Below are 115,343 nucleotides of genomic sequence, written 5' to 3'. Positions count from 1 at the left end.
CTACACGACTGCATCGGATGATCTTTCCTTCTCGTACGGTTGCTGCGGCCAGCTTGCTCGCCTGCAGCCTGCTGTACGCCCAGCAGCCGCTTACCACCGGCAGACCGATCACACCTGCACCGGCAGACCCTGCAATCGCCGCCGCGCTGCAGCAGGTCTCACCCGACCAGATCAAAGCGACCATCACGAAGCTGGTCTCGTTCAACAATCGCAGCACGCTCTCCAGCATGGATACCGACCTTGCGCCGAACACCGGCGTCAACGCGGCCGCCGACTGGATCGAATCCGAGTTCAAAGCCATCTCCGCCGCCTGCGGCAACTGCCTCGAGGTCAAACGCGACACCTTCATCGAGCCTGCCAGTACGGCACCCTACGCCCGGATCACGAAGCCAACCAGAATCAGCAACGTCTACGCCATCCTTCGCGGGACGGACCCGGCCCAGGCTGCGCGCATGGTCCTTGTCACGGGTCACTATGACTCTCGCAACTCGAAGAACGAAAACTCCCACGACGCAGCACCCGGCGCCAACGACGATGCCAGTGGAGTCGCGGTCTCGCTTGCATCGGCTCGCGTCCTGTCGAAGCTGAAGTTCCCCAGCACGATCGTCTTTGTCGCAGTAGCGGGCGAGGAGCAAGGCCTCAACGGGAGCGCTCATCTTGCTAAAGTGGCGAAAGAAGAGCACTGGCAGCTGGAAGCAGTGCTCAACAACGATATCGTCGGCGGAGATACGACTCCCGGCAATACTACCCCGCCGAATATCCCCGACAAGACCACGGTCCGTGTCTTCTCCGAGGGCATCCCGGCCAACGCCACGCCTGAGCAGATTCACGCGATTCAGAGCCTCGGCGCGGAGGGCGACTCCCCCTCCCGCGAACTGGCCCGCACGATTGTCGAGGTCGACTCCACCTATTTCCATCCCGGCTCGCAGCGCCTTTCGGCGGGTACGCCTGCCAATCGGCCACACAACATGGCTATGCGGATGATCCCGGCGTTCCACCCGGTGCTGATCTTCCGCCGCGACCGCTTTCTGCGTGGCGGGGATCACACGAGCTTCAACCAGGAGGGCTTCGCTGCGGTTCGATTTACCGAGTGGGCCGAGAACTTCGACCACCAGCACCAGGATATTCGGGTTGAGAATGGCGTTCAGTTCGGCGACATGCTGCAGTACGTGGACTTCAACTACGTTGCGAATGTTGCGCGGCTCAACGCTGCAACGCTCGCTACACTGGCCTCGGCGCCCGGCGAGCCGCAGAACGTCCGCATTCTTACCGCCGCGCTGGACAACAACTCGGAGCTCACCTGGCAGGCACCTGCCGGTGCACCTGCCAGCACCACCTACGAGGTGGTCTGGCGTGAGACCGACCAGCCGGTGTGGACTGACTCTGCCAGTGCCGGGGCAGCGCTTAGCCTCAAGCTTGCTATCTCCAAGGACAATGTCGTCTTCGGCGTGCGCTCGGTTGATCCTGCTGGGCATCGCAGCGTGGCTGTTCTTCCTACGCCTGAGCGCGGGCCGCGGCAGGCTGCTCCGACTCCGGGTAAGCCTGCTAATTAGCAATGCTGTCCTGCCGGACGGGCCCACTTCGCGTGGAGCGGCCACTTCGTGGCGCGTGTACCTTGTTGCGGCGGAATGATGGGTATGGTTCCTCCCGTTGGTGGGCGATGATGCTCGACTTACGGGAGGAGAACCTATCGCTTCGAAGACAGCCTATGATGGAATGAGAAAGCACCCATGCCCCGTTCAGGCCCCATCTCGCTCAGCCTTCCAGCCTTCGGCGGCGCCACCCGCAAGCTCATCCTTGCGAATGTCGGCGTCTTCTTCGGCCTGTTGCTTCTGCGCTGGCTCGCTCCGCAGTTCCAGGCAGTCCTGCTAGCGCATCTGATCCTCGAGCCCCTGGCCGTCGCACATGGCGAGATCTGGCAGCTGCTTACGTACTCCTTCGTCGAACAGGGCATCCTCGGCATTCTGTTCGGTATGCTGACCCTGTGGTTCACGGGTTCGCTGCTTGAACCGTCGTTTGGCGGGCGCTGGCTGACGGAGCTCTACCTGACCTCGGTGATCGGCGGCGCGATCGTGGCCTCGGCGATCTCCTTTACCCACATCCTTGGCCTGCGTCCCGATGTCGTCGCTGCAGGAGCGTGGTCGGGCATCTTCGGCATGATGATCGCCATTGCGATGATCTTCGGCGACCAGGAGTTTCTGCTCTGGTTTGTCCTTCGCATCAAGGCCAAGTACATGGTCGCGATCTACATCCTTATCGCGGTCGCGATCCTGCTGAAACAGGCCGACAGCTTCAACGCGCTCATCCAGCTCTCGGGCGCGCTCTGCGGCTTTCTCTTCGTCAAGTTCGCTCCGCGCCGCGGCCTTGCGTTTGCTGCCTCTGAGCAGTACTTCGGCGTCCGCAACCGCTACTACCGATGGAAGCGACGCCGTGCCGCCCGCAAGTTCGAGGTCTACATGCGCAAGCAGAACCGCGAGGTCCACTTCGATAAGGACGGGCGTTATGTTGACCCAGACGAACTTCGGAAGAATCCTAACGACAAGCGCTGGATGAACTAACGGTTCTGCCAGAAGCTTGAATCTACCGTTTTCGCAGGCGCAGACTCTGCCAGCTTCCATCCACGGTCCATCCGCCATCGATGGCCAGTGCCTGCCCATTGATGAAGCCGCTCTGCTCGGGGTCGGCGAGAAACAGAATCGCCCGCGCGATATCTTCCGGAGCCGCGAACCGCCCCATCGGATTCACGCCCTCAATGTCGGCATCGGTATAGCCGCCGCCCGCCTGGTCGGCGACGTCCATCTCCGTCTTCACCCAGCCTGGACATACGGCGTTGCAGCGTACGCCGCGACCACCCCACTCCGCCGCAAGGGTTCGGGTGAGACCGATGAGCCCATGCTTCGAGGCGTTGTAGGCGGACCTGTCACTGATTCCGACCAGACCCGCGATGGATGCCACATTGACGATGCTTCCGCTTCCCTGCTCGAGCATCATTGCGCCAAAGGCCTTCGATAGCAGGAATGGAGCAACCAGGTTTACGGCAAGAACTCTCAGAAATGCTCCTCCTTCGACCGTCTCGGCCGGCGCGATGAAGCTGATGCCGGCGTTGTTCACGAGCACATCCGCGCGCCCCCACCGCGAGCGGACCGCCTCCGCCGCCCTGGCCACGACGGTCTCCTGGGAGATATCACCGAGTATCTCTGCAGCTTCGACGCCCTGCGCTGTTACCGCCGCCAGCGTCTCCGAACAACCCTGCAGGTCCATCAGCAGCAGAGCATATCCCGCTCCAGCGAGAATCTCTGCTGTTTTACGTCCGATCCCCTGTGCCGCCCCGGTAACAATCGCAACTTTCATGCCTCCGAGGGTATCGCACTGGCGGGTTCTCGTATGATTGGACTTATGGGTCCAATCTCTGATTTGGAGAGGATCGGGCCCTGGCGTCGAGAAAAAGTCGCTCTTCTCTCGTTGACCCCCCTCAAGGAACGCGATACACTCATTAAGTTTGGCGCTGCAGCCCATGTGTCTGATATCAAGTCAGGGGTTGCAGGGACGACAGGCTTAGGCCCGGCGGTCACTGTGGAAACAGACTGCGATGGCTTGACCGGTTGGCTTACTGTAGTGCTCCTGTATGCGCCCATGCAGCACAATCTATCTTTGAAGAAAGCGGTCGGCTTCCTTTAGACCGCTTGAGGTTCTAGTCATGTACGCAGTCATCCGCACCGGCGGCAAACAGTATCTGGTCTCTCCTGGCGAGAAGTTGAAGATTGAAACCACCGCCCACGAGAACGGCAACATCGAGTTCTCCGACGTCCTTGCTGTCAGCGGCGAAGCGGGCAAGTTCGAGTCCGACCTTTCGGGCGCCAAGGTTCTGGCGTCTGTCGTCGGCGAAGGCCGTGGCGAAAAGATTCTCGTCTTCAAGCTGAAGCGCAAGAAGCAGTACAAGAAGATGCAGGGCCACCGCCAGAACTTCGTTGAGGTCAAGATCAACGAGATCCTGGTCAACGGCAAGAGCTTCAAGGAAGCGTAAGACTAGACTTCCCGGCAAAGAGTTTGGTTTTAGATTTTCAAGATTCAGTGAGCGCACAGGCCCAGAGGGCAGCGCGAAAGAGGCAATCGAATGGCACATAAAAAAGGTTTAGGTTCTTCTAAAAACGGCCGCGACTCAAACGCGCAGCGGCTTGGAGTCAAGGTATTCGGCGGTCAGACGATCCTCGGCGGCGGCATCATTGTCCGTCAGCGTGGAACTCCGCTGAAGCCCGGCGCCAACGTCGGTCGCGGCAAGGACGACACCCTCTTCGCGAAGGTCAACGGCATCGTCCGCTTCCAGGACAAAGGGCAGCAGGGCCGCTTCGTCAACGTCGACCCAGCCGAGCTGACTTCAGTACCCGTCTAAGCCTCACAGTCGGCACAAAGATATCCGATTCACGCTAAAAGACCCTGCCTTGGCAGGGTCTTTCGCGTTGAGAGGCGTGTATACGTGTTTGTTTCAATACCCAGAGATCTGCTGATTCTTCCAACAAAGTCCATAGAGGTCCCACCCTTCGCAAGTGAGGGATTAGAGGCTGGGTTCGCCGACTAGACTCTGGAAGCAGCGAGCAGCTCTACGCTGGGCGCGACGTGCTCTCCGAGTGAGCCGGAGACCATCTCCGAAGTGGCAGCCGCAGTGACCAGCGCGCCGGTGGTAGGCGCTCGCTTGGCCTGGAAGCACTGCCTGCAGAGCACCGGGCGCCCCTGGGTGGGCTTGAACGGCACCGTGGTTTCAATCCCGCACTCGGAGCACTCAGTACGAGTCTCTGTACGTGACAGGCCAGCCGCAGCAGGGCCCGTGCCGGTCTTGAGACCGATGCCGGAGCGCTTCGACTTGCAGGGCTTGCATCGCTTCGGGTCGTTCTTGAATTGCTTGTCGAAGAAAAAGAGTTGTTCCCCGGCGGTGAAGATAAACTCGCCGCCACAGTCTGCGCAGGTTAATAGCCGATCCAGAAATTCCATGCCGCTTCTCCCGTCCGATGGAAAGGAAGACACCCAAGGGGCCTCATTCTGGCGACACCACAAGGGAGTTTACCTTTACTGATGACCATTGCTTTTGAAGATTTGAAGGGGCCCGAAACTGCGATTTCGTGGAATTTGATTCGATGTGCCGGTCAATGTGAGTCGCTGACCAGACTCTCTCTGCCGGGGCTAGAGGGCGGCGGGAGTCCACCTCTAGCGATTATGGCGGCCGTCTCTCTCAGACTCTACGAGAGAGGAGGAGACGGCCAGCCATGGTTTTGGAGCTCCGACTAATCCTGCTCCTTACGGACCTTCTTGCGATTGCGCTTGCGAGCAAGTGCTTCTTTCACACGCTTCTTTTCACCCGGTTTCAGATAAAAAGAGTGACGCTTGACTTCCTTGATAATGTCTTCTGTCTGCACCTTGCGCTTGAAGCGCCGCAGGGCATTCTCAAGGGGTTCGCCTTCTTGTACTCGAACCTCTGCCAAGAAAAATACACCTCCAACCAGTCCCAATGGGGATACATTCCAGAATACGCGCTTTTTCAAGGAAAAACACATAAATCGTTGGTAATTGTGGGGCGAGTATTGCCCAGATCTGCAACCTGAAAGCTTTTGCAGGCCAAGCGTAAAATCTCTTCTATGATTCGGTCCTTTCAAGGAATAAACCCGGTAATTTTTTCCGGTTGCTACATCGATCCGTCGGCGCAGGTGATCGGCGATGTCAGCCTGGGCGAGCAGTCCAGCGTCTGGATGAACGCGGTTCTGCGGGGCGACGTCAACTCGATCCGCATTGGAGCGCGGAGCAACATTCAGGATTGCGCTGTGCTCCATGGCATGCGCCATCTTTACCCGGTGATCGTCGGCGAGATGGTGACGATCGGCCACAATGCGACGGTGCATGGGTGCGTGCTGGAAGATGCTGTTCTGGTCGGCATCGGCGCGACCATCCTGAACAATGCGCGGATCGGGGAGGGCTCGATCATCGCTGCGGGTGCGGTGATTCCTGAACAGATGGTGATTCCGCCGAACTCCCTAGTAGCGGGTGTACCGGGCAAGATTCGGCGGACGCTTGGGGATGACGACCGGGCGCTCATTTTGAAGTACGCGCAGAACTATCTGGACTACACGGCGATCTATCTCGCAGAGACAGCGGGAGCGTAAAGCGATTTGTTTTCGCTACACTGGTGATGATGGCTACTTTGAAGGCAGTACGTGGGACCCGGGATCTGTTACCTCCGGAGACAGCGCTTTGGAACTATGTGGAAGCAACGGCTAGAGCCGTCTTTGCGCGCTATGGGTTTGGGGAGATTCGTACGCCGATCTTCGAGGATACGGCGCTGTTTGCGCGCGGTGTTGGGGAGGAGACCGACATCGTCTCCAAGGAGATGTACACGTGGGAAGACCGCACACGAGCCGATAGCGATAGTGCGCAGAGCCTGACGCTGCGGCCGGAGAATACGGCTGGAGTTGTGCGTGCTTACATCGAACACAAGCTTGCGGATACAGGCATGCTGCAGAAGCTTTTCTACATCGGGCCACAGTTCCGGCGCGAGCGGCCGCAGCGCGGAAGGTATCGCCAGTTCTGGCAGATTGGTGCAGAGGTGCTTGGACCGGCGTGGTCGGGCGCGGATAGTTCGCTTCGCGATGCCGAGGTGTTGGAGATGCTTTCGACCTTCCTGAACGAGGTTGGGGTGAAGGGATGGAAGCTCGAGGTGAACTCGGTTGGCTCCTCGACCGATCGCCCCAGGTACATCGCTGCGTTGCGTGAGGCTTTGGCTCCGGTGAAGAGCCGGATGAGCGCGGATAACCAGCGCAGGGCGGAGACGAATCCTTTGCGAGTGCTGGACTCGAAGGAGCCGGGCGATCAGGAGATCATCGACGGCCTGCCGAAGATAGCGGACTTTCTGGATGATGCGAGCAAGGAGCATTTTGCGCAGGTGCTGGCGGCGCTCGATGCGTGTGGTGTGGCTTACACCGTAAATCCTCGGCTGGTGCGTGGTTTGGACTACTACACCCGCACGACTTTTGAGTTTACGGTGCCGGATGGAAGCGGATTGGGGACGCAGAACGCTCTGCTTGGTGGCGGCCGGTATGACGGACTGTCTGAGATGCTGAGCGGACCGAAGGCTCCAGGGATTGGATTTGCGATCGGGGAAGACCGGCTGATCCTGACCTTGCAGGCGCAGGCAGCTGCTGCCGTGGAGAAGAAACTCGATGCGTTTGTTGCGCCGATGGGAATGGGACAGAATGCCGCGGCGCTGGCACTGGCGCAAGAGCTTCGCCGCGCGGGGCTGGCGGTTGAGGTCGGCGATGGAAGCTTCCGCCTGAAGAAGTCTTTCGAAGCTGCGGATAAGCTGGCGCGGCGGATGGTGATCGTAGGCGAAGATGAGGTTTCGTCGGGTATTCTGACGGTTAAAGACTTTAGTGCTGGCGAGCAGACGAAGGTTGCTCGAACTGAGCTTGTGGGTTTTCTGCGAGCTTGAGCTTGCTGCCCGCGCGTCGTGCAACTGCGAATTGAAAGTGAATGAGATCATGCTGGATTTTTTAGGAAGTTTGCAGCGGACCCACATGTGTGGCGAGCTTCGCGTGGAGCAGGACGGACAACCGGTGATCCTGATGGGATGGGTGAACCGTCGGCGGGACCATGGCAATCTGATCTTTCTCGACGTGCGTGACCGGAGCGGGATTACACAGGTTGTGCTCGATAAAGAGATCTCCGGCGAGGCGCATGCGAAGGCTGAGGCTGCGCGGTCGGAGTACGTGGTCGCGGTGAAGGGGAAGGTGCGGCGGCGCGGTGCGGGGCTCGACAACCCCAATATGCCGACGGGCGCGATTGAAGTGGTTGCGCAGGAGCTGCTACTGCTGAACGAGTCGAAGACGCCACCGTTTTCGCCTGCGGAAGATGCGATCGCGAATGAAGAGGTACGGCTGAAGTATCGCTATCTCGATCTGCGACGGCCTCCGATGCAGCATAACTTCGAGCTGCGCAGCAAGGTTGCGATGGCGATTCGCAACTACCTTGTGGACCAGGGCTTTCTTGAGATTGAAACTCCCTTCATGACGCGGTCTACGCCTGAAGGGGCGCGGGATTATCTGGTTCCAAGCCGGGTGCATGCGGGCAGCTTCTATGCGCTGCCGCAGTCGCCGCAGATCTTCAAGCAGATCCTGATGATCTCGGGTTTCGATAAGTACTTTCAGATTGCACGCTGCTTCCGCGATGAAGATCTGCGGGCGGACCGTCAGCCAGAGTTTACCCAGATCGATCTTGAGATGAGCTTTCCCCAGCAGGAGAAGGTCTTTCGCGTGGTCGAAGGATTTTTGACGGCGGCGTTCAAGACGGCTTCGATCTCGCTGACAACCCCGTTTGTGCAGATGACCTACGACGATGCGATTCGCAGCTATGGGATTGACAAGCCGGATATGCGGCTGCCGGCGATGGTGTCGCTGACTGAGGTGCTGACTCCCGAGCTGCGCGAGTCACTGAAGATTGAGAAGGAGCTGCCGGTGCTTGGGTTCGCGATTCCCAAGGGGGGTACGCTGAGCGGGACGCAGAAGCGTGCGCTGGTGGATGAGATTCGCGCTACGTTTGGGGATTGCGGTCTGGACTTCCTGGATGTGGCACGGCTCAAAACGAACGAGGCGTTTGCTCCGCTAGCTTTGGCGATTGAAGCGAAGCTCTCTGAGGAGCAGACTCGCTTTGAAGGTGCACCGACTCAGGTCGATGCCGGCGATCTTGTGATCGTCGTAACTCCGAAGATTGGAACGCCTGCGAAGTGGAACCATGATCCGCAGTGGATTTATAAGCGGGTAGGTGCGTTGCGGTTGCAGCTTGCCGCGAAGTTTGCCGACAAGCATGGACGGTTTACGAAGACCGGTACCGAGGCTGACTACAAGTTTCTGTGGGTGACCGATTTTCCGATGTATGAGTGGGATGAAGAGACGAAGGTCTGGAACGCGGCGCATCATCCGTTTACCTCTCCTCACGAAGAGGACATCAAGTCGGGCAAGCTGACCAACGATAAGGGCGCCGTAAGGGCTCTGGCCTACGACATCGTGCTGAACGGAACGGAGCTGGGTTCGGGGTCGATTCGTATTCACCGGCAGGATGTGCAGGCGGAGATCTTCCGCTCGCTGGGCATGAGCGATGCTGAGGCGAAGGAGCGGTTTGGGTTCTTCCTCGATGCGCTGGAGTACGGCACGCCTCCGCATGGCGGCATTGCGCTAGGGCTGGACCGCATCGTGATGATTCTGGCTGGAGCGACGAGCCTGCGTGAGGTGATCGCATTCCCGAAGACCGCGAAGGCGATTGACCTGATGGTTGATGCTCCTACGCCTGTGAGCGAGCAGCAGATGCGTGAGCTTTCGCTGCGGACGACGACGCGGAGTTAGTGGTTGGCGTGGCCAGCGCTGCTCTGATGGCGCTGGCGCTTCTGGTTCAGGCGGCGAGAGCCAGAGTTTGAATGTGCAGGTGTTCGAGCCAGAGCGCGAGGTCCAGCTTGCGGGTGGTGAGGTCGCGGGTGGCGATGAGGCTGAGAATGGCGTCCTGAAGATCCGAGGTGAGTTCCGCAAAGGAGTAGCCGGTGCGGGTGCGGGTGATAGTTTCAAGCTCGTCGAGTCCGAGGTGGTAGTCGAAGGCGATGGGGGGCGGAGGGGCGTCCGGTTCGGCGTTGCCAGCGCTGGTTGCGAGGCAGGCATCGAGGCGGGAGGCGGCATAGTGGGAGCCAGGATAGGACAGAAGCAGGGTGATGGCCTGCAGGGTCGCGAACTGGGCGAGGGTCAGGTTCTGGGGGACATAAAGGGTACCGTTATCGACGAGGCGCTTCAGCCAAACGGTGGGGGATGGGTCTGTGGTGCGGCGCAACGGAGTTACAGTCAACTTTTCGGCATTGATAGCCACGATACGACTCTCCTGTTGATTCGGGCACTGCATATCAAGACGTCCCTCGCTATTGATTGGACTCTGGGAAGGCGAGGAAAACTCGGAAAATGAGCACGGGGTTCTCCCCCAAAGGTGGGATACAAAACGAAGCATAGTTGTGAGGGATGTGAATAAGAGGACAGTAACTGCGGCGCAGGTGAAAATAAGAGTGAGAAAGATTTTATGGAGATGCGATGACGTTGGGAGTGGAAGATTCGGTGCGGGTTCGCGTGATGAAGTTGCACCCTGAGGCGCAGTTGCCGCGGTATGCACACGTTGGTGAGTTTGGAGATCTGGCAGCGGATCTTTATGCGGTGGTGGCGGCAACACTCGATGCGGGAGCGACGATGGCAGTCGCTACAGGTGTGGCGATGGAGTTTCCGGCTACGCATGGGGCATTGGTGGAGGACCGGTCGGGGCTGGCGATGCGTGGGATTACAACGCTGGCTGGAGTAATCGATCCGGGGTATCGCGGGGAGATCAAGGTGGTGATGACTAACCTGAGCACTGCGGCGGTAGAGATCAAGGCCGGGGACCGCATTGCCCAGCTAAGGATTGTGAGGAAGATCGAGGCGGAGTTCGAAGAGGTGCGGGAACTGAGGGAAGCTCCTCGAGGAATAAAGGGGTTTGGGAGTACGGGGAGTTAGGTTTGCGGCGTATGCTTTCGGCTACTGGTTTTGAGTCCGCGGGAGGTGTTATGGGTGGAGCTTCGCAGTGGCCTGAGTTGGCGTGGGGTGATTGGTCGGCGACTGCGGATACGCTGCACATGTGGACGCAGATTGTGGGTAAGACACGGCTCGCGCTGACTCCGCTGCAGAACCACTGGTGGAATGTGCCTTTGTATGTGACGGCGCGTGGTCTGGGCACCTCTGCGATGAATTACGGTGACGATGTGCTCGATATCGAGTTCGACTTTGTGGCACATCAGCTGCACCTGCGGATGGGAACGGGCGGAACGCAGGTGATGAAGCTGAAGCCGCGAACGGTAGCCGATTTTTACAAGGAATATCTCGGTTGCCTGGAGGCGCTTGGGGTTTCGGTGAAGATTATTCCGATGCCGGTGGAGGTGGCCAATCCGGTGCGGTTCGATATCGATACGGAGCACAAGTCGTACGACGCGAAGTATGTGCATCGGTTCTGGCAGGTGCTGGTGCAGGCGGAGAAGGTGTTTCGTGCCTGGGGAACGGGATTCCTGGGGAAGGTGAGCCCAGTGCACTTTTTCTGGGGAAGCTTCGATCTGGCGGTGACTCGGTTTTCTGGACGGCTTGCGCCGTCGAGACCGGGCGCGGACATGATTCAACGGGAGGCCTACTCGCATGAAGTAATCTCGGCGGGGTTCTGGCCGGGGAACGGTGGTTATGGCGCGGCGGCGTTCTACTGCTATGCGGCGCCGGTACCGGGTGGGCTGTCGGAGGCGACGATTCGGCCTGATGAGGCGGGATGGGATAAGGCTTTGGGGGAGTTTGTGTTTAAGTACGACGCAGTGCGGGCGCTGGCGGCTCCGGAAAAGGCTCTGATGGAGTTTCTGGAGAGCGCATATGGGGCGGCTGCGGATGTGGCGAAGTGGGATCGGGCGACGCTGGAGCGGCGGTAAGGTGCAGCAGGGGGCTTAGCGTGCGACAATCTTAATAGCGAGCCATGCCAAATCTGCAAGCCCAGCAAGCCAAAGCCCCCTCCCCAGCCACCATTACTCCGGCGCTGCTCAAGCAGCACAGTATCACTCCGGAGGAGTACAGCCGCATTGAAGCTGCGCTTGGACGCACCCCTTCCCTGACTGAGTTAGGGATTTTTTCTGTGATGTGGTCGGAGCACTGCTCCTACAAGTCTTCGCGCGTGCATCTGAAGCGACTGCCGACAACGGGGGAGCGCAAGACCGGACCCGGCAGCGTGGTACAGGGGCCAGGGGAGAATGCCGGAATCATCGATGTGGGCGATGGGTGGGCTTGCGCCTTCAAGATCGAGAGCCATAATCATCCGAGCTATATCGAGCCGTATCAAGGTGCGGCTACGGGCGTGGGCGGGATTCTACGAGATATTTTTACGATGAATGCGCGGCCGCTGGCGGTGATGGATTCGCTGCGATTTGGCCCGTTGGATGAAGCTGAGCCCGACGAGACGCTGCGGCGAAGAAACCACCAGATCGCGACCGGCGTGGTGCATGGCGTGGCTGGGTATGGGAACTGCTTTGGTGTTCCGAATGTTGGCGGAGAGACGCGGTTTGAGACTTGCTATTCGGGTAATCCTCTGCTGAATGCGTTTGCGCTGGGGCTGGTGCGCAGCGATGAGATTTTCTATGCCAAGGCAACAGGCGTTGGCAATCCGGTGATTTATGTAGGCGCGAAGACCGGGCGGGATGGGATTCACGGAGCCACGATGGCGTCCGAAGAGTTTACCGAAGGCTCGGAACAGAAGCGCCCGAATGTGCAGATGGGCGATCCGTTTCTGGAGAAGCTATTGCTGGAGGCGTGTCTCGAGGCGATGGCCACAGGCGCGGTGCTCGGGATTCAGGATATGGGTGCGGCCGGTTTGACCTGCTCGACGTGTGAGATGGGTGGGCGTGGAGATCTTGGCCTGACGGTAGAGCTGGATCTGGTGCCGCAGCGCGAGACGGGGATGTCGAGTTACGAGATTATGTTGTCGGAGAGCCAGGAGCGCATGCTGCTGGTGGCTGATAAGCCACGCGCCCAAGAGGTTCTGGATGTGTTCGCAAAGTGGGGGCTGGACGCTTCCATCGTCGGGGTGGTGACAGAGAAGCCAAACATGGTGATTACCCAGCATGGCGAACTGATGGCGGATATCCCGAACAGGAGTTTGACCGACGATGCTCCGCTATACCACCGGCCTGTGGGAGTGTGGAAGGCACCGGTACCGCTGGATCCTCCGGCGCATGTGCTGGAAGAGCTGAAGAGGCCGCGAGACTATACGACCGATCTGAAGAAGCTGCTGGCAAGCGCGAATATCTGCGACAAGCGATGGGTGTTCGAGCAGTATGACTCGATGGTGCAGACAAATACGGTTCAGGGTCCTGGCGGCGAGGCTGGCGTGATTCGCATCAAGGGAACCGGCAAGACTTCGGGTGCTGCGCATCATCGCGGTCTGCTGGGAAAGCTGGCTGATCTGGTGGCCTCGTCGACACCGAAGGGTGAGGCGACGCTTGCAACCGATAGCGTGGATGCTACGAATCCAGTGGTCGATCCAGATGCTTCGCATGAGTTTGCGCATGCGGAGAAGGGTGATCGAGGATTGGCGATGGCGCTGGCAGGAAATGGACGATGGACGTATCTCGATCCGAAGCTTGGCGCGATGCATGCGGTGGCTGAGGCGGCGCGAAAGGTCGCTTGTACTGGTGCGACGCCGGTGTCTGCGACGAACTGCCTTAACTTTGGGAATCCTGAGAAACCGGAGATCATGGCTCAGCTTGCTCAGGCGATTGATGGAATTGCAGAGGCTTGTATCGCGCTGGGCACGCCGGTGACCGGAGGCAATGTCTCGCTCTATAACGAGACCAAAGGCGAAGGGATCTATCCGACGCCTGTGCTTGGGATTGTTGGCATTATCGAGGATTCGACAAAGGCTGTTCCTGCGGCCTTTCGCGCGGCTGGGGATGCGGTGCTCTTTCTTTCCGCGTTTCAGGGCCGAGGACGCAAGATTGAACAGGAGTTCGGCTCGACCGAGTATGCGAAGACAGTGATGCACGAGCTGTGGGGTGCGCCGCCGGTGCTTGATCTGAAGGAAGAGGCAGCTTTGCATAAGGCGCTTGCAGCACTTTCGGCCGCAGGTTTGCTGGCATCAGCTACGGACATCTCAGACGGCGGTTCGCTGGTCGCGCTGGCAAAGGCCTGCTTCCCCAGGGACCTGGGAGTGAAGATATCCATGAACGTCTCCGAGATGGAGCCGTTTGCGTTGAAGGAGCGATTCTTCAGCGAGATTGGTTCTTCGGTGATCGTGACGGCAGACGGTGAGCAGGTTGAAGCGATTCGGAAGGTACTCGCCGATCATACCGAGATGTGGCTGGCCCCGCTGGGCGAGGTGACTGCAGGCAACTTCGAGATGGTGATCAATGGACAGAAGGTGATCGATGAACCGATTGCTTCGCTCAAGGGATCATGGACGGGCGCACTGGAAGAGCAGTTGGCCGCGGAGGTGGTGACGGCATGAACGATCTTCCTGAGAAAGTTGTAGCAGTGCAGAACAAGATGCGGGGATCTCTCCACGCTACCGTTCCTGTCGAGATGACGATGTCTGAGGTGGATGAAGAAGACGAGGCACCCTTCGATAAGTTGCGCGAAGAGTGTGGCGTGATGGCGATCTATAACCATCCTGACGCGGCGCGGATGACGTATTGGGGGCTCTATTCCCTGCAGCATCGGGGCCAGGAGTCAGCCGGAATTGCCAGCGCGGATGGGATGCAGGTGAACGACATCAAGGGGATGGGCCTGGTGTCGGAGATCTTCACCGATGAAGTACTGACGAAGCTGCCGGGACATATTGCGATTGGACATACTCGCTACTCGACTACGGGAGATTCGGCACTGCTGAATGCGCAGCCGATCTCGGTCGAGAGCACGAAGGGGCTGATTGCGATTGCGCACAATGGCAATCTGATTAACCTGGGAACGGCGAAGGAGCGGTTGGAGCGTGATGGAGCTATCTTTCAGACCACGTCCGACTCAGAGATCATCATTCAGCTAATTGCGCACTGCACCAAGAACACCCTGATTGACTGCATCGCCGATGCGCTGATGCAGGTGGAGGGTGCGTTTTCGATTGTGATGATGACGCGAAACCGGATCTTTGCAGCGAGGGATCCACGTGGATTTCGACCGTTAGCGATGGGGCGGATCGAAGGTAAGGATGGGGCGCCAGATACGTTTGTCTTTGCGAGTGAGACGTGCGCGTTCGACCTGCTGCATGCAAAGTATGAGCGCGATGTGAAGCCGGGTGAGCTGGTGATGGTGTCGGAAGATGGCGTGACGAGCCGCTATTTTGACACGACGACGGAGCAGGCCAGCTGTGTCTTCGAGCATGTGTATTTTTCCCGGCCGGACTCGAAGGTTTACGGACGTTGGGTGCAGCAGTCGCGCGAAGAGATGGGGCGGCAACTGGCGAGAGAGTCGGGTGTGCCGGCTGATCTCATCGTGCCGGTGCCGGACTCGGGCGTTACCGCGGCGATTGGGTATGCCGCGGAGTCTGGGATTCCGTTTAATTTCGGCCTGATCCGAAATCACTATGTGGGCCGCACATTTATTCAGCCCGAACAGAGGGTGCGCGACTTCGGAGTGAGGATGAAGCTGAACCCGATGCGCAATCTGCTGGAGGGCAAGCGCGTGGTGTTGATCGATGACTCGATCATTCGCGGGACAACCTCACGAAAGATTGTCCGGATGGTGCGGGCGGCAGGGGCAACCGAAGTGCATCTGAGGATCTCGTGTCCGCCGACGATCTCCCCCTGCTTCTACGGAGTGGATACGCCTTCGAAGAAGGACCTGATTGCGGCGAGTAAGTCGGTTGCAGAAATCTGCGAGTTTGTCGAAGCGGATTCGCTAGCGTACCTGAGCCTGGTGGGGCTAACGCACGCCTGTACGAAGGGCGAGCCTGCGGATGGATTATCGCCGGCGAGCTTCTGCACAGCTTGTTATACGGGGGACTATCCGACGCAATGGGTGGATGTGTCCGAGATCCTGCCTGCGGTGACTACCGCATAAACGATTGCCATGGAATCAGTTGAGAGGCGCCTAAACGATTAATTCCCGGAGAATCTCTGAGGGATAAAGACAAAAGGTTTAATTGATAATAGGATATCAATAGCATAGATCAACTTATGCCAGCCTGCCTCTCCAGAAAGATTTCTTGAACTTCATGAACTCCACTTTGCGTACTTCAGCTTTTTCAGCGGATGCCCTTGGCGTATGGGCCTCTGTTCTCTGTGTAGTGCACTGCGCGGTGACGCCTGTCTTGGTCTCGATGTCTGTAGTCTTCGCACGCTTTCTCCCTGGCGAGGAGAGGACTCATCGTACGTTGGCGGTTGGAGTCGCGGCGCTGGGTGCCATTGCGCTGGTACGTGGATTTCAGACGCATGGCCGAAGGCTAATTCTTGGCCTTATGGGGCTTGGCCTAGGGTGTATCTTTGCCGGAGCATTCTTCAGCGCGCGATTGCCCTCGCATGGATATGAGGTCGCTGTGACGATGACGGGAAGCGTGCTGATGATCTGTGCGCACCGGATGAATCACACCTTCTGCAGGGATTGCAGACGGTGTTCCCACTCCGATGCCGGTGTTTGCTAAGGAGAGGGACTTCTCAGACCTTGATGGTCTGGAGATAAGCGTAGTTTTGTTTGAGGCTTTCGAGGATTGGGAACTCCGTCTTATCCTGATCCACGAAGGCGTAGCGGATGCCCTGCTTGTGGGCCTGGGCAAAGATCGCGGGCCAGTTGATGACTCCCTTGCCGAGTTCCGTGATGTGAAAGGCGTTGGCGTCGAGCGTAAAGCCGGTAGGCGCGTTGGCAGTGCGGTCCTTGAGGTGGAGAAGACGGACACGGTCGGCGTAACGGGTGAGCATGGTGAGAGGATCCTGCCCTGCCTGCGCGAGCCAGTACATGTCGAACTCGAGCTTCACGAAGGCTGGGTCAGTTTGCTTCATGAGCTCGTCAAAACCAGAGGAGCTGCCTTGGGGGGCAAACTCGTAGCAGTGATTATGAAAGACAAACTGCATGCCGGCGTCGTGAATGCTGCGGCCCCAGGTGTTGAAGTCTTCGGCCGCCTTGTGGAAGCCATCCTGCGTCCATTGGTCGTGCGGGATCATGGGACAGACCATGTATTCGAGCCCGAGCTGGTGGGCGTAGTCGATCTTTGAGGGGACGCTGGCGTAGTCGAAGTGAGCAGCGACCACTCCGAGGCCCGAGTCAACGACAATACGGCGTAGCTCTGGCGCGGGATGGGTGTAGACGACTGGGTAAAGCTCGATCTGCGTGTAGCCAATCTGCCTGATCTCGCGGAGGATGCCGACGAGATCCTTCAGTGCCTGTTCGCGGACCATGTAGAGTTGCACGCCGTATACGAAAGGAGCTTCCGCAGCGAGGGCGGGTCCGACGCTGCCGAGTGTGCAGCCTGCGGCGGTTGCCATGGCGGACAGGCGAAGGAAGTCGCGTCGGGTGGGCATATATTCTCCATTGTTCTTCAACTACTGAGTGTTAGCGGTCCTCGATCTCGGTGGGTGCCTTGCCGAGAATCGGGGAGCAGCAGGGCGTGCTGGTGGGCAGGAACTCCATATATTCAACCCGGGTAAGGTCGGGGTCGAACAGGTTGAGCTGCACCTTACCGTCTTTGCCCATCTGGGATTTCGTGCAGTTGGGACCTTCGCAGTGGTTGCGGCCGAGCGCTGCAACGACATCGCTCATATGCGTAGTACCCAGCGAAAAGTGGTTCAGGACACCTAGCTGGTGGGCAGAGGGGTTGGGGCCAGCTTCAAGCATGTACTCAAGCCAGTCGCTGCCTTCGGGAACCTGAAGGCTGACCCAGTCGGTTTTGCCTTCGTGCATGCCGCCGTGCCAGTTGGGGTGGAAGCCGAGGAGATCTTTGTAGAAGTGGTCTTCGGCGGCAGGATCCTTGACCATGAAGCCGGTGTGGATGATGCGATGAGAGGTCGCGTCAGGCGAGGTAACCGGCAGGCCGGGAACCTTGGCGTCCTGCTGTACGAAGTAGACAAGGTTTCCTTCGGGATCGTGGACGGCGAAGGCGCCGTGAGCCAGAGGCTGCTCGATGGTGACGTTGTGAGCCTTGAGATAACGCTCGAGAGCGGCTGCATCGCGCGTGGTGAAGGCAACAGCGGCGAGGCGGCTGGCGGGAGCAGGAGTTGGCAGAGCTTCTACTTCGAGCCACTGGAGATCGTTGACGGAATAACGCGTGATCCCCTTGCTCTCTGCATGTCCGAAGCCGAGGGTCTTGCCGTAGAAGGCGGCAGAGGCCGCAGGATCAGCGGTGTACATCCGAACGAAGGCGATGCCGGTGATGGCGGGGCGCTGTTGCGAGCGCGCGAAACCTGATACAGAGAGAAGAAGGCTAAGTAGGGTTACAAGCGGGAGAAAGGGCCTGATTCTTCGCATGGGAGACAACTTTAGTTGGTGGTCCGACCTTTGTCAAAGCTGCTTTCCCCGAAGCAGGCACAGCAGATCATACGGGCTCGATATCCATGAGGAGATAATCCATCGGCCAGTCAGGCTTGATGCCGTGTTGTCGCGCCAGCGTGGCAAGCTGGGCGTAGTGGCGGATGCCATGCAGGAGAGCGTGGAAGAAGATCGTCTTGCGGGTAGAACGGGCCGGACCCATCGTTCGGGTTGCGAACTCGATGGGAGCGTCCCAGTCGATATCGGTGGCGAGGAGCTGTTTCAGGAGGGTGATGGCGCGGTCGTGGATGGCGTAGAGGGATTCGGCGGAGTCATACGGGATTGAGGAGTAGTCGGTGGGAGGAAGGTCAGCGAGCCGTTCTGCGTAGCGAAGTTCAACCGCCACGATGTGCTGAAGGAGCTGACCGGCGGTCGCGACTTCCATGATGTCGCAGGGAGTCGCAAGAAGTTCGGGATGACGCGTGAGAAGTTGACGCCAGCCACTCGAAGTTTTTTCGAGCCATGCAAGCAGGTCTTGGGCTGTGAGGTTCGGTCCGCTCATGGTTGCTCCTATGTCTATTTTTGTCGTACGGCGCGATGACCAATGTCGCGGCGGAACTGCATGCCTTCAAAGGAGATTTTGCCCAACTCGTTATAGGCCTTATCGAGTGCAGTCTGGAGGTCGAGTGCGACTGCGGAGACAGCGAGGACGCGGCCTCCTGCGGTAACAATCTGGCCGTCTTTCAAGGCTGTGCCGGAGTGGAAGACAACTACGTCTTCATTTGAGTCCTTTTGCTGAGACAAACCAGCGATCGGTTTGCCTGAGGCGTATTTGCCCGGATAGCCGCCGCTGGCTGCGATCACGCAGACGCTGGCTCCGGGACGCATGGTGACGGCAAGCTGGTTGGCTGTGCCGTCGATCGAGGCGTTGAAGAGATCGAGGATGTCGGTCTCAAGGCGGAGAAGGATGGCCTCTGTCTCGGGATCGCCGAAGCGAGTGTTGAACTCGAGAACCATGGGGCCGCGCGGGCTCATCATGATGCCGCAGAAGAGAATTCCCTTGAAGGGCTCGCCTTCGGAGCGCATGCCATCGACAACCTTCTGTGCGACGTTACGGAGGAGCCAGCCGCGCATGGCCGGGGTGGCGATGCCATCAGTGGAATAGGCGCCCATGCCGCCGGTGTTGGGGCCGGTATCGCCTTCGCCGACCCGTTTGTGGTCCTGCGCAGAAGCAATCTCTATCGCGTGGGTGCCGTCGCAGAGCGCGAAGAAGGAGAGTTCTTCGCCGGTAAGAAACTCTTCGAGGACAACCACGTTTTCGGGAGAGCCAAGGAGCGAACCGCTGAACATCTCGGCGGCTGCGGTCTCCGCCTGGAGATGGGTCTCGCAGATGACGACGCCTTTGCCCGCGGCCAAGCCAGAGGCTTTGACCACGATGGGAGCCGTGAAGCGGGGGAGTTGTTCGCGGACCTGATCGAGACTAGTGCAGATGCCATACTCGGCCGTGGGGATATCGTGGCGGCGCATGAACTCTTTGGAGAAGGCCTTGCTGGTTTCGAGTTGAGCCGCCGCCCGGGTTGGGCCGAAGACACGGTGGCCGCGCTTGGTAAGCTCGTCGACGAGACCCACGGAGAGAGGAAGTTCGGGTCCAACGACGGTGAGGGCGGGCTGCTCAATGGCAACGAGGTTGACCATCTCGTGAAGGTTTCCGACATCGACCGGAAGGCAGCGAGCGAACTGGGCGATACCGCCGTTACCGGGCGCGCAGATCACCTCTGTAACTTGCGACGATTTGCGTAGTGACCAGACAAGTGCGTGCTCGCGACCACCACCACCAATTACCAGAATCTTCATTCGCTGACCTTCATCTCTTACAGGCTCCATGGAGTGCGAATTGTTTCGCAACTTCGAGGCTAGGCATGCCAGGAGATGAAGTCAAACCGGAACGGCTACTTGATCGTGACAAAGATGGATTGAACGAGAGAGTGGCTGAGCAGAGCGAGTTTCGAAGAGGTGCCGACGCGAACCCGGTAAGAGCCCTGGAAGGGGAGTTGCTCGCTGAGAGTGAGCCTGACGCCGGGACGGATCCCCTGCGCGGCAAGGTAACGGAGCATCTCGGGATCGTTGTCGGAGACGCTGGAGACATTTGCAGATTGTCCTGGCCGGAGCATTGCGAAGGCCTGCGGCTCCTGGCTGGGGAGCGAGCCGTCTAACGCCGGAATGGCGTGTCCGTGAGGGTCGAACTTAGGGTGACCAAGCTTCGCTGCGATGCGCTCTTCGAAGCGCTCGGAGATGAAGTGCTCGAGACGCTCGGCCTCTTGATGAACCTCGTCCCATGGGTAGTCAAGGACTTGATGGAGGAAGGTTTCGATGAGGCGATGATGGCGGATGATCTCGAGAGCACGCCTCTTGCCGGCCTTTGCGAGCTTGACGCCGTGGTGTTTTTTGTAGATCACCAGTGGCGGCTCTTGTGCGGCAAGTTTCTGCAGCATGTTGGTGACAGAAGCGGGAGTGATAGAGAGATGAAGGGCTATCTCGTTACTGGCTACCTGGCGCTCGGGATGGCCGCTCAGTTGAAAGATTGCCTTCAGGTAATCGTCGACTGCTTCGCTGGCTGGGGCCTGGGTTCGTACTGCGTCGGTCATTCGTTTTTGCTTTGCAAGCAGTTTGGCCATAGCTATCGGTTGACTTAGGTTAGCATTAAAGTAATATTTAGGTATGGCTAATATTGAAATTAGTGAAAACAAGCCATCGTTTCAGCCGAAGTTTCGGCGAAACGAGATGTGGACATACTTCGGGCCTGCGTTTGTCGCCTCCGTGGCTTACATCGACCCAGGAAATTTTGCGGCGAATATCGAAGGAGGGAGCAGGTTCGGCTATCGGCTGTTGTGGGTTCTGCTGTGGTCAAATGCGATGGCGATTTTGATCCAGTACCTTTCGGCGAAGCTGGGAATTGTGACCGGACTGACACTGCCGCAAAATTGCAGAAAGCATTTTTCCCGGCGACTGACGGTATTTTTGTGGATAGCAGCAGAGGTGTCAGCGATCGCTACTGATCTCGCTGAGTTTCTGGGGGCAGCACTGGGTCTGTATCTCTTGTTTGGACCGGCGATGCTGGCGCACGGATGGACGCGGACTGAGACACTCTTTGCTTCGGCACTGGTATCTGCAGTGGCGGTGTTTCTCATTCTGGCGCTCGACCTTGCGGGATACCAATGGCTGGAGCGCGGGATCATGGCGTTCGTGGGGATCATCGGGCTGTGCTACGGGTTCGAGGTCTTCCTTGTGCATCCGGACTGGAAACTGGCAGCATTTCATACGCTGGTGCCCACGCTCGATCCTGCGAATCTCCACGGCAGCCTGTATGTGGCCGTGGCTATGCTGGGAGCAACGGTGATGCCGCATGTCGTGTATCTCCATTCGGCGCTGGTGCAGCCGCGGCGAGAGGAGATGGTCAAGCTGCCGAAGAGAGATGGGTTTTCGCGGCGGCGGAACTATCTTCGGTTTGAGCTGATCGATGTATTTGTGGCGATGAACGGCGCGTGGCTGATTAACTCAGCCATGATCGTGATGGCGGCGGTGGCGTTTGGGCATCTTGCAAATCCTGTAACGACGATCGAGGACGCGCATCGCACCTTGGGACCGCTACTGGGGCCATTTGCGGCGACGGTGTTTGCGGTAGCGTTGCTATGTTCGGGGCTTTCCTCTTCGACCGTGGGTGTGATGGCAGGACAGGTGATTATCGAGGGGTTTCTCGATATTAAATTCTCGATTTTTCTGCGGCGGCTGATCACGATCATTCCCGCGCTGATAGTGATCGCCGTGGGGCTCGACCCATTGAAGATTCTTATTCTGTCTCAGGTGGTGCTGAGTTTTACGCTGCCCTTTGCGCTGATTCCGCTGCTTCTGTTGACCAACAGGCAGTCTGTGATGAGAAGTTTTGTCAGCACGCGGCTGACGCGGGCCGCAGGGTGGTGTGCTGTGGGGGTGATCGTGATATTGAACGTGGTGCTGCTGGGGCAGACGGCTCTTGGGATGTAGGCTGTTAACCGGGCGAAACAGGAGAAGAGAATGATCGGTGATGCGGCGCAGTATCAGGGACTGGTGGCGCTCTATGCGGACTACGGCGATGACGAACTTTGGTGCTGGCTGGTGGAATGAATGACCTGACGGAGATGGCGCAGGATGCTTTACGTGGAGAGATCTCGCGACGCGGATTGAAAGTAACGGCTCTCCAAGAACTTCGAGAGCAAAGAGTACGGAGTGAGGACGATCTGACCGACCTGCGGGCGTTTGCTGCGCTGGCACCGGCAGAGTGCGTCTTCGAGTATGCCGAACTACATGACGCTTCGGCTGCTTCGCTGACGCTTCGAGAGGCGGGGATTGAATGCGTCGTGCTGACAGACGATGGGATAAGGATGGACGTGCGGAGTCCTCGCGTGGTGGTGGCGCCCGAAGACGCGGAGGACGCCGCAACACTGCTGTCCCAGCCGCTGGCAGAGAGGTTTAGAACTGAGGTAGAACATGCCGAATCGGAGGAGTTCAAACTGCCGACATGTCCATTGTGCGGGAGTCACGAGACCTTGCTGGAGGACGTCGAGCCAGCGAATCTCTGGCGATGCGACAGCTGCGGCCATGACTGGCTGGAGGACGATCCTTCACGGGAGGCTTGATAAGCTCTTTGCTGAAAAAGAAAAGACCCGCACACGGCGGGTCTTTTTCTGTGAGTGGATGGAAGGTTAGCGAGGCTTCCCTTCTTCCCTCGGAGCAGGTTGGGGGCGTGGTGCAGGAGCAGGTCTTGCCTGGGCCTGTGGCCTGGATTGGGGTGCAGGACGTGGAGCAGGTTGAGGACGCGCTGTAACCTGCGGGCGGGGAGCTGGCCTGTTCTGTTGCTCAGGGCGCGCCTGAGGTTGAACTGGACGAGCCTGCGGTTGAGCTGGTCGAACCTGAGGTTGCTGCGGTTGAACTGGTCTGGCCTCTGGTTGAGTTGGTCGTACCTGCGGCTGGACAGGACGAGTCTCAGGTTGCGTGGGGCGGACCTGAGGCTGGGCGGGACGATTTTCCGGTTGCACAGGCCGCGCTGGTTGGACTGCGGGGCGGTTTGCAGGCTGGACCGCCGGACGATTGATCTCACCAGGCCGTGTATTGGGCTGACCTGGGCGATTTTCAGGCTGAACGGCCGGACGGTTGACCTCGCCGGGTCGCGTATTGGGCTGCCCGGGGCGATTGGGCTGCACGGCAGGATTAGGACGGGCTACTGCGGCGATGGGACGCGGAGAGGCAACCACAGCAGGACGTCCTTTATTCACGTTATAGAACTGCTGGCGATTCTGAGCGGCCTCGCGCGAGTTCTGGATTTGAGTAGCCATAGGCGGAGTGCGCGGACCACGGTTGGCTGCGATTTCGGCAGGCTGTGGACGGACATTTACGCCGCCGCGACCGCCGTTGTAAGACACGCGATTGTTGATGACCGTGTTGTTGATCACCGTCCGGTTATAGACGTTGGTGATTCGGGTCGTGTTGATACGGTTTACGGAACGGTTGTAGTAGAAGTTGTTCCCCTGCCAGTAACCGCCGTGATATCCGCTGCCGGTATAGCCGAAGCCGTAGTTAACGCCACCGTAGAAGCCGATGTGCGGGCCCCAGAAACCGCGGTGCAGGAGGTAGCGGCCCCCAAAGAAGCCCCAGTATCCAGGAGTCCACAGAGCGCCATAGTAAGGCGGAGCGCACCAGGCTCCAGGAACCCAGTAATAGCCGGTGGGAGCGTATCCCCAGTAGCCGGGAGTCCAGAGATAGTTGGGCGCGGGGGCCTCGGGCTGCTCATAGTCCGGCAGAGGTGGGGGCGGCTCGTTGGCTTCTTCGAGCGCCTGCTGGCCGGCGTCTACCTGCGAATCGTCGTAGCTTTGAGGGGCATTGTAGTTATAGTTCTGGTCGTTGTTTTGATCGGAGGGTTGCGCATTCTGAGCGGCGCTGTAAGCTTCATTTGGCGGCGGAGGCGCAGTCTGCTGCGCGTACTGCTCGGAGCTTTGCTGCGGCGTATCCTGCGAGCGGACACCGAGAACTCTACGTGGTGCAGCAGGTTGTGCGGCTGGAGCGGCCTGAGGTTGGCTACCGTCCACAGGGGCCGTATTCGCATCAGCAGGATCGGGGCCGGAGTTATCCGGGATGGCTGCAGGATCTACGCCTTTATGGCAGCCGGAGAGGGTCATTGTTGCTGCGAACGATGCCAAGCCAAGCGATAGACCAAGAAAAAGTTTGGGAAATGATTTGTACATACTGCCAGTCTCCTCTTACCTGCTGCAGGTATAAACACGAACTTCTGAATTGAGATGCACCTTTTTTATGGACTGCTATTTTTGGGCTGAGGCAGCGCTCTGATAAGGCGCAGCTTTCGCTGCTTTTCGAGAGTACCAAGACCTTGGCATCTAGGGCCTGGCATAGACTTAGCGCCTTACCACATGGACTTTACCGCAGAGGACCGGATAGCAGTAAAATTGGTTCGATGGCTGGCTGCCTTGCCAACACGAAGCGCTTTCGCCACGGTCGCCCTGACCGCGGCCGCTGCTAGTTCGACCCCTCCCCTGAAAACTTGATAGGCTTCAGCCGTTGCTGTCTGCGGTTCGAAGATGTGACCACGGCCCCAACCATCGCGCTACCAAGAGCGCGCCTCGGAGAAGATACCATGCCGACCCAATCGCATCCTGATTCGTTTAAGAGCTCGTCCACCCTGTCTGTAGGAAAGACTACGTACGACTTGTTTCGACTAAAGGCGCTGGAGGAAACGGGCGTTGATCTTAGCCGCCTTCCCTTCTCTCTGAGGATTCTGCTGGAGAACCTGCTGCGTCATGAGGATGGCCGCACAGTAACCGCGGATGATATCCAGTTTCTGGCTTGCTGGGATCCGAACGCAGAGCCTTCGCGTGAGATTGCTTACATGCCGGCGCGTGTACTGATGCAGGACTTTACCGGCGTGCCTGCGATTGTCGATCTGGCTGCGATGCGGGATGCGATGAAGGCGCTCGGTGGCGATCCGGAGAAGATCAATCCGCTGCAACCGGCGGAGCTGGTGATCGACCACTCGGTGCAAGTAGATGAGTTTGGAACACAGCGGGCCTATGACCTGAATGCTGCGTTGGAGTTTCAACGGAATCGCGAGCGGTATGCCTTCTTGAAGTGGGGACAGACAGCCTTCAATAATTTTTCGGCGGTGCCGCCCGGCATGGGTATCTGCCACCAAGTGAATCTGGAGTACCTGGCGCGAGTGGTGTTTACGACGACACCGAATGCACAGGGTAAGGTCTTTGCTTATCCCGATACGCTGGTGGGAACAGACTCGCATACGACGATGGTCAACGGGTTGGGAGTGCTGGGATGGGGCGTGGGCGGCATCGAAGCAGAGGCTGCGATGCTGGGGCAACCGGTAAGTATGCTGATACCGCAGGTGGTCGGGTTCAAGTTGACTGGCAAGTTGAAGGAAGGAACAACCGCTACCGATCTCGTACTGACCGTGACGGAGATGCTGCGCAAACTGGGCGTCGTAGGCAAGTTTGTCGAGTTCTATGGCTCAGGGATAGCAGAGCTGCCGCTGGCTGATCGCGCGACGATCGCGAATATGGCTCCCGAATATGGCGCGACCTGCGGCATCTTTCCGGTGGATGTAGAGACGCTTCGCTATATGCGTCTGACTGGGCGCAGCGAAGAACAGATTGCACTCGTGGAGGCCTACTACCGCGAGCAGGGGATGTTCCACACCGGTGATGCGAAGGAGGCCGTGTACTCGACAACGATCGCGCTTGATCTGGCTACCGTCGAACCCAGCGTTGCCGGGCCGAAGCGTCCGCAGGACCGGGTTGCGCTGTCGGGCGCAGCAGCCAGCTTCAAAGAGCAGCTGCCTGGACTGCTGGGGCCGAATGGCAACAAGCATGTGATTCGTCAGATGGTCCGTTGGGAGGGAGAGGGCGGGACCGCTTCCGCATCGGGCGATCTCAGCAGCAGCGTTGGGGCTTCTGCACCGGTGGTGGAGTCCCCGGTGGTGCCGGTGATTACGATCAAAGATGAGACGGTGCCGCATCTCGAGGCTCCGCATGTTTCAATCCGGAGCAGGTTTGGAGTGGATCCGGATCAGTATCTCGACCATGGGTCGATTGTGATCGCGGCAATCACCTCCTGCACGAACACTTCGAATCCTTACGTGATGATGGCTGCGGGTCTGCTTGCGAAGAAGGCTGTCGAGAAGGGTTTGAGCACGCCGCCGTGGGTCAAGACTTCGCTCGCTCCAGGCTCGCGAGTCGTCACGGACTACTACGTGAAGGCGGGATTGATGCCTTATCTTGACCAGCTGCGATTCCAGGTAGTGGGGTATGGCTGTACCACCTGCATCGGAAACTCCGGACCACTGCCGACGGATGTTTCGAAGTCGATTGAGGACCATGGACTGGTAGCCGTATCGGTGCTCTCAGGCAACAGGAACTTTGAGGGAAGAATCTCGCCGGAGGTAAGGGCGAACTACCTGATGAGTCCGCCGCTGGTGGTGGCCTATGCGCTGGCTGGCCATATTGCACACGACTTCGACAAAGAAGCGCTCGGCCGTGATCTCGATGGCAAGCCGGTTTTTCTGAAAGATATCTGGCCGACGCAGGCGGAGGTTTCAGAGGCGGTGAACTCGTCGATCGATTCGGAGATGTTCCGGCGACAGTACAGCACGATCTCTGACGGCGACAATAATTGGAAGAGCCTGAAGTTTCCTGATGGGGAGACGTACGGGTGGGAGGCGGACTCGACCTACATTCGTAAGGCTCCTTACTTCGACGGCATGCCGGCGACGCCTGCTCCTGTCGAGGATATTCACGGGGCAAGAGTGCTGGCGGTGCTTGGAGATTCCGTGACGACGGATCACATCTCGCCGGCGGGATCGATCAAGCTCAACGGGCCTGCAGGAAAGTATCTGATCGAAAACGGCGTGAAGCCTTCGGACTTCAACAGCTACGGCTCGCGCAGAGGCAACCATGAGGTGATGGTGCGCGGGACGTTTGCCAATGTGCGGCTCCGGAACAAGCTGGCTCCCGGAACCGAAGGCGGCGTGACCCGGCTTCTTCCTGAAGATGTGCCGATGTCGATCTATGACGCGAGCGTCGAGTATGCGAAGCGCGGGACGCCGTTGGCGATTCTGGCAGGCAAGGAGTATGGATCGGGATCGTCGCGCGACTGGGCGGCGAAGGGTCCGCGGCTGCTGGGGATCAAGTTTGTGATCGCTGAGAGCTATGAGCGGATTCACCGATCGAACCTCGTCGGAATGGGGATTTTGCCGCTGCAGTTTTTGCCGGGGCAGAACGCCGAGTCGCTCCATCTGACAGGCGAAGAGGTGTTTGCCATCGGGGATGCGGCGGGCCAGTTGAAGAGCATGCTCGACAGCAAGTTCGCCGAGGGCAGGATGGTCACCGTGTTCGCGGAGTCTGATCTGGGGAAGACGATCGAGTTTTCGGCTACCGTGCGCATCGATACTCCGCAGGAGATTCTCTACTACCAGAACGGCGGAATTCTGCAGTACGTCCTTCGGCAACTGGCGGGGAAGGTTCCGGCCTCGGCTTAGAGGTGTACCGCCGTTAATTCTTTCTAAGGAAGGGGGGAGGGTACCCCCTCCCCCCTTCCTTGGTATCTTGGGGCTAACTCTTTTCCTTTGAATTGCTTACAGACAGCCCTCGTCTGCAAAATATTCAGAATAAAGGGGTTGAGTGCAAAATACTTAGAATGAATGAGTTGCGGGTTGCTAGGAGAGGCTCCCCGCTCGATCTGGTGGCTTGTGTTTCTCTGCATTCAGTATAACGGTGGGAACATAACCGATGCGCCACGCGAATGTGCTGGATTGGAGAGGGGATTCGTGGTTTTGGGGATTGACATGTTTGGTGGTTGGGATCTGGATTGGCTGCTAGAGGTTGGTGTCGCGGATAGGCTTGGGGACGACGGTTCGCGCTCTGCGCGAATACCCACATCTCAAAATCGAGATATGGGGCACCCGGGGTTTCCTGATCGACTAGCGCACCCGGCGATCTGGCAACTGAGAGACCGATACTTCTGCGGCCAGCGTTGTGAAACCTGGACGCGGTTACGTGGTGCGGGTGAGGGCAACGAGGCTGATGTCGTCGTTCTGGCCGAAGAGCTGGGCGGCGTCGGCCAGGGCTTTGACGGGGGTGGAGTTTCGCAGGAGTTCGGCGACGCGGTCGAAGCCGAATAACTCGCCGTGCGCGTCGGTGGCTTCAAGGATGCCGTCGGAGATGACGACGAGCTTATCGCTGGAGGTTAGCTGGAAGTGCATGACGGAGAACTCTGCTCCGTCGATGATGCCGAGCGGGAGGGCACCTTCCATGTTGAGTGGTCTCCCGTTGACATACGGCGGCAGATGTCCCGCGTTGGCGAGCGTGGCGGAGCCGTCGGCGGCGATACGCAGGGCCAGGCAAGTAGCCTGGGCGGAGCGGCGACCGAGCAGACGGCGGTTTAGCGCCTGAAGGAGAAAGAGGGGATCGGGGTTGATCTCGGCGGTGGAGCGGGCGGCGCCGACCAACAGCGCGACGAGCATGCCCGCTTGGAGGCCTTTGCCGGTGACGTCTCCGGCGACGATGAGCAGGCTGCCGTCAGTGGGATGAGGGATGAGCTGGAAGAAGTCGCCGCCGACTTCGCGGGCGGGGCGATACTCGGTTTCGATGGCGAGGCCGGGGAAGGTGAAGTGGGACTCGGGGAGGATGACCTGCTGGACCTCGGCGGCCTGCTTGATGTCGAGGGCCCGCTCGCGCTGGACGCGCAGGGAGACGAACATGCGGCGCAGCAGGAGGACGAACAGGGTGAGGACTAGAAGCAAGTTCGCAGCCGTGCCAAGGCTGAGTCGTATCCCGAAGGCAAACCAGTTGTGGTGGACGTGAAGCGTGCTGAGTTCATTCTGGAACCTTGCAATACTGAGCATAAGAACGGCGGGCAGGGCGATCCAACCCTCGCGCCCCTTGTAGCGGATTCCGAGGATGACGACCAACACCAGCAGCGCAAGGAAGGCCAGCCGGGCCGCGACTGAGAGCAGATGAAACTTTACTGCGACAGAGTGGGGGACGAGGCCGAAGACGATCTCTTCGCCCAGAAAGTTGCCGACCATGTAGAGCAGCGTCAGGACCACGACGGCCTTTGGCAGCCAGGTGGGCCGCCTCCGCTGGAACCAGAGCCACCAGACCATCACCCAGCCACCAAGGACGGAAGGAATGAAAATAACGTCCAATAATATGCTTACTGTTGATCCGCTGATGGACTGGCTGAAATTGCCGGCGAGCGACGTACCTTCCGCACATGCCGAAATCGCATAGACTGCGGCGATCCAGTAGTAGATCTTGTCGGAGCGATCGAAGATGGACAGGCTGAAGGCCAGCACCGCAAGCAGGGAGAAGAGAAGAAACTCAACAAACACTAACGTATAGGAGCGAGTCCGTTCCAGCCAACGGACCTGGTAATTGGCGGAGAGGGTGCCCGCCTGACCGAGCAGCGGGGCGGTGTGGATGCCGCCTGGATCATCCTCCAGTGTGAGCGTAGATGGATCCATCCAGAGGCGAAAGGCGAGCACCTGGGTGCCGTCGGCTGCGGTGCCCTGCGCTGAGGGTGGAATGGGGAAGAGTGTCGGCTGGCTTTCGTAGATTGCGGGATGGGTCCTGAAGAAGTCGCCAAAGCTGCCCAGCAGCGACCCGTTGGCGAAGACCTGGAAGGCGTCGTCTACATCGTTGGGTCCTGCAAGGGAGAGCTTCTCGCCAGGTGACGCGTTGAGCCTGACCCGGATGCGGTACCAGGCGTAGCCGGAGTAGCCGGGATGGCCCCTGGCCGTCCAGCCGGGGACGAAGCCGGGTGCGCCGGTCAAGGAGTTGAAGGAGCCGGGCGGCGGGGTGAGGTCGACGGTCTCCCAGTGCGAGTCGTCGAAGCTGGGTTCGGCCCATAGAGGCTGGTGCGTGGCAGGATCAAGCGGCGAGTCGCCGACGGTGAACTTCCACGGGCCGTTAAGCGGGTAGATGGACTGGCCGAGGGTGATGTGTGCGATGTCGTCATCCGCAAGGAGGGCGGGCTGGACGCGCACAAAGGCAGAGTTCGTGGCATCGGCTTGCTGCGGTTCAGGTTTGGCGGTCTGAGCGACGGAGGCAAGGCTGAAAAAAGACAGCAGCAGGAAAGCAAAAGACTTCACTACGTTCCGATCGAGCACGTTCGGGTCACCAGTTGGATGGGATTGATCCTGATCGGTACTATAGTGGAGTCTCGGTTGCGCGCAGCATTTGTCTTTCGTTTCTCTTGTCCTCTATGTCTCTATGTCGATACGACCAGATGGGCAGACAGATCCCGCAGCGCACACGTTGATGCTGGCATAGCGATTCCGCGTATGCGGGTCTTTCAGGATCATGGCCCATCCCTTCTTTCGTTGTGGCTGCAAAGGGGTTGACCGTTCAGCCTATAATGAACTATGGCAATCGCTCCTCCGGCCTCTTCGCAGGCTGGCCCGCAGACGACGCCGCACAACGAACCGAAGAGCGAACCGCAAGTGGAACAAACCGATACGGGGATTGAGCTGGAGGCAGCTCTTCCAGTCGCGGACCCACCGGTCGCCTCGGATGCGTCCCCTCGCGCGAAGCGAAAGAAACAGGCTGCGATACCTGATACTTCTGCCCTTGTCATCGCTGGCGTCGATGAGTCGTCGGCCAGTCACCTCACAGGTAGTTCAGCAGCCGCCATTCAATCTGTAGACGCGAAGTTTCATACGCTGCTCGAGACGGTGCATGAGAACCGGCCAGCCGATGATCTCGAGATCATTCGCAAGGCATGGACGTTTTGCCTGCAGCAGCACGAGGGCCAGAAGCGGGCCAGCGGCGAGCCCTACATCATTCATCCGCTTGAAGTCGCGCAGGTGCTCGCCGAGTTGAAGATGGATTCGACTGCGATTGCAGCGGGGCTGCTGCATGATGCGGTAGAAGATACAGACGTCACCTCCGCTGAGATCGCGAAGCGATTCGGTGATCAGGTCGCACACATCGTCGAAGGCGTAACCAAGCTTGAGAAGATCAAGTTTGCCAATCGCGAAGACCACCAGGCGGAGAACATTCGCAAGATGCTTCTGGCGATGGTCACCGACGTTCGCGTGGTGATTATCAAGCTCGCGGACCGGCTGCATAATATGCGGACGCTCGAGCACCTGAAGCCTGAAAAGCAGCAGAAGATTGCCCGCGAGACGCTGGATATCTATGCCCCGCTGGCGCATCGTCTGGGCATGGGTAAGCTGCGCGGCGAACTCGAGGATCTGGCGTTTCGATACACCGATCCTTATGCGTATGAGCAGGTATCGACCGAGGTAGACGCGCTGCGCGGCGCGGGCGAAGAGTTTCTGCAGAAGATCGTGACGCAGCTTGAGGCGAAGCTGAAGGAGTTCAAGATCCAGGGGCGCGTCGAGTCGCGCATCAAGCGGCTGTACTCGATTCAGCAGAAGCTGGTGGATCAGAAGATTCCGGTCGATCAGGTCTATGACCTGCTCGCCATTCGCGTGATCTGTAACTCGGTGCAGGACTGCTATGCGCTGCTGGGGCTGCTGCACTCGATCTGGCGGCCGGTCCCAGGAAGGATCAAAGACTTCATCGCGATGCCACGGCCGAATCTCTACCAATCGTTGCATACGACTTTGATTGCTGACGGTGGGCATCAGTTCGAGGTGCAGATTCGTACGGAGGATATGCACCGTGTCGCCGAGGAGGGCATTGCGGCGCATTGGAAGTACAAGGCGTCCGACAATGTAAGTGCGAAAGATGAACAGAGGCTCGCATGGGTCCGGCAGTTGATGGAATGGCAGCGGGAGATGACCGATCCCAATGAGTTCATGTCGACGCTGAAGATCGATCTATATCCCGAGGAGGTCTACACCTTCACGCCGAAGGGCAAGGTAGTGGTGCTGCCGAAGGATGCGAGCCCGATCGATTTTGCCTATACGATTCACACCGAGGTTGGAAACACCACCGTCGGCGCAAAGGTAAACGGGCGCATCGTTCCGCTTCGGACCAAGCTGCGTAATGGAGATATCGTCGAGATCTCTACGCAGGCAGGACATGCGCCGAGCCGCGACTGGCTTAGCTTTACGAAGAGCTCGCGAGCCAGAAACAAGATCAAACACTGGCTGAATGAGCACCAGCGCGAGCGAGCGATCGAGATCGGCAAGAAGCTGCTGGATCGCGAGGCGAGAAAGTACAAGCTGGCGCTGGGCAAATTCGATGAGAAGGCCTATGACAAGGTAGCCAGCGAGTATGGGCTGGGCACACAGGCTGAGCTGCTGGCTGGCGTCGGATTTGGCAAATTCTCTGCGCGCCAGGTGTTGAACAAACTGGAGCCGGGATCGACGATGTCGGCAGAGCCTGCGCTGCCAGAGGGTGGAGTAGGCAACACCGTTGGACAGATGTCGGAGGCGGTGAAGCGAGTCTTCTTCGGCAAGGGATCGGACTCGCTGCAGGTAGAGGGGCAGGACGATCTGCTGGTGTATCGGGCACGTTGTTGTAACCCAATTCGCGGGGAAGAGATTGTGGGGTACGTGACACGAGGCAAGGGCGTCGCGGTGCATGCAAGGAGCTGTCCGAATGTTCAGAACTTGCTCTACGAGTCGGACCGAAGGATCCAAGTGGAGTGGTCGCCATCACCAAACGAACCGGGAACGACAAAGGCCCAGACGTATCCCGTGAAGCTGACGGTGCTGTGCGATGATCGAGCGGGCATGTTGAAAGAATTTACTGCGATCATATCCGACGACGGAACGAATATACGCAGCGTGGATACAAAGCCGATGCCGGATGGCCAGGTCATGGTGGACTTTGTGGTCGAGACAGTGGATGTTCGACACTTGAACAAGCTGGTGCAGAACCTCAGGAAGGTGCCGGGGGTACGTGACGTTCAGCGCGTGCAGAAGATTTAGCCTCTCAAGTGCGAGGGTTGCAGAGCAAGCGGACAGCATGTATGGTTGAAATCAAGATGATTTTTCAATCCAGCCGAATTTCGTTTATTCCCCGCTATTGGCGCACAATAGCGGCCTCGGTGGAGTAGCTTCATCTGAAAAATCTCTGTAACTTCAGTTGATTCGACATCCTTACGAGCCGCGACCCTCCAAGTCGCGGCTTTTGTTTTTGTTACACGAGCATTGCAGGAGAAGACCGATGAGTGCGAGTTCGACGATCCATGTAACGGCGACGGCGGCAGGGCGATTTGGAGCGTATGGCGGCCGGTATGTTCCGGAGACGCTGATGGCTGCGCTGGAGGAGCTTGAGGAGGCCTATGCGCTGGCTCAAAAAGATCCAGCGTTTCAGGCTGAACTCGAGGATCTTCTGCACAACTATTGCGGGCGACCAACGCCGCTCTACTTTGCGAAGAGGCTGACCGAACAGCTTGGCGGGGCAAAGATTTATTTGAAGCGCGAAGATCTGCTGCATACCGGCGCACACAAGATTAATAACGCGCTGGGCCAGGGTTTGCTAGCGCGGCGGATGGGCAAGCAACGCATTATCGCGGAGACAGGCGCTGGGCAGCATGGGGTGGCGACGGCGACTGTCTGTGCCCTGTTGGGGCTGGAGTGCGTCGTCTACATGGGCGTGGAAGATATGCAGCGCCAGGAGCTGAATGTCTACCGAATGCGTTTGCTGGGTGCGGAAGTACGCGGAGTGTCGGCTGGCTCGGCGACGCTGAAGGACGCCATCAATGAAGCGATGCGCGATTGGGTCACGAACGTTCGTACGACGTACTACGTCCTCGGGAGCGCACTGGGGGCTCATCCTTATCCGACGATGGTGCGGGACTTTCACCGCGTGATCAGCCGCGAGGCGCGGGCTCAGATGCTGGAGCAGGAAGGTAAGCTGCCGACTGCGATTGTGGCTTGTGTGGGTGGAGGATCCAATGCGATTGGCGCGTTCTATGAGTTTTTGCCGGATACGGATGTAGAACTTATCGGCGTGGAAGCAGGGGGGCGCGGCACTGCGTTGGGCGAACATGCGGCACGGTTTCAAAAGATCGGAGGCGGCGTACCGGGAGTGCTTCAAGGTACGTACTCCTACGTGTTACAGAATGACGCTGGCCAGATAAGCAGTACTCACTCCGTCTCTGCGGGTTTGGACTATGCAAGTGTTGGTCCGGAGCATGCCATGCTGCATGATTCGGGGCGGGCGAGCTATGTCTCCTGCTCCGACGATGCGGCGTTGAAGGCGACGGTAACTTTGTCGCGCACCGAGGGGATCTTGCCGGCACTCGAGAGCGCTCATGCGGTGGCGGAGGCCATTCGATTGGCTCCGACGATGGCAAAGACAGATGTACTGATGGTGAATCTGTCCGGTCGCGGCGATAAAGATATGGGAATACTGGCGCGGGAGCTTGACCTGAAGGGCAGCGAAAGAACGAAAGGGTAAGACGGAACGATGGCGATTGAGTTCAAGAAAAGACCGGGTATTGTTGCTTATTTGACTGCGGGTGATCCAGATCTTGCAACGACTCGTGATATTGCGCTGGCAGCAATTGATAACGGTGCAGACGTTATTGAGCTAGGCGTGCCGTTCAGCGATCCGCTTGCGGATGGCCCTGTGATTCAGCGAGCCAGTGAACGAGCCGTGGCCCGAGGGGTCAGGCTGACCGATGTTCTGGAACTCGCGAAGGAGCTGCGCACCGCTCGGCCTGCTGCGGGGCTGGTGTTGTTCTCTTATCTCAACCCTGTCGTTCGCATGGGCATGAAGGCATTTTGCGCGCGCGCTGCCGAGGCCGGTGTGGATGGAGTGTTGTTGACGGATATGATCGTCGAAGAGGCGCGGGAGTATCTGGACGAGATGCAGGCGAATCGGCTGGCGCCAATATTTTTGGCTGCCCCGACAAGTCCGGATGCCCGTTTGAAAGCAATCGCAGCCGTCTCGCAGGGATTTGTCTATGCCATTTCGCGCGTCGGAATTACAGGAACACAACAACAGGTCGCGGGAGATGCTTCTGGGCTGGTGATGCGGCTCAGGCAGTTCACAAAGCTTCCGATCGCGGTCGGATTTGGAATCTCCAACGCCGAGCATGTAAAGGCCGTTAGCGAGTTTGCGGATGCGGCTATTATCGGAAGCGCTCTGGTGGCCCTGATCGAGAAGACCCCGGCGGCGGAAGCAGCATCTGTGATTGGACAGTTCATCGCGGGGTTGAGCACTTGAGAGCCGCGAGCCTGATTTGCCGAATCAGCGCGATGCGACGTTTATCATTATCTGTACCGGCTGTGCCGGGACCAAAGATTTGCAGCGAGTTGCGTAGGAAGTTGCGCCGCTGCCGTGAGGCGAGTAAATGGATATCTCCGACTGGAGAAAAAAGATCGATGAGCTGGACGTTGAGATCGTTCGACTCATCAACCGGCGTGCAGAGGCTGCGCGTGCGATTGGAGAACTTAAGCGGACCGCGGACCTACCGGTCTACGAGCCACGTCGTGAGCAGGATGTCTTCGATCGCGTACGCAAGGCGAATCCAGGACCGTTGGCGGATGCAGAGCTACTACATGTCTACGAACGAATTATCGATGTGATGCGAACATTGCAGCGACGGGATCTTTAGCCAAACCCCAGCATTAGCTGATTTATATTTCATGTTTTTGTATCTAATTTAGTTACGCAAGTAAGAGAGTGAAGCGAAGACGATGATAGTTGCGATGCATGGTCAGGCGACCGAAGAGAATATCCAGCAGGTGATTGAACGGATGGTGGAGCTCGGCTTCAACGTTCACCGGACCACAGGCGCGGCACAGACGATTCTGGCAGGTGTGGGGACGCCGGAGCACTTCGAGGTCGCAGAGTTCAAGGTGCTATCGGGGGTATACGACGCCTATCGGATCTCCTCTCCCTATAAACTCGCGGGCCGCAACTTTCGACCAGAGGGAACGACGGTCACATTTCCTAACGGAGTGGTGGTCGGCGGGAAAGAAGTAGTCATAATGGCCGGGCCTTGCTCGGTGGAGTCGCGCGAGCAGATTCTAACCAGTGCGAAACAGGTTGCTGCTGCGGGAGGGAGGTTTTTGCGAGGTGGCGCGTTCAAGCCACGGAGTTCTCCGTACAGCTTTCAGGGGATGGGACTGGATGGGCTAAAGCTTCTGCGAGAGGTCTCCGACGAGACGGGGCTTCTGGTAATCACAGAGGTCATGGAGATCTCGCAGATCGAGTTGATGCTACCGTACATTGACTGCTTCCAAGTGGGAGCGCGCAATATGCAGAACTTCAACCTGCTGCGCGAACTCGGACATGTGCGCAAACCGGTACTGATGAAGCGAGGGATCTCCGCGACGATTGAAGAAGTCTTGTTGAGTGCGGAGTACATCCTGTCAGGTGGCAACTATAACCTGATGTTGTGCGAGCGCGGAATTCGAACCTACGAGACCTACACACGGAATACGATGGACATCTCCGCGATTCCCGTTCTGAAGAAGTTGACGCATCTGCCTGTGCTTGGCGATCCGTCGCATGGGGTTGGGATTCGCGATCTGGTGCCCCCGATGGCTCTGGCAAGCGTGGCCGCAGGGGCTGACGGGCTGCTAATGGAGATGCATCCTAACCCGGATAAGGCTATGAGCGACGGAGCGCAGAGTTTGTATCCGGAGCAGTTACAAAAGCTCATGGAGCAGCTAAGACTACTGGCCCCTGTAGTGAACAGAACCATTGCGTAGAACGAGGATTTCAGCATAAATGGAGAGGGTTTTCATCATCGGAACAGGGTTGATCGGCGCGTCGACCGGGCTGGCGCTGCGTTCTGCTGGGTTCGGAGGGCGTATCGACGGATGGGATACCAGCCAACTTGAGATGGCCTCCGCCGTGCAAATGGGCGCCATTGATGGACGAGCGGCAAGTCGTGAGAGTGCGCTGGAGCTGGCTAGACTGGCCGATGTCATTGTCCTCGCCGTGCCGGTGCTTGCGATCAAAGACTGGATGCAGCTGCTGGCTCCCGTGCTTCACGCAGGTCAACTTGTAACCGACGTAGGGAGCACAAAGCTTGAGATTGTTGAGCTGGCACAACAATTGTTCGCTGGAGATGCCACCGCCGTTTTTTTGCCAGGACATCCGATGGCCGGCAAGGAGTCGGGTGGCGCCCTGCTGGCCGAGGCTGGTCTCTTCGACGGGGCAATGTGGCTATTCACCCCGGTCTCTCCCGAGATGGCTGCGATTGAGAAAGAATGGCGCGGCTGGGTCGGCTGCTTCGGATCACGCATGCTGGATCTGGACGCGACACGGCACGATGAGATGTGCGCGTGGGTGAGCCACCTTCCGCAGATGCTGTCGACCGCGCTGGCGGCTCTGCTTGAGGAGAGATTTGGCGATGCACCGGAGATTGCGGCGATTGGCGGCCGGGCACTACGGGAGACCACTCGGCTTGGAGCGAGCCCTTACAGTATGTGGCGAGATGTTGCGATGACGAATACGGGACCCGTGGCGGAGACTCTACTGGCACTTGAACAGAGGCTGCAACACGTGCGCGAGAATCTACGGACGCCGGAGCTGCGGAATGAGTTTGCGTTGGCAAACCGATTTCGCCAGCGACGATGATTCTCGCGTCGAACGAAAAAATATAAGCTGCAAGTTCAAAGAGAGATCAGGATGCCTGGGAAGCAATCGATAGACCAACTAAGTATTAGCCTCGCAGATGTGGCGGCGGCGCGGGAGCGGGTACGGGAGGCGATCTACTACTCCCCATGTCCACACTCGCAGATGCTGTCCGCGCTGACGGGTCAGCAGGTTTACCTTAAGCTAGAAAACCTGCAGATGACGGGCTCATTCAAGGAGCGTGGAGCACTGAATCGAATCGCATTGTTGACGCCGGAGCAGACGGCACGCGGCGTGGTTGCGGCCAGCGCCGGAAACCATGCGCAAGGCGTGGCTTACCATGCGACGAAGCGAGGGATCAGGTCGCTGATTGTGATGCCATTGGCGACGCCCCTGGTGAAGGTGACAGCGACACGCGGGTTCGGTGCCGAGGTGGTGCTCCATGGAGCCAACTACGACGAGGCGTGCGATGAAGCGACCCGGCTCTGCGCTGAGGAGGGGATGACGTTTATCCATCCGTTCGATGACGCGATGGTGATGGCCGGACAAGGCACAATCGGCCTCGAACTGCTGGAACAGGTACCTCTCCTGGAAGCAGTGGTGGTGCCCATCGGCGGCGGCGGATTGATCGGCGGAATTGCCTGTGCGATCAAGGAGTCGCGTCCAGAGATAAGAGTGATTGGAGTTCAGACCGCAAGGCTGTCTTCGATGATCGCGGCGCGTGCGGCTGGTCATCCTGTCACCTTGGAGCCCTCGACGACGATTGCGGATGGTATCGCCGTGCGGCGCGCGGGCGATGCGACGTTCCCTGTGGTGGAACGCTATGTCGACGAGATCGTCACCGTCGATGAAGATGAGATCGCTTCAGCGATTCTCGTCCTGCTGGAGCGGGAGAAGACGCTTGCCGAGGGCGCGGGAGCTGCAGCGCTTGCGGCATTGTTGCAGAAGAAAACCTCGCTGCAGGGTGCTCACACCGCCGTCATGGTGTGCGGCGGAAATATCGATGTGACGCTTTTGAGCAGAATCATCGAGCGCGGACTCGTGCAAGACGGAAGAATGATTCGACTGCGAATCCACCTTCTGGATAAGCCAGGAGCATTGGCAGAGTTGACATTCTTGATAGCTAAATACCGCGCCAATATTGTCGATACACTCTACAACCGGGCTTACTATGGTGTAAATCTTGGCGATACTACGATCGACATTACACTGGAGACGCGCGGACGGGAGCAGGTAGAAGAGTTACTGGCGGCGATGACCGCGGCCGGCTACAGGCATAGCCGGGTCGTCTAGCTGGCTTGAGAAGGATTTGAATCAGCCTTTCTCGTAGTGGAAGTGCAGCTCCTGCTCACTGGCTACGGGCTGGCCGTCTTTCGTTGCGGGATGAAAGGTCCACTGCTGGACTGTTGCGATTACGTCTTCGTCCACGCCATGGCCAAGGCCGCTCGCCATTTTGATGTCGGAGATCTTTCCTGAAGTATCGATGACGATGTCCAAGATCACATCGCCTTTCGTGCCGCGCGGAAGCGTGGAAAGATCGGGCTTCGGCGTCGGAAAATAGCTGACCAGAGCGATGTTGATATTGCCGGAGCCGAGGGAGTCCGCGCCTGCGGAAGAGTCTGGCGTTGCGGAAGCGGGAGAGTTGGTATTGGGTGAAGTCGTAGTCTCTTTTAGCTTCTGCGTAGGGGGAGTCGGCAGAGGGGTAGCGGAGTTCGCCTTCTGTGGCTGAGTTTTGGGGTTTGGAGCAGAGGTCTGGAGCGGCGCCTTGCCTGGTGAATATGTCAGCAGAAGGTTCGTCCCATGCGGACTCCCGGGGAGACGAATGGATGCAATCCAACTAGCGGGTTGATGGACGAGAAGAGCGATCACAAGGAGATGCAAAGAGACGGAGGCTATCGCGTAGCGCGGTGTGCTGCGCTGCGGGGCTATAGGTTTACCGATGGTCTCCATGTTTCTCCCTCCTATCTCTCATTGAGACGCGACCTTACGCGCTTCGTTGATCCTGGTTAGACGCGGCTGAAGGTCGTCTGTTGTTTTTCCTGATGACGTTCCGTGGCCAGGGCGATGAGGCGGTCGATCAGTTGTTTGTAGGGCAAGCCGGTTGCCTCCCAGAGCTTGGGGTACATGCTGATGCTGGTGAAGCCGGGCATCGTATTGATTTCGTTGAGGTAGATGCGAGCCGGCTTTCCTTCCTTCCCCTTCTTGTTTTTGACGGCGGGCTCCATGAGGAAGTCGACGCGGGCGAGACCGGCGCAGTCGCAGGCGCGGAAGGCTGCGATGGCCATCTCGCGAATCTGTTTGGCTTCGGACTTCGAAAGCTTGGCAGGAATGATGGGGATGGATGCGTCGGAGTGGTACTTGGCGTTGTAGTCGTAGAACTCGGCACCGGGGACGATCTCGCCGACGACAGAGGCTTCGGGAGAGTCGTTGCCGAGAACGGCGACTTCGAGCTCACGGGGCTTCGCGCCGGGGCCGCCTACTCCCTGTTCGATGATGAGCTTGCGGTCGAAGCTGGCGGCGAGGTCCATCGCAGGGGCAAGCTCGTCGCGGTCGTGCACCTTGCTGATGCCAACGGAAGAGCCTAGATTCGCGGGTTTTACGAAGACGGGATAGGCGAGCTTCTTCTCGATGCGCTTGATGCAGCGTTTGGCGTCGGCCTTCCATTCGCTACGCAGCAGGTTGACATGCGGCGTTTGAGGCAGGCCGGCAGCGGCGAAGAGCTGCTTCATCGCGGACTTATCCATGCCGGTGGCAGAGCCGAGGACGCCGGAGCCGACGTAGGCGATGTCGGCGAGTTCGAAGAGGCCCTGGATGGTGCCGTCTTCGCCGAAGGTGCCGTGGAGGACGGGGAAGATGACGTCCAGTGACTGGGCGAGAGAGCCGTTTTGCTGCGCGAGATCGGCGCCGGCTCGGAGTTCGATAGATTTGATGGCGGCGCGTTTCTTCGCGGCTGGAGCGGGTTTTGTATCGTCTGCGAGCAGGCTTTGGGCATCGCCCGAGGTGAGCCACTGGCCCTGCTTGGTGATGCCGATGGGGATGACGTCGTACCTGGTCTGGTCGATGGATTTGAGGATGGAGGCGGCGGAGAGAAGGGAGACCTCGTGCTCTCCGGAGCGGCCGCCGAAGAGAATGCCGACGCGGAGCTTTTTGGGGGTGGGCTTGTTGGTTTGCTTCTTCTGTTTCGTCATGGGTTGCTATCAGTCTCTCCTAAATTCGCGGGGTTCTCCGTGAAAAAAATTGGCGGGTACCTATGTGGTCTTTTACAGGGGGTTTTGCAGATTTGCGTGTGTTTTGTGGTGGTAGTTTGTGGTGGCGACGCGGTGGTTTGCGTGGCTGAGGTGGAGCTGGAGCCGTCATTTTTAGGCACCCAAGAAATGCGCCATCTTTTTTGTAAAATTTTCATGAGATTGCCGGGGCTGTGCAAGCGGCAACCGCAGATCCCTACGGGATGACAACAAAAAGACCGGCAACGGCAACAACAAGTGCTAGTGCCACTGCCACGACAACAGCAGATCCCTGCGGGATGACAACAAGAAAAGCAACGGCAACCGAAGATCGCCTTCGGGATTTCTGCATCTTTCTCTCTTATGCCTGACCGTAAGCGCAAACCGGAACGAACGACTCCGCACAGGGACAAGATCTGCAAGACCTGTGGGCGGACGTTTGAGTGGCGCAAGAAGTGGGAGCAGGACTGGGATGTGATCAAGTATTGCAGCGATGCGTGCCGTGGCCACAAGCCCGGAGCCTCTGATGCGGCGCTCGAGGCTGCGATCCTTGAGCTTCTTGCTGAACGAGGCCGCGACAAGACGATATGTCCGTCCGAGGCGGCGAAGGCAGTGGGAGGAGATGAAACTCGGCGCGACTGGGAGGGGCTGATGGAGCCTGCACGTGCGGCCGCCCGGCGCCTGGTGGCCGCGGGAAAGATCGTTATCACGCAGCATGGACACGTGGTTGATGCCTCCACTGCAAAGGGTGCCATCCGTTTGCGATTGCGTTGAAATTCGGGCTTTGCCGAGAAAGAAGCCGGTCGTTGCATCCGGCGTGCTGCAAGGGATCTGCTTCTAAACCGGGATGACCACTGCTAAAACAACCTCTAAGAGATCAACCGCAAAAAAGGCTACCCCCAAGGCCAGCAAATCCTCCGCATCGAAGAAGGGAAATCCGTGCTGGCCGGGCTTTGAGCCGGTTCCCGGCAAGACGCCTCGAACGAAGGGAAGCTGCAAGCCCGAGCCTGGGAGACATAGCAAAGCGACCAAGAAGGCTACGCAAAAGGCTGCTGCCGCGTCGAAGCTGGAGAAGATGGGGAGGCCTAATCCCAAGGCCAGTAAGTAAGGGCTTCGTGGCCTTAGTTGCCGCTATACTTCCGGCATGGATATCGAACGCATTCGCGCGTACCTGCTGACGTTGCCGCATGTCGTTGAGACGGCGCAGTGGGGTGGGCTCGTCTTCTGGGTGGGCGATAAGGCGATTGGCGGCAAGATGTTCGTGATGCTGCCGCTGGATGAGAACGAGAGCTTGGAGCGGAGTGAGAAGGCTCGTGTGATCTCGTACCTTGTTGGGGCGGAGCGCTACTCGGAGCTGCTTGAGGCCGAAGGGATCTTTCCTGCGCCGTATGTGGCTCGTATCTTCTGGGTCGCGGTGGCTGGGTGGGATGTCTTTCGCAAGGCGGAGTGGGAGCGGGAGTTGAGTGGGGCGCATGCGCTTACGCTGGCGAAGCTGCCGCCGAAGGTTCGGGCGGTGCTCGATATGCCTGCGGCGCAGCAGAAGAAGATGATTGTGGAGCGGCGGAAGTTGCTGGCTGCGAAGACTGCGAAAGAGGGATGAATGGTTCGATTCCCACTTCTACGGCGGACGGGTGTGAGGCTGTATTGACGAGCTGACTGTCGTCTGATGAAGACGCTTGAAGGAAGAATGCAACAATACCGCAGACTCCAACGAGATAGCATGTTCTACTGGAACGCACGAACCGTGAAGTACTAAAAGGAACCGCGACCTGCTCTATGGATACTGCTTCCGCTGCAACCTCTACCACCGCAATCTCGCCCGCAAAGAATCACTATGTCATCCTTGATGGGCTCCGTGGCGTCGCTTCGTTGATGGTCCTGGCGTTTCACCTCTGCGAGCCGTTTTCTGGTGAGAATCCGGTTAAGCAGATCATCAATCATGGCTATTTGGCGGTCGATTTTTTCTTCATGCTCTCCGGGTTCGTGATCGCTTATGCGTACGACGACCGTTGGACGCGCATGACGCAGTGGGACTTTTATAAACGACGACTTATTCGCCTGCAACCCATGGTCATCATGGGAAGTCTTATTGGCGCAGCACTCTTTTATTTCCAGAAGGGATCAGCCTTTCCCCTGATCGCCGCCACCCCCGTATGGAAGATGCTGCTTGTCATGTTGGTGGGCTGCACCCTGCTTCCTCTCCCGATATCGATGGACATCCGGGGCTGGCAGGAGATGCATCCGCTCGACGGACCGGCCTGGTCGCTCTTTTTTGAGTACATCGCCAATATTCTTTATGCAGTGGGCCTGCGTAAACTTTCCAAGACTCTGTTGAGTGTCCTCGTTTTCCTTATGGCAATTTTTCTCCTTCACCTGGCGGTCTTTGGTGAGGGTGGAGACCTGATTGGCGGCTGGGCTCTTAACGCAAAGGAACTCCATGTCGGGTTCGCACGGCTGCTGTTTCCTTTTTTCGCGGGGATCCTGCTTAGTCGGATTGGAGCGCGTATCCAGTTGAAGAATGCGTTCGGCATCGCCAGTCTGCTGCTGGTTATTGCGCTGTCGCTTCCGCGATTTGGCGGCACACAGCATCACTGGATGAACGGTCTCTACGAAGCGCTCTGCGTCATCCTTCTGTTCCCGCTTATTGTGGCGATTGGTGCTGGGGAAAAACGTGTTGCCGGTGGATCGATCCGGGTGGCGCGATTTTTCGGAGACTTGTCCTATCCGCTTTACATCACGCACTACCCGTTGATTTACATCTATACGGCCTGGGTCGTAAGGGCTAAACCGACAGCGGCTCAGGGCATTCTCCCGGCGGTTCTTGTCGCAGTCGCGGCCTTGACGATCGCTTATACCGCCCTGAAACTCTACGACGAGCCGATGCGGCGATGGTTGAGCAGGAGATTCCTCGTAAAGCAGGGCTGAGTCCTAAACACAACCGCCGAAGACTCGCACTGGTAACCCTAGAACAAGGAATTTCAACCGCCCTCGTTCTTTCGATTGCATTTCGTGGGAGTGGCAGAGGTGAACGCGAGGTTGATGTTCTGATGGGTTCCTACTCGCGCAGATGCCTTTCAAGGACGACAAACTCCAGATCGCTCCGTGTCGGGGTTCCATAGCGATGGTCTCCGTACGGGAATGGACGAGTCTCGCCTGTTTGCCGATAGCCTCTCCGCTCATACCAGGAGATGAGCGTATCGCGAACATTGACTACAGTCATTTCAATGGTTCGAGCTCCGTGCTTCACGGTGTACTCCTCCGCTGCGCTGAGAAGCGCACGGCCGAACCCCGTGTTCTGCAAAGCAGGTCCAACGGTGAGTGAACCCAAATACCACTTCTCAGGCGATATTGCCTGCAAACTTACGCATCCCTGAAGGTCCGAGGTCACTTCGTCTTTCGCAAGCAGGTAGAGAGCGCCTTTGGAAATCTCTTCACGGAGCAGGGATTCGTTGATGCGCTCACCCGTTATAAAGCCGAGTTCAACACTCCAACCCTGTTCGCCCTCTGCACCCCGAAAAGCAGCGTTCATGATGGCGATAATTGCCGGGAAGTCGGTTTCCTTTGCTGGTTGAAGAGGGATTGTCATCTTTCCCACAGGATAAGGCGATCGGCGCGTCTCATGACGCGATTGTTTGACGGTTTTTGAGGGCTGCGAAAGCAACTGCGGCTGCGGCGGCTGTTTAGACTCGGCGGCCGTCTGGGGTGAAGATTCCTTCGAAGGCGGGCCAGTAAGCCCAGATCAGGAAGATCTCGAGGAGAGCGCAGACGACGCCGGGGCCTACGCCAGCAGGCATCAGGGTGAGGTGGAAGAGCAGGATGTTGACGAGGATGGGGCCGAGGATTACCAGGGCGACGGGGACGTATCGGCCGATGAGCAGAAGGATTCCGGCGAGGGTGTAGAGGATGCCATGAAAGGTGAGCCAGCCGTGCGTGTACATGATGGTGGCGAAGACGCCGGCGTCTCCGGGCAATGGATGCATGGGGAAGAAGTGGAAGAAGTCGTTGAGCCCAAAGATGAGGAAGACGAGTCCAAGCAGAATGCGGGCGATGAGGACAGCGATTTTCATGGGTGGCGAACTCCTTCGAGGGGATCTGGTAGAGAATTCTCTGTGTGTGCTTCAATTGCGTCAAGAAGATTGATTGGATAAGTCGAAATCTATGCTGAATATCGGTAGCTCTGGTGTTACGTTGTCGCTGGCTGGGAAAGTAGCGTTGATTACGGGCGGTTCGCGTGGGATCGGCGCGGCGACGGTTCGGATGTTTCGCCAGGCGGGGGCGAAGGTGGTCTTCAACTACCGGTCGGCCTCAGAGCAGGCGGATGCGATCGTTGCAGAGTGCGGCGGTGGGGATCTCTGTCTGGCAGTTCAGCAGCCACTTTCTACCCCTGAAGACGGTGAAGCGCTGGTTGCCGCTGCTGTTGCTGCGTTTGGGCGGATCGACTGCGCGATTTTGAACCATGGCATCTGGCCGGCACATGACGCGCCGATCGCCGAGATGACGAGCGAACAGTGGCGCACGACGATGGGGACGAATCTCGACAGCGTGTTCGGCGTGATCCGCGCGGCGGTGGGCAGAATGAAGAGTCAGGTGCAGATCGGTGCGGAGCGTGGGCATATCGTGCTGGTGAGCTCTACCGCCGGCCAGCGGGGTGAGGCGTTTCATGCAGATTATGCAGCGACGAAGGGAGCGCTGATCAGCCTGACCAAGAGTCTCTCCACTGAGCTGATCGGCCAGGGAATCTACTGCAACTGCGTCGCTCCCGGCTGGGTGGCGACCGATGCTACGGTGGGCGTGCTCAGCGATCCTGAGGTTTCGAAGCGGCTGCTCTCGCTGATTCCACTGGGGCGGCCTGCGCATGTGGACGAGATCGCCGCTCCTATACTTTTTCTGTGCACTCCCTTCGCGGGGTTTATCTCCGGCGAGATCTTCAACGTGAACGGCGGCGCGGTGCTGGCCGGATGAGCGGAGCTTTCATGAAGCAGGTTGTCCTTCGAATCGGCGTTGCGGTTGCTCTCGGTTTTTTGTCTGCTCCTACGGTGTGGTCGCAGGCGAGTGAGATTCCCAGTGCCGCGCCGGTGGTGCCGGCTGGGCAGACCGCGGAGGAGCACGGGCGGAAGTTGCTGGACGAGATGGTCGAGGCGCTGGGCGGCGACGCATGGCTGCACCGCCGCAACGAGCGCCAGCTTGGACACATTGGACGCTTCTTTCGCGGCACGCCGACGGGTATTGTGATCGACTTCACCTCGACGCGCCAGTTCCCTACTACGGATCGTTTTGAGGCGCTGCGGGTGGGATTTATTACGGACAAGAGCATTCTTCTGCCCGGCAAGAAGATCGATATCGTGCAGATCTGGACGGCTGGCAAGGGGTATGAGGTTACGTACAAGGGGCGGGTGGAGCTGCCGAAGGATCAGGTGGAGGACTTTTACCGACGGAGTGAACACTCGGTGGAGGCGGTGGTGAATACGTGGCTGAAGGCTCCGGGCGTGGTGGTGGTGTACGAGGGGACGAGCATGGTGGAGCGGCGGCTCGCGGAGAAGGTTTCGATCTTGAGCGCGAATAACGACGCCGTGACGCTGGACCTGGACGCGACGACTCACCTGCCCCTGCGGCGCACCTTCGAGTGGAGGAATGAGACCTTCAAGGACTTCGACGAAGACGCGGAGGAGTATGCGGACTATCACACCCTCCAGGGCCTGCCGACAGCGTTGACGATCAGCCGGTATCATAACGGCGACCTGGCAAGCCAGACGTTTCTGCTGAAGGTGGAGTATGACGTGGAGGCTTCCCCGGATATGTTTAACCCCGATGTCTTGCTGAAGAAAAAGCAGTAGAGGCGGAGCCTGAGTACACTTTCTGTAGACAGAAGGAGTGACACGATATGAAACGGAAGTTCGCGAACATTCTCGAGACCATAGGAAACACGCCTGTCGTTCGCATCAATAAACTGGCTCCGGCCGATGTGAATCTCTACGTGAAGGTGGAGGCGTTCAACCCGCTGGGCTCTGTGAAGGACAGGCTGGCGCTGGGCGTGATTGAAGATGCGGAGCGCCGCAGAACGCTGAAGCCGGGGCAGACGGTGATTGAAGCGACCAGCGGCAATACTGGGATTGGGCTGGCGATGGTGTGCGCGCAGAAGGGCTATCCGCTGGTGATTGTGATGGCGGAGACGTTCAGCATTGAGCGGCGGAAGCTGATGAGATTTCTGGGGGCGCGGATTGTGCTGACGCCTGCGGCGGGGCGGGCTGTCGGCATGATTCAAAAGACCAACGAGCTGGCGGAGAAGCATGGGTGGTTTCAGACCAAGCAGTTCGACAACGAGGCAAACGCGGAGATCCACTCGCGGACGACGGCGCAGGAGATTTTGAGAGACTTCGAGGGCGACCGGTTGGACTACTGGGTGACCGGATTTGGCACTGGCGGAACGCTGACCGGCGTGTCGCGGGTGCTGGAGGAGAAGCGGCCGGAGACGAAGATTGTGGTGTGCGAGCCGACTTCGGCGCCGATGATCTCGAGTGGGTTGCTGCAGCCGCGCAACCCGGATGGATCAGCGTCTGCGAGCCACCCGGCGTGGACTCCGCATCCGCAGCAGGGGTGGAGCCCGGACTTGATCTCAACCCTGACGCAGGAATCTATCGACAAACACCGCATCGACCAGGTGCTACTGATTGAGAACGCGGACGCGATGCGATGCAGCCGCGAACTGGCGCTGAAGGAGGGGATCTTTGTGGGCATCACGTCGGGGGCGACGTTTGCAGGAGCGCTGCGTGTGTGCGCAGAGGCTCCCAAGGGTTCGACGGTGCTATGCATGCTGCCGGATACCGGGGAACGCTACCTCAGCACGCCGCTTTTTGCCGACATCGCGGTGGATATGACTCCGGAGGAGTTGGAGATCGCCCGGTCGACGCCGAGTTTGCAGCTTCAGGTTACTTCGTGACATGTATACCGGCTTCGCCCAATGGCCGGTGACCAACAGAAGCAGCCAACCGAAGGGGTACACGTCACGAAGTGACCGCCGCCAGCGCAAGGGCGTAGTCCGGCGTTTATACTCATCTTTGCCATGAGTGAGACAACGCCCGAACAGCCTTCCGACGAACAACCAGCGGCCAAGACGACGATGGACATCCTCGAGATCATGTCCCTGCTGCCGCACCGCTACCCCTTTCTGTTGATCGACCGCGTGGTCGAGATGGAGCGCAAGCAGCGCATCGTTGCAATTAAGAATGTGACGATCAACGAGCCTCACTTTCAGGGACACTTTCCGGACTACCCGATCATGCCCGGCGTGCTGATGGTGGAAGCTATTGCGCAAGCAGGCGGGGCGCTGCTGCTTACAGAGATTCCCGACCGCGACCAGAAGCTGATGGTGTTTACGGGAATCGAGAACGCACGCTTTCGACGGCCAGTGCTGCCGGGAGACCAGCTGCGCATTGAGGTGACGGTTCTGCAGTGGAGGAGCCGCGCGGTGAAGATGCTCGGCAGCATTACCGTCGACGGCAAGCTCGTCTGCGACGCCACGGTAATGTGCCAGGTGGTGCCGCGTGCCGTAAAAAAAGCAGAGGCACCGGCAGAGTGAGCATTCATCCCACAGCCATCGTTGCGGCGGGCGCTCAGATCCCCGCAAGCTGCAAGGTGGGGCCCTACTGCACGATCGGTCCTGATGTGGTGCTGGGTGATGAGTGCGAACTTGTCTCGCATGTCGTGCTCGACGGCCACCTGACGATGGGCCGCGGGAACCGCGTCTTTTCGTTTGCGTGCCTGGGCATCTCGCCGCAGGATCTAAAGTACGCCGGGGAGCCGACGCGGCTCGAGATCGGCGATCGCAACACCATTCGCGAGTACGTGACCATCTCGCGCGGGACCGCGGGTGGCGGCGGCGTGACGAGGATGGGGGATGAGTGCCTGATCATGGCCTATACCCACATCGGCCACGATTCGCAGATTGGCAACAGCTGCATCCTCGCGAACTCCGCCACGCTTGCGGGCCATGTGACGGTGGAAGACTACGCCGTTGTCGGCGCGCTCTGCCCGGTGCACCAGTTCTGCCGCATCGGCAGATATGCTTATATCGGCGGTGGGACGACTATCACGCAGAACGTGCTTCCCTATTCCTTGACCTCCATCGAACGCAACAACCACGCCTACGGACTGAACAAAGTGGGGCTGGAGCGAAAGGGCTTTACTCCGCAACAGCTCAAAGAGCTGCGTGTGGCGTACCGAACGCTGCTTGCCTCGAAGCTCAACACCACCGATGCGCTGGCTGCCATTCGTGAGACCATCGCCTCCGGCGAGGCGGGCGAACATGTCGTCTATCTCGCCGACTTTATTGCCAACAGCGAGCGCGGAATCATCAAGTAAGCGCGCTTATCCTGAGTCTTTTGCAAACAGATGGGAGTCTCTCTTTTATGATCCGCTCCGTTTCGACTTGTCTTCTCGCCGCAGCTTCACTTCTCTTTGCGACATGCTCTCCCGCAGATGCTGCGGCTCAGTCTGCTACGCCGACACGGGTGGCGATTGTCGGGCTCGTTCATGGCCATGTCCAGGGATTTCTGCACAATCTCACCTCTCACCCTGAGGTTCACTTGGTGGGCATCTCTGAACCGGATGCTGCGTTGCGCGAGAAATACATGGCGAAGACTCACTTGCCCAGCAGCATGTTCTTCGCCACGGAAGCGGAGATGCTGAAGCGTACGCAGCCGCAGGCGATTCTGGTTTACACCTCGATCGTGGGACACCGAGCCGCTATCGAAGAGGCTGCTCCGCTGCATATCGCGGCGATGGTGGAGAAGCCTCTGGCGACTACGGTGGAAGACGCGCTCGCCATCCAGGCGCTGTCGGAGCGGTACAACGTCCCTGTCCTTACGAACTATGAGACGACCTGGTACAACTCGAACACTGCTGCCGTGAAGATGCTCCAGGAGGGGAAGATCGGCGATCTGCGGAAGCTGGTCGTCCACGACGGCCACGAAGGCCCGAAGGAGATTGGGGTTGATCCGGAGTTCCTGAACTGGCTTACCGACCCGAAGCAGAACGGCGCGGGTGCTCTGTTCGACTTCGGCTGCTACGGCGTTGATCTGGCCACTTGGATCCAGCATGGAGAGCTTCCCACATCAGTGACGGCGGTCACGCTTCAGATTAAGCCGCAGATCTACCCCAACGTCGACGATGACAGCACGGTCGTTCTGACCTATCCGCACTCGCAGGCGATTATCCAGGGCTCGTGGAATTGGCCCTTTGCGCGGAAGGATATGGAGATCTACGGCGCGACCGGGTACGTCGATACGCTCTATGAAGACCGAGCACCTGGCGCGAAGTATCGCGCTCGTTTGACCGGGGAGAAGACCGAACATGTCGAGACTGCGCCGCCGCTCCAGGCTCCGCAGAATGATTCGCTGAACTACCTCGGTGCTGTGCTGAGCGGGACAGTGAAGCCGCAACACGATCTCAACTCACTCGACACCAACATTACCGTGGTTCGGATCCTGGATGCCGCGCGCCGCTCCGCTAAGACAGGCAAGACGATTTATCTCGCGCATGAAGTTGCGACGGCGAAGTAGTTCTTCTTACGTTGGCCATGAGTGAACCAGGCAATCTCGACAAGCTCGGGCTGATAGCGGGGAACGGGCGCTTTCCGTTTCTGCTATTGGACGCCGCACGCGCTCATGGTCTGCAGGTGGTCGTTGCAGCGATCAAGGAGGAGACCGACCCCGAGATCAACGACCGCGCTGCTGCCGACTCTGCGATTCACGTTCACTGGATGTCGCTCGGCGAGCTGTCGCGACTGATCGAAACCTTTCGCGCCGAGGGCGTGACCCGCGCCGTGATGGCTGGGCAGGTGAAGCACAAGCAGATCTTTTCGAGCATTCGCCCGGACTGGCGCCTGGCCAAGCTGCTGCTCAACCTGCGCACGCGCAACACCGATATGCTGTTGGGCGCGGTGGCAAAGGTGCTCGGCGATGAAGGTATTGAACTGATCTCGTCCACGCAGTATCTGGAGCCGCTGCTTGCGAAGGCCGGTGTGCTGACGCGACGCGCTCCTAACGAGGAAGAGGAGAAGGATGTGGCCTATGGCCGCGGCGTGGCGCAGGCTATCGCCGCGTACGATCTGGGCCAAACGGTGGTGATTGCAGCCCAGGCCTGTGTCGCTGTTGAGGCCATGGAGGGCACCGACGCGACCATCGCGCGCGCTGGTGAGCTCTTTCGTTCGCTCGATGACGACGGCGAGGGAGAGACGACGCTGCGCCGGACTCTTACCGTGGTCAAAGTGGCCAAACCCAACCAGGACATGCGCTTCGATGTGCCCGTCATTGGAGTTGCGACCATCGCAACCATGCAGGCCGCTGGCGCTACCTGCCTCGCGATTGAGGCAGAGAGAACGCTGATGTTCGACCCTGCGTCGATCCTTAACGCCGCCGACGCTGCCGGAATTACCATCGTCGCAAAGTAAAGATATTGTCACGGGCGCTAGAGAGCGTTCTGCGGAAGCGTAAAATTGCTCACACGGGCTTCAGTCGCGTCTTCGTGCGGCTACCAGACGTCTACAGCAAAAAGAAACCTATAAGGGGAACCACCATGCGCAAAGCAGTTTGGATCGCAGCAATCATCGGCATAGCAGCGGCGTGCGGCGTAGGCCTGAGAGCCCATGCAGCGCCCGCGGCAGATACACTACAGGCTGGAGCCACGGCGCCCAACTTTACCCTGCCCTCGCAGGAAGACAAGCCCGTCAGCCTGACCGACTACAAGGGCAAGTGGGTCGTCCTCTACTTCTACCCCAAGGACCAGACCACCGGCTGCACCATCGAGGCGCATAACTTCCAGCGCGACATCGCCAAGTATGACGCTCTGAATGCGGTCGTTCTCGGCGTCAGCCTGGATACCGTCGAGGGCCATAAGACCTGGTGCTCGAAGGATACGTTCAGCTTCAAGCTGCTGGCCGACCCGGATCACAAGGTCGTCGACATGTACGGCGTTCCGGTGAAGAACTTCGGCGTCGCGAAGTTTGCCAACCGTGAGACCTTCCTGATCTCGCCCGAAGGCAAGGTCGTCAAGGTGTGGGAGAAGGTCGATCCCAATGTTCACAGTACGGAAGTTCTGGCTGCAATCAACGCCGACAAAAAGTAAATACTTATCAGCAGACGCAAAAAGGCCCGGGCTCTCAATTGAGGAGTCCGGGCCTATTTGCTTGCCTTGGTGTTAGTTACTTCTTTACGGCCTTCTTTGCTGGTGCCTTTTTTACAGCCTTCTTTACGGCTTTCTTTGCAGGAGCCTTCTTGGCTGCCTTCTTAGCAGGAGCCTTCTTTGCTGCTGCCTTCTTCGCTGGAGCCTTCTTTGCTGCTTTCTTAGTTGCCAAGGTAGTACCTCTCGTCTTTAGTTTTTTACTGCTTCCAGTGCTCTTGTTGCCGACCGCCTTTTTAGGGGCGACCTTACCGCCGCGCAGAGCACTGACCTTCTTCGCGGCAGATTTCGATTTGGCGGAGGCTTTCTTTGGAGCTGCCTTCTTCGCCAGAACTTTTTTTGCTGCAACCTTCTTCGTCGCAGTCTTTTTAACCACAGCCTTCTTGGCAACAGCCTTCTTGACCGCCGGCTTGGTTGCCTTTTTCGCCGCCTTTGCTGGAGCAGCCTTTTTGGCGGGAGCAGCTTTCTTCGCAGGGGCCTTCTTTGCAGCTGGCTTCGTCGGCGGGGTGGAGGTCGGAATCGGCGTCGGGACTTCGGACTGCTTCGTCGCCGGCTGGTAGCTGCTTATCGGCGAGGCTGGCGCCGCGAAGACCTTTGCGTCTTCTGCGTGGGTTCCGTGCAGATCTTCGTCTTCCTCGTCGTCATCGTCATCCGAGGTCATCGTGACCTCCTCTTCTTCTTCGTCGTCATCGCTGAAGCTGTGCAGGTCGTCCTCGTCGTCTTCGGGTTCATCGCCATAGCTGTGATCGTCATCGGCTGCAGTTGCGTAAAGCTTGATTGTGTCATCGAACATCATTGTTGTTATCCCCTCACTGCTCTTACCTTCGGCGCTCTCTGCTTCGTCTTACAATTCGCTACGGCGATAAACTCGTTTACTTCCCGGCACGAGATTCTAGCAACAGGATGCATCCAAGCGCTACCGAAGGCAAGTACTCTTTTTGGTGAGGAAGCTTATCGTGTAGCTTTCTTTTTAGTTTTGGATGTCACACTCTGCTTCGCTGCCGCCAAATTTTTCTTACTCGATGCCCTCCCTGTTGCAGTCAATCCACTCGCCTTCGAGCCGGAGTGTTTGGCGGAGGAGTGCGCCGCACCCTGAGAAACACTGGTCGAAGAAGTGTATGCGCGGCTTCCTGTTCGAGCACGCCTGCCGCGCAGGCGCGTACCAGGCGCGAGCTTCACCGGCTCCGCTACTGCGAGAGACGCACCCGGGCGCACAGTATTCGACGAAAGATGATTCCATCGCCGCAGCTCTTCAACAGAGACGCCGAATCGATCGGCGACGGTGACCAGCGTGTCTCCGCGACGCACGGCATACCGTTGCGGGCGGGCACTCGCAGCGGCGGTCGTCACGGGTACTACGAGCTCGTCTCCTGCATCGACTGCGCCGCCTGCGGGCAGATCGTTCACCTCGGAGATCTCGGCCGCACGAGCGTGCAGAGCGCCTGCGATGCCGTCGAGCGACTCACCAGCCCGCACCACATGGAAGCGCCAGCTGCTGCGTTTGTCTTCGGGAATCTCCTTAAGGCGTTCGGTAAAGGCAGCGCGCGTGCCCACCGGGATATGCAGGTCGAAGGAGATATCGCGCGGTGTGGTCATCCGTAGCAGACTCGGGTTGAGCGCGACGATCTCCTGCAGAGTGGAGTCGGTCACATCCGCGACCAGGCGCAGATCGATCGCGTAGTCCACCGAGACGGTGTCCGACACCACGGCTTCGTCAGGCACCATCTTGTCCAAGCCATACTTCTCGGGATTCTTCGCCATGATGACTGCGGCTAGGATCTTGGGCACGTAGTCACGGGTCTCCTTCGGCAGTGCATTGCGCCGATAGAGCTCCCAGAAGTCGGCATACCCCGTTCGTTGTACGGCGCGCTGCACGTTGCCCGGACCCCAGTCGTAGGCGGCCATCGCAAGGTACCAGTCGCCGAACTGGTTGTAGAGCGCCTTCATATACTTTGCGTAGGCGATCGAAGATTTTTCGGGATCGAAGCGCTCATCGAAGTAGCCGTTGCGCGCCAGGCCGTAGGCGCCGGTGGGCATAAACTGCCACATGCCGCCGGCTCCAGACTTCGCGTTGAGCACTTGCGGCTGAAAACCTGACTCGGCGACGGCAAGATAGATGAGATCCTGCGGCACGCCCTGGTCGGTCAGCGCCTTCTGGATCATGGCCTTGTATTTTCCAGCGCGCTCCATGCTGCGAAGCATGTGGGCGTGGAAGGAGGGCGAGTTCGCGAAGTAGCCGATGTAGCCCGCGACCTGGTCGTTGATGACAAGAGGCAAGTCGGATTTGATCTGTAGCTCCGCCTTCAGCTTTGCGGTCAGCTCGGGGTTGGCCGGGAAGGTGAGGTCTTCGGCGGTGTCGAGCGGCGCCTCTTCGATCTTCGGTGAGAATCCGTTGCCTTGCTTCAGCGCTGCCATCTCAAGCGAGTTCACGGCATTCAACAGATGATCGAACTCATCGGCAAGCTGTGGATCTGTCTTGAGGTCCATGCCGCTGGTCAACATCAGATCGACGGCGGAGTCGAAGTCCAGCCGAGCCGCGTCGAGATGGCCTGAGCGATAGTTATCGACTCCACTGCGGTAAGCTGCCTCGGCAGAGTTGATGAGTTGCTGCACCTTGAAGGCCTTCGCAGAGTTGTCGACGGCCTGCTCCGTGGATGGAACCGCTGCTCCGGGCTGCGCTGTGCTTGAGGTCTTGCCTTGTGCAATCGCAGGAGCTGTCGTCTGGGCAGAAGCCTTGCCCGGCGAGGCCGTGTCGTCCTGTGGGCAGCCAGCGAGCATCACCAGCGGCGCACAGCTCACCACGAGTGCCCACCGCCGCATTGAACTTCCTAAAGTGATTCGCGCCATCGTTCCTGCCAATTGTAAGACGCGCGACCGGTAAATGATGTCTCAATCGCACAATCATCTGCACCGCGCGAACAAAGACGAGTACGGCTTAGAAGAATCGTACGAATGCAGAGACAGAGCGTCGTACACCGATACACGCCTCGTTACTCCGAATCCGTGAAAGAGATGATTGCTTAGTGTGTCGAAAAAGATTGTTCGATGCTTCGCCAGCCGAACGCGATCTCCGAAAGATCCACTCCGCCGATCTCGATCGACTTCTGCGCGACCTGGACTCCGCCGAGCTTTTTGTAGAAGGCGGCCCCAGGGTTTTGTTCTAACACCCATACGAGGACACCGGTGAAACCTTCTCGCCTCAGGCTGTTGGCCAGCGTCTGCATCAGGGTGCGTCCTGCACCTTGGCCTTGTTGAAGGTGGAGGAGGTAGATCGCGTAGATCTCTGCATCGCAGTGCTCCATGCTCTCTCGCGCTCTTCCTCCTGCGGCAAAACCGAAGACTCCGGATTCGTCTTCGGCTACAAAGATCAGCGTGTCAGGTGAGAGAAGCTGGGCCTTCCAAAGCTCGGTTCGCGACTCAAGATTCATAGACGCCAGATAAGATTCGGGGACGATCCCGCGATAAGTAGTCTTCCAGCTTTCGACGTGAACCAGCGCGATGGAGGCTGCGTCTTCGAGTTCACCCTTCCGAATCGTGAAGGCCATGGAGAGATTTGACCACACAGCTTACGCAAAGTTGCCGCTTTTGCATAGCTGACGGCCAGAACCAGGATGCGTCGTCCCGCCGTGCGGGTGTTAAGATGGATATTGAGGCTACCCAGCTACAAAATGGATCCAAGTCACATCCGCAACTTCGCGATCATCGCGCATATCGACCATGGCAAGTCCACTCTTTCCGACCGGCTGCTGGAGCTGACCGGCTCGCTGACCTCGCGCGAGATGCAGGCGCAGGTGCTCGACGCCATGGACCTCGAGCGCGAGCGCGGCATCACGATCAAAGCCCACACCGTCCGCATGATGTACAAGGCGCAGGATGGCGAGACTTATCAGCTCAACCTGATCGACACGCCGGGCCACGTCGACTTCTCCTACGAGGTCTCGCGGTCACTGGCTTCGTGCGAGGGCGCACTACTGGTCGTCGATGCGTCGCAGGGCGTCGAGGCGCAGACGCTTGCCAATGCCTACCTCGCCATCTCGAACGGACTCGAGATTATTCCGATCATCAACAAGATCGACCTGCCCAGCGCCGACATCGAGCGCACGAAGGAGATGATTGAGAAGTCGGTTGGGCTGCCTGCGGACGATGCCATCGCCGTCAGCGCGAAGACCGGACTGAATGTTGCCAGCATCCTCGAGGCTGTCGTCACGCTTCTGCCGCAGCCGTTAGGCGACCCCGAGGCTCCGCTGCAGGCGTTGATCTTCGATAGCTGGTTCGATCCGTACAGAGGCGTCATCGTACTCGCGCGCATCATCAATGGCCGGCTACGCAAGGGCATGAAGATCAAGGTGATGTCGAACGGAAAGACCTTCGACGTTGAGAGTATGGGCGTGATGACTCCGAAGCCGGTAGAGCTTGCCGAACTCAGCGCGGGCGAGGTCGGTTTTTTCGTGGCCACCATCAAGAACGTCGCAGACACCAAGGTCGGCGACACCATCACCTCGGTCGAGAACCCTTGCGCTGAAGCTCTGCCGGGCTTTGAAGACATCAAGAGCATGGTCTTCGCGGGTCTTTACACGGTCGACTCCCACGAGCACGCCATGCTGCGCGATGCGTTGGAGAAGCTTCGCCTCAACGATGCTTCATTTTCCTTCGAGCCGGAGTCTTCGGTCGCGCTTGGCTTCGGCTTCCGCTGCGGCTTCCTGGGACTGCTGCATCTCGAGATCATTCAGGAGCGCCTGGAGCGCGAGTACGATCTCGACCTGATCACCACCGCACCGGGCGTGCGCTACAAGATCACCATGACCGACGGCAGCGTGCGCGAGGTGGACAATCCCTCCCGCTGGCCCGATACCACCGAGATCGAGCAGATCGAAGAGCCAGTGATCGTGGCGAAGATCCTGACCAATGAAGAGTACGTCGGCGGCATATTGAAGCTGGTCGAAGAGAAGCGCGGACGGCAGCAGAATATGGAGTATGTCTCCGACACGCGCGTTCTAATTACGTATGAACTTCCTTTGAACGAGATCGTGCTGGATTTTTATGATCGCCTGAAGACGGTCTCGCGCGGTTATGCGTCGCTCGACTATGCTCTTGCGGGGATGTGGGTTTCGCCGATGGTCAAGATGGAGATTCTTATCGGCGGCGATCCCGTGGATGCACTGTCGATCATCATCCATAAAGATTTTGCGCAGCAGCGTGGCCGTGCCCTCGTTTCAAAGATGCGCGAACTGATTCCGCGCCAGATGTTCGAGGTCGCCATCCAGGCTGCGATCGGCTCCAAGGTCATCGCGCGCGAGACAGTTACTGCGATTCGCAAGAACGTCATCGCGAAGTGCTACGGCGGGGATATCAGCCGAAAGCGCAAGCTGCTGGAGAAGCAGAAAGAAGGAAAGAAGCGGATGAAGAGGATCGGCAAGGTCGACATTCCGCAGGAGGCCTTCCTGGCCGTGTTGAAGGTCGGAGAGGAATAAACCTTCCTTGGATGGTCGAGAAGAACTCTGGCCCTCCAGGGGCAACTCTCAGTCCAAATACGATCAAGTTGCTAGCTTTTTTAGGTGGACAAACTCGGATGTAAAGAGTTGGATTCAACAATTTGTAACCTGGTCGTAACGTTGATCTGTGGAAACCCTTGAAATAGCGTTAGTTGCCGGGAACAGCGAATAGTTCGCTGGAATAACTAAAGCCTCTTCCTTCCAAGCCTTTTATTCGTATGCACTTAGCCCATACGACGTGAAAGGGAGGCAGAAGTTGACGCCAGCCGCAGCTGACGGAAAATGAGTTTGCGCTCTCCGCGATCCACAGATTTTTCCACAGGGTTCCTGTGCTTAGGCTCTTAAAAAGAGCCACTACGCAGTGAACGGAAGCTCTCGCGAGCCTCCGTTCGCTGCGTAGCGATATTTGGTCCTGTGACTACTGCTTGGGTGCGGCGGGTTTAGGAGTCGTTGGACGTGGACGAGCCGTTGTGGGGGCCGGAGAAGACGGGCCCGACGGCGGAGGCGCAGCGACACCCGACGCGGTGTTGTACGCCGTCACGATGGCCTGGGTCACATCGGTGCTCTGATTTGCCCACATTACGTTGCTCTGCTGTCCACTGACATCGAGCAGCAAGGTGTAACCATTCTTGCTCACATAATCTTTCAATGTTACAGATACCTTCGCCGCGACCTTGCCGTAGGCTTCCTGCAGATCCGCGTTGTAAGCAGTCTGAGCATCCTCGGCGTTGCGGTTCAGCTCCTTCTCTTTCGTATCGATGTTGCGCAGGCGGCTGGCGCGCTCTTCATCGGGAAGAGTTGCGGGAGCGCTCTGCAACTGAGCCTTGAGCGAATCGACCTCCTTCGAGAGCGTGTCGATCTGATCCTTTTTGGGCTTGTACTTGTCCTGAATCTGCTGGACGGAGCGCTGGCCTTCATTGGTGGCGAAGACCGCCTGCTCGAAGGCAACCAGCGCGATCTTTGCGGGGATGGCCTGCGGCTCGACGGCGGCGGATGCAGCGGTAGCAGGAGCTGGTGCTGCAGCGGTCTGGGAGACTCCGGCGGTGGTCATCAATCCGGCGCTAAGCGCGGAGATAAGAACGAGGGTGCGATTCATGCGGTCTGTGGTACTCCTTCAGAGTTTCGATCGATTTGATCGTTCCATCACTGGTTACAAAACATCTCGAAAAGTTGAATTTGCTTCAAGGGAGCGATTCGGTCTTCGGAGTCTACCGGGAGTATCCAACCAGGCTTACTCCCCGTAGCCGAACTCCATCACGCAGGGTTACTGCTTCGGCGGCAGCGCCGGCTTGGGAGCGGCCGAGGCGTGCGGACGAGCTGCGGGGGTTGGTGCGGAAGGGACCGGTGCGGCGATTCCCGACGATGTGTTGTACGCATCGAGAACAGCGCGCGAGATATCAGTCCCCTCGCTGGTCCAGAGAACGCTCATCGAACCACCCTGCTGGCCGGTGATATCGAGCAGCATAGTGTAGCCATTGTCTTCCACGTACTTCTTGACGATCGGCGCGAGCTTCTTCGCAACCACACCGACGGCCTGCTGCTGCTCTGCGGAAACGGCCTGCTGGGCATCTTCGCCGTCGCGCTGCAGCTGCTTCTCCTTGATGTCGATGGCGCGGACTTTTGCAGCGCGATCCGCTTCTGTCATCGTCGCGGGAGCGCTCTGCAACTGCTTCTTCAGGGTATCGATCTCCTGGGACTTGGCCTGCAGTTCGGCGCCCTTCGGCTCGTACTTCTTTTGCAGGGTCTGCAGGGCGCGCTGTCCTTCGTTAGTTGCGGCTGCGACCTGCTCGAACTCAATGGTGGCGATCTTCGCGGGAATTGCGTGAGGCGCGACGGGAGCGGGCGCTGTCTGGGTAGAAGCTGCGGCGGGAGCGGCTGCGGTCTGAGCCACGCCTGCAGCGGACGTCATTGCCGCAGCGAGAGCGGTAGCAAAAGCAAAGGTACGATTCATGCGGTGTGTGGTACTCCTTCAGGGATTGGTCAAACCTTGTACGGCTTCGGGCGCACCATCGCGTGCCGTCTGGGCCGTTCCCTCCATCCACTCGATCAACACACTCTTAAGACAGAGTGCGTCATCTTTTACCTCGATCGGACCGACTTCCGTACCAGCAAATCGGCAGCAAAACGAGAGGGCTGCCGGAACACATAGATTATAGGGTCCAGCCGGACAAGGGTCAATTGGACGCAATTTCCGCAATTGCACTATTGAAATATGGAACGCTTCCGCGTGAATCTTCCATTTTCAGAATCTTTGGGCGTCGGTTTGGTGGTATGTCGCAGAGTTTGCCAAGGAATGGGTGATCCTGCTTTTGGTGATTAAATTGCTTCTTGATGAAAGGCAACACGTTGGCTTGATCCGGTGTGTGCCAGACAATGCCCCGGCTCAGCAGAAGCTACACCCAACCGATGGTGTGGACCGTAAGTCCGGAGGTCTGCTTCCTTCATCGGAAGTTTTTCAGGAGGCCAGTGACTGGCCATTAGGATGTGAAGGACCGCTTCCATGAAGCGGTCCTTCTGATTTCGAGAGTAGATACGCCCCAGAAGTCGTAGAAGAGAGTTCTTGCCAAGTGACTTCATTGGGCGTACCCTTGAAGTTGCCTTGTGAACCGGCTGTGGGTGCCGATCGCTGTGTGCCGTCAGAGTTCGTGGAGGCGGCAAAGACACAGGATTACAGTAGACCGGATTTGTCGGACTCTGTCGCAAACAGGTAGAGGGTGAAAAGAAGGTTCGCCGCTGTCAGGCGCTCCAGGTTGCGCGTAGCCGGCGGATTGCCGGTGTGATGACAGCCGAATACCAAAAGAAGACGTCCGTTCGAGTAAAACTTGAGACCGTTTCATCCGACGCTGCAAAACCGGTTTGGTTCCTCCTCCGTGAATCTCACGGGGAAGAAGAGGCCGTCTGCGTGGGAGAAAACGCTAATTGCGATCTAAAGCAATAGGAAGTGGAAGCATGACTTCAGAGCAGAATGTACCCGAGGTAGATTCTCACCAGGGTTCGACAATGTCCCCCGTCCAGCAGGACGGAGAGGCGCAATTTGCCGGGCAGAATATCCCGCACGGCATGGGTCAGTCCAAAAGCAGCCGCCGCCGCCGCCGCAAGCGGAAGAGCAAAGGACCGGACGCTCCGCAGAGTGTCCAGTCGGGCGAACAGGGCGCAGGGCAGCCCATCGGCTCCCTTCAGGGTTCAGCCGCTCCACAACCCATCCAGCCGCAGGGCGGACAAGGTTTTCAGGCCGGCGCAGGCCAGCAGCAGAATGGCTCGCCCACGGCAAAGCGCTGGAAGAAGAAGTTCCGTGACCGCGACCGTCCGCGCTCGCCGGAGAATCCCGGCAACGTCGCCAGCGGAAGCAATGGTGGCGGGTTCAGTAGCAACGGCGGCGGCTATCGCGATCGCGACACCCATCAGCCCGGCAACAACAGTGGCGGGTTCAAGCGCAAGGGTGGCGGCGGCAGGCAGCAATCGCGCGGACCTCGCAGCTTTGTCGGCCCCATGGACCACAGCTATCGCGCAGTGAACGGCAACTTCGCGGACACTCCGCCCTCCACCATGGACTCGCATAACGGCAACTACCAGGGCCGCAGCAATGGTCATGGCGGCGGCCGTAGCTATCAGAGCGACTCGCAACCCATCGACTACTCTCAGGGCCGCGCTATTCCGATTGCGGAAGATGCGCCGACGAAGATTTTCTTTTTCATCGAAGATCTCTTCTTCATCGCCAAAATCTCCGAGACTGCACGCAAGCTCGGGGTCAAGATCGCATTCGTCAAGAACGATAAAGAGGCCATCGCCGCACTCGTTGGCGGCGAAGAAGAGGACCGTCCAGGTCTGATCGTCTTCGATCTCAACAACGCGAACGCCAAGCCTTTGACGCTGATTCCCAAGTTGAAGGCGAAGCTCAAGCGCAGCACCTCCATTGTCGGCTTCCTGTCGCACCTGCAGGGAGATCTGAAGGCGAAGGCTGTAGAAGCTGGTTGCGACACCGTGATGCCGCGCGCAGCCTTCTCGCAGAACCTGCCGAACCTCCTCCGCCGCTATGGGATGGAAGAGGAAGAAGAGCCGAACTTCAACCAATAAGTCAGAGGGCAAACCCTTGCGGCTGAAGTTTGACGAAGTCCAGTTAGAGCCCGGGAGATTCTCTCGGGCTCAGCTTTTTTAAGAACTAACCCGGGGGCCAGGTCATGTGTCTGCCGCCCAGCAGATGAAGGTGCAGGTGGTTCACCGTCTGCCCGCCGTCATCGCCTGTGTTTACGACGATCCGGTAGCCTTTGCTTAGATTCTCGCTGCGCGCGATCTCCGCCGCAGCCGACATCAGCGAACCTAAGAGCGCCGCGTCTTTCGCGTCTGACTTCGCCGTCGAAGCGATGTGTTGTTTGGGAATGATCAGCAGGTGCGTGGGAGCCTGGGGATTGATATCGGGAAACCCGATGCAGAACTCATCTTCGTAGACGCGGTTCGCCGGAATATCTCCGGCTACGATCCGGCAGAAGAGGCAGTCGGAAGATGCGGAGTTGCTCAACTTGACCTTCATTATGGTTGAAAGTACTTCGGATGCTGCCCTGCTGTCCAGGGGTTATACGCCAGTGCGAAGGCCGCGCGGCTTGCAGTGGAGGGGTGTCCGTCGGTCCAGAAATCGACCCATGGATGTGGCGTTGGATCGTCGAGCGAGTTCTCTCCAAGTTTCTGGAAACCTTGCTGTGTGGTGGTTTGCGGGTCGGCGACGATGCCGTGAATCGCCTCCTGCCCGTACACGTCGGCGGCATGTTCCATCGAACGGCTCACCGCGTTTTCAAAGGGCTCAGAGATAAAGTTCAGAATATTCAATCCCAGCACCAGAACCGCCAGGCAGGCCCAGTCGCTCTGAGAGCGAATCCCCCATCGCGCACCATACTTCGCGACGAGCCAACTCGTCATTCGCTGTCCCACGAAGAATCCGAGAAGCAGAAACACCGCGCTGAACAGCAGACCACGCACAATGTGGTGGAGCGCATAGTGGCCAAGCTCATGTCCGAAGACTCCGGCGAGCTCATCGTGCGTCGCGGCCGCGATCGTCGTATCCCACAACACCAGCCGCTTCGAGGGTCCGAAGCCGGTGACGTAGGCGTTCATGCTCGTTACCTTGCTGCTGGCTCGCATGAAGAACATCCTGTTCGGCGGCATAGCGACTCCGCTGCGAGCCACTACCCGCTCCAGCTGCGCCACCAGCGCGGGATCGCGTTGCTGGAGGGGTTCGAACTTGTTGAAGAGAGGATCGACCAGAACCGGCGAGACGAAGATCCCAAACAACACGGCGATCATCGTCGGGATCCAGAACCAGAACCACCAGTGCTTCGGCGACCTCCGGATTACCCAAAACAGCACCATCACCAGCACGCCCGCCACCAGCCATGTCAGCAGAAAACTCTTGCCCCAATCCGCAAACCAGCTTTCCCATCGCTGCACCGAGAGCCCATACACCAGCGATACGTGATGTCCATAGAGCCGCAGCGGCGCATTCAACAGCGTAGTCAGCAGCAGGAAGAGAAAGACAAAGACAAAACACTGGCCCCACCGACTCTTTGTCACTCTCTCTGCAGCATCACGCATCCGCGCGGGTACACCCAGCACAAGCAGTAGCACCAGTTGCAGAATCCCCCAGCCCTCCGAGGCAAAGTGGAGCACGGTGCGATCGCGAAACAGCTCCTTGGCTAACTTGAGCTTCTCTGGCGGCAGCGTATAGGCCGTTCGATTCTGCGCGGCCTCCCGGAGAGCCTGCGCTTCGGTTGGAGTCGCCCTCAGCACCCGCGACGACGCGATCGTCACAACCAGGAGGCCGATCGCCAGAAGCAGCAAAACTGCGCGCACATTCAACAATCTCAATCTAAAGGCTCCATCCACCGTGAAGCCAGTGTGCCTGATCCGCCAAGGCCAACGCAAAGCCCGCACCCTGCGCGATCGCGAATCACCTCTGCAACTCAGCTCCAGGCTCCGCGCTAATCTCCAACCCGAAGCGCGACAGCTCGCGCTTCTGCAGGTTGTAGTCGATGAAGAAGCCAATTCCAATCGCCAGCGGGATGATGCCGGCGGCTGATCCTGCCAATACATCCCGCTCCTGCACAATAACGCTGAGGGCCACAAAAAACAGGATCAACCCCATCCCAACCGAGACCAAAACTATTCCTGTACGCCGTGCGTTGCCGAGACTGCGCAGCGGGTCTCTAACGCGCTTCTCCTCGTCGCCACTGCCTAAGAGCTTCTCGATCTCGGCGATCGGAATGCCACGCGCAATCATGGCCATGCGTTGTTCCGCCTTGTTTCGGCGTTGTTGGGCTTCAAACCAGATACCTGAAATGATGGCGACGGCACCGACGGCGCAACCGGCCACCGGCACAATAAAAGGACTCATCATAAAATCCATGGGCTACCTCCTCTTTCTGCCCGCGTTAGACCGGAACACTTCTGCAAAGTTTCACTCGCGCCAATGAAACTTTAGGAGCACTCTATGGTCTAACCCCGCTTGGACGCCGATCTCACCTTCGAACAGCTGGTACGCGAACATCAGTCCATGGTCTTCCGCACCCTGCTGCGCCTGACCGGAAGCCGAGAGCATCTCGACGATCTCGCCCAGGACGTCTTCCTCCGCCTCTACCGTGCACTCCCCAGCTTTCGCGGAGAGGCACTTATTACCACCTATCTCTATCGCATCGCCGTCAACGTCGCGCAGGACGAGTGGAAGCGACGTCGCCGTGACGATCGCTCCCACATCTCACTCTCCGACGAAACGTCTGACTGGGAGGAGCGTCTCGCGCACCCGGACCGCAACGCAGAGCAGAAGATAGAGGAGCGCGAGTTTCAGCAGGCCGTCGAAGAGCAGCTTCAACTTCTCAGCAAGATTGAGCGAACCATCCTCATTCTCTATCATCAAGAGGAGCGCACTTACGAGCAGATCTCGTACGCACTGGGGATGCCGATCGGCACGGTTCGAACTCATCTGCACCGCGGGAGAAAAAAACTCCGCGAAGCCATTCAGCAACGTCAAACAAACGAGAGGAGACCGGCATGTCAGACGACTTGAAGAACACGCAGCCCGAAGAGAGAGCCGCAGATCTCGAGCACGAGCTGGACCAGCGCCTCCTCCGTGCTCTCGAGGCTGCGCCCGAAGTCGACATCCCCGCTGACTTTGCTGCCCGTGTCGCCCGTAACCTCCCTGCACGCCGGCCGGAGTTCGTCACCGCCACCCACTACGGCGAACATGCAGTCTTCCTCGGTATGCTCCTTACGCTGGCGGTGCTTATCGTCCTGACACTGCACAACGGCAGGCACGCCGGCTTCGGACTGGCGGAGTCTCTCCTGCTGACCCAGTTCCTCGCGCTCACCATATGGATCAGCGTTCGGCGCCATGGAGTGAGCTAGGCCGCCTGTCGACCAAACCCGCGCCACTGCGTCCAACCAGCAGTCATCTGCGCCAAGGCCGCAAAGCGCAAGCTGGTGCGCGCGGCATCGACACTTCCGATACACTCGGCAGCAGGCGTATTTTGCAGGCGAAACGAGTTTCCCTTTCCATGAAGAGACAAAGAGTGGCAGTAGCCGGCGTGGGTCTTGCCGGTTTGGTAGTGGTCGCAATCTCCTCCGTCAGCCCCATCGCGGCAGCAGCAACCAAAAGTCCTGAAACCGCACCGGCAGCGGTCCTGATCGACACTATGGAGTCGGAGCTGCATCGCGCGATGAACTCGCTCGGCAACACCGCAACCGACGCTACCCAACAACCGAAGCCCTACTTCCTCAGCTACGCCGTCTCCGACAGCGACAACATGAGCCTTACCGCGCAGTTCGGCGCCATCACCGGCTCTCATCAAAGCCACCGGCGCACTGCCGACGTTCAGGTTCGTCTCGGCACTCCCGCCGAAGACAATACTCATGGCGATCATCGCAACAGCGCCCTCACTACCATTCCGCTGCCTCTTGCCAACGACAGCGACGCCATCGCGCGTACGCTCTGGTTCGCCACCAACCGCGGCTACGGGAAGGCACTCGACGGTTATCTGAAGGTGAAGACCGAACAGCAGGTTCGTGCCAAAGAAGAGGACGCATCCGCGGACTTCTCGAAGGAGACACCTGCGTCTGCGATCCTGCCGCCTTCTCCTGCGTTGGTCGTCGACACCGCCACCTGGCAGACTCGTCTGCGCGAACTCTCCGGCCTCTTCAAGCAATACCCAGACGTCTTCTATAACAACGTCGCGCTCGAAGCTTCCACCGAGACGGACTACTTCGTCTCCTCCGAAGGCGCCAAGGTCGCGACTCCGAATCATGTTGCTCGCCTGGTCATCGTGGCCCGCACCCGCGCCGCCGACGGCATGGATCTCTTCCGCGCCGAGACCTTCGAGGCCGACGAGGTTGCGCATCTTCCCGATCAGAAGACCCTCACCGACAAGACCATGGCGATGGCCAAAAATCTCGAAGCTCTCCGCGAGGCTCCCGTCACTGAGCCCTTCAACGGTCCCGCAATTCTCAGTGGCCGCGCCTCGGCGGTCTTCTTCCACGAAGTCCTGGGGCATCGCCTCGAAGGACAACGCCAGCGTGGAGACGACGAAGGACAGACCTTCACCAAGCTCCTGGGCAAGCAGATTCTGCCGACGTTTCTCAGCGTCTCCGACGATCCCACGCTCACCGACTTCCACGGCACGCCTCTCAGCGGCCACTACAGCTACGACGATGAGGGCCAACAGGCGCGCCGCGTCGACCTGATCAAAGACGGTGTCCTCGATACCTTCCTGATGTCGCGTCTTCCTATCGCCAGCTTCTCTACCTCAAATGGCCACGGCCGCGCCGAGACCGGCCACATGCCCACCGGCCGCCAGGGAAACCTCATCGTCACCTCCTCGAAGACCGTCAGCGACGCGGAGCTGCGCGAGATGTTGAAGGCCGAAGCTAAAAAACAGGGCAAAGCCTACGGCCTCTACTTTGAAGACATCTCCTCTGGCTTTGCAGTTACCACCCGCCGCTCGCCGCAGGCCTTCCAGGTCATTCCGCTGGTCGTCTATCGCGTCTACGTGGATGGCCGCCCAGACGAACTCGTGCGCGGCGTCAGCATCGTAGGCACGCCCCAGGCCGCGCTCAACCGCATCCTCGCCACTAACGACAAGCAGGACGTCTTCAACGGCATCTGCGGAGCCGAGTCGGGCAGTATCCCCGTCAGCGCAGTTGCTCCTGCCATGCTCGTCAGCGAGATCGAAACCCAGCGCCAGGCACAGGGCACAGCGCGTCCGCCCATTCTTCCTCCGCCTGGAGCGGACTCAGCAGGCGGTGGAAAGGTGGCCCAATAATGAAATTGCATCTACGTAAGTTACAAATCTGCGGCCTGCTCTCCTCCGTGCTTTACTCTGCAGCTTTGCTCAGCACGGTGGCAGACACAAATAGCGCAGCTGCACAGACTGCTGCGCCGGCGAATGATCCTCTTCTCCGCGCCATGCAGTTAGAGCTCGACCGCGAGAAGTCTCTTCTGCTTCCCGGCATGCAGCGGCCCTACTACGTGGAGTACCGACTAGATGATATGACCTCTTATGAGGCGGTCGCGAACTACGGCGCGCTCACTCGCGAAGAGGAAAACCGTCAGCGCATCGTTCGCGTCACCGTCCGCATCGGCGACTACACCACCGACAGCAGCACCAGCCGTGGCGACGGCAGTCTTGAGCTTGCCCCTACCGACGACAATCCGGAAGCTCTACGATATGCTCTCTGGACTGCGACCGACACCGCGTACAAGAACGCCCTGCGTGCGTACTCGACAAAACAAGCTGCGCTGAAGCAGTTTCAGTCCGCGCAGGCCCAACCCGACTTTGCCCAGGCGAAGCCTGTCGTACAGATCTCGCCACTCGCCACTCTCGACCTTGATCGCGACGAGTGGAAGCGCCGCATCGTCGAAGTCAGCGGTCTCTTCTCCTCTGACAAGCAGGTGCGTCCCTTCGCCGAGCACGTACAGTACTCCGTCGCAAACATTCGCGGCATCGCGCTTAACCGTTATCTCGTCAATACCGAAGGCACCGTGCTGCGTCAGGGTTACACCGGATATGACGGCGCCATCAGCGTGGGGGGACAGGCCGCAGACGGCATGCGTCTGAGCCGCGACAACGGCACGGTTGCCGCCAGCGCAAAGGATCTCGAGAGCGCCAGCGCTTTTCGCAAGCGTGCCATCGAAGACCTCAAGAGCTACGAGGAGTTGCGTAACGCACCCGTAGTCTCCGCGGACGATTATCATGGGCCAGTCCTGTTCAGCGGAGACGCAGCCGCCGACGTGATCGATCGTCTCTTCGTCCCCAACATCGAAGCCGACCGGCCCGAGATGGGCACGACTGCCCGCACTACCGGTGCCTACTCTTCGAGCTTCAAAGCGCGCGTCCTGCCGCAGATGCTCAGCGTTACCGATGATCCGCTCCAGGCAAAGTTCGACGGCAAGGCCTTGCTTGGCGCCTACACCTTTGACGACGAAGGCGTCCCTGCACAGTCGGTCGATATCGTCGTCAGCGGCAAGCTGGAGAACTTCCTCATCGGCCGCGAACCCGTCCGGGACTTCGACACCTCGAACGGCCATGGCCGCGCCGCTCCCGCACAGGCGGCGCACTCCCGCGCAGGAGTCATTCTGGTCAAATCCAGCCAGCCGCTCTCGCGAGAGGAACTCAATAAACGCCTCCTCACGATGGCGAAGGAGCAGGGCCGCGATGTTTACTCGGTCGAGACCCTCGGCGGTGAACTGCTGCCGCGCCTGCTCTATCTCGTGCACCCTGACGGCACCCGCCAGTTAGTTCGCGGTGCCATCTTCGACGAGCTCGACAACCGCAGCCTGCGCTCCGACATCGTGGCCGCGGGCAATGATCCCTACGTCTCAAACTCCCTCGGCACCGTACCGCAAACCACCATCGCGCCCAGCATGCTCTTCGACGACATCGGTGTAAAGCGCGCCACGCTAGAGCAGCAGAAGCTGCCTTACTACGAGCCGCCTGCGCTGCCCGGCAAGTAGCCGATCGAATCCGCGGAAAGGTTAAGGAAGAAACGGTGCCTCTCGACCCACGCATACTCCGTCCCGTCGCTGTCGGACTGGCCCTCGTGCTGCTCTATGGCAGCCGCCTGACCAAAGGCTCAGTGAGCGAAACCACAGACGGCCTCGTCTTCCGCGTCAAGCCGCTCTTCGCCTGGTCTCGCGCCATCGCCCTGCCAGCTTACATCCTCTTCTTTCTTTACCTCGCGACGACGCAAAAGCAACAGGTTCAGTGGTGGATGGCGCTGCTCTTTCTGGCGGCCATCGCGCTCGGCCTCATGCAGATGCCAGGCACCATCACGCTGACTCCTGTCGATATCAAACAGCGCTTCTGGTTCCAGCCGTCGAAGACTATTCGCTACAACGAGGTGATAACGATCCAGGCTATGCAGGGTAGCCGCATGACCCGCGTGGTCGGCGACAACCGCGTCACGATCACGCACAGCTCTAATCACTGCGCTGCGACAGAGTTTCAACAAGAGATGGAACGCCGCACCGGCAAACGCATCCTCGCGTAACTCAACCGTCTAGTCCGTTCTAATCAGATAAGGCGCGGCGTCCGGATCCTTCGGATGAATGCTGTCGGCCACCTCACTGGCGTTGCTCTTGTTCGGCAGCCTCGGGCTGATCCTGACCCAATGCCCTGTCGGCCCCGGAAACTCGATCACCTTGGCCGTCGCGTAGCGGCGAATCATCTGCTCTTTCAGCTTCACCGCATCGGACTCATGCGCGAACGCACCAACCTGCACGCACCATCTGCCACCCGGATCGGCATTTGCACGAACCGGTGCTGCGAATGCCTCCACCTTCACTTTGGCCACGCCAGCGCGATACACGCCCGTCGCCTTCGCAGCCGCGAGCGACAGATCGATGATGCGGCCATGGACGAATGGACCACGGTCGGTAATTTTCACGACCACTGACTCATTATTAGTCAGGTTCGTCACGCGAACCATGGTTCCCATCGGAAGCGTCAGGTGCGCCGCAGTCATCGCATTCTGGTCATACACTGTGCCATCGGCGCCCTTTCGGCCAGCATAGGGAGGCCCGTACCAGCTCGCCAAGCCGACCTCACTCGAAACGGGCTTACCCAGATTGCTCGGCACGGGTGCTGGGGCAACATTGGCAGTGTCTGCAGAAGAGCTCGGGCGCACCGGCCGAGCGGTCTTTGCGTAAGTGGAAGCGGTCGTCGCGGACGGTGGCGGTGGCGGCCGGTACGCCCGTGTCGTCTCTTTATGGCAGCCGCTCACCATCAGCGCACACGCTGAAAAGATCACTGCGCCACCAAACCGGGCGCGCATCACGGCTTCGACGCATCTTTCGGCGGCGGTGGGGGAGCCGATGACCTTCGCGCATGGTCGTCTATCTTCGAGGCAAGCTTATGCAACTCTGCCGCAGCCGCGCGTAGCGCCTCAGAGCTGTTGCGCCGCACATCGGGCACTACCTCGTCGTTGATGTACTTGACAACGTGCTTCAGATCTTCTTCCAGATGCGTCGCCGCATCCCGCAACTGCTGCTCCCACGGTCGTTTCGGCTGTTCTGTCGGCACGCGCGCACCTCTACTTCATGATTAGATGACGCCCAAAACACAAGCGTCAACTTCCATCGAGTGTCGCAGACACGATGTGCCGGGATGGTAACGATCAGGCTCTCGACCTCGGTCCGGGGACAGATACAACTTGCAGTAGCGTTCCTGCGTCCGTTATACATAGGCAAACGCTTATAAAATTTGCTCATGCGAACGATTCGCCCCAATCTTTTTAGCCGGGCCAATCCAAAGCCTGCAAGGGAGTATTTTTGACGAATGCAAGGGTACGTCCGACTTCGAGGATATCTTTCAGGTCGGTAAAGACTTTAGCTGGCCTTGCATTGGCAGCATCCGCAGTAACAGCCGCGATAGCCCAGACTCCCCAGCCTCAGTCCCCTGTGACGGATGCCCTGCTCTCCTTGCCTGATGCCCCCGGCTTCTCCAGCAGCGATGCTGTAACCGGCGAGTCCAGCTCCGCCGAGGGTCTTGCAGATTACGAACATGGCTTCATCCCCGCGCCAAAGCTGCACGTAAAGCTGCCTACCCGGCGCGATATGACCATCCTGCCCGGGCAGATCGCACCCCAGCTCGACTCTCACGACAAGGTAGTCCTCGGTCTCAAAGAGTCCGTGACAGTCTTCTCCGTCATTGGCTGGGCGACCTCCGCCGGCTACAGTCACCTGACCAACGGCAGCCCGAACTACGGGACCGACAAGGCAGCCTTCGGCGAACGGCTTGGCGGAACTGCGCTTCGCAACGTCAGCGAAAGCATCTTCAGCGTCTCTCTGTTCGCGCCCCTTTTGCATGAAGATCCCCGCTATTACAAGATGGGCAATGGCAATAACTTCTTCAAACGGGTCGTCTACGCTGCCACCCGGCCCATTATCACCAAAACCGACAGCGGCAACTCCACCGTCAACCTCTCTCTCCTCAGCGGCAACCTCTTCGGTGCAGCTCTGACCAACGCCTACTACCCGCAGCCAAACCGAGGCTTCAGCCAGACCATGCAGACCTTCGGAACCTCGGTCGGCGGCTCCGCGATCGGGTTCGTCGTCACCGAATTCCTTGACGATGCGCTGGTGGCGGCTCACCTTAAGAAGGCTGACTGATCTTACTTTTATGTTGTGGCTTCCTGGTTTCATAATGTGGCCCGATACAGAAAATAATTTGACTCGAATAGGCATGCGTTGCTGGTTGCTGACCACAGCGCTACTGCTCTCTGCCGCAAGCGCGCGCCCGCAGGCCCTCACGCAGCCCCCAACGCAAGATGAGACTGTTGCAATCCTCTCGGACTCCCCTTCGAAGGAATCCCCTCACGCCAATCTTCCCGACCTAGACCTTCCCGATGCGCCCAGCGCCGTCGATACCTCCCAGAGCAACGTCGTTGCGTTAGCTCAAGCCTCGTTTCAACAGACCGGCGACGGCGCGAAGCCCTGCAACGCCTTCCGCGCCATGAAGGTCGTCTACTACAACCCCAATCGCCTCGACCAGGTACCCAGACCCTGCGCGAACCTTATCTATCCCTACCAAAAGTTTCTCGGCACCAACATCGTCATTCCCATGACCTGGCAGGAGAAGGGTTATCTCGCGCTTCACGACCTTGCCGATCCCGCGAACTTCCTCACCATCGTCGGCATCTCCGCCATCTCTGTCGCCGCAGACTCGCACTCCGCTTACGGCCCCGGACTCAAAGGCTTTGGAAAATCCGTCGGTGTCAGTTATCTGCAGGATGTCACCGGTCAATTCTTCGGCGCCTTCGCCATTCCCGTGGCCTTTCACCAGGACCCGCGCTACTTCCGCATGCCGAACGCTCGGCTCTCGAAGCGCATCCTCTACTCCATCTCGCGCACCATCATCTCCCGCCACGACGATGGCACCCCCATGCCCAACTACGCTGTTCTCCTCAGCTATCCCATCGACGCAGTCCTCGCCAACCAGTACGTGCCCGGCATCCATAACGATGCCTCCTCTACCGTCACGCGCGTCGTAACCAGCTATGCCATCGACCCCGCCGGCAATCTGCTCAACGAATTTCTGCCCGACGTAGCCAGCCACGTCCACGTTCGCATCATCTTCGTTCAGCGCATTCTGAACAATATTGCGAACGGCACCAACGGCATTAACCTGCAGTAAGCTCCGACACGGGCCCAAAACTCCTCCCCATCCACCACCGCCCATCGCCATTCAATGCAGATTCCTGCCATTCGATACCACATGCTTCGATCTGGCCCTCCTCCTGAGTAGTGTTAACAAGGAAGTCGAACAGAATTGATCGTGCATCTGTCAGCAAAAGAAACAGATAGCTCGAATCAAGATGCATACCTCTAGTCACTGGAAGCATCAGATCAGCAGACTAAAAGACGACCTTAGTAGATAAAATCGAGTAAGAATCCAGACGATACCAAGACATCAGACGGACACTCAGGAGACAACAGAAATGCCGAAGGCAAAAATAGCCGAAAAAGCTCTCACGTACGGAGCCAAAGCAGGTTGGGCAGTATTCAACAAGCTGAACTCATTCAGCCCCAACGCCAGCTTCACGCCCAAGTGGAGCGACAAGCCGCTTCTCAAGAGCTATCAGAAAGAGAAGCCGCCTCTCGGCTGGCCTCGCACCACTGACTCGCTCTGCCCCAGGTGTATCCCTGAGATCCGTCAGCAGATCGTCGATGGCAAGCTGCCTCACGAGATCTTGCTTAACGAGAAGGTCGGTGAGATCAAGGCTCAGATCATCGAGCGCGACGGCGAAATCCTAATGGTTAAGGATTGCCCAATTCACGGACACTTTGAAGACCTGATGTCCATCGACACGGCCTTCTTCAAGCATCTCGAAGAGGTCTTCCCCGGCCGCGACATCCGCGCCCACAATGACGAGAAGCTGCACAATCACGGCACCTCCACTGTCACCCATGGCCGCGGCTCGGTTCTCACCATCGACCTTACCAACCGCTGCAACATGATGTGCGATCCCTGCTTCATGGACGCCAATCAGGTCGGCTTCGTCCACGAACTCACCTGGGACGAGATCAAGACCATGCTCGACAATGCGGTCACCATCAAGCCCAAGCGTCAGATGTCGGTCCAGTTCTCCGGCGGAGAGCCCACGCTGAGCCCCTACTTCCTTGATGCCGTCGCCTACGCCCGCAAGGTTGGTTATACCTCCGTTCAGGCCGCGACCAACGGGATTGAGTTCGCCAAGTCCAAGGAGTTCTCGAAGGCTGCTGCTGAAGCAGGTCTCCGCTATGCCTACCTCCAGTTCGACGGTATCGGCAACGCTGCCAACTCGCACCGCAAGGTCGGAAACTCGTTTGATGTGAAACTGCAGGCTATCCACAACCTGCACGAGGCCGGAGTCGACATCGTTCCCGTAACCTGCATCATCAACGGAATTAACAACGAGCAAGTCGGACGCATCATCGAGTTCGCTCTCGACAACCCGAAGAAGATCAACTTCCTCAGCTTCCAGCCCGTCAGCTTCACCGGCCGCGACGAGGACATCTCCGATGAGCGCCGTATGGCACAGCGCTACACCCTGTCGCATTTGGCACACGACGTGAAGAACCAGACCGGCCTCGGCGAGCCGACCCGCGACTGGTTCCCTATCTCCTTCATGTCCACCTTCTCCGACTGGGCCGATCTCGTGCACGGACCAGACCGCGACTGGGGCCAGCTTTCCTGCGGCTGCCACCCGAACTGCGGTATCTCGATGGCCCTGATGATCGACAAGGAGACCAAGGAAGCAGTTCCCGTGACCGCGTTCATCAACGCAGACCGCCTCGCCAAGGACGTCGCCCGCATCAACGACGCCGCCCGCGGCAAGTGGCTCTCCATCATCGGCGTCACGCTCGCGCTGCTTCGCAACTACAAGCCCGAGGCCGCTCCCACTCACTTCAAGATCAAGGACCTGCTGCAGAAGTTCGACAAGAGCTTCGGCGCAACCGGACGCAGCTACGGCAAGGTCTCCGCAGACCGCACCATGGCCGATATCGAGAAGCGCCGCTCCGACCGTTGGAACTTTCTCTTCATAGCCGGTATGTGGTTCCAGGATCTCTTCAACTACGACTTCCGCCGCACCGAGCAGTGCATCATCCCCTACGCCACACAAGAGGGCGAGATCAGCTTCTGCGCCTACAACACCGGCGTGGGCTGGCGCAATATCATCGAGAAGATGCACATGACCTCCACCCTCACCAAATGGTATGAGGAGCATGGCCGTCACGAGATCTTCGCCGGCGGTAAGAAGGTCGGTCTCGAAGCAGAGATGAAGTACGATCTCGTCCTCAACAACGAGCACGTCAACGCGGCTGCCAACGACACCTTCGACAAGTCCGGCATCGCGAAGAACTCTCGCGAAGAGAAGATCCGCGCACGCGATGCGAAGATCAAGCAGGACGCCGAGAACGCTCGTATGGCCAAGCTCTACCGTAAGGAGATCCTCCAGGAGCCCGATGCTCCGGCTGGATTCATCTCCATCGGCGAGATCAAGGCGGCTCCGGCACCCAAGGTAGAAGAGACCGTCTCCGGCGACTAAGCATTGCGTGCAGCAGACGCGCTTCGCGCAAGAGCACAAACAACCGCATCAACAAAAGGCCGCCAGCAATGGCGGCCTTTCTGCATTGTTGCAAACCTGGAAAAAATATCCTGTCCTTAAATCTCCGAATAAATCGAGCATCATGAGTTTCATAGCGACAAGCGCATTGACGAGTCCTTTGTTAGGATGTCGTGCTTTTCGTCATTTCCAATGGGAAACAGGATGAAGCGGACAAGCCGTACAGCCCACTTTCTAAAGCTCATATCGAAGTTAGACACCAAGGACAGTGAAAATGCTCCAGGTTGTAAGGCCGACACTCTTCCCGGCTACCCGAACCATCGGCTAGCCAAACAACCTTCAAAAGACTGCAAACAATTAACCGGAACTAATCCTAAAAGAACAAAGGCCCGACATAATGCCGGACCTTCAGTGTCTAACGGGATTATCTACAAATCTAAAGCGCGAGAGGATGAGAACCACCAGCAATCTACATCCCGACCGCACGTCCGCCATGAGTCCTGCGTCCTACACGGTGCGGCGGCAGTCCAAACGCCCACTCCCGCACTGGCCCCACATCTACATGCACGAACTGCGACACAGGATAGTACCCCACTCCACCTGCGCGGAGAGAGAGCGCCGTATTCCTCAACTGAACCGTCGAAACCCCAGGTACGCGCAGGTCGATCGCATGTCCTTCCATATGCTGGCTATGCTCAGCCACCCCGGTCTTCACAGACGAGTGCCGCAGCGCCTGATTGGTCTCAGGAGTTCTGTAGCCGCATACAACCTGAATAACGCCGCTAACCCGTCCCAGCCGCGCCATCAGCGCATGCAGCACGTCGAACTCCTTCGGCTCGTAGTGCACCACATCCTGCGTATAGTGATCGCGCAAAAAGTAGTCCAGCTTCTCCAGCGCATCGGGCACATAGGTGTCGCCAACCCGGTAGACCACATCCAGGCTCTCGCCGGTATGCAGATTCGTCATCCGAAGTTGATAGGGCTTCCCCTCTTCCGGCAGCTCGCCAGAGACTGTCCCTGATGAAGCGACCTCGTCCGGCATCACTCCCGGCACAACCTCTTCCCCCGTAATCATCACCGGGTGCGTCTTGCTCCGCGAAGAGAGCCGCAAGGAGCTACGCAGTCCGGAGTGCAATCCAGCGTGAACTCTGGTTCGCACGGTCTTGGCCCACGACAGTCCGCTCACCCCAAAGATCAACATCGTCGTGACCGCAACCGCTGCAAAACCCTTCACGCGCACTCTATGCATTCCATTCTCCACGGGGCTTAGAGATCGAATGCGACCATTCAAATGAGGTTCGCCATTCGTCATTGCCTTCTTCTAGTTTATCGGACGCATCCGCAAATCCGTGATGCTGTCTCTGTAACTTTAGTGTCATATCTTGATTCTCCGCCGAACCCTCCGCGAGTCCCGTTCAAAACCTGTAACCGACCCGGAATGAGCGCCCGTCGCCTCTGCTTGCAAACGATGCGTCGCGAACCAGCTCTCCGCCACACATCGACTGAGATCCGGCCGACTTGCATACCACAAGCCAGCGATGAAGCTCCCGAGCCACGCCCACCACACCTATGGCACCCTAGTAGATATGCAGCTCGACCCCATCTCCCTCCGCGTCCTCGGCTCCCTCATCGAAAAAGAGATCACCACGCCCGAGAGCTACCCTCTCTCGCTTAACGCTCTGGTCAATGCCTGCAATCAGCGCTCCAGCCGCGAGCCTGTCCTCGAGCTCACCGAGGAGGAGGTGCGTCAGGCGCTCCATACTCTGGAAGATAGGGCTCTCACCACCCCCGTCCGCGATAGCCGTGTCCCCAAGTACGAGCACCGCATCCGCACCGTCCTTAACCTCCGTCGCGACGAGACCGCAGTCCTCTGCCTCCTGCTGCTGCGCGGTCCCCAGACTCCAGGCGAACTCCGCAGCCGCGCCGATCGCCTCTACACCTTCGACGACCTCGCCGCCGTCCAGTCCACTCTCGAGCGGCTGGGCGCCCGACCTGCTGCTGACCAGCCGTCATCCGAAGATACCGGCCCCCTCGTTACCATCCTTCCCCGCCAGCCCGGCTCCCGCGAGGCCCGCTACGCCCATCTGCTCGGAGCCCCGCCCGACCTCACCGCCATCCCTGCCGGGCGAACAGAAAGAGCAGAGACCACCGCCTCGGCCACCCAGCGCATTGCTCAACTGGAGGCCGACCTCGCTATCCTCTCTGCGACTCTTCAAACCCTGCAGTCCCGCGTTGATCTCGTCGAAGCGCGCCTCCAGGAACGTCTCCAATCCCCCCACGAAGAACCTGTGTCTCATGACGATTCCTCTGTAAGATGAAGCTTCGGCCCACCTTCGTTCCCATGTCTGACCCCACCATCAAAGCGCCTGTTGCTCTCAACCGCCGTGCTCAGTTCCGGCGGGAGAGCGATGCCGAGAACGACAACCTCTCACACCTTGTCGCCCTGTTACCGGAGGCGATCCTCTGCTTCGACCGCAACTGGGTCTGCACGTACGCGAACTCCGAGGCCGTCAAGGTCAGCCGCATCCAGCCATCCGACATCCACGCTAAAACGCACTGGCAGCTCTTTCCCGAGACCGTCGGCACTGCCGTCGAGCGCGCCTATCGCTCCGTTATGCTGAACCGCGTCCCTCAACATATCGAGCACTTTTATGCACCCTTCAACGTCTGGGTCGATGTACAAATTCTTCCTACCGAAGAAGGCGTCGCCCTCTACTACCGCGATGTCACCGAACGCAAACATGCCGAGAGCCTGCGCGACTCCGCCGTCCGCCAGCTCCAGCAGATCTTCGACGCCTCCCCGGACTCCATCGTATGCATCGACCGTAACTGGATCTGCACCTTTGCCAACCTGGCCGCGCTCGACATCCTCAAGACCGATACGCTCGTCGGCGCAAATCTCTGGGAGCGCTTCCCCTCCAACCAGAAAGAGCCCTTCGTCTCCCACTACCGCGCCACGATGGAGCGGCGCATCGCCACCGAGTTCGAGGCCTACTACCCAGAGCCGCTCGATATCTGGTTTCGCGTCTCTGCCAGACCCTACGAAGACGGCATCATCATCTTCTCCAGCGACATCACGGACCGTAAGGGCGCCGAGCTCCTCCGTGACGCCTCCACCCGTCAGCTCCGCCAGGTCCTTGAGACCACGACCGACGCCGTCATCAGCATCGACCACGACTGGAACCTTACCTATCTCAATCGTCGCGCCAAGGAGATCCTTAGCCCCAAGGGCGACCTCCTCGGCAAGAATCTCTGGCGTGAGTTTCCCGTAGCCGCGCAGTCCAACAGCGAGTACCGCTACCACTACCACCGCGCCATGGACCAAGGAATCCCTGGCGAGTTTGAAGCCTACTATCCTGCTCCGATCAACCTCTGGCTTACCATTCAGTGCCGTCCCTACGACGGGGGCATGGTCGTCTTCTTCCGCGACATCACCGCCCGTCGCCAATCCGACCTTATCCTCAAGCGCCAGCACGATCTCCTCGCCTCGGTACAGCAGACCGCCCTGACCGCCACCTGGGACATTGACTACGTTACCGGCATAGCCACCTATGGAGCAGGGTCCTACCCGGTCTTCGGCCATCCGTTGGTAGACATTCCCGACTTCCGCGCCTTCAAGAAGATCGTCCTGCCGGACTCCCTCGCCCCCATCGCCTCCGCCATCAAGACTGCCGTCGAAACCGGCTCCATGGTCGTGCAGGAGTTCCAGGTCAAAGCCAGCGACGGTAGAATCCTCTGGCTCGAAAGTCGCGGCCAGGCGGTCCTCATCGACGGACAGCCAACCACCCGCCTTCGCGGCCTCACTATCGATATCACCGACCGCAAGCTGCGGCAGGAAGAGACCGAACGCCAGCGCGCCGAGCTCGAATCCATCTATCAGACCGCTCCCGTCGGTCTCGCACTCTTCGACGCCGTCACGCTCCGCTATCTCCGCATCAACGATCGCCAGGTCGAGATCATCGGTCTGCCCCGGGAGAAGATCCTCGGCGAGCTCATCACCGACGTCGTTCCTGTCATGCCTGGCCTCGAAGAGCTGTTGCGCATCGCCGCCTCCGGTCGCCCAGTCCGTAATCAACTTCTGCACGGAGAACTCCCTGGACGCCCCGGGGAACAACGCTCCTTCAATGTCAGTTATTCGCCTGTCGTTGGCGCGAACGGCTCGGTCGAGACCATCGCCGCGGTCATCCTCGAAGTCACTCATCAGAAAAAAGCCGAAGCCGCCCTTATCCAAAGCGAAAAACTTGCCGCCGTCGGCCGCCTCGCCAGCTCCATCTCGCACGAGATTAATAATCCGCTCGAAGCCATCACCAACCTGCTTTACCTCATAGGACTCTCGGACGATCTCCCCGAATCCACCCGCCAGTACCTTCAGACTGCGCAGGGCGAGCTCACCCGCGTCTGCCAGATCGCCACGCAGACACTTCGCTTTCATCGCCAAGCGGTTCGCGCCACCCGCGTCAGTGCAGCCGATCTTGTCGATGCCGTGCTCAACCTCTACCAGGGCCGTCTCGCCAACTCCCACATCCAGGTCGATGCCCGTTACGCCACCAGCACCACCATCCTCTGCTTTGAAAATGACATTCGCCAGGTCCTGAACAACCTCATCGCCAACGCCATTGACGCCATGCGTCCCAGCGGTGGACGTCTCATCGTCCGCGCCCACGACGCCACCGACAACTCGGCGAACACTTCAACCGGGGAGCCACGCCACGGCATCCGCATCACCATCGCTGACACCGGCCACGGTATGTCCCCCACCGTTCGGGCACGCCTCTTCGAACCCTTCTACACCACCAAGGATCTCAACGGCACCGGCCTCGGTCTCTGGATCTCCTCAGGCATCGTCAGCCGCCATCAGGGCAAGCTCACGTACCGCAGCAGCGAACACCCCATCCACCACGGCACCATCTTCTCCCTCTTCCTCCCGTGGGCCGAGGCCGAAACCCCGCCTCTGCTCTAGCACCGTGACCCTGCAGTTGTCGGTCCTTTTGTTGTCATCCCGAAGCGAAGCGGAGGGATCTGCTTTTGGTTCGAGCGCCCATTTCAGCGGTTGCCATCGCGTCTAACGTCCTCTCGACCGAAGCCCTGCGTCAACGGATCAACCCTCCTAAGTACCCTACCCGCACCCCTCCAAGCAATTGTTCAAAGGCCGAAGTATTATGTCTCGAGCGCACCTTCGAACCTCTGTCTGTATCGAATACCGCCTCGGAGACACACCCTCATGCCGCACTCCGCAACCTGCACCCTCTTCGCTCTCCTCCTCGTCGCTCCCATGCTGGCCCAGACCAACACCACCCTCCTCGCAGATATCGACCACCGCGCCGCCACCTCCCTCAACGGCGACTGGCACACCATCGTCGACCAGTACGCCACCGGCCTCTACGACTTCCACCAGAACCTTCGCAAAGATGGCTTCTTCATGAACGCTCCCTTTGACCCTCATGGCGATCCTCACGACTACAACTTTGCCAATGCCGCCACCCTCCGTGTCCCCGGCGACTGGAACACCCAGCGCCCCGATCTTCTCTACTATGAAGGCCCCATCTGGTATGAGAAGGACTTTCAGCACACAGCCGCCCCCAACACGCGCACCTTCCTCCACATCGGTGCTGCCAACTACCGCACCTTCGTCTGGGTCAACACGAAGAAGATCTGCCAGCACGAAGGCGGCTTCACTCCCTTTGACTGCGATATCACTGCCGCCCTCCACGATGGCAACAACTTCGTCGTCCTCTCCGTCGACAACACCCGCATCGCCGACGGTGTCCCCACCCTCCAAACCGATTGGTGGAATTACGGCGGCCTCACCCGCGATGTCTCCCTCGTCGACGTCCCCACGCAGTTTATCGACGACTATGATCTCCACCTCAGCCGCACCGACCACTCTCTCATCGAAGGCTACGTTCACGTCGAAGGCGCGCCCGCAGGCTCTACCGTCACCATTACTATTCCTGAGCTGCGCGCAAAAGTTCAGGCCATCGTCGGAGATAACTCACGCGCTCCACTCAGCATTCCTGTAAAGTCCCTCAGCCTCTGGTCCCCCGAAAACCCGAAACTCTACAAAGTCGAACTGGCCTCAGGCTCCGACAAGATCACCGATGAGATCGGCTTCCGCACCATCGAAACTCTCGGCACCCAGATCCTGCTCAACGGTCAGCCCGTCTTCCTGCGCGGCATCTCCATCCACGCCGAGGCTCCCTACCGCACCGGCCGCGCCTACACGCAGAAGGATGTGGACACGCTCCTTGGCTGGGCAAAAGAGCTGGGGTGCAACTATGTCCGCCTCGCCCATTATCCTCACGACGAACGCATGACCCGCACCGCTGATCGCCTCGGCGTCATGGTCTGGTCAGAGATCCCCGACTACTGGGCTCTACAATTCGACAACCCTGCCGTCCTCGAAAAATCCAAACAGCAGCTCACCGAGATGATCCGCCGCGATCGCGATAAAGCCTCGATCATCCTGTGGTCTGTCGCCAACGAGACGCCCAACACCGAGGCCCGCACCAAATACCTCACCACCATGGTCGACCTCGCGCATCAACTTGATTCCACTCGCCTCGTCACCGCAGCTCTTCTCGTCCGCACAGAAAAAAATGCGACTGGCTCCAACAAGATCGTCGACGACCCGCTCGGCAAAGCGCTTGATGTTATTGGCACCAACGAGTACATCGGCTGGTACGAGCAGACTGCCGCAGGCGCCGACACCACTACGTGGGATATACGCTACGACAAGCCGCTCATCATGTCCGAGTGGGGCGGCGGCGCAAAGGCCGGCAACCACGCCCCTGCGGGCGATGCCCATCCGCCGCTTTGGACCGAGGAGTATCAGGCAGAGATCTACCGCCACCAGATCGCGATGCTGAACAAGATTCCTCAGCTTCGCGGTACAAGTCCCTGGCTTTTGATGGACTTCCGCTCTGCCCGCCGCGTCAATCCAGGCCTGCAGGACAACTTCAACCGCAAGGGCCTCATCTCCGATCAGGGAGAGAAGAAACAGGCGTTCTTCATCCTCCAAAAGGCTTACAAGGACAAGACTCTCGGTAAAGCCGAGTAGCGGAGTGCAATGTTGCACGAAAAAAATGCGGGACCTCGGACCAGCCTGAGGTTTCGCATTTTTGCTGGTGTTTTCAGGGGTGTTTTCGCAAAAACATGCTGCGTAGCCGTGGTTTTTCGGTGGTGTAGACGTGGTGAAATGCGTGGTAAACGTGGACGGAAAACAGTCACTTTTACGGCGCCGAAAGATAAGCCACGAATTTCAACTTTATTTTTTGATCCAGCACGTGCGTTCGTCATAGCCGTAGGTTGAGCTGTCTTTCCGTTGTAACACCGGCCTCCTGATGGCGCTCAAGTCGCCGCCTATAGTCTCGGTACCCCAGAGAAGAGGCTTATTGAGACAAGTCAGAGTGGAGCGCAAGAAAAAGGGTAGAGACCGAAGTCTCTACCCTTTGATTAGGACTGTGTCTGAGTTAGAAGTTCAGCTTGAGCTGGAACTCAGTCGTGCGAGGACCACCCTGATCGAAGGTTCCCGAGTTACGCACGATACGAGCTTCATTGAGCGTACCCTGATCGCTTGGGCCGTTGTAGTATCCGGGCTGGCCGGCATCCGCTTGATTCAGCAAAACGCCAGAGGTGGTTCCCGGAATGCTGGTGATCGGGTTGAAGTTGCTCATGTTGAAGACGTTGTAGACGGAGACTCCAGGAACGATGCTGAAGCTTTCGCCCAGCTTGTGTAACCGGATGGGGTAGTTTGCGCTAAGGTCAAAGGTGCGAAGTGCAGCGTTGTTCAAAGGCTTGCTGGGAGCGGCTGCAAGCGGCTGCTGAACGCCATTGAGCGCTACCAACTGTCCTTGGGTAAACAGGCCAGCGGCAATCAACGCCTGACCTGCAGGAGTCGGCGTCCCCGCGTAGGTTGCGTTGTAGTTATTGATCAAGTTATTGAGCGCTTTACCGCCCTTGATCTTGTGCTCATAGTCTCCAGGAATGGTTCCCGGGACTAGATCTCCGCTAGAGCCATCGCCATCCACGTCCGTCTGGAAAATTGCACCTGTCGTTCCAGAGAGAGTGTCCAGAGTGAGTGACTGGGCGGTGGCGGAGAAGAAGTGTCCGATCGCCGAGACATTCAAGCCGTACTTGATGGCGAGGCTGCCTCCGAAGCTTATCTGATTACTCTGGTCCAGAGGAGAACGACCGATATAACGATTTGGATCGTCATTGTCGAAAGGAACAGCACCAGCAAATTGCTGGTCTCCTGCGGTACCCGAACCGGTTGCGGTAACGATTCGAGAGAGGTTGTAGGAGATCTGGAAGTTACTGCTCACGATTCCAGGTGCGGGATGTGCCTTCTGCTGCTGGAGAACGATCTGGAGTGCATCGTAACCGGAGCGACCAATGGGAAGGATGAACTTGCCGAGACCGACGTTCGGATTGGTTCCAGGAAAGGCCGCGCCGGTAGCCACGGTGAGACCGTTATACGAGGCTGGGGTTCCCTGCAAGGAAACATTCGCAGAATCGAGGCCGCCCGAGATTAGGTTGCCGGCTGCATCGGTCTGGGTCGCCGCGAAGGATTGAATCGTCGCACCTGCCGCAATAGCACATGTGATGGCTGCCGAGGAAAAGCCGCCTGCGCAGCCCTGTTTAGCGGTTTGGGCAGCGATGGCATTCTGAGCCGCCGTAACGTTCAGGGTACGGGCAGCTCCTAAGTGGTTGACATCCTGTGAGAGCGGAATCTTCAGGGTTGCATTGTGAACGTAGTCGACGCTCAGAACCAAGCCTTTGGAGAGCTCACGCTGAATTCCGCCGTTGAACTGGATCGAGTATGGGCTCTTGTAGGGACCAGCGTAGATATTGTTCGCTTCTAGCCCAGCGGTACCGATGTAAGAGGGATTCACGCCAAGGACATTCTTCTGGGACGCCTGGTACTCGGATTTGATCGCGTTGACCTCGATCGCAGCCTGACCGATCGATTCACTCGAGATCGTAGATATTGGTGTCCCGTCAGGAGATGTAGTGATAAGTCCGAAACCCGGAAGGGTGAGGCTGCTAGCACCCTGCCCCAATTGCGCTACGTTCAAAGCCGCAATGGGAGACTGAATAGACGGGGTGCGGGCATTGGTGGTGTTGTTGAAGACACTGCTCTCGTAGAAGATCCCGATGCCGCCACGGAGGGAGGTCTTGTGGTCTCCGGGGCTGAAGTTGAATCCGAACTGCGGTCCAAAGTTGGCGTAGGGCTGGTGAGTTCTCTTGCCAAAACCTGCCTGATACTGGTCGAAGAGCGGCGTATTTCCAGTGCAGCCGGGGAACTGTACCGAAGGATCGACGCTGGAGCAGAGTGGAGTAGCAAGATCCTGGTTAGCGCGGTCGGTATCAACGCTCCAACGTAGACCTGCGGTGAGGGTGAGGGACGGAGCTGCCTTCCAGATATCGGCGACATAGGCACCAAAGCGCCAGCTCGGATCGAGACCGCCAACCAGGCCAAAGCCCGGCCGCTCAGAGAAGAAGCCGTTTCCGTTGCCGATGTTGTAGAACTGGGCGATATAGTCCAGCGGATTGGTTGGGTCTCCACCAGCAGCCAGATTGCCCGGGGTTGCAGACAAGTCCGCGAAGAGAGAAGGACCGTAGAAGTCTGCGAAGCCTCCGCTGGCCAGACGGTTCATGTCAAAGCCAAACTTAATGTTGTGGGCTCCCTTGGTCCAGGTGCCGTCATAGCGGAACTGCTTGTCGGTCTGGAAGGTTCCCTGTGGTGCGAGGTAGTTGGGACCTGCATTGAGGTCGCCGAACAGGGTGAGCTGCCCACCTACTGAGGGGCCGGAGGGGTTATAGATGGAGTTGCCCAAGGCAGCGGTTCCATCTTGGAGGAGATTGTGGAACTTCTCGTAGCCGCCGCGGAAGGAGTGGGTGAAGTGACCGGTGGTGAAGTCGGCTCCGCCTACGATTCCCGGAACGTTATCCCGGTTCTGGTAGAGCTGGTACGGTGCAAGGCCAAAGGTGGCAGTGTCAGCGTTAACGCTATAGACGCCGCGAACAAACAAGTGAATACCCTTGGGGCCGTTGTAGTCCAGGCGGGCCGTGCTGAAGGTGTCACGGAACGGCGCCGGTACGAGAGGGAACTGCGAAAGAATAGACGAGAAGACCGGGTTGGCACCGAGGGCGACGTCCTGCTCTGCCTGCTTGATGCGTTCGACTCCTGCGAAGAAGAAGAGCTTGTCTTTGATGATGGGTCCGCCAAAGTAGCCGCCGAACTGGTTACGCTGGAAGGGAGCTTGAATGCCACCCACGTCTGCGGCGCCTGCGCGCGCATCCTGGAAGTTAAAGAAGCCATTTCCATGAAAGCCGTTGGTGCCGGACTGAGTCGAGACGAGTACCTGGCCGGTCGAGGTAACGGTTCCGGAGACGTCCTGAGTGGAGCGGTTGAGCTGAAACTCCTGAATAGCGCCCGCGGGGACGTTATAGAGGGTGGTACCGACAGTTTCGTCGGTGATGTCCTGACCATCAAGAAGAATACGGGTGGTGCGTCCGCCTACACCGCTGGTCGAGATTGCGGAGTAGCCTGCCTTGGTAGGATCGAAGGTCTGTCCCGCCTGAAGAACTACCCCGGGTTCCAACTGAGCGTAGTCGAGAATATTGCGTCCGTTGACCGGGAGGGAGTCGATTTGCTCGCGATTGATGACACCGGCGACGCCGATCTGTTCCGTATTCACCTGGAGTGCGCCAGCGTTCACCTCAACTGTCTCAGCCGAGGAACCGAGGGTAAGCTTAAAACTTCCGGGGGTGGCCGTACCGGTACGGACTACCGTGGTAACGGAGAGCTTTTCAAATCCAGCTCCAGTGATACTCACCGTGTAGTTACCAGGATTCAGTGGGCCTACGCTGTAGTAGCCGGATTTATCGGTCGTAACCGTCTTGGTCGAACCTGTGTCGGTTCCGACAATGGTCACGGTAGCGTTAGCTACTACGGCGCCGGAGGGATCTGTGATGGAACCCTGAATCGATCCACCATTGACCGAGGTGGCCTGCCCGTAGCTCATAATCGCGGTGGCAAACAATAGCACTAGCAGCGTGAAAAACCTTTTCATCTTTTTCTGCTCTCCTGGTTCGGGCCGGAATTCTCCAGCGACGGGTGATGGCGACGCGAGGCAACATGAAGATCTGTGTATAGACGGTGAAGCAGCTTGGGGGCCAAATGAGCAAGCACGTGATTTTTTTCTAAAAGGGGAGGCAATAGAAAGACTTACCCGTCGGATGAAGTGGAAAAAACTTAATCCGCGAGCAGATTTTTATGAATTTATATATTTCCCCTACCAGAAATGGTATTGACAGGAGAGCCGGGACCAGTACCTTTAAGTCACCCCGTCCCTTCAAGAGAAGCGGCTAACGAGTTCTTTCGCAGGACGGAAGATAAACCGTAGCGTTTCCGGCTCGGCTAACCCCCTTAGGCTCCGATCAGCACGGTCTGTGGATCGCGACCACGCGAGCAACACCTACATCTCCGCCCAGCGCCGCAGCAGATTGTGATACACCCCGGTCAGCTGCACTCCAGCCGCATTCCCAGGAAACTCGACCGCCAGCCGCTGAATCGCCGTGTCGAGATCGTAGAGCAGCGTCCGGTCGCCGTCGCTCCGGATCATGCTCTGGATCCAAAAGAACGAGGCCACCCGCGCACCCCTCGTCACGGGAGCCACGCGGTGGAGGCTCGTCGCCGGATATAAGACCATGTGCCCCGCCGGCAGCTTGACCGAGTGCACGCCGTAGGTATCCTCTACCGACAGCTCGCCGCCGTCGTACTCCTCCGGCCTGGAGAGAAACAGCGTCGCCGAAACATCTGTCCTTATCCTCTGCCCTGTCGCGGCGTTTGCGCGGATCGCCGTGTCCACGTGGGTGCCGAAGTGGCCGCCGCCCGTGTACCGGTTGAACATCGGCGGAAACACCCGAAGCGGCAACGCCGCCGACATAAACAGCGGCGAGCGTGCCAGCGCCCCCAGGATCATCTCCCCCAGCTTCGCGGCGACCGGATGGCCCTCCGGCAGCTGCAGATTTTCCTTCACGCTCTGCGCCTGATACCCGGCGGTCACCTTTCCATCCACCCACTCCGCTGCATCGAGCGCCGCCCGCGCCTGCTTCACCTCGTTCGCGGTCAACACCTCCGGAATCGTAATCAGCATCCTCTACTCCTTTGCCTGCGGGCCAGCTGAGGAGAGATGCAAGCGGCCAGGAGGGATCTCCCGGCCGGCTCGCTCTCTCTCGTCCATCTTAGAACTTGAAGTTGATTCCTATTTGCGCATTGGCCCCAGCTCCCGGAACCAGATGGCTCGGATGCGGCAGGTCAATATAGTAGCGGTTCAAGATGTTATTCACGTTCGCCTGCAGCTCCAGCCGGTCGGTCAGAGGCCGCCTTACCATGGCGTTGAAGACCCAGTACCCCGGCACCTGCTTCAGCGCGGTCGCAAGTACCTGGTACTCAACCCCCGGTGCGCCCGACGGCGTCACGTAGTTGATCGGCCCGGAGTAACTGGTGGGGACGAACGGCACTGTGGAGCTGGCCGTTCTGCTGGCCACATAGTTTCCGCCTACGCCGACGTTCAACCGCAGCGGCAGACGATGCGTCACAAACAGATTGAAGGTCTGCTTCGGCACGTTCGCCAGCGGAAATCCAACCGAGGTCGGGAAGAACTTGGAGAAGATCACCTCGCTGTCGAGATAGGCATACCCGGCAACGACGTCCATTCCCTCCGGCAGCCTGCCCACCAGCGAGAACTGAACTCCCTTCACCAGCTGATTTCCCGCCGCAACAATATTGTTCGAGTTCGTCGGGTCGGTCTCGCGCGCGTTGTCCTTCTCTGTTCTGAACCACGAGCCCTCTGCCAGCAGCCGCTCATTCAGGAAGCTCCACTTCGCGCCTACCTCGTAGGTCTCGTTCTCCTCAGGTGCAGCCGAGCTGTTCGCCAGGCCAATGCTCAGGCTCAACGACTCCGCTGCAGGATTGAAGCTCGTTCCGTAGTCGAAGTACACACTTCCCCGGCTCGAAGGCTTGAACACAAACGCCGCACGATAGCTTGGCTGCTCATCCACGCGGCTGATAGGAGCCACCGGAGCCGTCACCGTTCCACCCGCAGGCGGAGTCGGCTGGTACAAATTGTAACCGGTATCGAACCTATCCCAGCGCACGCCGCCGCTCGCCTCAAACAGCCGGCCCAGCTTGATTGTGTCGACGAAATAAAGCCCTATACTCTCTGCTTTGGTGTGCACGATTGACGAGATGTACCCCGTGCCTCCGAAGGGCTGCTGCGCATTCGGGTCAATCAAGGTAGCCGTAGGGACGGTGTTGATCTTATTAAGGGTGTAACTTGTTCTGATCGGGTTCGAGATCTCCTGCCCGCCTTCTACTCCAGCCACCAGCGCATGCTTGATCCCGAAGGTCTTGAAGCGCGCCGTTACCTCTGTCTGATCCCACAGATCACCTTCCACACTCTTCACCTGGATCTGATTCCGGTTCACCACAATCGTGCTCGGATCACTCGCAGCCGTATACGCGCAGGGGAGCGCCGTATTCACAGCGGAGGTCGGCAGCGAAGTTACAAATCCACCCACCGGGACACTCAGCGGAGCGTTCGAACAGATCTGCGGCTCCGTGATCTGCGCTTGCCGCGGATAGTTCGCCGCCCGCGCAATCGTATGCAGATTCAGGTTCGGCGAAAACTCGTGCTCCACCTTCAGGGTCAGGATGTCATCGTTCGTCTTCAGGTAGTTCTCATCGGAAAACCCGTAGTAGTTATGACGGATCGCGCCAGGCGCAGGCTTGTTGTTGAACCACGGCAATCCATAGTCGGGCGTGTCGCTCTCGGTCAGGTGCAGGTAGCTCAGCGTTGCCCGCGTCTTCGTGTTCAACCCAATCGAAACTGAAGGCGCAATCCCAAACCTGCGCACCTCCGTATAGTCGCGCCCCGCAACTCCACCCTCCTGCGCCATCAGGTTCGCACGATAGACCGTGCCGCCTAGAACATCCAACTCGGGCTCATTGATGTCGGCGGTGATCCTCCGCGTCTTGTCCGTGCCAAACTGCGTCTGCACATTCACGAACTGCTGCACCACCGGGACTTTGCTCTCCTGGTTGATTACGCCGCCCGTCGAGCCGCGCCCAAACTGGATTCCCGCCGGTCCCTCCAGCGCCTCCACCTGCTCGTAGTTAAATGAGTCGCGATAGTAGCTGCCGAAGTCGCGAATCCCGTCCAGAAAAATATCATTGCGCGCAGTAAATCCGCGGATGGTCAGGTTGTCGCCCTGCGCGCCGGCCTCGCCAGCAGCCAGGCTGATCCCAGGCACGTTCCGCAGCGCATCGCGCAGCGTCGAAACGCCCTCGTCCTTCATCACAAACTGCGGAATCACGCTCACGCTCTGCGGCGTATCGATCAGAGGTTCCGTGAACTTGGAGAGCGAGACTGAGTTAGTAACTGAATCGGTTACAGAGATCGTATCCTTCGACTGCACTCCAACCAGCATCGTCGCGGCATCATCCACGCGATAGTTCAGCCCTGTTCCTTCGAGCAGTAGACGCAGCGCCTCATCCTCGCGAAACAGTCCGACCACGCCCTTCGAGTTGAACCCAGCCACCGTACCCGCGGGCAGTACAACCTTCACAGTCAACCCGGTCGCCTTCTCAAATGCCTTCATCGCCTCGTCCAGTGGCCCAGCCGGAATATCGAACTTCTTCAGCGGCAGTGTCGCCTCTGCAGCTCCACACGTTACCGGATCGACCTTCTCCACCGAAGCCATCGCCGTCTTCGTGCCGCCCATCGCCGCATAAGCGGCCAGCGTCCCCGCCGCAATCCATCCGCGACTCCCGCCAATCTGCGCCTTCTTCCTCTTGCTCCCCGCTGCCTTACGCACCGTCTGCTTCATTCCTATCTCCTCGGATCAACTTCCGTGCTCGGCAAAGATCGATCGCGCTCACTTTCCTTCAGAACAGCGTCGGTCTTCACAGTCCCTCTTCCAGCGACTCGAAGGTGCAGTTGAAACCAGGCGCACCTCACCGACGACCGCTTATCCTCAAAGCATTCGCCAACCAAACAAGCCGCCGGATGGTTCAGGGTTTGTGTTGATAAGTCATGGAGTTTTGAGCCGAAGTAGAACGATCCGACATCGGACCTTATAATGCAGAGAACCTGCAGTCACTCGGCTGTAGCTCCCAGGTCCTCGTGGTCTCCGCCAAGAGAATTTTCCGCGAGGATCTGGTCAAACCCTCCAATAACTAAAGCTCTAAAAACTCAGATAAACCGAATATACGACGGTATCAGTCCGAGATCAAGTTATAGCAGACTGATTTAGTCTTAGTTTAGATATCGGCTAGACAGATCCTCCCCCACACACTTTGCCACCGTCCAGTTTCATGCAGCGAAGAGGTAGGTTCCTACATACCAGTTCATGCAGCGAAGAGGTAGGTTCCTACATAAATTCATATCTTTTTGAGACGGGCAGCTCTAGAGCACCCCATTGTCCTATGTATATCTGTATTAAAGAGCGATACGGACTGCCAAATGAAATTGGCCCGCAAATTGCTCAACCTAAGGTACGCGACTAAACCAAAAGAGTCCTGATCGAGGAGTTTATCTGTGGACTCCGATGCTTGGACCCCGATTTAGTCAGCGTTGGAGAAGAACGAATGCGACGTATTTCCCTCTTTGTACCCGCCATCACTATGGCCTTCATTGGCGCTGCTCTTGGTCAGACCACGAGCGGAGACCTTGTCGGTACCGTGAAAGATCCTTCTGGAGCCATCATCGCGAATGCAACGATCGTGGTTACCAACGTCGATACCGGCGTCGCCACTACCGAAAAAGCCGGGACCTCCGGCGAGTTTCGCGTAGGCAATCTTCTCCCCGGCAAGTACGACCTGGTTGTCAGTTCCTCGGGCTTCCAGCCGTTCACCCTTCGCGGCATCGTCATCGAGCTCAATAAGACCTCCACGACCAACGTCGCCCTCTCCATCGGTGCCAGCACCACGGTTGAAGTCGCAGCAGAAGCTGGCGCAGTCCTCGACACGACCAGCACCAACCTCACCCAGACCTTCAGCAACGTGGAGCTTACTGATCTTCCTTCCACCTCCTCGGGTGGTTCGAACGGCTTCGGTGTCCTGAACGCCTCCCTCCTTAGCCCTGGTGTCGCCTCCAGCGGCGGGATCGGTATCGGCGTCGGCCCCTCTATCGGCGGCCAGCGTCCCCGCAACAACAACTTCACCATCGAAGGTGTGGACAACAACAACAAAGCTGTCACTGGCCCACTCATCTATCTGCCTAACGATTCGGTCGAGAGTTTCACGCTCATCACCAATCAGTTCTCTCCAGAGTTCGGCCACTCCTCCGGCGGCCAGTTCAACACCAACGTCCTCTCCGGAACCAACAAGTTCCACGGACGTCTCTATGAGTACTTCCAGAACCGCAACCTCAACGCAGAGGTCGGAACCCAGGGCGGCAAACCCGCCATCAACCCGCGCTACGACAACAACCGCTACGGCGGACAGGTCGGCGGCCCCATCCTCAGGGACAAGCTCTTCTTCTTCGTCAACTTTGAGCGCAACTCCATCGGAAACAATCCTGCCATCTTCTCCTGCGTCCCGACCGCAGCCGGTCTTAGCACACTCAAAGCCCTTGGCGCTCCCTACGGTCTCAACGCCAACAACCTTGCCCAGTACCTCAAGTACACCCAGCCCGCTACCATCACTGGAGCCGGTGGCGCTGGTATCGATGCCTCAGCCGACGTAGCCTGCGGCAGCGAAGCCACCGGGGCGCAGTTCCTCACCGTCAACTCCGCGACCTCCGGAGCCTCCACCAACATCCCCCTCGGCAACTATCAGAGCACCGCCGGAACGCCTTCCAACTTCGACGTCCTCACCACCAGCGTCGACTACACCATCACTAACAAGGACAGCTTCCGCGGACGATACATCTACAATCGTCTCTCTGACACCGACACGGCCGGCAACACGATTCCGTTCCCCGTCTTCTTCACCCAGCAGCCCTTCCGCTATCAGCTCGTCGCTCTCAGCGAGTTCCATACCTTTACTCCCAACCTCACCAACGAGTTCCGTATCGGTTTCAACCGCTACTCGAACACCCTGACCGCTGGCAACTTTAGCTACCCGGGCCTCGATCAGTTCCCCAACCTCGTCTTCGTCGATCAGGGAAACATCAATCTCGGACCCGACCCGAACGCGCCACAGTTCACCATCCAGAACCTCTACCAGGTGGTCGACAACGTCAGCTACGTCAAAGGCAAGCACACCATCAAGATCGGCTTTGACGGCCGCAAGTACATCTCGCCCCAGGGATTCACGCAGCGTGCACGCGGCGACTACGAGTGGAACAACCTCTCCGAATTCCTCCAAGACCTGGCTCCCACCAGCTTCGGCGAGCGCTCCACCGGTAGCCTCACCTACTACGGCGACCAGACCGCACTCTATGGCTACGTAAACGATACCTGGCGCGCCAGCCCGAAGCTCACCCTCAACGGTGGTCTCCGCTACGAGTTCACCTCCGTTCCAGTCGGTGAGCGAGCACAGGGGTTGAACTCCGCCGCCTCTGTACCAGGCCTCATTAGCTTCACCGAGCCGAAGCCCGCTTACAAAAGCTTCGCTCCTCGCATCGGCATCAACTACGCTCCAGATGATAAGACCTCAGTCCGCGCAGGTTTCGGCCTGTCCTACGATGTTCTCTTCGACAACCTTGGGACTCTCTCCTTCCCGCCGCAGTACTCGGCAACAAACGATGTAGGCAATGTCGGCAATCCTCAGCCAGGCGACCCGAACTTCCTTGCCAATGGCGGTCTTCCTCCCGGCAATGGCGGCATCCTGGTCTTCCCGAACACGCCAGCCGGCCTTGCCGATCAGCGTGGAGCCACTGCAGCCTACATTCCTAATCAGACAGTCCCCTACGCCGAGACCTACACCCTCACCATCCAGCGCACCTTCCTAAGCAAATACACCGGTGAGATCGGTTACGTAGGCACACGCGGCATCCACCTCCCAACCCAGGACCAGATCAACATTCAACCCAGGGTCAACGCAACGAATCAGCTCCCTACCTCGTTGAGCGGCGGCAGTGCTGTCATCTCTCCAGTCAACGCCAACACGCTGGGTGCAATTCAGGCGCTCTCCAACATTAGGCCGGACTTCCTCGCTCAAGGCTTCACCAGCAAGATCACCTCGTATCAGCCTTACTCCAGCTCCAACTACAACGCCTTGGTTGCCAATGTGACCCGCCAGTATGTCGGCGGATTCCAGACCAACCTCTCCTACACCTACAGCAAGACGATGGACGATGCGACGGCTGAAGTCTTTGCCACCACACTCACTCCACGCCGTCCGCAGAACTCGCAGAACGTTGCGGCAGACTACAGCCGCTCCGCTCTCGACCGTACCCACCGCATCTCTCTCGAAGCGGTCTACGATCTGCAGCTCTACAAGCACTCCAGCTCCTTCCTGCTCAGGAACGTCGTGGGCAACTGGACCATCGCACCCATTTACACCTATGAGTCGCCGGAGTATGCCACTGTCCTCTCGGGTGTCAACTCCAACCAGAACGGTGATAGTGGCAGCGCAATTGATCGCACGATCATCAACCCCACCGGCGTCAAGGGTACGTCCAGCTTGGTCAGCCCGCAGTACGCCACCAACCTGGCGAGCCTGTGCACGGCAGATACTGAGACCGCGCCCGGTCAATGCCCAGCCAACCTGGTTGGCTACGTAGCCAATGATCCCACTGCGTACTACATCCAGGCTGGAGCGGGAACCTTGCCCAACGCCTCACGCAACAGCCTCGCTACACGCCCCATTAACAACTTCGACATGTCAGCCTTGAAGCGCGTGACCTTCCACGAGCGCTACTCGTTTGAGTTCGGAGCCCAGGCGTACAACGTCCTCAACCACGCTCAGTACACTCCGGGTACGGTTAACAACATCAACACCACGTCCAACACCACTACCTATCTCAACTTCCAGACCGTAGGGAATGGCTTCTTCAATCAGCCTGGAAAGGTCTTCACCAACAACGCCCGCTCCATGCAGTTGTCTGGAAAGCTCTTCTTCTAACTTCAAAAAGAAGCAAAATCTCACGACTCAAAGGGACAGGCCAAAAGCCTGTCCCTTTTTTTGTCTTATCCGCAGCGCAGTACCCTCGCAGATTCCCTCTAAGTCCCGCGTTTTGTGCATATACTCCCACCCTGCAAAAACCACGCTCCGACAAGCCTTTACCCAGCCAAATCAAGCATTTATCATAGAGAAACACCATGGCTGACGATCTCTTTCCGCAAGACCCGAAAAACCCTGAAGTGCCCTCCCCGCAGGACGCGAACTCCAACAACCCTCCCCCCGCGGGCTCTCCACCCGATGGACCCTCCACCGTCCAGGGCCGCGGTGCCGCGTTCATGCTCTCCATCAATATTGAGGAGGAGATGCGGAAGTCGTACCTCGACTACTCCATGTCGGTCATCATCGGCCGCGCCCTGCCCGACGTTCGCGACGGCCTTAAGCCCGTCCACCGCCGCATCCTCTATGGCATGCAGGAGATGGGCCTCCAGTTCAACAAGAAGTACACCAAGTCCGCCAAGGTTGTCGGCCACGTCATGGGTAATTACCATCCCCACGGCGACTCCGCCATCTATGACACCATGGTTCGCCTTGCCCAGCCCTTCTCGCTTCGCTATCTCTTAGTAGACGGCCAGGGAAACTTCGGCTCCGTCGACGGTGACTCCGCCGCTGCCATGCGGTACACCGAATCGCGCCTCACCCGCATCGCCGGGGAGATGCTCGCGGACATCGACTACGACACCGTGGACTTTACGCCCAACTACGACGAGTCCTCGCTCGAGCCCACCGTCCTTCCTGCGCGCGTCCCGAACCTCATCGTCAATGGCAGCTCCGGCATCGCCGTCGGCATGGCGACCAACATTCCGCCTCATAATCTCACCGAGATCGTGAACGCCTGCATCGCGCTGCTCCAGAAGTCTCCGCAGGACCACCGCTCCGACCTCGACCTCGTCCTCGAGCACGTTCTCGGCCCCGACTTCCCCACCGGTGGATTCCTCTTCGGCAAGACCAACATCCCGAACGCATACAAGACCGGCCGCGGCCGCTTCATGATGCGCGCCAAGGCCTCCATCGAGAACATCTCCGGCGGGCGCCAAGCCATCATCGTCACCGAGATTCCCTACCAGGTTAACAAGTCCAAGCTCATCGAGCGCATCGCCGAGCTCGTCAACGAGGGCGTCATCACCGATATCGCCCGCGACGAGTTCCGTGACGAGTCCGACCGCGACGGCATGCGCATCGTCATCGGCCTCAAGCGCGGCGCCGAGCATCAGATCGTGCTCAACCAGCTCCACAAGCACACCCAGATGCAGGAGTCGTTCTCGATGATCTTCCTGGCGGTCCACAACGGCCAGCCGAAGGAGTTCCCACTCGACCACGCCATCCGCGCCTTCCTCGATCACCGCACCGAAGTCGTCCGCCGCCGCACCGCCTTCCTGCTTGCCAAGGCCCGCGACCGCGAACACATCCTCCTCGGCTACCAGATCGCGCTCGATCATCTCGACAACGTCATCAAGATCATCCGTCAATCGTCCAGCCGCGCCGACGCCCGCGAGAATCTCTTCTCCTACTTCTCCAACAAGCGCATCAACCTTCGCGGCACCGAGCTCGCCGGCATCACGCTTGACCCCAAGAAGTACAACATCGACATGACGTTCTCCACCACCGGAACGCTCATCCTCTCCTATAAGCAGATCGACGCGATCCTCGAACTGCAGCTCTACCGCCTCACCCAGCTCTCCATCGACGAGCTTCTCAAAGAGCTCGCCGAGGTTCGCGACAACATCACCGAGTTCGAGTCCATCCTCGCCTCGCCGGCCAAGCTCCGCAAAGTCATCATCAAAGAGCTGACCGAGATTCGCGACAAGTACGGCGATGCCCGCCGCACGCAGATTATCGACGAGACCGCCGAGCTTCAGCTTGAAGATCTCATCACCGACGAGCAGGTCGCCGTCACCGTCTCCAACACCGGCTACCTCAAGCGCACGCCCATCTCTATCTACCGGCAGCAGCGTCGCGGCGGCACCGGGCGCCTCGGTATGAAGACTCGCGAAGAGGACTTCGTCGCGCAGCTCATCATCGACTCCACCCACGCCTATCTCCTCTGCTTCACCAACACTGGCCGCGTCTACTGGCTCAAGGTCTACGAGGTCCCCGACGTCGGCGCCGCAGGCAAAGGCAAGGCCATGGCCTCGCTCGTCGCCCTTCAGCCCGGCGAAAAGGTCGTCACTATCCTGCCCGTCCGCGACCTTGAAGAAGACTCCAAGTTCATCCTCTTCGCCACGCGCAATGGAACGGTGAAGAAGACCGCGCTCAAGGACTTCTCCAACGTCATGGCTCGCGGCATCATCGCCATCAACATCGACAAGGACGACGAGCTCATCACTGCCCGGATCACCGACGGACAGCAGGTCATCTTCCTCGCCACCCACGACGGCATGGCCATCCGCTTCGCCGAGCAGGATCTACGCCCCATGGGCCGTCCCGCCACCGGCAACCGCGGCGTCTCGCTCAAAAAGGGCGACTACCTCATCGGCGCCGCCGTCACCCCCTCCAACGAGGCTCGCAACAAGCAGCGCCTTGAGCGCGCCGCACAAAAGGGCCTTATTTCCCAGGTCGAAGCCGCCATCGACGAAGCCGCCGACTCCGCCATCGCTCAGCCCCTCGAGCTGGCCGAACCCGGCGAACTCGCCGCACCCGCGCTCTCCGAAGAGGCTCAGGCCAAACTAGAAAAGCTCGACAAGCAGCTCGGCCTCACCCCCTGCCTCATCCTCACCGTCAGCGAGAACGGCTTCGGCAAGCGCACCGACGTCGATCAGTATCGCCTCCAGTCTCGCGGCGGCAAGGGTGTCATCAACATGAAGACCACCCCCAAGATTGGCAAGGTCACCGCCATCCAGCTCGTCGACGACACCACCGAGATGATGGTCATCAGCCAGTTCGGCAAGATCATCCGCATCGACACCAAGAGCGTCCGCTCCGCAGGCCGCAGCACCCAGGGCGTCAAGCTGCTCGACCTGGAACCCCAGGACAAGGTAGCGGCCGCCGTAGTGATCCCCCCAGAAGAAGCCAAAACCCAACCCGAAGAAGGAACGCTGCTGCAGTAATTTTTTGAGACGTGGTGACGCCCGTTTTTGCTGGTAGTTTTGGCAAAAACGGGCGTTTCTACGTGGTGTTTTGGTGGTCTAGCTGTGGTGGGATGCGTGGCAAACGTGGTGTTTTGACCGTCACTTTTCGGGCTCGAAAAACATGCCACTTTTATGGATTTATTTTTGAGGGATCCCCATTTTAGGAAATCGTAGACCTCTGCGGGGAAGATCGTTCATACAGTAAGATTTTGTGAAAGGTAACCACTTAATTGCAACAGTCCTTAAGAAGACCCGGAAGAGTGGCTCTGGTCCAGTTTTAGTCGTTCCATGTACGACGAACCGACTCCTGTCCTTATTCTCGTGTCTGAGTTGTGAGGATCGTGCTTCGCGCCGAAGATGGGGCACCCAGACCCTTCTCTCAAACTGATCCTGCATCTAATCTCAGGAACACGAAAGAGGAACAAACACATGTCTCACCCAGACCCAGCACGTCCGCACGAACACGAAGAAGTCGAAAAGTCGAAGCTTCGCACCGCGCACGCTGAGCACGTCGAACCCGAAAAAGGTCCCCACGACCCCAAAGAGATCAACCCAAAGATGTCTTCCGACATCCACTACTGGTCCAAAGAGTTCGGCGTCACCGGCGACCAGTTGCACGAAGCCATCCGCGTCCACGGCACCCACGTCGAGAAGGTTCGCGCCGCTCTCCAGCACCACAAGTCCAGCTAGATTTAAAGCATAGGAACGCAAAACAAAAAGCCCACGCTCGCGATCTTCGTTGCGAGCGTGGGTTTCTTTCCTTCGCATCACCTCTACGTGTTTTCAGATCTACTTGTTGAGATCGTGAATCGTCTGCCCAACCGCCTGCCCAACCTGACCGGCGACGTCCTTCACCTTACCCTCGACGCGATCCGCAGTCCCTTCATCGGCCAGGTCCTGGTTGCCGGTGAGATTTCCGACGCCCTCCTTCACCGCACCCGCAAACGAGCCTACCTTACCCTTGGCCTTCTGCTTGGTACCCCACGCAAACGTCTTGCGCGCTGCGTCGCTGAACCCGTCATAGCTCGTGTCATACGCCGGTTCCGGCTCGCTGAAAAACAGTACATACGTCACTGCGACACCGATTCCAATTCCGGCAAGGATCCAGGGAAAACCCTTCATGGCAAAACCTCCAGCCCAGTAAGATGCAAATCCAACAAGACGGGAAAATAAAATCTCCATCCCGAGACCGGATACCCCCTCTTCGTGACCGTCTCATCACCGCGAAGGCGGATCTCTTCGCAGCCGCAAAGACTGCGTCAAGCTACCACCATGGCAAGACGTCTCTGCACCAGCCCCACGCGAACTACCGCGCTGGAGCACCACTCTTCACCGCCTGCAGATCCTGATCCAGCATCCCCGCAAGGTCCGTCGCCAGCCCCGCGCCCTTCGCATCCGTGTACGTGCCCAACGTCCCCTTCAACTCCACATCCGTCTTCTTACCGCCGATATCCTCGACGCACGGAGTACCCGTCAGGTACGACGCGGTAAACCCGATCGTCCGCTTCGCCGTCGTCTGCTCCTGGATCACGACATGCAGAGCCCGGTCTGCCTGCGCAGCAGTATCCACCACCGTCACCCCGGTCACCGAGTTCACCGCATGCCGTATCTGCCCCGCAATCGCGCCCGTCGAATCATCCCCCGCCACTGTCAGGTACACCCGGGCCCCCGACGCCGACGGCACAGGACACGCCAGCCACGCCCGCTTCGGATCAGGCTTCGCCGAGCCCTCCAGGCTCGTCAACTGCACCTGCGTCAGCTTATTCAACCCATCTGTCTTGAAGTCCTCTGCAGAGACTCCCAGCGTCTTTTGCACATCCGGCGACCAGACCGCCATCACCAACTTCGCGGAAGCCTTGGGCTTATGCACAGCCGGGGTTGCACTCGGCTTAGCCGGCGGAGTCGCAGTACTCTGCCCCATCGCTGTAGAACCTGTCGCCAACGAGACTCCACACAAGACACACCCAACCAGACTCCAAGCTACATTCCTCACAGCCCCTCCAATCCTCTTCACAAAAACTACGCCAATAAGAGACGGTTCAACCAGCCAAACAGACGAAATACCACCACATTCTCATGAAAACACCTCTGTCAACCCCCTAAACCGCCAATACGGCGCCACACCGGCGAATTTCGTGGGTATCCCCCCACCCCATCCGGTGAACCAGGGGAAGCGGGTCTCACAAAAAATCTTTCGCTTTTCATTTTTTCAGCATCCAACTTCAAATGACCAAGCTAAGAACCACGGTCCTGCTCGCTCCTCTTCTTCTCGCGACCACCGTCGCCCCAGCCTTTGCTCAGCGCTATAACAACAACAGCGCCTACTACAACGGCATGCGCAATGGCGGACGTGGCGGTAACTACTACAACGACCGCGATCGCCACTACCACGATGATCACTACCGCCGCGACCAGGGCGGCATCGGCCCCGGCAAAGGAGCCCTGATAGGCGCCGGTGGCGGTGCAGTCCTGGGAGCCGTCTTCGGCGGCGGCCTCAAAGGCACCATCATTGGCGGAGCGGCAGGCGCCGGCATCGGTGCCGTCGTAGGCCAGGCTGCCCAGAACAACCGTGACGATCGCTATCACCGCTACTAAACCCCTAACGCGTACCCGTACGAAGAGGAACGACCCATGCGCCTGACCCATCACCTCGCCGTCTGCTGCCTCGCCCTGGCCACCCTCACCGCTTCGGCCCAGCAACCCTCCGCAGCCACCATCTCCCCCTCAGCGGACTCCGCCACTCCCCACACCTGGACCAACGAGCAGATTCTTACCTGCACCGTCTCCGACTGCTGGCAGCTCGCGGGGAAAAATGAGGCTACCTTCTTCGATATCGTCCAGCAGCTTGCTGGAATCTCCGCACAGACTCGCGGTCTTACTCTGCCGGAGAGCGCAGAGGCGGGCAAACGCGCTGGCGAGTACATCAAAGCCAAGGCAAAGGCAGACCATGGTCAGCTTCTTTACGCTATTGTCGACGCCTCCGTCCGTAAGGTTGGCACTAAGAGTCCCACCAACTAGATTCGCGAAGCAAGACCCGCCAAGAGGGGACTGGCGCTAACATAATGGCCATGCGCCTCTCCCTCCTGGTCCTCGTCTTGATGCTTGCCTGTGCCTCGCCTGCGCAAAACCCGGTCGCCACGCCTCCTGCGCCGATCGACATCGTAAAGTTAGAACAGAATCTCTGGACCACCATGGCCGAGGGGGACTTCGCCACTGTGCGGAGCCTCTTTACACCAGACTTTATCCAGATTGATGACCACATTCAGGCGCTCGACACTCTTCTGATCACTCTCAAACACTGCAAACTTGAGTCTTACGAACTTCGTGATCTTCAGGTGCGCCTTCTTACGCCAGACTCCGCTATCGCCGTTTATCACGTGGTGAACACTTTCAACTGCGGTACTGCCGAGAACCCAAGCCTCAGAAATGGCGACAACAATTCCGTCACGGTATGGGTCCGGCACCATGGCACCGAGAAGTGGCTCGCCCAGGCCCACACCGATACGCCCGCAAAACCCTGACTCCAGGCGCGCAAGAATCACAGGGGAGTCCCGGCGGCAGAGTCGATTCTCAGTGAAAAAAATGGGGATTTCGAATACATTCAATCTGCCCAGGAAAAGAGGCCTTATGCCCATACTCCGGATTCGCTGCAATCTCTTCTTGCAGGTCGTGGCTATCTCCTCGTTGTGCATCTCGCTAAGCAGTTGTGTGGATCTTGACGACGCGGCCGGCCTTTCCAAACTCTCTGATGAAGCGAGGGCCGAGCTCCCCAGAGTCTCGAACGATGTTGCAGGAACATGCGCGCGTCAAAACACTCTCTTCGAGAACACGCCGCCGGCAGAACGACCTAAGACCGAACAAGCTCAGGATTGTAGACCCTACGAAGAACTGGCTGATCATCTTGCGAAAGATCAGAATGTCCTGGTCTCCTACTTCGACGCTCTCGGTAAGCTCGCCTCCAACAAGCCAATGACCTACGATGCAGCTATCGATGAAAATGTAACTGCATCCAGCGCAAATACATCTTTCTCAGCCAACGCGATTACGGCAGGAAACGACGCGCAAAGTGTTCTGAAGTCTCTCGCGGACGCTGTGACGAATGGTTATCGCGAGAAACAACTTGGCCAACTCATTACTGCCAACGATCCCGCCATCCAGTCGCTAACCCACTCGCTCAACAAGGTCATCACCTCGGACTACGCTTTACTTCTAGCCAATGAGCAGCTCAGCCTCGACACCTTCTACCAGGGGCCGATGGCAGGCGCACAACCACAGGAGCGCCTCGCTCTTATCCTTGTACAGCGGCAATACGCCTACGATAAATCTGCTCTGCAATCCCGAAAAGACTCCATGGTTGCCTACGGAAAAGCCATGGAGGACTTTGCTTCGCTCCATGCCAAGCTGAAGCAACAGGCCGAGAAGAAGGCAAGCATGGTGGAGATCGCGAAACAAGTCGCACCCACAATCGAGTCGCTCAAAACAGCACTTTCAGATATTCAGTCGAGGTCGAAGCAGCCATGAAATCAACCAAATCTATCGCCGGCACCCCGGCTAACACCACACTTACCGATGACCAGATGCAGGCGTTGGCACAGTCTTTCCACGATATTGCCGTTGAAGTCGGGCAGGTTCGCCTGGACGCAATCAGTGCGGGCAGCAAGCTCACCGATCCGAACATCGTTCAACTGCAAGGGAATGTCTACTCGCTGATGAATATTGCAGCGAACTTCGCTCTTACGGCAGCAAACCTTACCTTGACCAATGCAGATCAAGCTGTTGCCGAGATCTCGGTCGCCACTGCGCAGGCGGACCAAGCGCTCGATAAGCTCAAGGATGTCGACAAAGCAGTTAATATCGCTTCGTCTGTGATTGTCCTGGCGATGGCTATCTCCACCAAGGACATGGGACAGATCGCCTCTGCGGCGGAGTCAGTCGTTACTGCAGCAGGTGTATCGGTCTAGTCAGCGACCGCCGCAGCAGCCAGCATCACTCGCTACTTCTTGTGATAGTTCGGATACGGAGGTTGCGCAGGTTCCTGAATGGGATGCAGAGCGAGATCCTGCATCGCCAGGCTTACCGCCTTCTCCAACTGGGGATCATGCCCCTCTCGAACAGCTTTAGGATCCTGTTCGATCACGACATCAGGATCGGTTCCGTGATTCTCGATCTGCCACTTCCCCTCGGGCGAAAAGTAGCCAAAGCTCGGAGAGGTTACGTTGCCTCCATCCATCAATACCGGAATCGCGCCGATGCCAACCAGACCGCCCCAGGTGCGTTTTCCCACCAGTGTTCCAACTTTTTCCTGGTGAAAGAGCCACGGCATTGCATCGCCGCCGGAGCCGGCCACCTCGTTAATAATCATCACCTTCGGGCCTGATATCGAAGCATTCGTTGTCTTCTGCACTGCGCCATAGCGCTGCGCCCAATAGCCGACGACCTTTCGTTGCATCGCTTCGATGATGTAGTCGGCCACCTGGCCTCCCGCATTGAAGCGCTCATCGATCACAGCGCCCTGCTTATCGAGTTGCGAAAAATAGAAACGATTGAAGTTCGTAAATCCGCCCGCACCGGTATCCGGCAGATAGACGTACGCCAGTTTTCCTCCAGAGAGCTGGTCCACCTTGCGTTGATTGTCCTGAATCCACTCGCTATTTCGCAATGAAGCTTCGCTACGAATGGGAACGACCGTAATATCGCGAGCATTCGCTCCACCGGCAGGGGCGAGGCGAAGAGTAATCGCGTGCCCTGCGGTTCCTTCGAGCAAGCGTTGAATATCGTCCTCGGCCTTCAACTCCTGACCGCCGATGGAAAGAATGCAGTCGCCCACGTGAACATTCAATCCGGGCTCGGCCAGCGGCGCTTTCACTTCCGGATTCCAGCTTCCTCCGGTATAGATCTTCGCAACACAATAGTGTCCGTTTGCGATGATGTAATCCGCTCCAAGCAGCCCACCTGGAACCTTCTTCGCTTCTGGAATCGCTCCTCCAGTTCCACGCAGATGCCCGACGGAAAATCCGCTCAGCATCTCTTGAAAGATGTAGTTCAGATCGCTGCGTGCTGCTATCGACTGAACGTAGGGCTCGAAGCGCTTCTCTTCCGCAACCGTATCTACTCCGTGAAAGTTGGGGTCGTAGAAGTATGCCCGCTCCACCCGCCACACCTCGTGGTACATCTGATTCCACTCCGCTGCGGGATCGATGCGTATCTGAAGATCAGCCAACGATACTGAACCTTCGCCAGCCTTCACAGGAACGTTCGCGGGAAGGATGACATACGAGGGATGATCATGTCCGCCGCCTGCACTCTCTCCGCCATCGGGAAGCAGCCCGAGCAGCATCTTTTCGCCATCTGCCGAGAGATCGAAGCTGTCTACATGCTCAGCAAGCTTCTCCGTCTTACGTGTATCGAAGACAAACCGGTTAAGCACCGCAGTACGATCCGCGAACCGGTTCCCTTCAGAGGTCTGAAGCAGGTACAGAGTTCCAGGCTTCCCTGCGGTCAAGCTCTCATAGTTTGCAGCGGGCAACGGCAGGGCAACAATACGACTCTCGATATTTGCGAGATCGATCTTCACCGGCTTCGGAGGCGTTGGAGCCTTTGCAGTGGTTTTGCCTTTCTCTTCCTCCTTTGCTTCGGTGGCCTCGCCTGCCGGGGTAGCGTCGGTGTTCTCCTTTGCCTTTTCGTGCGTCTCGGCAGGTGTCTTTTCGTCGTCACTCTCTGGAGCAATGGGTGAGGCCTGATCCGAGGCGAGAACCAGAGCGTACACACTGCGATTCGGATAGAGCAGATCGCTCGTCATATCAAGACCAGCCGAGCTGCCTCCTGAGTTTGTGCTCGCCGTAAAGTACAGATACTTTCCATTGCGATCAAATGTGGGAAAGCGCGAGTCAGCCGAGTTCGCCGTAAACTGCGTCGCCTTATTGGTCTCGACGGAGTAGAGAAACAACGCATGAAGATGGTTGGAGACAATCTGCGAATACGCAATCCACTTAGAATCCGGAGACCATGCGATATCGCGGCTGTTCGTCGCAAAGAAATCATTCTCGCCAACGTGCGTGACTTTGCCGGTTATCGTGTCGAGCATCCAGAGATTCAGCCGGTTATCGTGAAATGCCAGCAGCTTCGAGTCTGGTGACCACACCGGATCGAAGTAGTACGCAGCCTCTTTCGCCAGCGGGAACTTCTTCACCGTTCCGCTGCCTGTCTGGTTCGCGATATGAACTGCATAGAGTCCGGACTCATCCGAAAAGTACGCGATCGATTGCCCATCGGGCGACCATGCCGGACTTCGCTCCATCACACCTGGTGTGTTCGTAATATCGCGAGTCGGCCCCTTCTTCACTGGCACCGTCAGAATCTCGCCGTGCGCTTCAAATACCGCTCGCAACCCTGACGGCGATATACCGACGTGATCGATCTCCGTGCTTACATTTTGAATTCGCGGACGCACCTCCGGCAGATCGCCCGTCACATCAATCGGCACCCGGTGCGACTCCCCGCTGGAGGTGTCATACAGATAGATCTCGCCCAACTCGTCATAGACCAATCCACCCGGTCCGGCGGCCAGCGAATGAATATCCGGTTTACCCGCACCCTTCAGGCACTCTGTCACAGCCTTCGTGGCCGGATCGTACTTGTACAATGTCATAGACCCGTTGCGGTCAGAGAGGAAGTACACCATCTTTCCCACCCAGACGGGGTCGATATCCGAGGCCGTCTCATGGGGGATTTCCGTGCTGTTGAGATCCTTCAGGCCAGTTACCCAGATCGTGCTCGCCCGGCCGCCACGATAGTTTCCCCAGGCAACATACCGGTTGTAATCGAAGCTGAACGACGGCCCCAGCGGCGAATAAGCGATGCTCGCTCCGTCCCCGGAGATCTGTCCTTGAAAGGCCATCGGCAATGGCAGAGCCTTTGCCAGGCCGCCCTCGGCTGGGACCTCGTACAACTGGGTGTAGCGACTGGTAGACTCGCGGTCCGAGCGAAACAGAATCTTTCTGCTATCGGGTGACCAACCCACTGCAGCATCCGCCGACGGATGGTAGGTCACGCGATGCGGTACTCCACCAGCGGCGGGAATCGTGAATACATCCATATTGCCGTCGTACTCTCCCGTGAAAGCAATCGTGCCGCCATCGGGCGAAAATACGGGCGAGGTTTCAATTCCCACCCCAACTGTAATCCGTACGGCACGGCCACCCTTCCGGTCCACGCTCCACAGATCGCCTGCATAGTTGAACACGATTTGAGTCTGACTCAACGCTGGCCTTTGCAGCAGATGAGGCTTTTCGCCTAAGGGTGCAGTCTGTGCAGCGGTTGTAACTCCAACGGCTAGAAGCGCAAGAAGGGAGACAGCAGGTAGGACAACGCGCAAGAGAACGCTCCGTGCGGAACAGGATAGGCGAATAAAAACATCGTACACGCCTGCTGGGCGAACTGAGATCGTTCAAATTTGCCTCTCAACCATTGAGAGGATCTGGACACATATGTGCAGGTCTCATTCCAATAGACAAAAAGAAATAGCGTTGCCGAAACTTTTGTTAATTTCTCGCGTCTTCACTCTTAGACTCGAAGATATTCCGTCAAGTGGACAAAACCGCATAAAGGACAAGAATGACTCACAAATTAAAGCTATTTTCTATTACCGTGATGCTTCTTGTTGCGCTTAGCTTCACCTTTGAGCGCCAGGCACATGCCTACGTCGACCCCGGCTCTGGACTGCTCCTCTTTCAGGGCATTAGTGCAGCAGTCTCAGGAGCACTCTTCTATTTTCGTCGCCGCATCAAGAATCTCTTCAGCAGGTCCCAGTCAAAGCCCGAGCCGGAGCAATCTTGACCTTTCTAGTCGCGTAGCCCACTCACCTAGATTTAGAGGCCATTGTCACCTGCTTCAAGAGCCTGTAGTCTTTTGCCGGGATACGTGAGTCGGCATTTCTACTGGAGCCAAAATTTCCTCTTTCTCTCTGAAGCGGCCTCTACCCTGTTCCGTCGTCTCGAAGGAGAACAGACGGTGAAACCACTGACCCACCCCGCCACCATTGCCTTTGGCATTGCAAATCTGTACCTCATTGACCTCACCGGCCCGATCATCGCCCCCGATCACGATCTGATCTACCACCTCATGGGATCAGCTTCTTCAGTTATCCTTCCCGTCATCGCTTACCTGCTTACCCTCTCCCTTCTGTTCTTCGCACTCCTTTTGTTCCCCAGAAGACCCGGACCGCTCCGCGTCATTATCTGGTCAGCTTTTCTCCTCGCTCTGCCACCACTCCTTCTCCATACCATCGCAAACTTCGCGGGCGCAGAGGTCCCAGAATGGATCACTAACACAGTTGCCTCTACCTGCTTGTTAGTTTTGGTCGCCATCGCCATTTTTTGGAAGAAGGTACTTCCTGGCTTCGAGCGTGCTCAACCAGTTGCCGCCATCACACTCGGGTTCTTCGCCTACATCGGTCTCTTCATCTTTGCCCAACTATGCTGGAGCGGCTGGCAGGCACGCAGACTAAACCCAGCCCCCACGCTCCACCAGTCCCAGATCTCCTCCACCCAGACTCATCCGCGAGTCATCTGGCTTCTCCTCGACGAGCTCTCGTATCAGCAGCTCTACGAACGTCGATACCCCGGCCTCGACTTACCTGCGTTCGATCAACTTGCCGCCGAATCCACCATCTTCACCCACGTCATCCCGGCAGGCGAGTACACCCGATATATTCTTCCCACACTTATCACCGGCACGCCCTCCAATGAGATCAACGTCTCCGCAAGCGGCATGCTGCTCTCCCTTCGCAATCCCTCCACTGGAAGATGGACGCGCTTCGATCAACATCAATCTGTCTTTCAGGATGCTCTCAACTCCGGCTACACCACCGCTATCGCCGGTTGGTACAACCCATACTGCCGCATTCTTCCCCAGGTTCTCGACCACTGTTTTTGGAGTTACCGCGAATCTACTCCGGCGAACCTCTCCCCAAACCGTTCTCTCGCCGTCAGCATACTTCGCCCGTTCCGTAGTCTCTGGCGCGACGCAAAGCATCTGTTCGGCCGCGGCCCCGGCTCTCCGTCAGAAGAGACCCGCGATCTTCGCCAGCACACCAACGACTATCGACAACTCGTTACCGCAGGCGATGCAGACCTTGCCGATCCCACCATCGACTTCCTCTTCCTGCACATGCCCATTCCCCACCCTTACGGCTTCTACGACCGCAAGACAAAGTCTTTTTCTCGCAAACACACCTCTTACCTGGATAACCTTGCCCTCTCAGACGCCTATCTGGCCCACCTTCGCCAGATCCTCGAACAGCAACACCAGTGGGACTCGACCACACTCATCGTGATGGGTGATCACTCCTGGCGGACCAGTCTCATCTGGGCCGACGCACCCGGGTGGACCAGCGAAGAACAGACTGCCAGCCGCGGTGGCGAGTTCGACGACCGACCCGCTTACATCGTCAAACTCCCGCATCAGGAGACTGCCGCACGCATCGATCAACCCTGGGCCGCCATTCATACTCGCGCCCTTATGGATGTACTCTTGCAGCAGCGAATTCAGACCCCCGCCGATCTCGAGGCCTGGGCCACCCTGCAAAAGTAGCCCCTGCACGGCCTCTATTTCTCGGCATCCTCCGGCATAATCGCTCCTGCCTTCACCCATCGCTCTACCGTGGCGATATCCGCGTCCGAGAGCTTCGGCTGTTTCGGGGGCATCGGCATCGGATCTTTCTCAGGACCTTCATGCCGGATCAACCGCACAAGGAGACTGTTCTTAGGATCTCCAGGAATTAATACCGAACCGTCATGTCCACCCTTCAACATCCCCGCCCGAGTTTGAATACTCAATCCGCCGCGATGGTTCATGCCGCCGTGGCACCGGTAGCAATTCGCCTGAAAGATCGGCTGCACTTTTGTTGTGTAAAACTCCGGCTTCGCTGCCTCATCTGGCCCCGCAGCCCGCACCGTTCCCGCACGTAACCCCCATCCCATCAACCCCAACGCCACCATCCCCAACGCTACAAAAACTCTCATCCTCGACTTCTCCCTGTTAATCGACAAGTATACGGAACCTGCCTCGTCACTTTTATATTCCTCCGTCAACGTTTAGCGTGAGAGTTGCTCTGGCGCTCCGCGCCCCCGAAAATCATGATGCGTTTGAACGCCCCCATACCGGCCCTTTTGGCGCTCGCGGCTCTGTCTTTTTCCGCTGCCGGCAGCCTGGCCAAACCGACGCATCACACCCCGGCCCACAAAAAGACCGTGGCCACCCTCGCCGCAAAGCATTTCACCAAACGCAAACCCGCCGCAAAGCCTACGCACGCTCACAGCCCGAAGCATCACGGCGCTCCTCAAGCTGATCTCCCGGCAACCGTCCGAATTCATGGACAGCGTGCCACCAGAAATCATCATCTGCGGCACATCGCGGGCGTTCCCGCCCCGCAGTCCACACGGCCAGAACTGACAGCCTCCGAAGCTATACCAAAGAAGGCAACCTCGCAGGACTTCCTCAGAGCAGCTGCCTCCACGCAGTCCGAAACCCAGGCCGCAGTTGCTATCCATGGAGCCTCCCGCCCCGAAGAGCTTAACGAAACCCGGGAAGCTCCCACCACTTCGACGCGCAAATCCACCTCTAAACCTGTGTCTGTGGCCAAACCAGTCCCAGTTGTCAGCGTCGTCCGTCATGAGTCGGAGAGGCCGCAACTCGCCAGCATTGAAGAGGTCGCTTCCACTCCAGTTATCCTGCCGAACCTTTACAACAAGCGCGGAAGGCTGATCATGCCTCCCGCTCTCAAGGGATCACACGAGATCCTCATTCATCAGAACGAGATCGCAGACCGCGACGGCCTCTCCCGTATTCAGGATGACGACGACCTTCTGAATATGCGCAGCCAACGGCTCCTCGTCGCTCTGCCTGACAACGAAGCTATCCAGGTGGACGACCGTCTCCCCGTGAACCGTCGCTACTGCCGCCCCTGGACCGCGCAGTTCCTTGCAACCCTGGCTCGCGCTCACTACGCGCGCTTTCACACTCCGCTTCAGGTCAACTCCGCCGTCCGCACTGTCGAGTTCCAGCAACACCTGATGCACATCAACGGCAACGCCGCTCCCGCAGAGGGCGATACCGCCTCACCTCACCTCACGGGTCAGGCCATCGACATTGCCAAGCACGGTCTATCCCTTGCCGAGATCGCATGGTTACGCGGCTACCTTCTCCCTCTGGTGCAGGAAGGAAAGGTCGATGTGGAAGAAGAGTTCCAGCAGTCCTGCTTTCACATCAGCGTCTATAAAAGATACCAGCCGGCCAATCCCGAGCGGGACGTGGCCATTCTGCATCACGGTGGAACCTCAGCACTTGCCGCAGCCCTGCGCTAAAGCAAGGCTCTATGGCAGGACAGCGTTTCCACGGCCTACAAAATCTCGCGAGCCCCGCTCTGCCAGCTCTTGATAGCCGCGTCCAATACGCGCATATTGTGAACGCCGTCATCTCCTGTCGCAGCAAAAACTCCGCCGTCGCGCAGGGTTGCAGCAAAGCTGTCCAGCATGCGGGTGTAACCATCACCATTGTCCAGCGTGAGAGTCTCTACCACCTCACCAGCCCTGGTCACTACGATCTTCACAGGCCGATCAACAGTCAGCCCACCCTCGGCGATCAGCGCCCCCTCACTGCCAACCACCTCCACCAAAGACCGATACTGCGCACGTGCGCTCGTCGTTACGTCAGCGAAGATCTCGCCGGTCATCTCCATCTGCAACGAAGCCATCGCCTCTACTGCGCCGGAAGAAGTATCCTTCCGAGCCAGCGTGCTCACGCTCACCACATCTTCATCCAACACAAAGCGCAGCGCATCGATGCAGTGGACGCCAACATCTCCAATCGGGCCGCCATAGGCTAGCGAAGCGTCTGTAATCCACTTCCTCGCGGAGTTCGTTGCCGGATAGCAATACTGCGCATGGGCGAGTTGTGGATTTCCGATTCGTCCGGCAGCGATCTGATCCCGCATCCACTCCAGGCCTCGGTTATAGCGAAAGTTTTGCGCCACTCCAAAGAGCAATCCAGCAGCGTTCGCCGCATCGTTGATCTCCTCAGCCTCCTCAGCACTCATCGCCAGCGGCTTCTCGCACAACACAGCCTTCCCGTGCTTGAACGCCAGCAGCGCATCGTCACGGTGCATGGCATCCGGGGATGTAATCAACACGACATCCACATCGGAAGAAGAGCAAAGCTCCTCGCGAGTTGCAAAGCAATGGGGGATCTTATACTCGGCGCAATTAGCGAGCGCAGCCGCATGATCTCTTCGCCACATCCCACTTAAAGTCGAATATTCACACCGTGCAAACCCAGGCAACAAGCGCCGAACAGCATGGTGACCAAAGCCCAGAATCGCGTACCGCACAGGCGACTGCGTCATGAGACCTCTTGAAGAGACCAGGTGAATTCTATTGAGTAGAAAAGTTAGTGAGCGTCCGTCTTGAAGATCTGTTCCGCGAAAAAGTTCTCCACCTTGGCCTGATCGTGCAGCATCTCCAGGTAAGCACTCTTCAGCAACTGCGAGCGTACGTCGCGCAACTGCTGCCGAATAGCCTGCTGCACCCGCGGATCGTTTACATCCCGCTGCCCGGCAGGATCCCGCGAGATGAGCTTGTAGACCGCATATCCAGCGGGCTTCTTCGTCTGTCCATCCAGCAACGGAAGAATCTCGGTCACCTGCCCAGCCTTCAGCTTCATCACCGCGGCAAAGACCGAAGGATCCGCATGCAGCTGGGATTCGCCCACGAAGCCCATATCGCCGCCATTGGGCGCGGTCTCGGGCTGCTCCGACCAGTTGCTCGCAATCGTGCCGAAGTCTTCCCCGCTATCGAGTCTGTTCTTCAACGCCTGGATCTTCTTCTTCGCCTCCACATCGCTGGTCGCTTTGCTTCCCTGCAGATTGCCGGGCTGAGGCGAAGGCACATCGGTTACCTGGATCGTAGCCAGGTGATACTTCGTCTCCAACAGGTTGAACTCGGCTTTGTGCTGGTTGTAATAGTTCGCCACATCGGCATCGGTTACGGTGATCTTCGAGTTGATCTCTTTATTCAGAAGCTTGTTGATCGTAAGATTTCGTCGCAGCGCATGCTTAAGATCATCGACCGACTGATTGCTCGCCTTTAACCGCTGCTGAAACTGTTCCTCGGTATAAGGAGCCTTCATCTCGGCAAGCTTCGCGTCGACCTCTTCATTGGTCGCCGTTAAATTCATCTTCGTGGCGCGCTGCTCCACGATTTCTTCATCGATCAACTCACGCAGAATATTCAACCGCAGCGAGTCCGCCTGCTCGGGCGAAGGCTGCTGTTGTTGTTGAGCCGCATCTCCCAGCTGCGCCTTGTACGCTTTATCCAGATCGGGCTGCATAATCGCATGGCCGTTCACTGTCGCGACGACATCTGCGCTGTGCCCGCGGTCGCAACCGGCTACTGTCAGCAACCCCGCAGCCAGAAGAACCATGGCAGAGACAGAGCCCGCACGAACAGAGCGTGGCACGGAAGTAAGTTCGGTATCGGTCGACAAGCTCTGCATGTCCTCAGTGTTCCGCATCCACATCTCCTGCGTCGTCTGCTAGTTGCCGGGCTTGGTCGCCGGCGGGGTTTGAGGCTGAGCCTGAATTGGTGTCGGTGGCGGCGGCGGCGTCTGGCCAGAGGCGATCAGCGCGCTATCGATCATACGATACAGATCGCCAAGAGGCAGCGCCCCTTCCACCTTTTCTCCGTTGATAAACAATGCTGGTGTCGAATCGACGCCAATGCTCTCACCCAGTTTGATCGACTCCTTGATCGTCGAATCGTCCTGCTTCGCGAGGCATGCATTCAGCGTCTCTAAGTTCAGATTCTGCTTCTTCCCCTCAGCGCGGGTCAGTGTGTCCAGCGTCTCGTTCGCTTTGGCAAGACTCTTCTCCGTGCCACCTAACTCTCCGGCATGCTCGTGGATGTAGTCCACCAAGTTCCAGTATCCCGTCGGACTCTTCGTGCCTACGCAGTTCGTATCGATCGCCGCACGCATCGCCCACGGATGCTGATCTAGCGGAAAATCGCGATACACAATGCGAACCTGATCCTTATACCGCTCCGTCAACGCAGGAAACAATTGATCATTCATCTTTGCGCAGTACGGGCACTCCAGGTCGTCGAATCCGACGATCAACACCGGCGCATTCGCCGGTCCTCCCCGGGAAGGCCGCCCTTCGCCACTCACCAACAGCTTCGGATCCTTGCTGATGTCAAACCTGCTGAACTGCGCCAGCGTCTTCCCATCGGTTGAAATCAGAAAATCCGAAGGTTTGCTCGACTTCCCATCCGCCAAAAACGAGACGCTGATCGTGTCGAAGCCCGGCACATCGCTCTTGGTGCGCGGTCCGACCTGAATCTGATAACCGGGAGGGATCGACGCACGCGACCTGATGAGAACCTCTACTCGCCGCGTAAGCTCGGGAGAAAGCCTTCCCTGAGTCTCCGCAGAGGTCTTAATTGGCGTTTGTGCGTGGCAGCCAAGGGCAGCCAGCATAGAGGCAAAGATCAGGGCTCGGAAAGGCTTCACAACAGTCAACACAATACCTCGATTATCTCACGCAGAGGCGATTTACAAGGCTGCGGGCCTGTAGAACACCCACTCCCATCGCGCTTAAAACAGGCTCGCTGCGCGGCGCAGATTTCCTGCAGTCCCAATATTCAGCAAAGTAAAGTTGAACCTCTCCGTCGTCTCGTTTCGCACCGAGCCCAGCTCATACTTCCTCACCTCTACGCTGAACCCGCAGCAGTCCCAGTTGTACGATCCCTGCACCGCTCCATACTGCACCAGGCCGGTGTTATTCGCATTCAAATCCAGACCTACATTCCCAGCCACGCCTAACCCTGGCTTGGTTGGAGAGCCATACCCCAGCAGCAGCCGCAGCTGGTTAAAGTTCGAAACCGCCGAGGTCACCCCCTCCGTATAAAAGCGCCCGGGAGCATTCAACCGCGCGTAACTCAAGCCGGCGAAGACGTTATTTTCATGCACGTCCACCAGCACGTTATTGGATGTAAATTTCTTGGCTCCGGTATCCAGATCGAAGTCCCACTCCACATCCATATGCGACGAAGTCCTCACCCGCATCCGCGAGACCAGTGGCGAGATTGCTCGCGGCTCAGTCAGGAATGCGATCCCTGAGAAGTTCAGCGTCGTATCGAAGATGTTTCGCCGTCCGTTGAGAACCGCCCCGCCGAAGTTCTCGTTGAAGAAGTACTTCTGCGTCAGCCGCCAACTGATCAACGGGCGACTGCCGCAGCTGGGCTGCGAGTCTTTTCCTGACACACCCTGTTGCCTGGTCTGAACCGTCTGGCTGTCGTCATCCCAGTTATGCGTTTGCGTCATGTTCAGCGGTGCCGCCTCTTTGCATGGCCGGTTCTTCACGGGACGCAGAAACAGCCGCTGCGTCACCCCATACTCCAGCTCATTCGTATTGCTGACGATATCGACATCGTCGAAGCGAAGCGCACTTAGAAAATTATTGACTCCGGTCACGTACCGATAGGTCAGCTCCGGCTCAATCGTATGCTTCACATCGTTGCCGTGAAACAACTTCTCCACGCTGGACGAATCAAACGTTCGCTCCACCACCGGAGCTCGCAGATCTAGCTCAACCTCCGCATCGGACCGGTTCAATGAGGCCGGTAGCTCGACGGGCAAAGCGCCCGGATCATAGGGAACCTGCCGGCTTCTGCTGTAAGCCGTCTCCCGCGCCCCCACCGAGGCCCGCACTCGCCATCCATCCAGGCCCAGCGCGTATGACAACTCCGGATGTACATCGAACCGTTGCGTCAAACCTCCGGTGGAAAAGTTAGGCTGCACTCGCGATAGTCCAGCGTGTGAGGCTTCCACGCTCCACATCAACCCGGTCCTACCGATCTCATGCTCCGTACTGCTGAAGTCGAGCGAAGGCGCATGGAAGATTCTCACCTCTTCCTCAGGAGTCGCCGGCGTGGTCGGCGTCGCGGCTACCGCCGTCATCTTCAACCCCTGGTAACGGTCCACGCGCGCCGAAGCGGCATAACCATCCCACTCATGTACCCCATACAGAATCGAAAGAATATCGCTCGACACCGCCACGCTGAAGTTCTCTGCAAACGCCTCGCGATACGCATACGAGCTCAGATACTCCACGTCTCCCACCACGCGCGTTGCGGCGCTAAAGTCATGACGCCCGGTAAATAAGGCATCCTCACCGCCCTGGTTCAAGTACGCCCCATTCGTAAATATTCCGCGATCCAGCAGGCCGGTGTACCTCGCCTTCGCAAAGTTATTCCCCAGACCGCGATAGCGAAACGTAGCCGACTGCTCCCATCCGCGCAAGGAATAGTACTGCGCTCCCACCGTCAGATCCGTACTGCGATTGATCGCCCAGTAAACCTCTTCTCCCAACGTAAATCCCTTTGTCGAGGAGTAACCCGGCACAGGAATCATGAGCCCGGACTGCCTCTGCTCCGAGTCCACCGGGTGCGTGACGTAAGGCAGAAACAAGATGGGTATATTCATCAGCCGGAAGGTACTGTTCTGCGCCTTCACCTTCTCGCTGTCTACCGCGAACTTTCCTGCGTAGAGCATCCAGTCCGGATGTGGCAGCTGGCATGTTGTTAGCGAGCCATCATAGATCTCATAAGCCTGCGGCCCAGTCCTCACGACCATCCGGCCCGTAAATAGGAATGGATTACTGCTCGAATACGTCAGCGTGTGGCCGCCATTTTTCATCCCGACGGAGCCGTTCACATCATAAAAAGTGGCTGTCTGTTTCTTCAGATTCATGGTGCCGTGGCTGGCTGTGAGGTCTTCGTGGTTCGCGCCTCCACTCACATGCAGGTGCCCCGTCGCCGTTAGATCCCCCGTGTCCTGGTCGTACTCGATGTGATCCGCCTTGACCACGCGATCCCTATAGTCCACCTCTACATCGCCATCCAGAATGAGAACGCTTCCATTCCGCGACAGAGTATCTTCCTGAGTCGTAACTTCGGTCGTATCATCGGTAGGAGGCAACACCTCCGCCACCGGATAACGGGTGCGTCCCGGCTCATCCGGCAGACTTGAAGACGACTGCGGCTCTCCCTCAAGGGGGGTTGCCTGACTTGTCACCTGCTGTCCCCACAGATGTGGATGACTTGCCGCGAGCACCATGATAGTTATCAAGAGGTAAACACTGGTCCGGACGCGCGAGGGAAACGTCCCACGAGCATCCGAGTCTGCAGGCAACTGCCACAACCCGCAAGACAGCACAGGCGGTCGGCGCTGCCCATAGGTCTTCGGCCCCTGTTTGTTCGGTATAAAACTTGTCAGACGTGCCACCCTTTGAGGCTAAACGATTTTACGGAAGCGAGTTTGAATTTGAGCACAATGAGCTCTGCACAGCGTGATCTGCAATCACTGGACGAAGCCACGGCCGAAACGGAAGCTGGTGCCCCCTTTGCGCTTAAGGAACAGGTAGCGCAGCGCCTCGCCGCCCACCGCGCCCGTCGCAGCCAGCAAGGAGGTCCTGCGCTCACCCCCATTGCACAGCCCGGCCCGGCAAAGACCCGCTCCTCGCGCATCGCCGCAGCCGTA

Annotated in this window: 96 protein-coding genes (1 of these 96 running past the window's edge); 59 read left to right on the top strand and 37 right to left on the bottom strand. The window is 58.4% G+C overall.

Annotated elements, in window-relative coordinates; genetic code table 11:
- Together GSQ94_RS05875 and GSQ94_RS05870 are read left to right on the top strand one after the other, a co-directional pair.
- Positions 1 to 1,553, top strand: partial view of a M20/M25/M40 family metallo-hydrolase gene (locus GSQ94_RS05875; protein WP_371417450.1) — the 3' portion only. The gene continues 22 nt to the left of window position 1, outside the view; only the last 1,553 of its 1,575 coding nucleotides appear in the window; its start codon lies off the left edge, out of view; it ends in the stop codon at positions 1,551 to 1,553.
- Between the two features lie 177 nt (positions 1,554 to 1,730).
- Positions 1,731 to 2,558, top strand: a complete 828-nt coding sequence (locus GSQ94_RS05870) for a rhomboid family intramembrane serine protease (RefSeq protein WP_158942402.1) — start codon at positions 1,731 to 1,733, stop codon at positions 2,556 to 2,558.
- 22 nt (positions 2,559 to 2,580) lie between these two features.
- Here the strand turns inward: GSQ94_RS05870 and GSQ94_RS05865 are convergent, their stop codons facing one another.
- On the bottom strand, positions 2,581 to 3,351 hold the full coding sequence (locus tag GSQ94_RS05865; RefSeq protein ID WP_158942401.1) for an SDR family NAD(P)-dependent oxidoreductase: 771 nt from the start codon (positions 3,349 to 3,351) through the stop codon (positions 2,581 to 2,583).
- Positions 3,352 to 3,697: 346 nt separating this feature from the next.
- Here GSQ94_RS05865 and rplU point away from each other — a divergent pair, with 346 nt between their 5' ends.
- Both rplU and rpmA read left to right on the top strand, forming a co-directional pair.
- Entirely contained in the window at positions 3,698 to 4,024 is a 327-nt protein-coding gene (rplU, locus tag GSQ94_RS05860) for a 50S ribosomal protein L21 (protein WP_158942400.1), read from the top strand.
- Between the two features lie 90 nt (positions 4,025 to 4,114).
- Positions 4,115 to 4,390, top strand: coding sequence for a 50S ribosomal protein L27 (gene rpmA / locus GSQ94_RS05855; protein ID WP_158942398.1), 276 nt, complete (start codon positions 4,115 to 4,117; stop codon positions 4,388 to 4,390).
- A 182-nt stretch (positions 4,391 to 4,572) separates the two neighbouring features.
- Here the strand turns inward: rpmA and GSQ94_RS05850 are convergent, their stop codons facing one another.
- Together GSQ94_RS05850 and rpsU are read right to left on the bottom strand one after the other, a co-directional pair.
- A complete protein-coding gene (locus tag GSQ94_RS05850) occupies positions 4,573 to 4,986 on the bottom strand; it encodes a zinc-ribbon domain containing protein (RefSeq protein WP_158942396.1) in 414 nt (137 codons plus the stop codon).
- A 290-nt stretch (positions 4,987 to 5,276) separates the two neighbouring features.
- Positions 5,277 to 5,474: a 30S ribosomal protein S21 gene (gene rpsU / locus GSQ94_RS05845; RefSeq protein ID WP_014267628.1), complete on the bottom strand. Its 198-nt coding sequence runs from the start codon at positions 5,472 to 5,474 to the stop codon at positions 5,277 to 5,279.
- 153 nt (positions 5,475 to 5,627) lie between these two features.
- On the opposite strand from rpsU, the gene GSQ94_RS05840 reads away from it, so the two are divergent.
- Genes GSQ94_RS05840 through aspS form a run of 3 tightly spaced genes read left to right on the top strand, consistent with a single transcriptional unit; the run spans position 5,628 to position 9,377 of the window.
- On the top strand, positions 5,628 to 6,149 hold the full coding sequence (locus GSQ94_RS05840) for a gamma carbonic anhydrase family protein (RefSeq protein WP_158942394.1): 522 nt from the start codon (positions 5,628 to 5,630) through the stop codon (positions 6,147 to 6,149).
- Positions 6,150 to 6,178: 29 nt separating this feature from the next.
- Positions 6,179 to 7,471, top strand: coding sequence for a histidine--tRNA ligase (gene hisS, locus GSQ94_RS05835; protein WP_158942392.1), 1,293 nt, complete (start codon positions 6,179 to 6,181; stop codon positions 7,469 to 7,471).
- A gap of 49 nt (positions 7,472 to 7,520) precedes the next feature.
- Positions 7,521 to 9,377 (top strand): aspartate--tRNA ligase, encoded by a 1,857-nt coding sequence (aspS, locus tag GSQ94_RS05830; RefSeq protein ID WP_158942390.1) that lies wholly within the window; start codon positions 7,521 to 7,523, stop codon positions 9,375 to 9,377.
- A gap of 46 nt (positions 9,378 to 9,423) precedes the next feature.
- On the opposite strand, the gene GSQ94_RS05825 is transcribed toward aspS, so the two are convergent.
- Positions 9,424 to 9,885, bottom strand: a complete 462-nt coding sequence (locus GSQ94_RS05825) for a hypothetical protein (RefSeq protein ID WP_158942388.1) — start codon at positions 9,883 to 9,885, stop codon at positions 9,424 to 9,426.
- Between the two features lie 215 nt (positions 9,886 to 10,100).
- On the opposite strand from GSQ94_RS05825, the gene dut reads away from it, so the two are divergent.
- From dut to GSQ94_RS05800, 5 genes are all read left to right on the top strand, one after another.
- The gene (dut, locus tag GSQ94_RS05820; protein ID WP_158942386.1) at positions 10,101 to 10,553 is read left to right on the top strand and encodes a dUTP diphosphatase; all 453 of its coding nucleotides are present in this window, start codon (positions 10,101 to 10,103) and stop codon (positions 10,551 to 10,553) included.
- Positions 10,554 to 10,603: 50 nt separating this feature from the next.
- Positions 10,604 to 11,500, top strand: a complete 897-nt coding sequence (locus GSQ94_RS05815; protein WP_158942385.1) for a DUF5996 family protein — start codon at positions 10,604 to 10,606, stop codon at positions 11,498 to 11,500.
- Positions 11,501 to 11,544: 44 nt separating this feature from the next.
- The gene (gene purL, locus GSQ94_RS05810) at positions 11,545 to 14,064 is read left to right on the top strand and encodes a phosphoribosylformylglycinamidine synthase subunit PurL (protein ID WP_158942383.1); all 2,520 of its coding nucleotides are present in this window, start codon (positions 11,545 to 11,547) and stop codon (positions 14,062 to 14,064) included.
- A 74-nt stretch (positions 14,065 to 14,138) separates the two neighbouring features.
- Positions 14,139 to 15,611: an amidophosphoribosyltransferase gene (gene purF, locus GSQ94_RS05805; protein ID WP_371417454.1), complete on the top strand. Its 1,473-nt coding sequence runs from the start codon at positions 14,139 to 14,141 to the stop codon at positions 15,609 to 15,611.
- Between the two features lie 154 nt (positions 15,612 to 15,765).
- Positions 15,766 to 16,191 carry a MerC domain-containing protein gene (locus GSQ94_RS05800; RefSeq protein ID WP_158942381.1) on the top strand — a complete coding sequence of 142 codons (426 nt, stop codon included), beginning with the start codon at positions 15,766 to 15,768 and terminating at the stop codon, positions 16,189 to 16,191.
- A gap of 13 nt (positions 16,192 to 16,204) precedes the next feature.
- Here the strand turns inward: GSQ94_RS05800 and GSQ94_RS05795 are convergent, their stop codons facing one another.
- The 5 genes from GSQ94_RS05795 to GSQ94_RS05775 all read right to left on the bottom strand — a co-directional run bounded on the left by GSQ94_RS05795 (position 16,205) and on the right by GSQ94_RS05775 (position 20,653).
- Entirely contained in the window at positions 16,205 to 17,065 is an 861-nt protein-coding gene (locus GSQ94_RS05795) for a sugar phosphate isomerase/epimerase (RefSeq protein ID WP_158942379.1), read from the bottom strand.
- 31 nt (positions 17,066 to 17,096) lie between these two features.
- Positions 17,097 to 18,008, bottom strand: coding sequence for a VOC family protein (locus tag GSQ94_RS05790; RefSeq protein WP_158942377.1), 912 nt, complete (start codon positions 18,006 to 18,008; stop codon positions 17,097 to 17,099).
- A gap of 67 nt (positions 18,009 to 18,075) precedes the next feature.
- A complete protein-coding gene (locus tag GSQ94_RS05785) occupies positions 18,076 to 18,570 on the bottom strand; it encodes a DinB family protein (protein ID WP_158942376.1) in 495 nt (164 codons plus the stop codon).
- A 14-nt stretch (positions 18,571 to 18,584) separates the two neighbouring features.
- Positions 18,585 to 19,862 (bottom strand): phosphoribosylamine--glycine ligase, encoded by a 1,278-nt coding sequence (purD, locus tag GSQ94_RS05780; RefSeq protein WP_158942374.1) that lies wholly within the window; start codon positions 19,860 to 19,862, stop codon positions 18,585 to 18,587.
- Between the two features lie 95 nt (positions 19,863 to 19,957).
- Entirely contained in the window at positions 19,958 to 20,653 is a 696-nt protein-coding gene (locus GSQ94_RS05775; protein ID WP_254063673.1) for a metal-dependent transcriptional regulator, read from the bottom strand.
- Positions 20,654 to 20,726: 73 nt separating this feature from the next.
- Here GSQ94_RS05775 and GSQ94_RS05770 point away from each other — a divergent pair, with 73 nt between their 5' ends.
- Both GSQ94_RS05770 and GSQ94_RS05765 read left to right on the top strand, forming a co-directional pair.
- Positions 20,727 to 22,049, top strand: coding sequence for an Nramp family divalent metal transporter (locus GSQ94_RS05770; protein ID WP_254063672.1), 1,323 nt, complete (start codon positions 20,727 to 20,729; stop codon positions 22,047 to 22,049).
- A gap of 116 nt (positions 22,050 to 22,165) precedes the next feature.
- Positions 22,166 to 22,681 carry a hypothetical protein gene (locus GSQ94_RS05765; RefSeq protein ID WP_158942370.1) on the top strand — a complete coding sequence of 172 codons (516 nt, stop codon included), beginning with the start codon at positions 22,166 to 22,168 and terminating at the stop codon, positions 22,679 to 22,681.
- 66 nt (positions 22,682 to 22,747) lie between these two features.
- On the opposite strand, the gene GSQ94_RS05760 is transcribed toward GSQ94_RS05765, so the two are convergent.
- Positions 22,748 to 24,283, bottom strand: a complete 1,536-nt coding sequence (locus tag GSQ94_RS05760; RefSeq protein WP_254063671.1) for a hypothetical protein — start codon at positions 24,281 to 24,283, stop codon at positions 22,748 to 22,750.
- Positions 24,284 to 24,690: 407 nt separating this feature from the next.
- On the opposite strand from GSQ94_RS05760, the gene GSQ94_RS05755 reads away from it, so the two are divergent.
- Complete coding sequence (locus GSQ94_RS05755; RefSeq protein ID WP_158942368.1) at positions 24,691 to 27,597, top strand: aconitate hydratase; 2,907 nt, start codon at positions 24,691 to 24,693, stop codon at positions 27,595 to 27,597.
- Positions 27,598 to 28,110: 513 nt separating this feature from the next.
- On the opposite strand, the gene GSQ94_RS05750 is transcribed toward GSQ94_RS05755, so the two are convergent.
- Positions 28,111 to 30,210, bottom strand: coding sequence for a SpoIIE family protein phosphatase (locus GSQ94_RS05750; RefSeq protein WP_158942366.1), 2,100 nt, complete (start codon positions 30,208 to 30,210; stop codon positions 28,111 to 28,113).
- Between the two features lie 273 nt (positions 30,211 to 30,483).
- On the opposite strand from GSQ94_RS05750, the gene GSQ94_RS05745 reads away from it, so the two are divergent.
- The 7 genes from GSQ94_RS05745 to GSQ94_RS05715 all read left to right on the top strand — a co-directional run bounded on the left by GSQ94_RS05745 (position 30,484) and on the right by GSQ94_RS05715 (position 38,869).
- The gene (locus GSQ94_RS05745) at positions 30,484 to 32,964 is read left to right on the top strand and encodes a bifunctional (p)ppGpp synthetase/guanosine-3',5'-bis(diphosphate) 3'-pyrophosphohydrolase (protein ID WP_158942364.1); all 2,481 of its coding nucleotides are present in this window, start codon (positions 30,484 to 30,486) and stop codon (positions 32,962 to 32,964) included.
- 238 nt (positions 32,965 to 33,202) lie between these two features.
- A complete protein-coding gene (trpB, locus tag GSQ94_RS05740; RefSeq protein WP_158942362.1) occupies positions 33,203 to 34,441 on the top strand; it encodes a tryptophan synthase subunit beta in 1,239 nt (412 codons plus the stop codon).
- Positions 34,442 to 34,450: 9 nt separating this feature from the next.
- A complete protein-coding gene (gene trpA / locus GSQ94_RS05735; RefSeq protein WP_158942360.1) occupies positions 34,451 to 35,212 on the top strand; it encodes a tryptophan synthase subunit alpha in 762 nt (253 codons plus the stop codon).
- 127 nt (positions 35,213 to 35,339) lie between these two features.
- Positions 35,340 to 35,603, top strand: a complete 264-nt coding sequence (locus GSQ94_RS05730) for a chorismate mutase (RefSeq protein WP_158942358.1) — start codon at positions 35,340 to 35,342, stop codon at positions 35,601 to 35,603.
- Positions 35,604 to 35,685: 82 nt separating this feature from the next.
- Positions 35,686 to 36,705, top strand: a complete 1,020-nt coding sequence (aroF, locus tag GSQ94_RS05725) for a 3-deoxy-7-phosphoheptulonate synthase (RefSeq protein WP_158942356.1) — start codon at positions 35,686 to 35,688, stop codon at positions 36,703 to 36,705.
- A 19-nt stretch (positions 36,706 to 36,724) separates the two neighbouring features.
- On the top strand, positions 36,725 to 37,579 hold the full coding sequence (locus GSQ94_RS05720) for a prephenate dehydrogenase (protein ID WP_158942354.1): 855 nt from the start codon (positions 36,725 to 36,727) through the stop codon (positions 37,577 to 37,579).
- Positions 37,580 to 37,630: 51 nt separating this feature from the next.
- Entirely contained in the window at positions 37,631 to 38,869 is a 1,239-nt protein-coding gene (locus GSQ94_RS05715; protein WP_158942352.1) for a threonine ammonia-lyase, read from the top strand.
- Between the two features lie 21 nt (positions 38,870 to 38,890).
- On the opposite strand, the gene GSQ94_RS05710 is transcribed toward GSQ94_RS05715, so the two are convergent.
- On the bottom strand, positions 38,891 to 39,526 hold the full coding sequence (locus GSQ94_RS05710) for an energy transducer TonB (RefSeq protein ID WP_158942350.1): 636 nt from the start codon (positions 39,524 to 39,526) through the stop codon (positions 38,891 to 38,893).
- Positions 39,527 to 39,582: 56 nt separating this feature from the next.
- The gene (locus GSQ94_RS05705) at positions 39,583 to 40,764 is read right to left on the bottom strand and encodes a D-alanine--D-alanine ligase family protein (RefSeq protein ID WP_158942348.1); all 1,182 of its coding nucleotides are present in this window, start codon (positions 40,762 to 40,764) and stop codon (positions 39,583 to 39,585) included.
- A gap of 399 nt (positions 40,765 to 41,163) precedes the next feature.
- Between GSQ94_RS05705 and GSQ94_RS05700 the strand changes: the two genes are divergently transcribed.
- The 4 genes from GSQ94_RS05700 (at position 41,164) to GSQ94_RS05685 (ending at position 43,725) form a co-directional block, all read left to right on the top strand.
- Entirely contained in the window at positions 41,164 to 41,574 is a 411-nt protein-coding gene (locus tag GSQ94_RS05700; RefSeq protein WP_158942346.1) for a DUF2256 and DUF3253 domain-containing protein, read from the top strand.
- A gap of 73 nt (positions 41,575 to 41,647) precedes the next feature.
- Positions 41,648 to 41,908 carry a hypothetical protein gene (locus GSQ94_RS05695; protein WP_158942344.1) on the top strand — a complete coding sequence of 87 codons (261 nt, stop codon included), beginning with the start codon at positions 41,648 to 41,650 and terminating at the stop codon, positions 41,906 to 41,908.
- A gap of 36 nt (positions 41,909 to 41,944) precedes the next feature.
- Positions 41,945 to 42,400, top strand: coding sequence for an MmcQ/YjbR family DNA-binding protein (locus GSQ94_RS05690; protein ID WP_158942342.1), 456 nt, complete (start codon positions 41,945 to 41,947; stop codon positions 42,398 to 42,400).
- Positions 42,401 to 42,576: 176 nt separating this feature from the next.
- Complete coding sequence (locus GSQ94_RS05685) at positions 42,577 to 43,725, top strand: acyltransferase (RefSeq protein ID WP_158942340.1); 1,149 nt, start codon at positions 42,577 to 42,579, stop codon at positions 43,723 to 43,725.
- A 130-nt stretch (positions 43,726 to 43,855) separates the two neighbouring features.
- Here the strand turns inward: GSQ94_RS05685 and GSQ94_RS05680 are convergent, their stop codons facing one another.
- A complete protein-coding gene (locus GSQ94_RS05680; RefSeq protein WP_158942338.1) occupies positions 43,856 to 44,386 on the bottom strand; it encodes a GNAT family N-acetyltransferase in 531 nt (176 codons plus the stop codon).
- A gap of 94 nt (positions 44,387 to 44,480) precedes the next feature.
- A complete protein-coding gene (locus tag GSQ94_RS05675) occupies positions 44,481 to 44,867 on the bottom strand; it encodes a DoxX family protein (protein WP_158942336.1) in 387 nt (128 codons plus the stop codon).
- Positions 44,868 to 44,958: 91 nt separating this feature from the next.
- Here GSQ94_RS05675 and GSQ94_RS05670 point away from each other — a divergent pair, with 91 nt between their 5' ends.
- From GSQ94_RS05670 to GSQ94_RS05635, 8 genes are all read left to right on the top strand, one after another.
- Positions 44,959 to 45,762 carry an SDR family NAD(P)-dependent oxidoreductase gene (locus GSQ94_RS05670; protein ID WP_158942539.1) on the top strand — a complete coding sequence of 268 codons (804 nt, stop codon included), beginning with the start codon at positions 44,959 to 44,961 and terminating at the stop codon, positions 45,760 to 45,762.
- 11 nt (positions 45,763 to 45,773) lie between these two features.
- On the top strand, positions 45,774 to 46,634 hold the full coding sequence (locus tag GSQ94_RS05665; RefSeq protein ID WP_158942333.1) for a hypothetical protein: 861 nt from the start codon (positions 45,774 to 45,776) through the stop codon (positions 46,632 to 46,634).
- Positions 46,635 to 46,681: 47 nt separating this feature from the next.
- Positions 46,682 to 47,737, top strand: coding sequence for a cysteine synthase A (cysK, locus tag GSQ94_RS05660; RefSeq protein ID WP_158942331.1), 1,056 nt, complete (start codon positions 46,682 to 46,684; stop codon positions 47,735 to 47,737).
- Positions 47,738 to 47,860: 123 nt separating this feature from the next.
- Positions 47,861 to 48,376, top strand: coding sequence for a 3-hydroxyacyl-ACP dehydratase FabZ (gene fabZ / locus GSQ94_RS05655; protein WP_158942329.1), 516 nt, complete (start codon positions 47,861 to 47,863; stop codon positions 48,374 to 48,376).
- The gene (gene lpxA, locus GSQ94_RS05650; RefSeq protein ID WP_158942327.1) at positions 48,373 to 49,158 is read left to right on the top strand and encodes an acyl-ACP--UDP-N-acetylglucosamine O-acyltransferase; all 786 of its coding nucleotides are present in this window, start codon (positions 48,373 to 48,375) and stop codon (positions 49,156 to 49,158) included. The genes fabZ and lpxA overlap by 4 nt, the downstream gene beginning before the upstream one ends.
- 47 nt (positions 49,159 to 49,205) lie before the next feature.
- Positions 49,206 to 50,357: a Gfo/Idh/MocA family protein gene (locus GSQ94_RS05645; RefSeq protein ID WP_158942326.1), complete on the top strand. Its 1,152-nt coding sequence runs from the start codon at positions 49,206 to 49,208 to the stop codon at positions 50,355 to 50,357.
- Between the two features lie 17 nt (positions 50,358 to 50,374).
- A complete protein-coding gene (locus tag GSQ94_RS05640; protein WP_158942324.1) occupies positions 50,375 to 51,247 on the top strand; it encodes an LpxI family protein in 873 nt (290 codons plus the stop codon).
- Between the two features lie 125 nt (positions 51,248 to 51,372).
- Entirely contained in the window at positions 51,373 to 51,921 is a 549-nt protein-coding gene (locus GSQ94_RS05635; RefSeq protein ID WP_158942322.1) for a peroxiredoxin, read from the top strand.
- Between the two features lie 76 nt (positions 51,922 to 51,997).
- On the opposite strand, the gene GSQ94_RS21060 is transcribed toward GSQ94_RS05635, so the two are convergent.
- The 3 genes from GSQ94_RS21060 to GSQ94_RS05620 form a co-directional block, all read right to left on the bottom strand.
- Positions 51,998 to 52,771 (bottom strand): hypothetical protein, encoded by a 774-nt coding sequence (locus GSQ94_RS21060; RefSeq protein WP_216843017.1) that lies wholly within the window; start codon positions 52,769 to 52,771, stop codon positions 51,998 to 52,000.
- A gap of 155 nt (positions 52,772 to 52,926) precedes the next feature.
- Complete coding sequence (locus tag GSQ94_RS05625; RefSeq protein ID WP_254063669.1) at positions 52,927 to 54,795, bottom strand: transglycosylase SLT domain-containing protein; 1,869 nt, start codon at positions 54,793 to 54,795, stop codon at positions 52,927 to 52,929.
- Between the two features lie 200 nt (positions 54,796 to 54,995).
- The gene (locus GSQ94_RS05620; RefSeq protein ID WP_158942320.1) at positions 54,996 to 55,520 is read right to left on the bottom strand and encodes a GNAT family N-acetyltransferase; all 525 of its coding nucleotides are present in this window, start codon (positions 55,518 to 55,520) and stop codon (positions 54,996 to 54,998) included.
- 123 nt (positions 55,521 to 55,643) lie between these two features.
- On the opposite strand from GSQ94_RS05620, the gene lepA reads away from it, so the two are divergent.
- Entirely contained in the window at positions 55,644 to 57,446 is a 1,803-nt protein-coding gene (gene lepA, locus GSQ94_RS05615; protein ID WP_158942318.1) for a translation elongation factor 4, read from the top strand.
- Between the two features lie 439 nt (positions 57,447 to 57,885).
- Here lepA and GSQ94_RS05610 read toward each other — a convergent pair whose 3' ends face one another.
- A complete protein-coding gene (locus GSQ94_RS05610) occupies positions 57,886 to 58,563 on the bottom strand; it encodes an OmpH family outer membrane protein (protein ID WP_158942316.1) in 678 nt (225 codons plus the stop codon).
- A gap of 168 nt (positions 58,564 to 58,731) precedes the next feature.
- Positions 58,732 to 59,418, bottom strand: coding sequence for an OmpH family outer membrane protein (locus GSQ94_RS05605; protein WP_158942315.1), 687 nt, complete (start codon positions 59,416 to 59,418; stop codon positions 58,732 to 58,734).
- A 998-nt stretch (positions 59,419 to 60,416) separates the two neighbouring features.
- Here GSQ94_RS05605 and GSQ94_RS05600 point away from each other — a divergent pair.
- Positions 60,417 to 61,541 carry a response regulator gene (locus GSQ94_RS05600; protein WP_158942314.1) on the top strand — a complete coding sequence of 375 codons (1,125 nt, stop codon included), beginning with the start codon at positions 60,417 to 60,419 and terminating at the stop codon, positions 61,539 to 61,541.
- An 85-nt stretch (positions 61,542 to 61,626) separates the two neighbouring features.
- On the opposite strand, the gene GSQ94_RS05595 is transcribed toward GSQ94_RS05600, so the two are convergent.
- The 3 genes from GSQ94_RS05595 to GSQ94_RS05585 form a co-directional block, all read right to left on the bottom strand.
- A complete protein-coding gene (locus GSQ94_RS05595; protein WP_371417448.1) occupies positions 61,627 to 61,983 on the bottom strand; it encodes a histidine triad nucleotide-binding protein in 357 nt (118 codons plus the stop codon).
- Between the two features lie 11 nt (positions 61,984 to 61,994).
- Entirely contained in the window at positions 61,995 to 63,323 is a 1,329-nt protein-coding gene (locus GSQ94_RS05590; protein WP_254063668.1) for a M48 family metallopeptidase, read from the bottom strand.
- A gap of 82 nt (positions 63,324 to 63,405) precedes the next feature.
- Entirely contained in the window at positions 63,406 to 63,861 is a 456-nt protein-coding gene (locus GSQ94_RS05585) for a DUF6249 domain-containing protein (protein ID WP_158942312.1), read from the bottom strand.
- Positions 63,862 to 63,960: 99 nt separating this feature from the next.
- Here GSQ94_RS05585 and GSQ94_RS05580 point away from each other — a divergent pair, with 99 nt between their 5' ends.
- The 5 genes from GSQ94_RS05580 (at position 63,961) to GSQ94_RS05560 (ending at position 68,993) form a co-directional block, all read left to right on the top strand.
- Positions 63,961 to 64,518 (top strand): RNA polymerase sigma factor, encoded by a 558-nt coding sequence (locus GSQ94_RS05580; protein ID WP_158942311.1) that lies wholly within the window; start codon positions 63,961 to 63,963, stop codon positions 64,516 to 64,518.
- The gene (locus GSQ94_RS05575) at positions 64,503 to 64,856 is read left to right on the top strand and encodes a hypothetical protein (RefSeq protein ID WP_158942310.1); all 354 of its coding nucleotides are present in this window, start codon (positions 64,503 to 64,505) and stop codon (positions 64,854 to 64,856) included. The genes GSQ94_RS05580 and GSQ94_RS05575 overlap by 16 nt, the downstream gene beginning before the upstream one ends.
- A gap of 149 nt (positions 64,857 to 65,005) precedes the next feature.
- A complete protein-coding gene (locus GSQ94_RS05570) occupies positions 65,006 to 66,766 on the top strand; it encodes a metallopeptidase TldD-related protein (protein WP_158942309.1) in 1,761 nt (586 codons plus the stop codon).
- On the top strand, positions 66,766 to 68,457 hold the full coding sequence (locus tag GSQ94_RS05565; protein ID WP_158942308.1) for a metallopeptidase TldD-related protein: 1,692 nt from the start codon (positions 66,766 to 66,768) through the stop codon (positions 68,455 to 68,457). The genes GSQ94_RS05570 and GSQ94_RS05565 overlap by 1 nt, the downstream gene beginning before the upstream one ends.
- Positions 68,458 to 68,492: 35 nt before the next feature.
- Positions 68,493 to 68,993: a hypothetical protein gene (locus GSQ94_RS05560; protein WP_158942307.1), complete on the top strand. Its 501-nt coding sequence runs from the start codon at positions 68,493 to 68,495 to the stop codon at positions 68,991 to 68,993.
- A gap of 9 nt (positions 68,994 to 69,002) precedes the next feature.
- Here the strand turns inward: GSQ94_RS05560 and GSQ94_RS05555 are convergent, their stop codons facing one another.
- Together GSQ94_RS05555 and GSQ94_RS05550 are read right to left on the bottom strand one after the other, a co-directional pair.
- Positions 69,003 to 69,776 (bottom strand): septal ring lytic transglycosylase RlpA family protein, encoded by a 774-nt coding sequence (locus tag GSQ94_RS05555; protein ID WP_158942306.1) that lies wholly within the window; start codon positions 69,774 to 69,776, stop codon positions 69,003 to 69,005.
- A complete protein-coding gene (locus GSQ94_RS05550; protein ID WP_158942305.1) occupies positions 69,776 to 70,024 on the bottom strand; it encodes a hypothetical protein in 249 nt (82 codons plus the stop codon). Before GSQ94_RS05550 ends, GSQ94_RS05555 begins: the two co-directional genes overlap by 1 nt.
- Positions 70,025 to 70,344: 320 nt before the next feature.
- Here GSQ94_RS05550 and GSQ94_RS05545 point away from each other — a divergent pair, with 320 nt between their 5' ends.
- From GSQ94_RS05545 to GSQ94_RS05535, 3 genes are all read left to right on the top strand, one after another.
- Positions 70,345 to 71,112, top strand: coding sequence for a hypothetical protein (locus GSQ94_RS05545; protein ID WP_158942304.1), 768 nt, complete (start codon positions 70,345 to 70,347; stop codon positions 71,110 to 71,112).
- A gap of 73 nt (positions 71,113 to 71,185) precedes the next feature.
- Positions 71,186 to 72,136 (top strand): hypothetical protein, encoded by a 951-nt coding sequence (locus GSQ94_RS05540; RefSeq protein WP_158942303.1) that lies wholly within the window; start codon positions 71,186 to 71,188, stop codon positions 72,134 to 72,136.
- A gap of 304 nt (positions 72,137 to 72,440) precedes the next feature.
- A complete protein-coding gene (locus GSQ94_RS05535) occupies positions 72,441 to 74,531 on the top strand; it encodes a radical SAM protein (RefSeq protein ID WP_158942302.1) in 2,091 nt (696 codons plus the stop codon).
- A 487-nt stretch (positions 74,532 to 75,018) separates the two neighbouring features.
- Here GSQ94_RS05535 and GSQ94_RS05530 read toward each other — a convergent pair whose 3' ends face one another.
- Positions 75,019 to 75,798 (bottom strand): DUF882 domain-containing protein, encoded by a 780-nt coding sequence (locus GSQ94_RS05530; RefSeq protein WP_254063667.1) that lies wholly within the window; start codon positions 75,796 to 75,798, stop codon positions 75,019 to 75,021.
- A gap of 289 nt (positions 75,799 to 76,087) precedes the next feature.
- Between GSQ94_RS05530 and GSQ94_RS05525 the strand changes: the two genes are divergently transcribed.
- The 3 genes from GSQ94_RS05525 (at position 76,088) to GSQ94_RS05515 (ending at position 81,606) form a co-directional block, all read left to right on the top strand.
- Positions 76,088 to 76,867, top strand: coding sequence for a YceH family protein (locus GSQ94_RS05525; RefSeq protein WP_254063666.1), 780 nt, complete (start codon positions 76,088 to 76,090; stop codon positions 76,865 to 76,867).
- Positions 76,864 to 79,509, top strand: a complete 2,646-nt coding sequence (locus GSQ94_RS05520; protein ID WP_158942301.1) for a PAS domain-containing protein — start codon at positions 76,864 to 76,866, stop codon at positions 79,507 to 79,509. Before GSQ94_RS05525 ends, GSQ94_RS05520 begins: the two co-directional genes overlap by 4 nt.
- A gap of 261 nt (positions 79,510 to 79,770) precedes the next feature.
- On the top strand, positions 79,771 to 81,606 hold the full coding sequence (locus GSQ94_RS05515) for a glycoside hydrolase family 2 protein (RefSeq protein WP_158942300.1): 1,836 nt from the start codon (positions 79,771 to 79,773) through the stop codon (positions 81,604 to 81,606).
- 412 nt (positions 81,607 to 82,018) lie between these two features.
- On the opposite strand, the gene GSQ94_RS05510 is transcribed toward GSQ94_RS05515, so the two are convergent.
- From GSQ94_RS05510 to GSQ94_RS05500, 3 genes are all read right to left on the bottom strand, one after another.
- Positions 82,019 to 85,624 (bottom strand): TonB-dependent receptor, encoded by a 3,606-nt coding sequence (locus GSQ94_RS05510; RefSeq protein WP_158942299.1) that lies wholly within the window; start codon positions 85,622 to 85,624, stop codon positions 82,019 to 82,021.
- Between the two features lie 405 nt (positions 85,625 to 86,029).
- On the bottom strand, positions 86,030 to 86,710 hold the full coding sequence (locus GSQ94_RS05505) for a Fe2+-dependent dioxygenase (protein WP_158942298.1): 681 nt from the start codon (positions 86,708 to 86,710) through the stop codon (positions 86,030 to 86,032).
- An 88-nt stretch (positions 86,711 to 86,798) separates the two neighbouring features.
- Positions 86,799 to 89,444, bottom strand: a complete 2,646-nt coding sequence (locus GSQ94_RS05500) for a TonB-dependent siderophore receptor (RefSeq protein ID WP_158942297.1) — start codon at positions 89,442 to 89,444, stop codon at positions 86,799 to 86,801.
- A gap of 760 nt (positions 89,445 to 90,204) precedes the next feature.
- Between GSQ94_RS05500 and GSQ94_RS05495 the strand changes: the two genes are divergently transcribed.
- The 3 genes from GSQ94_RS05495 (at position 90,205) to GSQ94_RS05485 (ending at position 97,442) form a co-directional block, all read left to right on the top strand.
- Positions 90,205 to 93,627, top strand: coding sequence for a carboxypeptidase regulatory-like domain-containing protein (locus GSQ94_RS05495; protein ID WP_158942296.1), 3,423 nt, complete (start codon positions 90,205 to 90,207; stop codon positions 93,625 to 93,627).
- Positions 93,628 to 93,824: 197 nt separating this feature from the next.
- Positions 93,825 to 96,731 carry a DNA gyrase subunit A gene (gene gyrA / locus GSQ94_RS05490; RefSeq protein WP_158942295.1) on the top strand — a complete coding sequence of 969 codons (2,907 nt, stop codon included), beginning with the start codon at positions 93,825 to 93,827 and terminating at the stop codon, positions 96,729 to 96,731.
- A gap of 450 nt (positions 96,732 to 97,181) precedes the next feature.
- Positions 97,182 to 97,442, top strand: a complete 261-nt coding sequence (locus GSQ94_RS05485) for a DUF3606 domain-containing protein (protein ID WP_158942294.1) — start codon at positions 97,182 to 97,184, stop codon at positions 97,440 to 97,442.
- 99 nt (positions 97,443 to 97,541) lie between these two features.
- Here the strand turns inward: GSQ94_RS05485 and GSQ94_RS05480 are convergent, their stop codons facing one another.
- Together GSQ94_RS05480 and GSQ94_RS05475 are read right to left on the bottom strand one after the other, a co-directional pair.
- Positions 97,542 to 97,874 (bottom strand): CsbD family protein, encoded by a 333-nt coding sequence (locus GSQ94_RS05480; RefSeq protein WP_158942293.1) that lies wholly within the window; start codon positions 97,872 to 97,874, stop codon positions 97,542 to 97,544.
- A 184-nt stretch (positions 97,875 to 98,058) separates the two neighbouring features.
- Complete coding sequence (locus tag GSQ94_RS05475; protein WP_158942292.1) at positions 98,059 to 98,694, bottom strand: hypothetical protein; 636 nt, start codon at positions 98,692 to 98,694, stop codon at positions 98,059 to 98,061.
- Positions 98,695 to 98,978: 284 nt separating this feature from the next.
- Between GSQ94_RS05475 and GSQ94_RS05470 the strand changes: the two genes are divergently transcribed.
- The 5 genes from GSQ94_RS05470 to GSQ94_RS05450 all read left to right on the top strand — a co-directional run bounded on the left by GSQ94_RS05470 (position 98,979) and on the right by GSQ94_RS05450 (position 101,713).
- Entirely contained in the window at positions 98,979 to 99,347 is a 369-nt protein-coding gene (locus GSQ94_RS05470) for a glycine zipper 2TM domain-containing protein (protein ID WP_158942291.1), read from the top strand.
- A 36-nt stretch (positions 99,348 to 99,383) separates the two neighbouring features.
- Positions 99,384 to 99,770: a hypothetical protein gene (locus tag GSQ94_RS05465; RefSeq protein ID WP_158942290.1), complete on the top strand. Its 387-nt coding sequence runs from the start codon at positions 99,384 to 99,386 to the stop codon at positions 99,768 to 99,770.
- A gap of 50 nt (positions 99,771 to 99,820) precedes the next feature.
- Complete coding sequence (locus tag GSQ94_RS05460) at positions 99,821 to 100,273, top strand: nuclear transport factor 2 family protein (RefSeq protein WP_158942289.1); 453 nt, start codon at positions 99,821 to 99,823, stop codon at positions 100,271 to 100,273.
- Positions 100,274 to 100,379: 106 nt separating this feature from the next.
- A complete protein-coding gene (locus GSQ94_RS05455; RefSeq protein WP_158942288.1) occupies positions 100,380 to 101,273 on the top strand; it encodes a hypothetical protein in 894 nt (297 codons plus the stop codon).
- Positions 101,270 to 101,713, top strand: coding sequence for a hypothetical protein (locus GSQ94_RS05450; RefSeq protein WP_158942287.1), 444 nt, complete (start codon positions 101,270 to 101,272; stop codon positions 101,711 to 101,713). Before GSQ94_RS05455 ends, GSQ94_RS05450 begins: the two co-directional genes overlap by 4 nt.
- 32 nt (positions 101,714 to 101,745) lie before the next feature.
- On the opposite strand, the gene GSQ94_RS05445 is transcribed toward GSQ94_RS05450, so the two are convergent.
- On the bottom strand, positions 101,746 to 105,126 hold the full coding sequence (locus GSQ94_RS05445; protein ID WP_158942286.1) for a S41 family peptidase: 3,381 nt from the start codon (positions 105,124 to 105,126) through the stop codon (positions 101,746 to 101,748).
- Between the two features lie 239 nt (positions 105,127 to 105,365).
- Between GSQ94_RS05445 and GSQ94_RS05440 the strand changes: the two genes are divergently transcribed.
- Positions 105,366 to 105,587 (top strand): hypothetical protein, encoded by a 222-nt coding sequence (locus tag GSQ94_RS05440; protein WP_158942285.1) that lies wholly within the window; start codon positions 105,366 to 105,368, stop codon positions 105,585 to 105,587.
- Between the two features lie 174 nt (positions 105,588 to 105,761).
- Positions 105,762 to 107,342, top strand: a complete 1,581-nt coding sequence (locus tag GSQ94_RS05435; protein ID WP_158942284.1) for a sulfatase-like hydrolase/transferase — start codon at positions 105,762 to 105,764, stop codon at positions 107,340 to 107,342.
- A gap of 14 nt (positions 107,343 to 107,356) precedes the next feature.
- Here GSQ94_RS05435 and GSQ94_RS05430 read toward each other — a convergent pair whose 3' ends face one another.
- The gene (locus GSQ94_RS05430; protein ID WP_158942283.1) at positions 107,357 to 107,773 is read right to left on the bottom strand and encodes a c-type cytochrome domain-containing protein; all 417 of its coding nucleotides are present in this window, start codon (positions 107,771 to 107,773) and stop codon (positions 107,357 to 107,359) included.
- A gap of 114 nt (positions 107,774 to 107,887) precedes the next feature.
- On the opposite strand from GSQ94_RS05430, the gene GSQ94_RS05425 reads away from it, so the two are divergent.
- The gene (locus GSQ94_RS05425; RefSeq protein ID WP_158942282.1) at positions 107,888 to 109,114 is read left to right on the top strand and encodes a DUF5715 family protein; all 1,227 of its coding nucleotides are present in this window, start codon (positions 107,888 to 107,890) and stop codon (positions 109,112 to 109,114) included.
- Positions 109,115 to 109,149: 35 nt separating this feature from the next.
- Here the strand turns inward: GSQ94_RS05425 and GSQ94_RS05420 are convergent, their stop codons facing one another.
- The 4 genes from GSQ94_RS05420 to GSQ94_RS05405 form a co-directional block, all read right to left on the bottom strand.
- Complete coding sequence (locus GSQ94_RS05420; protein ID WP_158942281.1) at positions 109,150 to 110,151, bottom strand: Gfo/Idh/MocA family protein; 1,002 nt, start codon at positions 110,149 to 110,151, stop codon at positions 109,150 to 109,152.
- Between the two features lie 44 nt (positions 110,152 to 110,195).
- Entirely contained in the window at positions 110,196 to 111,317 is a 1,122-nt protein-coding gene (locus GSQ94_RS05415; protein WP_254063665.1) for a SurA N-terminal domain-containing protein, read from the bottom strand.
- A gap of 21 nt (positions 111,318 to 111,338) precedes the next feature.
- The gene (locus GSQ94_RS05410) at positions 111,339 to 112,325 is read right to left on the bottom strand and encodes a thioredoxin domain-containing protein (protein WP_158942280.1); all 987 of its coding nucleotides are present in this window, start codon (positions 112,323 to 112,325) and stop codon (positions 111,339 to 111,341) included.
- A 72-nt stretch (positions 112,326 to 112,397) separates the two neighbouring features.
- Positions 112,398 to 114,920, bottom strand: a complete 2,523-nt coding sequence (locus tag GSQ94_RS05405; RefSeq protein WP_158942279.1) for an LPS-assembly protein LptD — start codon at positions 114,918 to 114,920, stop codon at positions 112,398 to 112,400.
- Positions 114,921 to 115,136: 216 nt separating this feature from the next.
- Between GSQ94_RS05405 and GSQ94_RS05400 the strand changes: the two genes are divergently transcribed.
- The coding region (locus tag GSQ94_RS05400; protein WP_158942278.1) for a hypothetical protein at positions 115,137 to 115,343 on the top strand (207 nt) is incomplete at its 3' end.

This window comes from Granulicella sp. S190 (assembly GCF_009766095.1).
Lineage (GTDB): Bacteria > Acidobacteriota > Terriglobia > Terriglobales > Acidobacteriaceae > Edaphobacter.
This window is presented reverse-complemented; position numbering and strand designations above follow the sequence as displayed.

Bases quoted from the DNA above. Each gene is read 5' to 3' on its own strand.
- GSQ94_RS05870 (WP_158942402.1), top strand. From the start codon at position 1,731: ATGCCCCGTTCAGGCCCCATCTCGCTCAGCCTTCCAGCCTTCGGCGGC.
- GSQ94_RS05865 (WP_158942401.1), bottom strand. From the start codon at position 3,351: ATGAAAGTTGCGATTGTTACCGGGGCGGCACAGGGGATCGGACGTAAA.
- rplU (WP_158942400.1), top strand. From the start codon at position 3,698: ATGTACGCAGTCATCCGCACCGGCGGCAAACAGTATCTGGTCTCTCCT.
- rpmA (WP_158942398.1), top strand. From the start codon at position 4,115: ATGGCACATAAAAAAGGTTTAGGTTCTTCTAAAAACGGCCGCGACTCA.
- GSQ94_RS05850 (WP_158942396.1), bottom strand. From the start codon at position 4,986: ATGGAATTTCTGGATCGGCTATTAACCTGCGCAGACTGTGGCGGCGAG.
- GSQ94_RS05840 (WP_158942394.1), top strand. From the start codon at position 5,628: ATGATTCGGTCCTTTCAAGGAATAAACCCGGTAATTTTTTCCGGTTGC.
- hisS (WP_158942392.1), top strand. From the start codon at position 6,179: ATGGCTACTTTGAAGGCAGTACGTGGGACCCGGGATCTGTTACCTCCG.
- aspS (WP_158942390.1), top strand. From the start codon at position 7,521: ATGCTGGATTTTTTAGGAAGTTTGCAGCGGACCCACATGTGTGGCGAG.
- dut (WP_158942386.1), top strand. From the start codon at position 10,101: ATGACGTTGGGAGTGGAAGATTCGGTGCGGGTTCGCGTGATGAAGTTG.
- GSQ94_RS05815 (WP_158942385.1), top strand. From the start codon at position 10,604: ATGGGTGGAGCTTCGCAGTGGCCTGAGTTGGCGTGGGGTGATTGGTCG.
- purL (WP_158942383.1), top strand. From the start codon at position 11,545: ATGCCAAATCTGCAAGCCCAGCAAGCCAAAGCCCCCTCCCCAGCCACC.
- purF (WP_371417454.1), top strand. From the start codon at position 14,139: ATGACGATGTCTGAGGTGGATGAAGAAGACGAGGCACCCTTCGATAAG.
- GSQ94_RS05800 (WP_158942381.1), top strand. From the start codon at position 15,766: ATGAACTCCACTTTGCGTACTTCAGCTTTTTCAGCGGATGCCCTTGGC.
- GSQ94_RS05795 (WP_158942379.1), bottom strand. From the start codon at position 17,065: ATGCCCACCCGACGCGACTTCCTTCGCCTGTCCGCCATGGCAACCGCC.
- GSQ94_RS05790 (WP_158942377.1), bottom strand. From the start codon at position 18,008: ATGCGAAGAATCAGGCCCTTTCTCCCGCTTGTAACCCTACTTAGCCTT.
- GSQ94_RS05785 (WP_158942376.1), bottom strand. From the start codon at position 18,570: ATGAGCGGACCGAACCTCACAGCCCAAGACCTGCTTGCATGGCTCGAA.
- purD (WP_158942374.1), bottom strand. From the start codon at position 19,862: ATGAAGATTCTGGTAATTGGTGGTGGTGGTCGCGAGCACGCACTTGTC.
- GSQ94_RS05775 (WP_254063673.1), bottom strand. From the start codon at position 20,653: ATGACCGACGCAGTACGAACCCAGGCCCCAGCCAGCGAAGCAGTCGAC.
- GSQ94_RS05770 (WP_254063672.1), top strand. From the start codon at position 20,727: ATGGCTAATATTGAAATTAGTGAAAACAAGCCATCGTTTCAGCCGAAG.
- GSQ94_RS05765 (WP_158942370.1), top strand. From the start codon at position 22,166: ATGAATGACCTGACGGAGATGGCGCAGGATGCTTTACGTGGAGAGATC.
- GSQ94_RS05760 (WP_254063671.1), bottom strand. From the start codon at position 24,283: ATGTACAAATCATTTCCCAAACTTTTTCTTGGTCTATCGCTTGGCTTG.
- GSQ94_RS05755 (WP_158942368.1), top strand. From the start codon at position 24,691: ATGCCGACCCAATCGCATCCTGATTCGTTTAAGAGCTCGTCCACCCTG.
- GSQ94_RS05745 (WP_158942364.1), top strand. From the start codon at position 30,484: ATGGCAATCGCTCCTCCGGCCTCTTCGCAGGCTGGCCCGCAGACGACG.
- trpB (WP_158942362.1), top strand. From the start codon at position 33,203: ATGAGTGCGAGTTCGACGATCCATGTAACGGCGACGGCGGCAGGGCGA.
- trpA (WP_158942360.1), top strand. From the start codon at position 34,451: ATGGCGATTGAGTTCAAGAAAAGACCGGGTATTGTTGCTTATTTGACT.
- GSQ94_RS05730 (WP_158942358.1), top strand. From the start codon at position 35,340: ATGGATATCTCCGACTGGAGAAAAAAGATCGATGAGCTGGACGTTGAG.
- aroF (WP_158942356.1), top strand. From the start codon at position 35,686: ATGATAGTTGCGATGCATGGTCAGGCGACCGAAGAGAATATCCAGCAG.
- GSQ94_RS05720 (WP_158942354.1), top strand. From the start codon at position 36,725: ATGGAGAGGGTTTTCATCATCGGAACAGGGTTGATCGGCGCGTCGACC.
- GSQ94_RS05715 (WP_158942352.1), top strand. From the start codon at position 37,631: ATGCCTGGGAAGCAATCGATAGACCAACTAAGTATTAGCCTCGCAGAT.
- GSQ94_RS05710 (WP_158942350.1), bottom strand. From the start codon at position 39,526: ATGGAGACCATCGGTAAACCTATAGCCCCGCAGCGCAGCACACCGCGC.
- GSQ94_RS05705 (WP_158942348.1), bottom strand. From the start codon at position 40,764: ATGACGAAACAGAAGAAGCAAACCAACAAGCCCACCCCCAAAAAGCTC.
- GSQ94_RS05700 (WP_158942346.1), top strand. From the start codon at position 41,164: ATGCCTGACCGTAAGCGCAAACCGGAACGAACGACTCCGCACAGGGAC.
- GSQ94_RS05695 (WP_158942344.1), top strand. From the start codon at position 41,648: ATGACCACTGCTAAAACAACCTCTAAGAGATCAACCGCAAAAAAGGCT.
- GSQ94_RS05690 (WP_158942342.1), top strand. From the start codon at position 41,945: ATGGATATCGAACGCATTCGCGCGTACCTGCTGACGTTGCCGCATGTC.
- GSQ94_RS05685 (WP_158942340.1), top strand. From the start codon at position 42,577: ATGGATACTGCTTCCGCTGCAACCTCTACCACCGCAATCTCGCCCGCA.
- GSQ94_RS05680 (WP_158942338.1), bottom strand. From the start codon at position 44,386: ATGACAATCCCTCTTCAACCAGCAAAGGAAACCGACTTCCCGGCAATT.
- GSQ94_RS05675 (WP_158942336.1), bottom strand. From the start codon at position 44,867: ATGAAAATCGCTGTCCTCATCGCCCGCATTCTGCTTGGACTCGTCTTC.
- GSQ94_RS05670 (WP_158942539.1), top strand. From the start codon at position 44,959: ATGCTGAATATCGGTAGCTCTGGTGTTACGTTGTCGCTGGCTGGGAAA.
- GSQ94_RS05665 (WP_158942333.1), top strand. From the start codon at position 45,774: ATGAAGCAGGTTGTCCTTCGAATCGGCGTTGCGGTTGCTCTCGGTTTT.
- cysK (WP_158942331.1), top strand. From the start codon at position 46,682: ATGAAACGGAAGTTCGCGAACATTCTCGAGACCATAGGAAACACGCCT.
- fabZ (WP_158942329.1), top strand. From the start codon at position 47,861: ATGAGTGAGACAACGCCCGAACAGCCTTCCGACGAACAACCAGCGGCC.
- GSQ94_RS05645 (WP_158942326.1), top strand. From the start codon at position 49,206: ATGATCCGCTCCGTTTCGACTTGTCTTCTCGCCGCAGCTTCACTTCTC.
- GSQ94_RS05640 (WP_158942324.1), top strand. From the start codon at position 50,375: ATGAGTGAACCAGGCAATCTCGACAAGCTCGGGCTGATAGCGGGGAAC.
- GSQ94_RS05635 (WP_158942322.1), top strand. From the start codon at position 51,373: ATGCGCAAAGCAGTTTGGATCGCAGCAATCATCGGCATAGCAGCGGCG.
- GSQ94_RS21060 (WP_216843017.1), bottom strand. From the start codon at position 52,771: ATGATGTTCGATGACACAATCAAGCTTTACGCAACTGCAGCCGATGAC.
- GSQ94_RS05625 (WP_254063669.1), bottom strand. From the start codon at position 54,795: ATGCGGCGGTGGGCACTCGTGGTGAGCTGTGCGCCGCTGGTGATGCTC.
- GSQ94_RS05620 (WP_158942320.1), bottom strand. From the start codon at position 55,520: ATGGCCTTCACGATTCGGAAGGGTGAACTCGAAGACGCAGCCTCCATC.
- lepA (WP_158942318.1), top strand. From the start codon at position 55,644: ATGGATCCAAGTCACATCCGCAACTTCGCGATCATCGCGCATATCGAC.
- GSQ94_RS05610 (WP_158942316.1), bottom strand. From the start codon at position 58,563: ATGAATCGCACCCTCGTTCTTATCTCCGCGCTTAGCGCCGGATTGATG.
- GSQ94_RS05605 (WP_158942315.1), bottom strand. From the start codon at position 59,418: ATGAATCGTACCTTTGCTTTTGCTACCGCTCTCGCTGCGGCAATGACG.
- GSQ94_RS05600 (WP_158942314.1), top strand. From the start codon at position 60,417: ATGACTTCAGAGCAGAATGTACCCGAGGTAGATTCTCACCAGGGTTCG.
- GSQ94_RS05585 (WP_158942312.1), bottom strand. From the start codon at position 63,861: ATGGATTTTATGATGAGTCCTTTTATTGTGCCGGTGGCCGGTTGCGCC.
- GSQ94_RS05575 (WP_158942310.1), top strand. From the start codon at position 64,503: ATGTCAGACGACTTGAAGAACACGCAGCCCGAAGAGAGAGCCGCAGAT.
- GSQ94_RS05570 (WP_158942309.1), top strand. From the start codon at position 65,006: ATGAAGAGACAAAGAGTGGCAGTAGCCGGCGTGGGTCTTGCCGGTTTG.
- GSQ94_RS05565 (WP_158942308.1), top strand. From the start codon at position 66,766: ATGAAATTGCATCTACGTAAGTTACAAATCTGCGGCCTGCTCTCCTCC.
- GSQ94_RS05555 (WP_158942306.1), bottom strand. From the start codon at position 69,776: ATGCGCGCCCGGTTTGGTGGCGCAGTGATCTTTTCAGCGTGTGCGCTG.
- GSQ94_RS05540 (WP_158942303.1), top strand. From the start codon at position 71,186: ATGCGTTGCTGGTTGCTGACCACAGCGCTACTGCTCTCTGCCGCAAGC.
- GSQ94_RS05535 (WP_158942302.1), top strand. From the start codon at position 72,441: ATGCCGAAGGCAAAAATAGCCGAAAAAGCTCTCACGTACGGAGCCAAA.
- GSQ94_RS05530 (WP_254063667.1), bottom strand. From the start codon at position 75,798: ATGCATAGAGTGCGCGTGAAGGGTTTTGCAGCGGTTGCGGTCACGACG.
- GSQ94_RS05525 (WP_254063666.1), top strand. From the start codon at position 76,088: ATGAAGCTCCCGAGCCACGCCCACCACACCTATGGCACCCTAGTAGAT.
- GSQ94_RS05520 (WP_158942301.1), top strand. From the start codon at position 76,864: ATGAAGCTTCGGCCCACCTTCGTTCCCATGTCTGACCCCACCATCAAA.
- GSQ94_RS05515 (WP_158942300.1), top strand. From the start codon at position 79,771: ATGCCGCACTCCGCAACCTGCACCCTCTTCGCTCTCCTCCTCGTCGCT.
- GSQ94_RS05510 (WP_158942299.1), bottom strand. From the start codon at position 85,624: ATGAAAAGGTTTTTCACGCTGCTAGTGCTATTGTTTGCCACCGCGATT.
- GSQ94_RS05505 (WP_158942298.1), bottom strand. From the start codon at position 86,710: ATGCTGATTACGATTCCGGAGGTGTTGACCGCGAACGAGGTGAAGCAG.
- GSQ94_RS05500 (WP_158942297.1), bottom strand. From the start codon at position 89,444: ATGAAGCAGACGGTGCGTAAGGCAGCGGGGAGCAAGAGGAAGAAGGCG.
- GSQ94_RS05495 (WP_158942296.1), top strand. From the start codon at position 90,205: ATGCGACGTATTTCCCTCTTTGTACCCGCCATCACTATGGCCTTCATT.
- gyrA (WP_158942295.1), top strand. From the start codon at position 93,825: ATGGCTGACGATCTCTTTCCGCAAGACCCGAAAAACCCTGAAGTGCCC.
- GSQ94_RS05485 (WP_158942294.1), top strand. From the start codon at position 97,182: ATGTCTCACCCAGACCCAGCACGTCCGCACGAACACGAAGAAGTCGAA.
- GSQ94_RS05480 (WP_158942293.1), bottom strand. From the start codon at position 97,874: ATGAAGGGTTTTCCCTGGATCCTTGCCGGAATTGGAATCGGTGTCGCA.
- GSQ94_RS05470 (WP_158942291.1), top strand. From the start codon at position 98,979: ATGACCAAGCTAAGAACCACGGTCCTGCTCGCTCCTCTTCTTCTCGCG.
- GSQ94_RS05465 (WP_158942290.1), top strand. From the start codon at position 99,384: ATGCGCCTGACCCATCACCTCGCCGTCTGCTGCCTCGCCCTGGCCACC.
- GSQ94_RS05460 (WP_158942289.1), top strand. From the start codon at position 99,821: ATGCGCCTCTCCCTCCTGGTCCTCGTCTTGATGCTTGCCTGTGCCTCG.
- GSQ94_RS05455 (WP_158942288.1), top strand. From the start codon at position 100,380: ATGCCCATACTCCGGATTCGCTGCAATCTCTTCTTGCAGGTCGTGGCT.
- GSQ94_RS05450 (WP_158942287.1), top strand. From the start codon at position 101,270: ATGAAATCAACCAAATCTATCGCCGGCACCCCGGCTAACACCACACTT.
- GSQ94_RS05440 (WP_158942285.1), top strand. From the start codon at position 105,366: ATGACTCACAAATTAAAGCTATTTTCTATTACCGTGATGCTTCTTGTT.
- GSQ94_RS05430 (WP_158942283.1), bottom strand. From the start codon at position 107,773: ATGAGAGTTTTTGTAGCGTTGGGGATGGTGGCGTTGGGGTTGATGGGA.
- GSQ94_RS05425 (WP_158942282.1), top strand. From the start codon at position 107,888: ATGATGCGTTTGAACGCCCCCATACCGGCCCTTTTGGCGCTCGCGGCT.
- GSQ94_RS05420 (WP_158942281.1), bottom strand. From the start codon at position 110,151: ATGACGCAGTCGCCTGTGCGGTACGCGATTCTGGGCTTTGGTCACCAT.
- GSQ94_RS05415 (WP_254063665.1), bottom strand. From the start codon at position 111,317: ATGCGGAACACTGAGGACATGCAGAGCTTGTCGACCGATACCGAACTT.
- GSQ94_RS05405 (WP_158942279.1), bottom strand. From the start codon at position 114,920: ATGGTGCTCGCGGCAAGTCATCCACATCTGTGGGGACAGCAGGTGACA.